The sequence below is a fragment of the Brevundimonas vesicularis genome (assembly GCF_027886425.1).
Taxonomy (GTDB): domain Bacteria; phylum Pseudomonadota; class Alphaproteobacteria; order Caulobacterales; family Caulobacteraceae; genus Brevundimonas; species Brevundimonas vesicularis_C.
On the sequence record NZ_CP115671.1, the window covers coordinates 1,285,300 to 1,395,329 of the forward strand.

Annotated in this window: 118 protein-coding genes, 1 tRNA gene and 1 pseudogene (2 of these 120 only partly in view); 61 read left to right on the forward strand and 59 right to left on the reverse strand. The window is 66.1% G+C overall.

Features of this window, described 5'->3' with window-relative positions:
* Positions 1–1,383, reverse strand: the 5' portion of a protein-coding gene (locus PFY01_RS06415) for a tryptophan 7-halogenase (protein WP_271042849.1). It extends 24 nt beyond the left edge of the window; only the first 1,383 of its 1,407 coding nucleotides appear in the window; its start codon is at positions 1,381–1,383; its stop codon lies off the left edge, out of view.
* Positions 1,380–2,906: a tryptophan halogenase family protein gene (locus PFY01_RS06420; protein ID WP_271042850.1), complete on the reverse strand. Its 1,527-nt coding sequence runs from the start codon at positions 2,904–2,906 to the stop codon at positions 1,380–1,382. Before PFY01_RS06420 ends, PFY01_RS06415 begins: the two co-directional genes overlap by 4 nt.
* A gap of 170 nt (positions 2,907–3,076) precedes the next feature.
* On the opposite strand from PFY01_RS06420, the gene PFY01_RS06425 reads away from it, so the two are divergent.
* The 5 genes from PFY01_RS06425 to PFY01_RS06440 all read left to right on the forward strand — a co-directional run bounded on the left by PFY01_RS06425 (position 3,077) and on the right by PFY01_RS06440 (position 9,578).
* Positions 3,077–4,087, forward strand: a complete 1,011-nt coding sequence (locus PFY01_RS06425) for a LacI family DNA-binding transcriptional regulator (protein WP_420197053.1) — start codon at positions 3,077–3,079, stop codon at positions 4,085–4,087.
* 152 nt (positions 4,088–4,239) lie between these two features.
* On the forward strand, positions 4,240–6,765 hold the full coding sequence (locus PFY01_RS06430; protein WP_420197054.1) for a glycoside hydrolase family 3 protein: 2,526 nt from the start codon (positions 4,240–4,242) through the stop codon (positions 6,763–6,765).
* A 31-nt stretch (positions 6,766–6,796) separates the two neighbouring features.
* Positions 6,797–7,450: a cation:proton antiporter gene (locus PFY01_RS15620; protein WP_420197015.1), complete on the forward strand. Its 654-nt coding sequence runs from the start codon at positions 6,797–6,799 to the stop codon at positions 7,448–7,450.
* On the forward strand, positions 7,444–8,100 hold the full coding sequence (locus tag PFY01_RS15625) for a cation:proton antiporter (RefSeq protein ID WP_420197055.1): 657 nt from the start codon (positions 7,444–7,446) through the stop codon (positions 8,098–8,100). Before PFY01_RS15620 ends, PFY01_RS15625 begins: the two co-directional genes overlap by 7 nt.
* A 47-nt stretch (positions 8,101–8,147) precedes the next feature.
* On the forward strand, positions 8,148–9,578 hold the full coding sequence (locus tag PFY01_RS06440) for a sugar porter family MFS transporter (RefSeq protein WP_271042851.1): 1,431 nt from the start codon (positions 8,148–8,150) through the stop codon (positions 9,576–9,578).
* A 61-nt stretch (positions 9,579–9,639) separates the two neighbouring features.
* Here the strand turns inward: PFY01_RS06440 and PFY01_RS06445 are convergent, their stop codons facing one another.
* Complete coding sequence (locus tag PFY01_RS06445; RefSeq protein WP_271042852.1) at positions 9,640–11,496, reverse strand: glycoside hydrolase family 9 protein; 1,857 nt, start codon at positions 11,494–11,496, stop codon at positions 9,640–9,642.
* A gap of 206 nt (positions 11,497–11,702) precedes the next feature.
* On the opposite strand from PFY01_RS06445, the gene PFY01_RS06450 reads away from it, so the two are divergent.
* Together PFY01_RS06450 and PFY01_RS06455 are read left to right on the forward strand one after the other, a co-directional pair.
* Positions 11,703–12,947 (forward strand): MFS transporter, encoded by a 1,245-nt coding sequence (locus tag PFY01_RS06450; RefSeq protein ID WP_271042853.1) that lies wholly within the window; start codon positions 11,703–11,705, stop codon positions 12,945–12,947.
* Positions 12,948–13,504: 557 nt separating this feature from the next.
* Positions 13,505–13,816 (forward strand): integrase, encoded by a 312-nt coding sequence (locus PFY01_RS06455; protein ID WP_271042854.1) that lies wholly within the window; start codon positions 13,505–13,507, stop codon positions 13,814–13,816.
* Positions 13,817–14,191: 375 nt separating this feature from the next.
* Here PFY01_RS06455 and PFY01_RS06460 read toward each other — a convergent pair whose 3' ends face one another.
* The 7 genes from PFY01_RS06460 to PFY01_RS06490 form a co-directional block, all read right to left on the reverse strand.
* The gene (locus PFY01_RS06460) at positions 14,192–14,533 is read right to left on the reverse strand and encodes a hypothetical protein (RefSeq protein ID WP_271042855.1); all 342 of its coding nucleotides are present in this window, start codon (positions 14,531–14,533) and stop codon (positions 14,192–14,194) included.
* Positions 14,534–14,676: 143 nt separating this feature from the next.
* Entirely contained in the window at positions 14,677–15,024 is a 348-nt protein-coding gene (locus tag PFY01_RS06465; RefSeq protein ID WP_271042856.1) for a barstar family protein, read from the reverse strand.
* 68 nt (positions 15,025–15,092) lie between these two features.
* Positions 15,093–15,287: a hypothetical protein gene (locus tag PFY01_RS06470; protein WP_271042857.1), complete on the reverse strand. Its 195-nt coding sequence runs from the start codon at positions 15,285–15,287 to the stop codon at positions 15,093–15,095.
* 774 nt (positions 15,288–16,061) lie between these two features.
* Entirely contained in the window at positions 16,062–16,262 is a 201-nt protein-coding gene (locus PFY01_RS06475) for a helix-hairpin-helix domain-containing protein (protein ID WP_271042858.1), read from the reverse strand.
* A 145-nt stretch (positions 16,263–16,407) separates the two neighbouring features.
* Positions 16,408–16,569 carry a hypothetical protein gene (locus tag PFY01_RS06480; protein WP_017504993.1) on the reverse strand — a complete coding sequence of 54 codons (162 nt, stop codon included), beginning with the start codon at positions 16,567–16,569 and terminating at the stop codon, positions 16,408–16,410.
* A gap of 88 nt (positions 16,570–16,657) precedes the next feature.
* Complete coding sequence (locus tag PFY01_RS06485) at positions 16,658–17,065, reverse strand: hypothetical protein (RefSeq protein ID WP_420197062.1); 408 nt, start codon at positions 17,063–17,065, stop codon at positions 16,658–16,660.
* A 1,239-nt stretch (positions 17,066–18,304) separates the two neighbouring features.
* The gene (locus PFY01_RS06490) at positions 18,305–18,580 is read right to left on the reverse strand and encodes a hypothetical protein (protein WP_271042859.1); all 276 of its coding nucleotides are present in this window, start codon (positions 18,578–18,580) and stop codon (positions 18,305–18,307) included.
* Between the two features lie 5 nt (positions 18,581–18,585).
* Between PFY01_RS06490 and PFY01_RS06495 the strand changes: the two genes are divergently transcribed.
* Positions 18,586–18,858: an aldehyde dehydrogenase family protein gene (locus PFY01_RS06495; protein WP_271042860.1), complete on the forward strand. Its 273-nt coding sequence runs from the start codon at positions 18,586–18,588 to the stop codon at positions 18,856–18,858.
* An 86-nt stretch (positions 18,859–18,944) separates the two neighbouring features.
* Here the strand turns inward: PFY01_RS06495 and PFY01_RS06500 are convergent, their stop codons facing one another.
* The 3 genes from PFY01_RS06500 to folE form a co-directional block, all read right to left on the reverse strand.
* A complete protein-coding gene (locus PFY01_RS06500) occupies positions 18,945–20,774 on the reverse strand; it encodes a gamma-glutamyltransferase family protein (protein ID WP_271042861.1) in 1,830 nt (609 codons plus the stop codon).
* A 127-nt stretch (positions 20,775–20,901) separates the two neighbouring features.
* Positions 20,902–21,336: a biopolymer transporter ExbD gene (locus tag PFY01_RS06505; RefSeq protein ID WP_017505348.1), complete on the reverse strand. Its 435-nt coding sequence runs from the start codon at positions 21,334–21,336 to the stop codon at positions 20,902–20,904.
* A 169-nt stretch (positions 21,337–21,505) separates the two neighbouring features.
* Positions 21,506–22,120 (reverse strand): GTP cyclohydrolase I FolE, encoded by a 615-nt coding sequence (gene folE, locus PFY01_RS06510; RefSeq protein ID WP_271042862.1) that lies wholly within the window; start codon positions 22,118–22,120, stop codon positions 21,506–21,508.
* Positions 22,121–22,248: 128 nt separating this feature from the next.
* On the opposite strand from folE, the gene cysS reads away from it, so the two are divergent.
* Positions 22,249–23,700, forward strand: a complete 1,452-nt coding sequence (cysS, locus tag PFY01_RS06515; RefSeq protein ID WP_271042863.1) for a cysteine--tRNA ligase — start codon at positions 22,249–22,251, stop codon at positions 23,698–23,700.
* A 776-nt stretch (positions 23,701–24,476) separates the two neighbouring features.
* On the opposite strand, the gene PFY01_RS06520 is transcribed toward cysS, so the two are convergent.
* A complete protein-coding gene (locus PFY01_RS06520; RefSeq protein ID WP_271042864.1) occupies positions 24,477–25,760 on the reverse strand; it encodes a lytic murein transglycosylase in 1,284 nt (427 codons plus the stop codon).
* A gap of 192 nt (positions 25,761–25,952) precedes the next feature.
* Between PFY01_RS06520 and PFY01_RS06525 the strand changes: the two genes are divergently transcribed.
* The 4 genes from PFY01_RS06525 (at position 25,953) to PFY01_RS06540 (ending at position 27,256) form a co-directional block, all read left to right on the forward strand.
* A tRNA-Ala gene (locus PFY01_RS06525) sits at positions 25,953–26,029 on the forward strand.
* A gap of 201 nt (positions 26,030–26,230) precedes the next feature.
* Positions 26,231–26,356: a type B 50S ribosomal protein L36 gene (ykgO, locus tag PFY01_RS06530; RefSeq protein WP_008263184.1), complete on the forward strand. Its 126-nt coding sequence runs from the start codon at positions 26,231–26,233 to the stop codon at positions 26,354–26,356.
* Between the two features lie 195 nt (positions 26,357–26,551).
* The gene (locus PFY01_RS06535) at positions 26,552–26,827 is read left to right on the forward strand and encodes a DUF2312 domain-containing protein (protein WP_017505946.1); all 276 of its coding nucleotides are present in this window, start codon (positions 26,552–26,554) and stop codon (positions 26,825–26,827) included.
* Between the two features lie 87 nt (positions 26,828–26,914).
* Positions 26,915–27,256, forward strand: coding sequence for a hypothetical protein (locus PFY01_RS06540; protein WP_420197063.1), 342 nt, complete (start codon positions 26,915–26,917; stop codon positions 27,254–27,256).
* A gap of 146 nt (positions 27,257–27,402) precedes the next feature.
* Here PFY01_RS06540 and PFY01_RS06545 read toward each other — a convergent pair whose 3' ends face one another.
* Both PFY01_RS06545 and PFY01_RS06550 read right to left on the reverse strand, forming a co-directional pair.
* A complete protein-coding gene (locus PFY01_RS06545) occupies positions 27,403–28,854 on the reverse strand; it encodes a sigma-54-dependent transcriptional regulator (RefSeq protein ID WP_271042865.1) in 1,452 nt (483 codons plus the stop codon).
* 106 nt (positions 28,855–28,960) lie between these two features.
* Positions 28,961–30,730 carry a DUF4153 domain-containing protein gene (locus PFY01_RS06550; RefSeq protein WP_271042866.1) on the reverse strand — a complete coding sequence of 590 codons (1,770 nt, stop codon included), beginning with the start codon at positions 30,728–30,730 and terminating at the stop codon, positions 28,961–28,963.
* A gap of 96 nt (positions 30,731–30,826) precedes the next feature.
* Between PFY01_RS06550 and PFY01_RS06555 the strand changes: the two genes are divergently transcribed.
* From PFY01_RS06555 to PFY01_RS06590, 8 genes are all read left to right on the forward strand, one after another.
* A complete protein-coding gene (locus tag PFY01_RS06555) occupies positions 30,827–32,620 on the forward strand; it encodes a M3 family oligoendopeptidase (RefSeq protein WP_271042867.1) in 1,794 nt (597 codons plus the stop codon).
* Between the two features lie 80 nt (positions 32,621–32,700).
* Positions 32,701–32,973: an aa3-type cytochrome c oxidase subunit IV gene (locus PFY01_RS06560; RefSeq protein ID WP_271042868.1), complete on the forward strand. Its 273-nt coding sequence runs from the start codon at positions 32,701–32,703 to the stop codon at positions 32,971–32,973.
* A gap of 130 nt (positions 32,974–33,103) precedes the next feature.
* Complete coding sequence (locus tag PFY01_RS06565; RefSeq protein WP_271042869.1) at positions 33,104–34,243, forward strand: Re/Si-specific NAD(P)(+) transhydrogenase subunit alpha; 1,140 nt, start codon at positions 33,104–33,106, stop codon at positions 34,241–34,243.
* Entirely contained in the window at positions 34,243–34,590 is a 348-nt protein-coding gene (locus tag PFY01_RS06570) for an NAD(P) transhydrogenase subunit alpha (RefSeq protein WP_271042870.1), read from the forward strand. Before PFY01_RS06565 ends, PFY01_RS06570 begins: the two co-directional genes overlap by 1 nt.
* On the forward strand, positions 34,587–34,853 hold the full coding sequence (locus tag PFY01_RS06575) for a hypothetical protein (protein WP_055755025.1): 267 nt from the start codon (positions 34,587–34,589) through the stop codon (positions 34,851–34,853). The genes PFY01_RS06570 and PFY01_RS06575 overlap by 4 nt, the downstream gene beginning before the upstream one ends.
* Positions 34,854–34,866: 13 nt before the next feature.
* A complete protein-coding gene (locus PFY01_RS06580; protein WP_271042871.1) occupies positions 34,867–36,288 on the forward strand; it encodes an NAD(P)(+) transhydrogenase (Re/Si-specific) subunit beta in 1,422 nt (473 codons plus the stop codon).
* A 3-nt stretch (positions 36,289–36,291) separates the two neighbouring features.
* On the forward strand, positions 36,292–36,696 hold the full coding sequence (locus PFY01_RS06585) for a DUF1801 domain-containing protein (RefSeq protein WP_271042872.1): 405 nt from the start codon (positions 36,292–36,294) through the stop codon (positions 36,694–36,696).
* A 60-nt stretch (positions 36,697–36,756) separates the two neighbouring features.
* A complete protein-coding gene (locus PFY01_RS06590) occupies positions 36,757–37,854 on the forward strand; it encodes an acyltransferase family protein (RefSeq protein WP_271042873.1) in 1,098 nt (365 codons plus the stop codon).
* A gap of 2 nt (positions 37,855–37,856) precedes the next feature.
* On the opposite strand, the gene PFY01_RS06595 is transcribed toward PFY01_RS06590, so the two are convergent.
* Positions 37,857–38,081, reverse strand: a complete 225-nt coding sequence (locus PFY01_RS06595) for a hypothetical protein (protein ID WP_271042874.1) — start codon at positions 38,079–38,081, stop codon at positions 37,857–37,859.
* A gap of 91 nt (positions 38,082–38,172) precedes the next feature.
* Between PFY01_RS06595 and PFY01_RS06600 the strand changes: the two genes are divergently transcribed.
* The 3 genes from PFY01_RS06600 (at position 38,173) to PFY01_RS06610 (ending at position 41,270) form a co-directional block, all read left to right on the forward strand.
* Entirely contained in the window at positions 38,173–39,162 is a 990-nt protein-coding gene (locus tag PFY01_RS06600; protein WP_199061270.1) for a helix-turn-helix transcriptional regulator, read from the forward strand.
* Between the two features lie 72 nt (positions 39,163–39,234).
* On the forward strand, positions 39,235–40,668 hold the full coding sequence (locus tag PFY01_RS06605) for a hypothetical protein (protein ID WP_271042875.1): 1,434 nt from the start codon (positions 39,235–39,237) through the stop codon (positions 40,666–40,668).
* 68 nt (positions 40,669–40,736) lie between these two features.
* Complete coding sequence (locus tag PFY01_RS06610) at positions 40,737–41,270, forward strand: hypothetical protein (protein WP_271042876.1); 534 nt, start codon at positions 40,737–40,739, stop codon at positions 41,268–41,270.
* On the opposite strand, the gene ychF is transcribed toward PFY01_RS06610, so the two are convergent.
* The 8 genes from ychF to PFY01_RS06650 form a co-directional block, all read right to left on the reverse strand.
* Positions 41,263–42,357: a redox-regulated ATPase YchF gene (gene ychF, locus PFY01_RS06615; protein ID WP_066623261.1), complete on the reverse strand. Its 1,095-nt coding sequence runs from the start codon at positions 42,355–42,357 to the stop codon at positions 41,263–41,265. The two genes, PFY01_RS06610 and ychF, sit on opposite strands and share 8 nt — an antisense overlap.
* 70 nt (positions 42,358–42,427) lie before the next feature.
* Complete coding sequence (locus PFY01_RS06620) at positions 42,428–42,919, reverse strand: copper chaperone PCu(A)C (RefSeq protein ID WP_271042877.1); 492 nt, start codon at positions 42,917–42,919, stop codon at positions 42,428–42,430.
* 13 nt (positions 42,920–42,932) lie between these two features.
* A complete protein-coding gene (locus PFY01_RS06625; RefSeq protein WP_271042878.1) occupies positions 42,933–44,288 on the reverse strand; it encodes a PepSY-associated TM helix domain-containing protein in 1,356 nt (451 codons plus the stop codon).
* Entirely contained in the window at positions 44,288–46,369 is a 2,082-nt protein-coding gene (locus PFY01_RS06630) for a TonB-dependent receptor family protein (protein WP_271042879.1), read from the reverse strand. The genes PFY01_RS06625 and PFY01_RS06630 overlap by 1 nt, the downstream gene beginning before the upstream one ends.
* 67 nt (positions 46,370–46,436) lie before the next feature.
* Positions 46,437–46,823: a hypothetical protein gene (locus tag PFY01_RS06635; RefSeq protein WP_271042880.1), complete on the reverse strand. Its 387-nt coding sequence runs from the start codon at positions 46,821–46,823 to the stop codon at positions 46,437–46,439.
* Between the two features lie 49 nt (positions 46,824–46,872).
* Entirely contained in the window at positions 46,873–47,481 is a 609-nt protein-coding gene (gene pth / locus PFY01_RS06640) for an aminoacyl-tRNA hydrolase (protein WP_271042881.1), read from the reverse strand.
* Positions 47,482–47,567: 86 nt separating this feature from the next.
* Positions 47,568–48,200: a 50S ribosomal protein L25/general stress protein Ctc gene (locus tag PFY01_RS06645; RefSeq protein ID WP_055755012.1), complete on the reverse strand. Its 633-nt coding sequence runs from the start codon at positions 48,198–48,200 to the stop codon at positions 47,568–47,570.
* A gap of 134 nt (positions 48,201–48,334) precedes the next feature.
* Complete coding sequence (locus PFY01_RS06650) at positions 48,335–50,623, reverse strand: ATP-binding protein (protein ID WP_271042882.1); 2,289 nt, start codon at positions 50,621–50,623, stop codon at positions 48,335–48,337.
* A gap of 144 nt (positions 50,624–50,767) precedes the next feature.
* On the opposite strand from PFY01_RS06650, the gene PFY01_RS06655 reads away from it, so the two are divergent.
* From PFY01_RS06655 to phoB, 6 genes are all read left to right on the forward strand, one after another.
* On the forward strand, positions 50,768–52,165 hold the full coding sequence (locus tag PFY01_RS06655) for an ATP-binding protein (protein ID WP_271042883.1): 1,398 nt from the start codon (positions 50,768–50,770) through the stop codon (positions 52,163–52,165).
* 140 nt (positions 52,166–52,305) lie between these two features.
* Positions 52,306–53,736: a phosphate ABC transporter permease subunit PstC gene (pstC, locus tag PFY01_RS06660; RefSeq protein ID WP_055755010.1), complete on the forward strand. Its 1,431-nt coding sequence runs from the start codon at positions 52,306–52,308 to the stop codon at positions 53,734–53,736.
* On the forward strand, positions 53,729–55,033 hold the full coding sequence (gene pstA, locus PFY01_RS06665; protein ID WP_271042884.1) for a phosphate ABC transporter permease PstA: 1,305 nt from the start codon (positions 53,729–53,731) through the stop codon (positions 55,031–55,033). Before pstC ends, pstA begins: the two co-directional genes overlap by 8 nt.
* A gap of 4 nt (positions 55,034–55,037) precedes the next feature.
* Complete coding sequence (gene pstB, locus PFY01_RS06670; protein ID WP_137721223.1) at positions 55,038–55,985, forward strand: phosphate ABC transporter ATP-binding protein PstB; 948 nt, start codon at positions 55,038–55,040, stop codon at positions 55,983–55,985.
* Positions 55,986–55,989: 4 nt separating this feature from the next.
* Entirely contained in the window at positions 55,990–56,715 is a 726-nt protein-coding gene (gene phoU / locus PFY01_RS06675) for a phosphate signaling complex protein PhoU (protein WP_017505976.1), read from the forward strand.
* Positions 56,716–56,735: 20 nt separating this feature from the next.
* The gene (gene phoB / locus PFY01_RS06680) at positions 56,736–57,428 is read left to right on the forward strand and encodes a phosphate regulon transcriptional regulator PhoB (RefSeq protein WP_017505977.1); all 693 of its coding nucleotides are present in this window, start codon (positions 56,736–56,738) and stop codon (positions 57,426–57,428) included.
* Positions 57,429–57,466: 38 nt separating this feature from the next.
* On the opposite strand, the gene PFY01_RS06685 is transcribed toward phoB, so the two are convergent.
* Positions 57,467–58,390: an Hsp33 family molecular chaperone gene (locus tag PFY01_RS06685; RefSeq protein WP_205681382.1), complete on the reverse strand. Its 924-nt coding sequence runs from the start codon at positions 58,388–58,390 to the stop codon at positions 57,467–57,469.
* Between the two features lie 189 nt (positions 58,391–58,579).
* Here PFY01_RS06685 and PFY01_RS06690 point away from each other — a divergent pair, with 189 nt between their 5' ends.
* The 4 genes and pseudogenes from PFY01_RS06690 (at position 58,580) to PFY01_RS06700 (ending at position 63,050) form a co-directional block, all read left to right on the forward strand.
* Positions 58,580–59,119 (forward strand): hypothetical protein, encoded by a 540-nt coding sequence (locus PFY01_RS06690; RefSeq protein ID WP_112861608.1) that lies wholly within the window; start codon positions 58,580–58,582, stop codon positions 59,117–59,119.
* A gap of 121 nt (positions 59,120–59,240) precedes the next feature.
* Positions 59,241–59,720: pseudogene (locus PFY01_RS15575) on the forward strand (HAD family hydrolase); the annotation flags it as partial.
* Between the two features lie 216 nt (positions 59,721–59,936).
* Positions 59,937–61,133, forward strand: a complete 1,197-nt coding sequence (serA, locus tag PFY01_RS06695) for a phosphoglycerate dehydrogenase (protein ID WP_420197064.1) — start codon at positions 59,937–59,939, stop codon at positions 61,131–61,133.
* Between the two features lie 114 nt (positions 61,134–61,247).
* Positions 61,248–63,050, forward strand: a complete 1,803-nt coding sequence (locus PFY01_RS06700) for an autotransporter domain-containing protein (protein ID WP_271042886.1) — start codon at positions 61,248–61,250, stop codon at positions 63,048–63,050.
* A gap of 22 nt (positions 63,051–63,072) precedes the next feature.
* On the opposite strand, the gene PFY01_RS06705 is transcribed toward PFY01_RS06700, so the two are convergent.
* Positions 63,073–63,636, reverse strand: coding sequence for a GGDEF domain-containing protein (locus PFY01_RS06705; protein WP_271042887.1), 564 nt, complete (start codon positions 63,634–63,636; stop codon positions 63,073–63,075).
* A 183-nt stretch (positions 63,637–63,819) separates the two neighbouring features.
* Here PFY01_RS06705 and purE point away from each other — a divergent pair, with 183 nt between their 5' ends.
* From purE to PFY01_RS06725, 4 genes are read left to right on the forward strand one after another with little or no spacing between them, the layout of a single operon-like run.
* Positions 63,820–64,311 carry a 5-(carboxyamino)imidazole ribonucleotide mutase gene (gene purE, locus PFY01_RS06710; protein WP_055755002.1) on the forward strand — a complete coding sequence of 164 codons (492 nt, stop codon included), beginning with the start codon at positions 63,820–63,822 and terminating at the stop codon, positions 64,309–64,311.
* Entirely contained in the window at positions 64,312–65,394 is a 1,083-nt protein-coding gene (locus PFY01_RS06715) for a 5-(carboxyamino)imidazole ribonucleotide synthase (RefSeq protein WP_271042888.1), read from the forward strand.
* 42 nt (positions 65,395–65,436) lie between these two features.
* Positions 65,437–65,661 (forward strand): hypothetical protein, encoded by a 225-nt coding sequence (locus PFY01_RS06720; RefSeq protein ID WP_271042889.1) that lies wholly within the window; start codon positions 65,437–65,439, stop codon positions 65,659–65,661.
* Positions 65,662–65,663: 2 nt separating this feature from the next.
* On the forward strand, positions 65,664–65,915 hold the full coding sequence (locus PFY01_RS06725; RefSeq protein ID WP_271042890.1) for a hypothetical protein: 252 nt from the start codon (positions 65,664–65,666) through the stop codon (positions 65,913–65,915).
* Here PFY01_RS06725 and PFY01_RS06730 read toward each other — a convergent pair.
* Positions 65,912–66,559 (reverse strand): COQ9 family protein, encoded by a 648-nt coding sequence (locus tag PFY01_RS06730; protein WP_271042891.1) that lies wholly within the window; start codon positions 66,557–66,559, stop codon positions 65,912–65,914. The genes PFY01_RS06725 and PFY01_RS06730 overlap by 4 nt on opposite strands.
* Before the next feature lie 188 nt (positions 66,560–66,747).
* Between PFY01_RS06730 and rpsU the strand changes: the two genes are divergently transcribed.
* Positions 66,748–66,990: a 30S ribosomal protein S21 gene (gene rpsU, locus PFY01_RS06735; RefSeq protein WP_026108547.1), complete on the forward strand. Its 243-nt coding sequence runs from the start codon at positions 66,748–66,750 to the stop codon at positions 66,988–66,990.
* 166 nt (positions 66,991–67,156) lie between these two features.
* On the opposite strand, the gene PFY01_RS06740 is transcribed toward rpsU, so the two are convergent.
* The 7 genes from PFY01_RS06740 to PFY01_RS06770 form a co-directional block, all read right to left on the reverse strand.
* Complete coding sequence (locus PFY01_RS06740; RefSeq protein WP_271042892.1) at positions 67,157–68,515, reverse strand: ABC transporter permease; 1,359 nt, start codon at positions 68,513–68,515, stop codon at positions 67,157–67,159.
* Entirely contained in the window at positions 68,512–69,459 is a 948-nt protein-coding gene (locus PFY01_RS06745) for an ABC transporter ATP-binding protein (RefSeq protein ID WP_271042893.1), read from the reverse strand. Before PFY01_RS06745 ends, PFY01_RS06740 begins: the two co-directional genes overlap by 4 nt.
* 74 nt (positions 69,460–69,533) lie before the next feature.
* A complete protein-coding gene (locus PFY01_RS06750) occupies positions 69,534–71,420 on the reverse strand; it encodes a CocE/NonD family hydrolase (RefSeq protein ID WP_271042894.1) in 1,887 nt (628 codons plus the stop codon).
* Between the two features lie 67 nt (positions 71,421–71,487).
* The gene (locus tag PFY01_RS06755) at positions 71,488–72,129 is read right to left on the reverse strand and encodes a M23 family metallopeptidase (RefSeq protein ID WP_055804250.1); all 642 of its coding nucleotides are present in this window, start codon (positions 72,127–72,129) and stop codon (positions 71,488–71,490) included.
* Positions 72,130–72,297: 168 nt separating this feature from the next.
* Entirely contained in the window at positions 72,298–72,522 is a 225-nt protein-coding gene (locus PFY01_RS06760) for a YdcH family protein (protein WP_017505991.1), read from the reverse strand.
* Positions 72,523–72,572: 50 nt separating this feature from the next.
* Positions 72,573–73,037 (reverse strand): TIGR02444 family protein, encoded by a 465-nt coding sequence (locus tag PFY01_RS06765; protein WP_174085664.1) that lies wholly within the window; start codon positions 73,035–73,037, stop codon positions 72,573–72,575.
* On the reverse strand, positions 73,034–73,636 hold the full coding sequence (locus tag PFY01_RS06770; protein WP_271042895.1) for a UbiX family flavin prenyltransferase: 603 nt from the start codon (positions 73,634–73,636) through the stop codon (positions 73,034–73,036). Before PFY01_RS06770 ends, PFY01_RS06765 begins: the two co-directional genes overlap by 4 nt.
* Positions 73,637–73,752: 116 nt before the next feature.
* Between PFY01_RS06770 and PFY01_RS06775 the strand changes: the two genes are divergently transcribed.
* Positions 73,753–73,926, forward strand: a complete 174-nt coding sequence (locus PFY01_RS06775; RefSeq protein ID WP_017505994.1) for a YdcH family protein — start codon at positions 73,753–73,755, stop codon at positions 73,924–73,926.
* A gap of 74 nt (positions 73,927–74,000) precedes the next feature.
* Here the strand turns inward: PFY01_RS06775 and PFY01_RS06780 are convergent, their stop codons facing one another.
* A complete protein-coding gene (locus PFY01_RS06780; protein WP_039245300.1) occupies positions 74,001–74,666 on the reverse strand; it encodes a DUF1013 domain-containing protein in 666 nt (221 codons plus the stop codon).
* A gap of 220 nt (positions 74,667–74,886) precedes the next feature.
* On the opposite strand from PFY01_RS06780, the gene PFY01_RS06785 reads away from it, so the two are divergent.
* Positions 74,887–75,492, forward strand: coding sequence for a beta/gamma crystallin-related protein (locus PFY01_RS06785; protein WP_091747930.1), 606 nt, complete (start codon positions 74,887–74,889; stop codon positions 75,490–75,492).
* On the opposite strand, the gene PFY01_RS06790 is transcribed toward PFY01_RS06785, so the two are convergent.
* Positions 75,489–76,460 (reverse strand): NAD(P)H-quinone oxidoreductase, encoded by a 972-nt coding sequence (locus tag PFY01_RS06790; RefSeq protein WP_271042896.1) that lies wholly within the window; start codon positions 76,458–76,460, stop codon positions 75,489–75,491. The genes PFY01_RS06785 and PFY01_RS06790 overlap by 4 nt on opposite strands.
* A gap of 88 nt (positions 76,461–76,548) precedes the next feature.
* Between PFY01_RS06790 and PFY01_RS06795 the strand changes: the two genes are divergently transcribed.
* Together PFY01_RS06795 and PFY01_RS06800 are read left to right on the forward strand one after the other, a co-directional pair.
* Positions 76,549–76,752, forward strand: a complete 204-nt coding sequence (locus PFY01_RS06795) for a DUF1192 domain-containing protein (RefSeq protein ID WP_055754990.1) — start codon at positions 76,549–76,551, stop codon at positions 76,750–76,752.
* Positions 76,753–76,861: 109 nt separating this feature from the next.
* Complete coding sequence (locus PFY01_RS06800; RefSeq protein WP_055754989.1) at positions 76,862–77,362, forward strand: DUF1465 family protein; 501 nt, start codon at positions 76,862–76,864, stop codon at positions 77,360–77,362.
* Between the two features lie 9 nt (positions 77,363–77,371).
* Here PFY01_RS06800 and PFY01_RS06805 read toward each other — a convergent pair whose 3' ends face one another.
* Together PFY01_RS06805 and rpmE are read right to left on the reverse strand one after the other, a co-directional pair.
* On the reverse strand, positions 77,372–78,934 hold the full coding sequence (locus PFY01_RS06805; protein WP_271042897.1) for a L,D-transpeptidase family protein: 1,563 nt from the start codon (positions 78,932–78,934) through the stop codon (positions 77,372–77,374).
* A 159-nt stretch (positions 78,935–79,093) separates the two neighbouring features.
* Positions 79,094–79,318 (reverse strand): 50S ribosomal protein L31, encoded by a 225-nt coding sequence (gene rpmE / locus PFY01_RS06810; protein WP_017506001.1) that lies wholly within the window; start codon positions 79,316–79,318, stop codon positions 79,094–79,096.
* Between the two features lie 153 nt (positions 79,319–79,471).
* Here rpmE and PFY01_RS06815 point away from each other — a divergent pair, with 153 nt between their 5' ends.
* On the forward strand, positions 79,472–81,340 hold the full coding sequence (locus PFY01_RS06815) for an ABC transporter transmembrane domain-containing protein (RefSeq protein WP_271042898.1): 1,869 nt from the start codon (positions 79,472–79,474) through the stop codon (positions 81,338–81,340).
* Here the strand turns inward: PFY01_RS06815 and PFY01_RS06820 are convergent.
* The 6 genes from PFY01_RS06820 to PFY01_RS06845 all read right to left on the reverse strand — a co-directional run bounded on the left by PFY01_RS06820 (position 81,337) and on the right by PFY01_RS06845 (position 85,601).
* Complete coding sequence (locus tag PFY01_RS06820; protein ID WP_271042899.1) at positions 81,337–82,368, reverse strand: glycerophosphodiester phosphodiesterase family protein; 1,032 nt, start codon at positions 82,366–82,368, stop codon at positions 81,337–81,339. The two genes, PFY01_RS06815 and PFY01_RS06820, sit on opposite strands and share 4 nt — an antisense overlap.
* A 194-nt stretch (positions 82,369–82,562) precedes the next feature.
* The gene (locus tag PFY01_RS06825; RefSeq protein ID WP_017504555.1) at positions 82,563–83,369 is read right to left on the reverse strand and encodes an inositol monophosphatase family protein; all 807 of its coding nucleotides are present in this window, start codon (positions 83,367–83,369) and stop codon (positions 82,563–82,565) included.
* A gap of 104 nt (positions 83,370–83,473) precedes the next feature.
* A complete protein-coding gene (gene efp, locus PFY01_RS06830) occupies positions 83,474–84,040 on the reverse strand; it encodes an elongation factor P (protein ID WP_055754985.1) in 567 nt (188 codons plus the stop codon).
* Between the two features lie 103 nt (positions 84,041–84,143).
* Entirely contained in the window at positions 84,144–84,704 is a 561-nt protein-coding gene (locus tag PFY01_RS06835) for a tryptophan-rich sensory protein (RefSeq protein WP_271042900.1), read from the reverse strand.
* Positions 84,705–84,773: 69 nt separating this feature from the next.
* On the reverse strand, positions 84,774–85,274 hold the full coding sequence (bfr, locus tag PFY01_RS06840; protein WP_026108332.1) for a bacterioferritin: 501 nt from the start codon (positions 85,272–85,274) through the stop codon (positions 84,774–84,776).
* A gap of 141 nt (positions 85,275–85,415) precedes the next feature.
* The gene (locus PFY01_RS06845) at positions 85,416–85,601 is read right to left on the reverse strand and encodes a (2Fe-2S)-binding protein (protein WP_017504559.1); all 186 of its coding nucleotides are present in this window, start codon (positions 85,599–85,601) and stop codon (positions 85,416–85,418) included.
* A gap of 131 nt (positions 85,602–85,732) precedes the next feature.
* On the opposite strand from PFY01_RS06845, the gene thiE reads away from it, so the two are divergent.
* The 3 genes from thiE to PFY01_RS06860 all read left to right on the forward strand — a co-directional run bounded on the left by thiE (position 85,733) and on the right by PFY01_RS06860 (position 88,966).
* Positions 85,733–86,386 (forward strand): thiamine phosphate synthase, encoded by a 654-nt coding sequence (gene thiE, locus PFY01_RS06850; protein WP_271042901.1) that lies wholly within the window; start codon positions 85,733–85,735, stop codon positions 86,384–86,386.
* Positions 86,387–86,448: 62 nt separating this feature from the next.
* Complete coding sequence (locus tag PFY01_RS06855; protein ID WP_271042902.1) at positions 86,449–88,140, forward strand: sensor histidine kinase; 1,692 nt, start codon at positions 86,449–86,451, stop codon at positions 88,138–88,140.
* 43 nt (positions 88,141–88,183) lie between these two features.
* On the forward strand, positions 88,184–88,966 hold the full coding sequence (locus tag PFY01_RS06860; RefSeq protein ID WP_271042903.1) for a hypothetical protein: 783 nt from the start codon (positions 88,184–88,186) through the stop codon (positions 88,964–88,966).
* A 3-nt stretch (positions 88,967–88,969) separates the two neighbouring features.
* Here the strand turns inward: PFY01_RS06860 and PFY01_RS06865 are convergent, their stop codons facing one another.
* From PFY01_RS06865 to PFY01_RS06875, 3 genes are all read right to left on the reverse strand, one after another.
* Positions 88,970–89,311, reverse strand: a complete 342-nt coding sequence (locus PFY01_RS06865) for a VOC family protein (protein WP_271042904.1) — start codon at positions 89,309–89,311, stop codon at positions 88,970–88,972.
* Between the two features lie 226 nt (positions 89,312–89,537).
* On the reverse strand, positions 89,538–90,623 hold the full coding sequence (gene aroC / locus PFY01_RS06870) for a chorismate synthase (RefSeq protein WP_271042905.1): 1,086 nt from the start codon (positions 90,621–90,623) through the stop codon (positions 89,538–89,540).
* Positions 90,624–90,632: 9 nt separating this feature from the next.
* On the reverse strand, positions 90,633–91,379 hold the full coding sequence (locus PFY01_RS06875) for a J domain-containing protein (protein WP_271042906.1): 747 nt from the start codon (positions 91,377–91,379) through the stop codon (positions 90,633–90,635).
* Between the two features lie 110 nt (positions 91,380–91,489).
* Here PFY01_RS06875 and pdxH point away from each other — a divergent pair, with 110 nt between their 5' ends.
* Positions 91,490–92,164 (forward strand): pyridoxamine 5'-phosphate oxidase, encoded by a 675-nt coding sequence (gene pdxH, locus PFY01_RS06880; protein WP_271043037.1) that lies wholly within the window; start codon positions 91,490–91,492, stop codon positions 92,162–92,164.
* Positions 92,165–92,171: 7 nt separating this feature from the next.
* Here pdxH and queA read toward each other — a convergent pair whose 3' ends face one another.
* Together queA and PFY01_RS06890 are read right to left on the reverse strand one after the other, a co-directional pair.
* Positions 92,172–93,257 carry a tRNA preQ1(34) S-adenosylmethionine ribosyltransferase-isomerase QueA gene (gene queA, locus PFY01_RS06885; protein ID WP_271042907.1) on the reverse strand — a complete coding sequence of 362 codons (1,086 nt, stop codon included), beginning with the start codon at positions 93,255–93,257 and terminating at the stop codon, positions 92,172–92,174.
* A 345-nt stretch (positions 93,258–93,602) separates the two neighbouring features.
* Entirely contained in the window at positions 93,603–94,889 is a 1,287-nt protein-coding gene (locus PFY01_RS06890; RefSeq protein WP_271042908.1) for a D-amino acid dehydrogenase, read from the reverse strand.
* Positions 94,890–95,024: 135 nt separating this feature from the next.
* On the opposite strand from PFY01_RS06890, the gene PFY01_RS06895 reads away from it, so the two are divergent.
* From PFY01_RS06895 to PFY01_RS06920, 6 genes are all read left to right on the forward strand, one after another.
* Positions 95,025–95,474, forward strand: coding sequence for an Lrp/AsnC family transcriptional regulator (locus PFY01_RS06895; protein ID WP_271042909.1), 450 nt, complete (start codon positions 95,025–95,027; stop codon positions 95,472–95,474).
* Between the two features lie 51 nt (positions 95,475–95,525).
* Positions 95,526–96,002, forward strand: a complete 477-nt coding sequence (locus tag PFY01_RS06900) for a hypothetical protein (RefSeq protein WP_091747886.1) — start codon at positions 95,526–95,528, stop codon at positions 96,000–96,002.
* A 61-nt stretch (positions 96,003–96,063) separates the two neighbouring features.
* Positions 96,064–96,408: a RidA family protein gene (locus PFY01_RS06905; RefSeq protein ID WP_271042910.1), complete on the forward strand. Its 345-nt coding sequence runs from the start codon at positions 96,064–96,066 to the stop codon at positions 96,406–96,408.
* A 41-nt stretch (positions 96,409–96,449) separates the two neighbouring features.
* The gene (locus PFY01_RS06910; RefSeq protein ID WP_271042911.1) at positions 96,450–98,132 is read left to right on the forward strand and encodes a lysine--tRNA ligase; all 1,683 of its coding nucleotides are present in this window, start codon (positions 96,450–96,452) and stop codon (positions 98,130–98,132) included.
* Positions 98,133–98,192: 60 nt separating this feature from the next.
* Positions 98,193–98,582: a hypothetical protein gene (locus PFY01_RS06915; protein ID WP_271042912.1), complete on the forward strand. Its 390-nt coding sequence runs from the start codon at positions 98,193–98,195 to the stop codon at positions 98,580–98,582.
* Between the two features lie 77 nt (positions 98,583–98,659).
* Positions 98,660–99,133 carry an SH3 domain-containing protein gene (locus PFY01_RS06920; protein WP_039246408.1) on the forward strand — a complete coding sequence of 158 codons (474 nt, stop codon included), beginning with the start codon at positions 98,660–98,662 and terminating at the stop codon, positions 99,131–99,133.
* Between the two features lie 63 nt (positions 99,134–99,196).
* On the opposite strand, the gene PFY01_RS06925 is transcribed toward PFY01_RS06920, so the two are convergent.
* The 5 genes from PFY01_RS06925 to PFY01_RS06945 form a co-directional block, all read right to left on the reverse strand.
* A complete protein-coding gene (locus PFY01_RS06925; RefSeq protein WP_091747875.1) occupies positions 99,197–99,832 on the reverse strand; it encodes a S24 family peptidase in 636 nt (211 codons plus the stop codon).
* Between the two features lie 42 nt (positions 99,833–99,874).
* Positions 99,875–100,315, reverse strand: a complete 441-nt coding sequence (locus tag PFY01_RS06930; RefSeq protein WP_039246410.1) for a hypothetical protein — start codon at positions 100,313–100,315, stop codon at positions 99,875–99,877.
* Positions 100,316–100,406: 91 nt separating this feature from the next.
* Positions 100,407–100,757: a hypothetical protein gene (locus PFY01_RS06935; RefSeq protein WP_039246411.1), complete on the reverse strand. Its 351-nt coding sequence runs from the start codon at positions 100,755–100,757 to the stop codon at positions 100,407–100,409.
* A gap of 176 nt (positions 100,758–100,933) precedes the next feature.
* On the reverse strand, positions 100,934–101,329 hold the full coding sequence (locus PFY01_RS06940) for a PaaI family thioesterase (protein ID WP_091747870.1): 396 nt from the start codon (positions 101,327–101,329) through the stop codon (positions 100,934–100,936).
* Complete coding sequence (locus PFY01_RS06945) at positions 101,326–101,787, reverse strand: PaaI family thioesterase (protein ID WP_271042913.1); 462 nt, start codon at positions 101,785–101,787, stop codon at positions 101,326–101,328. The genes PFY01_RS06940 and PFY01_RS06945 overlap by 4 nt, the downstream gene beginning before the upstream one ends.
* A gap of 85 nt (positions 101,788–101,872) precedes the next feature.
* Between PFY01_RS06945 and PFY01_RS06950 the strand changes: the two genes are divergently transcribed.
* Positions 101,873–102,904 (forward strand): ligase-associated DNA damage response exonuclease, encoded by a 1,032-nt coding sequence (locus PFY01_RS06950; protein WP_271042914.1) that lies wholly within the window; start codon positions 101,873–101,875, stop codon positions 102,902–102,904.
* A gap of 3 nt (positions 102,905–102,907) precedes the next feature.
* Here PFY01_RS06950 and PFY01_RS06955 read toward each other — a convergent pair whose 3' ends face one another.
* Positions 102,908–104,530, reverse strand: a complete 1,623-nt coding sequence (locus PFY01_RS06955; RefSeq protein ID WP_271042915.1) for a response regulator — start codon at positions 104,528–104,530, stop codon at positions 102,908–102,910.
* 192 nt (positions 104,531–104,722) lie between these two features.
* Between PFY01_RS06955 and queC the strand changes: the two genes are divergently transcribed.
* The 3 genes from queC to PFY01_RS06970 are packed head-to-tail and all read left to right on the forward strand — an operon-like array spanning position 104,723 to position 106,442.
* Positions 104,723–105,442 (forward strand): 7-cyano-7-deazaguanine synthase QueC, encoded by a 720-nt coding sequence (queC, locus tag PFY01_RS06960; protein WP_271042916.1) that lies wholly within the window; start codon positions 104,723–104,725, stop codon positions 105,440–105,442.
* Positions 105,439–106,074, forward strand: a complete 636-nt coding sequence (gene queE, locus PFY01_RS06965) for a 7-carboxy-7-deazaguanine synthase (protein ID WP_271042917.1) — start codon at positions 105,439–105,441, stop codon at positions 106,072–106,074. Before queC ends, queE begins: the two co-directional genes overlap by 4 nt.
* A complete protein-coding gene (locus tag PFY01_RS06970; protein ID WP_112861642.1) occupies positions 106,074–106,442 on the forward strand; it encodes a 6-pyruvoyl trahydropterin synthase family protein in 369 nt (122 codons plus the stop codon). The genes queE and PFY01_RS06970 overlap by 1 nt, the downstream gene beginning before the upstream one ends.
* A gap of 1 nt (position 106,443) precedes the next feature.
* Here the strand turns inward: PFY01_RS06970 and PFY01_RS06975 are convergent, their stop codons facing one another.
* Positions 106,444–106,722 (reverse strand): hypothetical protein, encoded by a 279-nt coding sequence (locus PFY01_RS06975; protein ID WP_017504585.1) that lies wholly within the window; start codon positions 106,720–106,722, stop codon positions 106,444–106,446.
* A gap of 55 nt (positions 106,723–106,777) precedes the next feature.
* A complete protein-coding gene (locus PFY01_RS06980; protein ID WP_271042918.1) occupies positions 106,778–107,626 on the reverse strand; it encodes a thioesterase family protein in 849 nt (282 codons plus the stop codon).
* A gap of 180 nt (positions 107,627–107,806) precedes the next feature.
* Between PFY01_RS06980 and PFY01_RS06985 the strand changes: the two genes are divergently transcribed.
* From PFY01_RS06985 to PFY01_RS06995, 3 genes are all read left to right on the forward strand, one after another.
* Entirely contained in the window at positions 107,807–108,295 is a 489-nt protein-coding gene (locus PFY01_RS06985) for a winged helix-turn-helix transcriptional regulator (protein ID WP_271042919.1), read from the forward strand.
* A gap of 108 nt (positions 108,296–108,403) precedes the next feature.
* Positions 108,404–109,045 (forward strand): helix-turn-helix transcriptional regulator, encoded by a 642-nt coding sequence (locus PFY01_RS06990; RefSeq protein ID WP_271042920.1) that lies wholly within the window; start codon positions 108,404–108,406, stop codon positions 109,043–109,045.
* A 61-nt stretch (positions 109,046–109,106) separates the two neighbouring features.
* Positions 109,107–109,457, forward strand: a complete 351-nt coding sequence (locus tag PFY01_RS06995; RefSeq protein WP_271042921.1) for a VOC family protein — start codon at positions 109,107–109,109, stop codon at positions 109,455–109,457.
* A gap of 6 nt (positions 109,458–109,463) precedes the next feature.
* On the opposite strand, the gene PFY01_RS07000 is transcribed toward PFY01_RS06995, so the two are convergent.
* On the reverse strand, positions 109,464–110,030 hold the 3' portion of the coding sequence (locus tag PFY01_RS07000) for a response regulator (RefSeq protein ID WP_271042922.1). The gene runs 126 nt beyond the window's last position; only the last 567 of its 693 coding nucleotides appear in the window; its start codon lies beyond the right edge, outside the window — the gene reads right to left on this strand; it ends in the stop codon at positions 109,464–109,466.

Below are 110,030 nucleotides of genomic sequence, written 5' to 3' on the forward strand. Positions count from 1 at the left end.
GATGAACTGAGCATGGGCGGGCAGGGCGGCCAAGGTCTGGTCGAAAGCCATGACCATTCGCCCCAACGAAGCCGTTGCGCTCTTGATGTCCAGACGGTCGGCCTGGATGTCGTAACGGCGCGGCGTCAGGCCAAGGCCGGCCATCAGCATGGTCCAGTGCTGTGCGTCGTAGGGATCGCCATCCAGGCCGACACCGGCGTTGCGAGACGTGAACTGAGCGATGCGACGCGCCAGGTCGTCGCCAGCCGGGGTCAGTCGCTGGCCTTGCGATCCGCACAGAAGGATCAAATGGAGTCTATCCGCGCGGTGCGCGATGTCGCGAACCACCGCCTCATTATAGGCTTCGGCGCAGGCTGGAATCTGCTCGGACGCGCCTGGCAGCGATAAGACCAGGTGTGTCAGCTGTCGCTCCAGCGCGGCGCTATCCAAGCCCAAGGCGTCGCCAAAGCGCGCCGCCGCCGGACCAAGAGCAAGACGACGGCCGCTCCAGGGATGCGTATCCAGGCCGGGGGCGAGGGCGACGTCCGACTGGGCGGCGACATCAACGCCGCCCAACCAAGCCGCCAGCGCCGCCTTCGCAACGTCAGCGGTGGTGCGATCTGCGGCGTAGGCCAGGCTGGCGAAGCCGCCGCCGGGCAGGGGGTTGCGACTGGCCAGCCCTTCGACCAGGTTGGTCATATCCAGACGCGGCGCGTGGTCGCCGCCCGCGTAGCGCACCGTCAGACAGCGGTCGTAGCCCAGGCGCGCGGTCCAGTCGCCGTTCCCGTCAAAGGCGCCTTTCGCGCGCGTGTCCAAGGTCATGAAGGGCGCGATCTCGCGGGCGTCGTTCACACCTTCTCGCACGCCGGCGCGCCTGGCGATGTCCCGCAGTCGCGCCGTCAGAACGCGCGCGTCCAGCATCAGTCTGGGACGAAGAAGGGAGCGCGGCGACTGCCGATCCGGGCTGGGATGAGCGTAACGACCGGCCGCCATCACGCGCGCCTGAAACTGCAGCGGCGCCAGAAGCGCGGCGTAGTCGGGGGCGGCGGGCGACTGACGGGCGGCGCGCAGCACGATGTCCGCCAGCGCGACCCCATCGATCCCAGGCAGCGGCTCCTGCTCGACAACGGCGATGTCTCGCCCGTCGCGCCATTTTCGCAGCAGCGAGCCGAGGAAGAAGCCGCCGTGGCCCAGAGCCAACAGGTCGGCGCCGTCAGACAACTGGACGAGCACGCCGTCTGGATCAGCGATCACGACCTCGGGCTCTTCACCAAGCGCGGGAGGAGCGGCGGCTTCGATCAGGACCGAATTACCAGACGGCAGGTGGCGGGCCAGCAGCGCGGCCGCCGCCCAAGCCGCTAAGCCGGCGCCCTGAATGACCCAAATCTTTTCGGTTCCGCTCATCGGAGGCTACCTGCGCGCGCAGCCGCATCGCGGATGAAGGTCATGTGATCGGGCGTTCGATCGACGGTCGATCGGACGTCGTCGCACAGGGCTGCCAGCTTGTCGGACAAGACGTGTGGTTCCAGCCGATCGACGCGCGGATCCCAGCCGTTCGGAACGATGTTCTGCCCCACCAGTACGGCGAGCCAGCTGGGCGGCAGGAAGACGCCGATGTCGTAGTCGGGAAGCAGGCCGCGCGACTTAAAGGCCTCGACCTTGGCCGACAGACTGTCTGGCCAGGGCATGGTTCGCATCTCGCGCCAGAACGGCTCGTCACGCTGGTTGGCGACATAGTGCAGGACGAGGAAGTCACGAATCCGGTCGAACTCCAGCGCCATGATCCGATTGTATTCTTGGGCGTCCGCTGCCATCCCGACCCGGTCGGGAAACAGATCCAGCAAGGTCGTGATCCCCAACTGGATCAGATAGATGCTGGTGGACTCCAGCGGCTCAAGGAAGCCGCCGGACAGGCCGATGGCGACGACGTTTCGGCTCCATAGCCTTTGGCGTCGTCCGGTCTTGAAGCTCAGCCGACGCGGCTCGGCTAGCGCCGGACCTTCCAAATTGGACATCAGGGTCGCCACGGCGTCCTCGTCCGAGATATGGGCCGATGAGAAGACGTGGCCGTTTCCGGTGCGATGTTGCAGCGGAATGCGCCATTGCCACCCCGCCGCACGGGCCGTCGCGCGGGTATAGGGGCCGACCGGCGCCGTCGTCTGGCACGGCACGGCGAAGGCGCTGTCGCAGGGCAACCAATGGCTCCAGTCCTCGAACGTCGTCTCCAGCGCCTGATTGATCAGCCTTCCGCGAAAGCCAGAGCAGTCGACGAACAGATCGCCCGAGATGCGGCGCCCGTCCGACAGGACGACGGCGTCGACATCGCCCGTCGCGCCATCCAGGACATGATCGACAACCTTCCCTTCGGTGCGGACCACGCCGCGCCCGCACGACACCTGGCGCAGGAAGGCGGCGTAGAGACTCGCGTCGAACTGAAAGGCGTAACTGAAGGTGGACAGGATGGAGCCGGGGTCGGAAACCGGCCGCTGGAAGCGGTTCGCCTCGGCCGCCCTGACCGGATAGCTGTAGTCGCTGATGTCGGCCGCGTCGCCCATGGCGCGGCGCGCAGCCCAGACATGGTGGAAATCGATCCCCTCGATCGGCTCGCCATAGGCGCCGAACGGATGGATATAGCTGTCGCCGGGCCGTCCCCAGTCCACGAACTGGATGCCCAGTTTGAAGGTCGCCTGCGTCTGGTCGATCAACGTCTGTTCGTCGATGCCCATGGCCGTGTTGAAGGCGCGGATGTGGGGCAGGGTGGCCTCGCCCACGCCGACGATGCCGATCTCGTCGGACTCGACCAGTTCGATTGAGACGGCGCTGCCCGCCAGACGATGAGACAGGGCGGCGGCCGTCATCCAGCCAGCGGTTCCTCCGCCCAGGATGACGATTTTTCGGATCGAACCGGCATCGTTTTGGATCATCATGCCGACTGTCTAGCAGACCATTTTTCGGCATGACAGCGATGGACAAGCCTGACCATAAGCTGTGTCGGCATCGCCTTTTCGACCGGGGATGTTAGAAGCGATCTGAGCGACGTTCAGGGGGACGGGTTTTGGCGACGGTGACGATCTATGACGTGGCCGCGAAGGCGGGCGTGTCCATCAAGTCCGTGTCGCGCGTGCTCAACAACGAGCCGAACGTCAGCCCCACGCTGCGAACCAAGGTGGAGGAGGCGGCTGCGTCTCTGGGTTATCGGCGCAGTCTGTCGGCACGTAGTCTGGCGGGGGCGTCGTCGTCGTTGATCGCTGTCCTGGTGGACGCGGATCTGACCATCGAACACTGGAAGAGCGGGCGCGGCAGCGACTATCTGGGGCGTCTGGAGTTCGGCGCCCTGATGGAGGCGCGCCAGGTCGATTACCATCTGATGATCGAGTTGGTGGATCACAACTCGGCCGATCTTGAACGCGATCTCATGGCGTTGTTGAACTCCATCCGGCCCGAGGGCGTCATTCTGACCCCGCCGAACTCGGACAATACGGCGGTGATGGACGCCCTCGACGCGGCGGGCACGCCCTATGCCCGCATCGGGCCGGAAGCGGCGTTCGATCGGGGCTTCTGCATCGAGATGGACGAACGGCGCGCCGCGTTGGAGATGACCCGTCATCTCATCCACCTCGGGCACACGCGGATCGCCTTCGTCACCGGGCCTGTCGCCTATGGCGCCAGCCGGCGTCGTCTGGCCGGTTACAGGGACGCCATGGCCGAGGCTGGCTTGGATGTGGCGCCAGCTTGGGTGGTGGAGGGCGACTTCACCTTCAACTCCGGGGCGCTGGCGATGGAGAAACTGCACGAGACCTCGCCCGACATCACGGCGATCTTCGCCAGTAACGACGATACGGCCCTTGGCGTCCTGCAATGTGCCGCGAGACTGGGGCTGTCGGTGCCCGGCGACCTGTCGGTGGCCGGTTTCGACGATTCGCCCGGCGCGGGTTTCAGCACTCCGGATTTAAGCACCATCCGTCAGCCGGTAGCGGAGATGGCTGCCGCCGCCGCGCAACGCCTTATTCCGCCTCTTCGTCGTCTCTTGGACGGCGACGCCGCCGCGCGTGTCATCGTTCCGCATGATCTGATCGCGCGCCAGTCCACGGCTCGCATCAAGCATTGAGAGGCAAGCTCAGGCAGCTGTTGACAGCGCTGTCAGACGTTTGGCACAGTGGGTTTCGTCCGGGGCTGTTTCGGACATCCATATCGGCCTGAAGGCGCGTCTCCGGGGTTGGCTTGGGCGGCGTGGCGGCCGCAACGATCAGGTCTCCCTCCATGCGCATGGCCGCCACCGCCCTGGTGATCACCCTCATGTCGAGCGCCTGCGCCATCGACCCCGGCATGGCTCGGGCCGTTCCAGTTCAGGCCGTCACGCCCCAGGCCTCCATCGTGACCGACGCGACGCGCGCCCATCCGGCGCTTTGGCCCCGCGCAGCCTCGCCGGCGGCGATGACGGATCGGGCGACGGAAGCCTTCGTCACCGAACTGATGAGCAGGATGACGCTGGAGGAGAAGGTCGGCCAGACGATCCAGGCGGACATCGGCTCGATCAAGCCTGAAAACCTGCTGACCTATCCGCTCGGCTCGATCCTGGCGGGCGGCAACTCCTCGCCGGGCGGCGACGAGCGCGCCTCGGCCCAGAAGTGGGTCGAACTGGCTCAGGCCTTCCGCGCGGCGGCCGCCCAGCGGCCGGGCGCCAGGATCCCGCTGATCTACGGCATCGACGCCGTTCATGGTCACAACAACATCGTCGGCGCCACCATCTTTCCGCACAACATCGGCCTGGGCGCCGCGCGTGATCCCGACCTGATCCGCCGCATCGGCGAGGCGACGGCGCTGGAGGTGGCGGTGACGGGCGCCGACTGGACCTTCGGCCCGACCCTGGCCGTGCCCCAGGACGACCGCTGGGGCCGCGCCTATGAAGGCTATGCCGAGAACCCGGAAGTGGCGCAAAGCTACGCCGGCCCGATGACCCTGGGCCTTCAGGGCGCGCTGTCGGCCGATCATCCGCTGACGCCCGGCCATATCGCGGGATCGGCCAAACACTTCCTGGCCGACGGCGGCACCACGGGCGGCAAGGACCAGGGCGACTTCGCCGGGTCCGAACAGGAGATGATCCGCACCCATCTGTCCGGCTATCCCCAGGCCATCGACGCCGGCGTGCTGTCGATCATGGCCAGCTTCTCCAGCTGGAACGGCGTCAAACATTCGGGCAACGAGACCATTCTGACCGACGTGCTGCGCGGCCCGCTGGGCTTCGATGGCTTCGTGGTGTCGGACTGGAACGCCCATGGCCAGCTGCCGGGCTGTTCGAACGAAAGCTGCGCCCTGGCCTTCAACGCCGGCATCGACATGTTCATGGCCCCCGACAGCTGGAAGCCCCTTTACGAAAACACCCTGGCCCAGGCCAAGTCGGGCGAAATCCCGATGGCGCGCCTGGACGAGGCGGTGCGCCGCATCCTGCGCGTCAAGGTCAAGACCGGCCTGTTCAACGACAGCCGCCCGGTCGAGGGGCATCTGAACGAGCTGGGTTCGCCCGCCCACCGCGCCCTAGCGCGCGAGGCGGTGCGCAAGTCGCTGGTGCTGCTGAAGAACGAGGGCTCGGTCCTGCCGATCCGCTCGGGCGCGCGGGTGCTGGTCGCCGGTCACGCCGACGATATCGGCCAGGCCTCGGGCGGCTGGACCCTGACGTGGCAGGGCACGGGCAACTCGAACGCCGACTTCCCCAACGGCCAGTCGATTTGGAGCGGCATCCGCGAGGCGGTCGCCGCCGGCGGCGGCCAGGCGACGCTCAGCGCCGACGGATACTTTACCCAGAAGCCCGACGTGGCCATCGTCGTCTTCGGCGAAACCCCGTACGCCGAGTTCCAGGGCGATGTGGACACGCTGGACTTTTTGCCGACCGAACCGCTGGAGACGTTGAAGCGCCTGAAGGCGGCGGGCATTCCGACCGTGTCGGTCTTCCTGTCGGGCCGCCCGATGTGGACCAACCCTGAGATCAACGCCTCCGACGCCTTCGTCGCCGCCTGGCTGCCGGGTACGGAAGGCGGCGGGATCGCCGATGTGCTGATCGGCGATGCGGCGGGCAAGCCGCGCAACGACTTCACAGGAACCCTGTCCTTCAGCTGGCCCAAGACCGCCAAGGGCGAGCCGCTGAACGTGGGTCAGCCGGGTTACGACGCGCAGTTCGCCTATGGCTACGGCCTGACCTACGCCCGTCCGGCGCGGGTCGGCGCCCTGTCCGAAGACAGCGGCGTCGTCGGGTCCGGCAGCAATCTGGATCGCTATTTCGTCGATGGCCGCTTCGTCGCGCCCTGGTCGCTGATGCTGCGCGACGCGGGCGGCGAGTTCCGTCTGGGTTCTGAAAAGAGCGGCGCTAGCCCGCGCGGCGGCGTGTCGGCGCGCGCCACCGACGGCGCAGGCCAGGAGTCGGCCCGCGCCCTGATCTTCTCGCAGGGCGGCGGCCAGGCGATGATCGTGGCGCAGCCGGTCGATCTGACGCGCCAGTCGAACGGCGAGATGGCCATCGCCTTCCGCTACCGCGTGGACGCCCGCGCCAAGGGGCCCGTCTTCCTGACCCTGGGCGCCGGTTCGGTCGACATCTCCGGCCTGATCGGCGCAGCCCCCGTCGGCGAATGGCGCACGTTGAAGGTGCGCCTATCGTGCCTGCGTGACCGTGGCGCCGACATCGCCGCCGTCGACCAACCCTGGGGCCTGCGCACCAACGCCGACTTCGCGGTCACGGTCGAGGATATCCGCCTGGCGTCGAACGAGGGCGACGCCGTCTGTCCGACGCAGTAGGCTGGCGCTCGCCAAGGGGGGAACCGGCCGCATGACCAATGCTGAACTGAGCGTGGCCTTCTTCCTGCAGATGGCGATCATCATCGCCGCCTGCCGCATCGTGGGCTGGCTGGCCAAGCGCTACTTCGGCCAACCGCAGGTGGTGGGCGAAATGATCGCCGGGGTGATCCTGGGCCCGTCGTTGTTCGGCCTGTTGGCACCGGACTTTCAGGCAGCCCTGTTCCCTAGGGAGTCGCGGTCGATTCTGTTCGTCGGCGCCCAGTTGGGCGTCGGCCTCTACATGTTCCTGATCGGGCTGGGCTTCCGTCGCGATCACTTCAGGGCCAATGCGAAAAGCGCGGCCGCCGTGTCGCTAGCGGGCATGGCGGCGCCCTTCCTGGTCGCCGTAGCCATTGCGCCCTGGCTGGTCGCTGAGGGTCTGTTCGGGCAGGGCGTCCAGACCTGGCAGGCCATGCTGTTCATGGGCGCGGCCATCTCGATCACCGCTTTCCCCATGCTGGCGCGCATCATCCATGAGCGGGGCCTCAGCGGCACGCGGCTAGGGTCGTTGTCTCTGGCGGCCGGCGCCATCGACGACGCCGGCGCCTGGTGCGTCTTGGCCATCGTTTTGGCCAGCTTCGGCGCCGGGCCGATGCTGGCCGTGACGGCCATCGCGGGGGCGGCGCCTTCGCCCTGTTCATGCTGACGCTGGGACCGAAGCTGCTGGCGCCGCTGGGCCGGATCGTCGAGCGGGAAGGGCGGCTCAGCCCGACCGTGCTTGGGATCGTGCTGATCCTGTTCATGCTCAGCGCCTGGGCTATGGACGCAGTCGGCATCCATGCCGTCTTCGGCGGCTTCATCCTGGGCGTCGCCATGCCGCGCGGTCTCTTGAGTGACGAAGTCAAGCGTCAGCTGGAGCCGTTCGCCGTGCTGGTGCTGCTGCCGATGTTCTTCACCTTCTCGGGGCTGAACACCCAGCTGACCATGGTCAATAGCCTGGGGCTGCTAGCCGTGACCGTCGTTATCCTGCTGGGCTCCATCCTCGCCAAGGGCGGCGCCTGCTGGGCCGCCGCGCGCCTGACGGGTCAGGACAACGCCACGGCCATGGGCATCGGCGCCCTGATGAACGCGCGCGGCCTGATGGAGCTGATCATCATCAACATTGGCCTGCAAAAGGGCGTCATCGGCCCGGCCCTGTTCTCCATCCTGGTGCTGATGGCCATCATCACCACCCTGATGGCCTCCCCCCTGTTCGAATGGGTTTACGGCCGGAAAGCGAGGGCGCGGGGCGAGCTGGGCGGGTTGAACGAGTTTGATCCCGAATTGCCGGGTATCACGGAACGCCAGCAGGCTTAGGAATAAACGCCCGAACCATTTTGCGGGCTTTTGGAGGGAATATCGAGATGGCAGGACCGACGGGTGGCTCCGGCCCCGACATCGCGGGCGACGACCGCGTCAACATGGCCTTCATCGCCCTGATCGTGGCGGTCGCCACCATCGGCGGCTTCATGTTCGGCTACGATTCCGGTGTCATCAACGGCACCCAGGACGGGCTGGAGGCGGCCTTCAACCTGTCGGCCCTGGGAACCGGTTTCAACGTCGGCGCAATCCTCTTGGGCTGCGCCGTCGGCGCCTTTATCGCGGGACGTTTGGCCGACGCCATCGGCCGTCGCACGGTCATGCAGATCGCCGCCGCCCTGTTCATCGTCTCGGCCTTCTGGGCGGGCGCGGCAGACACTTCGGCCCACTTCATCATCGCCCGCTTCATCGGCGGCCTGGGCGTGGGCGCGGCCTCGGTCCTGTCGCCGGCCTATATCTCCGAAGTGACCCCGGCCTCGATCCGCGGCCGACTGTCGTCGGTGCAGCAGATCATGATCATCACCGGCCTGACCGGCGCCTTCGTGGCCAATTACGCCCTGGCCAAGACCGCCGGCGGATCGACGGCAGAGTTCTGGCTGGGCTTCCCCGCCTGGCGCTGGATGTTCTGGCTGCAGGTCATCCCCGCCGCCGTCTATCTGATCGCCCTCCTGGTCATCCCAGAAAGCCCGCGCTTTCTGGTCGTCAAGAAGAAGGACGCCCAGGCCGAGGCCGTGCTGTCCAAACTGTTCGGTGCGGGCGCCGGTGCGCGTAAGGTTCAGGAAATCCGCGCCTCGCTGGCGGCCGACCACAAGCCCAAGTTCGCCGATCTGCTGGACCCCGCGACCAAGAAGGTGCGCCCGATCGTCTGGGCCGGCTTGATCCTTGCCGTGTTCCAGCAACTCGTCGGTATCAACATCGTCTTCTACTACGGCGCGGTGCTGTGGCAGTCGGTCGGCTTCTCCGAGAACGACGCGCTGCAGATCAACATCCTGTCCGGCGTCCTGTCGATCGCCGCCTGCCTGGCCGCCATCGCCGTCATCGACAAGATCGGCAGAAAGCCTCTGCTGCTGATCGGTTCGGCCGGCATGTTTGTGACCCTGGCTGTCGTCGCCTGGTGCTTCTCCAAGGCCGCTCTGATCGACGGATCGCTGCACCTGGACGACCAGACCGGCCTGATCGCCCTGATTGCGGCCAATGCCTATGTGGTTTTCTTCAACTTCAGCTGGGGCCCGGTCATGTGGGTCATGCTGGGCGAGATGTTCCCCAACCAGATGCGCGGTTCGGCCCTGGCCGTCGCCGGCTTCGCCCAGTGGATCGCCAACTTCGCCATCTCGGTCAGCTTCCCGTGGATGGCCGCCACCCTCGGGCTGGTCTTCACCTATGGCTTCTACGCGGTCAGCGCCCTGATCTCCTTCTTCCTGGTCCAGGCCTGGGTGAAGGAAACGCGGGGTCGCGAACTGGAAGAGATGGCCTAGGCGTTTCACACGCTAGCTTCCGCCGTCCGAAGAACGGCGGAAGTCTTGGACTTGCGACGTCTCAATGGTCGTCGATGAAGGCGGCGACCCAGACCAGGGGCGCGTTCCAGTTGATGGCCACTTCGTTCAGGGAATAGGCGCTGATGTCGTCGGCCCAGCAGGTCTGGGCCGCGCATTTGCCGACAAGCGTCTTGGCCACATCATCAATCATGGCCTGATTGTTCGGCCCGCCCGACAGGGCGCCCGCCGGGGGTAGGGGATAGGCCGGGTCGGCCTGATGCGCCCAAAAGCGATGGTGCGGGTTCTGGACCGGACGATCGCCGTAGCCGGTCACATAGGACCGATCCATCGGATTGCGGCCCAGAACATAGTCCAGTGACCAGATCACCGCGTTGCGGAAATTCCAGTCGCCGGTGTAGTCGAAGGCGGAACCCAGGATCACCGCCCGGCTCATCAAGGCGCCGTTCGAGCCCCATTCGTATTTCTCGCCCGCGACCGGCAGGCCGTAGCCCTGACCATAGCCGGCATCGACGTATGCGCGGGCGGCCGCCACGATGTTGGCGCGCACGGTGACCAGATCCTCCGGCGGCAGAACGTCCGGCACAGTCGCCAGCGTCAGCGATCCTAGCGACGCCGTCCAGGAAAAGCCCGGATCGCCAGTCGCGCTTTTGCCCGACAGCGGTCCGCCCAGATAATAGGGCGAAGTCTTCAGCGCGGTCAGATAGGCCGGATTGCGCGTCGTGGCCAAAAGCTCGGCCGTGGCCCAATAGAATTCGTCCGAGAAGTCGTTGTCGCCATAGGCGCCGCCGCCGGCGAAGTTCTCTCCGGCCCGAACGTCGCGATTGCGCAGCGCCGCGCGGAAGGCCCGTTGCGACGCCGTCAGACATTGGCGCGCGAACGCCGGGTCGATGTCACGCCAGATCCGCGCGCATTGGGCGCCGACCGCGGCGAGATTGAGCGTCGCGGCTGTGCTGGGCGGATAGAGAAGGCGCGGCTGGGGATCGTCCGCCGGGGCCATCGGCAGGCCCGTCCACTGCGCATCATGCACCTTGTGATGGACCATGCCGCCGGCGTCGATCTCGGTCAGGGTTAGCGGCTGACCCGGCACCTGGGCGCCGACCGGGACCTTCAGCTTCACGCCGTCGGCAATCTGCATCTTCAGCAGGAACTCGATCTCGTAACGCGCCTCGTCCAGCAGATCGTTGACGCCGTTTCCGGCCTCGGGAATGTCGACCTTGCCGTCCGCAAAGGCGCTTGCGCCGGGGCCGCTCTTGGTCATGGCGCGTTCATAGGCGTTCAACAACATCCAGACCGAGATGCCGCCGTTGACGACGTATTTTCCGTGGTCGCCGGCGTCATACCAGCCGCCGGTGACGTCCAACGTATAGTCGCATCCGGGCCAGACCACGCCGGCCGTGTCCGCGCCCGAGAAGCAGGCCGCGACCTCGTGCGGGTGCCCGGCCGCACGCGCCAGATCCGGCCGCGCGACATGATCCGCCAGGATCGGCACACCCGCTCGATTCTGATAAAAATAGGCCAGGGCGTCGTACTTCAGTCGCGCGTGCGGATGCTGCTGAATCGAAAAGGGGCGGCTCTCGTGCGATCCCACGATCAGCCGATAGCCTTCGCCAACGGTCTGCAGAGATTGGAAGTCAACCGTATGCACGGCTTGGCCCGAGGCGGCGTCTTGGCCGAAGACCTTGGACGTGCCTTGGGCCACGTTAGCGCCCGCCGGGTCCACCACGCGCCAAGGCAGGGGGCGGGTGGCCCGATCCTCGACCGTTGCCGTCTTCGGCCCTTGGGTTTCGAACCCGATCTGGCTCATCCGGACGGCGCTGGTCTCCGTCTCCGCCTGTGCCGCACCGAAGGCGGCCGCTAGGGCCACGGCCGCGACGCTCGCGCTCGATCTCTTTCTCACCCCAACCTCCCTCAAGGCCTGTGTACTTTCATGAGCGACGCCCATACGCCGACGTGCCGCACGATCCTCGCAAAAACCCTAGCATCTGACAGCGTTGTCACAAGTGATTTGCTGATCGCATTTTGTTGCAGCTACTCACACCGGATGACGCGATGATCGCGCTAGCAAGCGCGTCGGGCCACGTGCCATAGAGGCGGCGCCGCTCGATGGAGGAGGGTGAAGTTTCCAACCGTTCTCAAACCCGTCGCACGTCTCTGGTGTTGGCGGCGTATTTGGTGCTGTTCCTTGCCGCCTTCATCGGTCTAGCGCCCCTGTTCCAAATCGTCGCTCCGCTCCACGCCGCCGCTCTTGACGCCCGAGGTAAAACGGAAATCCTTAGCCGGGCCATGGTCTGGGGCGCGATCACGGCCGCCGTGGCGAATATCGCCATGGGCGCGATCAGCGACCGGACGCGTTCGCGGTTCGGGCGTCGCCGACCTTGGATTGCGCTCGGAGCGGTGCTGACGGTTTTAAGCTACGTTGGCATATGGCGGTCGTCGACGCCGGACGAATTCGTATGGGCCTTGGTCGGATTTCAACTTGCGTTCAACGTGCTCATGGCTCCGCTCTCAGCTGTGTTTGCGGATCGCGTACCGATTTTGCTGAGAAGTACAGTCTCGGCGATGCTGGGACTGTCGTATCCGCTTGCTGTCGCTCTGGGCTCCAGTCTGATGGCGCTCGGTCCGCAGTACGAACCCGGCAGATTAGCGCTTCTGGCGAGCATTCTTCTTAGTGCAGCCGCTTTCTTCCTCATCGTTTTCGATGAGCCTTCTTCGGAACGACAACCTATAGCGCCGTCGTCTCAGACTGGCGGGAGCGGATCGCTGCTTGCGCCGTTTCGATCACGCAACTTCGCTACAGTCTGGACAGGTCGCCTTCTCATTGCGACGGGCTACGCTCTTGTCAGCATTTATCTGCTTTATTTCGTTTCCGACGCAGTCGGATGGCCTGGTCGTACTCCGGAACGTTCCCATGCCGTGCTAACGACCGTCGCCTTCGTGAGTGTCGTAATCATCGCTAGTTTACTGGCGATGTTTGGGACGCGTATTTCGCGGCGGCAACCCATTGCTCTGGCGGGAGCGGTGGCCCTTTGTGTGGCGACCGTTGCCTTGGCGATCGCGCCGTCATGGACAGTCGTGGTTTTCGCCTTCGCGATCTACGGTTTGGGGCAAGGGGCCTATGGATCCGTGGAAATGGGTTTGATGGCGGATGCCCTTCCCACACAAGACAATCGTGGTCGGGATATGGGCCTCAACAATCTGGCGGTCGCCTTACCTCAGGCGATGGCCCCAATCGCCGCCCTCATTTTGGAACAGGTGGGCTTCGATATTCGAGGCCTCTACGTCGCTGCGGCAGCGTGTTTCGCTGCTGCTGCGGTCGTCATGAGTCTATTTCGGTCAGCCCGGACATGAGCGTTGTCGGATTAACCTGCACGGGCTGAAGCGTGCTGTCAGGCTGACCAAGGCAGGACACACTTTGCCCCTACACATAAAATCTCAGGTGGTGGCCGCCACCGATGCTGCCTGAGCTTCGGCGCGGCAGCTACGAAGGGTGGGGCAGGTCATCAGATGTCTCAAGGATCGCAGACGGATAGAGATCCGGTCGATCATCGACATCCACGTCTGATCGCCGCAGCCGTGTTTGACACTCAGGGGGAGATTGAATCCAGAAGGATCTGACTATCCTCAAGAGGGACTCGTCCTGAAGAAGTATGGAGAGATCACGGATCAGGACATCGAAGCTTAGCGTTCCGCCTGATCGTGAGAACCGCTCCTTCAGAAGCTTGATCACAGAGTGGGTGGAACCCATTTGGACAGCTCGCCGATACCACTAGGGCACGGGAAACAACATCGGCCCCCAAACGGATAGGATGTCCGCTTTGCGCGTGGGTGCCAACGTCCGCTCATGGCGCATCAGCGCTGTCTGAAGCGTATGGTGAGGAGGGGGGCGTTGATCGTGGGAGGTGGCCATGAGCCAGCCCGATCTTTTTTGTCTACCTCGTAAGCCCTGGAATGCTGGTCGGATGACTGGAGCCAAGGCTCCACTCAAGCCTAAGCACATCTGGGCAATCCGACAGCATCTCAAATCGGTTGGATCAATCCGGGATCTGGCGATGTTCAACATCGCGCTGGACGCGAAGCTCCGAGGCAGTGATCTGGTGAAGCTTCGGCTAGCGGATATCGCTCAAGGCGGAGCCATTCGCCAGCGCTCGACCATCATTCAGCAAAAGACAGGTCGCCCGGTCCCGTTCGAGATAACTGAGGCCGCAGGGAGGCGCTAGCGCATTGGCTGGAGCGCCGGGGGCGCCGACGCGACGACCAGCAGTAGCAAAGAGGGCGCGCACATAGGCACGCGCCAGTATGCTCGGCTGGTCGATACTTGGGTAAGAATGATCGACCTAAACCCAAGTGCGTATGGGACCCACAGCCTGCGACGGACAAAGGTAGCGTTGATTTACAAAAAGATCGGAAATCTGCGCGCGTGTCAGCTTCTGCTCGGTCACGGAAAGCTGGAAAGCACCGTTAGATACCTCGGCATCGAAGTCGATGACGCTTTGGAGATATCGGAACAGATCGACCTCTAAGCCGGCTTTCGGGCAGTTCTTTGGAGAGCGGAATGCCCAAAAGTCCGCTTAGGGTGGGAAGCGAGCTCCCCCTCAGCTGCCGTAACCCCCAGCGCGTCGCTCAATGCGCAAAGCTGCATCTTCGGCGTCCTGGGCGTCATTGAAAAAGGTAAAGCCACCTCGGGGGCGATTGAACCAGGCGGTCTTAAGCTGCTTACTCTCGATGGGCCGGACGGTCCGCATTGTGGTCATCGAACCGCAAACTTCGTCGCGCCAATCGACGAGAAACGCAGCAACGACGTCAGCTTCCGCTGCTTCTTTCGATACGGCCTTTGCCTGCCGTGTGGTGAAGAGACCGACCCACTCGCCGTCGTTGTTTATGCCCTCTCCACGCAAGAGGACGCGATAGATTGGAAGATTCTTGGTTCCTGGCATGGCGTGAGCCTAAGTCTCATCGCAGAGGTCCGCTATTGGTCGATTTCGGTCCAACGCTTCCCCGCCTGAAACGGACGTTGGCTCCTAGGCCGGAAAGCGGCCGCTGTTGATTCAGTTAGGGGTGGGAAGCGGTCTTCGCGGGCCTAAGAGAAGTGGCGAGACATGAGCAGGGAGAGCACGGGCCTACCTCCAATCTCGACACGTCGGTAATTCACGAACGCGGCGCATTCTACCAACGCCTTGAACTGCTCGGGACAACGAACCGCGAAGTTCGAGGTATCGTCGATCTGGAGGGTCAATAGCTCGCCGGGGCGTACCTGGCTGGCCAGCATCTGCGCTTCGGGCTCGTCCGCACATGTCATGCAATCGATCCACGCATCCATGGTCGCGCCATAGAAAGTGGGAAAGCCAAGAGCTTCCGAGAAAACCTTATGGAAGGAAGGCCAATCTGAAATCAGGTTGGTTGGAATCGGGACAATAGTAGTGTTCATGAGCGCACCATCCGCGTAAGGCCGACAAGCTCCGCAAAGGGTCAAGATCAAAATATGAGCAAGGAACCTCAGCTTATCTGATTGAGTGCAGTCCTGATCCGGCTCAAGGTCTGCTTCGCGATTGCCCTGTCGATGCCCATGCGAGCCTGGAACTCCCATTCAGGGATTGCATCAGGCCCGTGACAAACCTCATTGAGGGCATTGTTGATCGCTACGAGATCATTGGCGGTTAGCTGGACATTGAGCGTATTGTCGGAATTCATATCGCTACCCTCTCGGGGCACCACACCGTGCCTCCCAGTTCAGATGTCTGCAACGGGTCGAAGGCCTCCATGCTAGGATGCGTCATTTCCCTGCCGGAACTAATTCGATTTAGAAAAAAAAATGTACAGGTTTGCAATCTAGACGGGTAACGTGAAGCTGAGGTTACTTTTCAGCATTATATACGTTTTTTACATAGCATCTGTACTGTTCCAGTATGGACTACCGCGTCAATTGTCTGAGTTCACCGCAATGTTTATTGTTCCGGCAATATCAGTTTCCTTCCTTTATCTATTTTATGGAAGCGTCAACAATGCCCGGAAACGAAAATAAGGCACGCAGTTTTCACGTGCCAAATGGGTATTGAGTCTTCTGCCTCGGAGTCCGCAATGGGTCGGGAACAGTCATGGGCTGTCAGCTGGAATTACGACTTTCGATCACACTGAATGTCGTGTTTGCGGCAGCCGGCGAATGAACGCTTCTGGCGCATTTGTGACTGTCGAAATGACGGCGCGTGGCGACTTCCCGTCAAGCCGGAATATCGATCACGCCGAATATACTATTGTGGCCAATGCGTGCTCCCGCACCCAAAACACCAGAAAGCCCCACCGCTAAAAGCCGTTGGATTTCTGCTGTTTGATGACCAGATGCCGAGTTGCGGTCAAACTGCCGTGTACCTGAAGACCGAACCTGCCCAAGCATTCCAACAGATAGAAATCCATGCGGCAGCGTTACGTCACCGAGGTTATGGACACCCGTTTGATGGAAGACATCGCCTAGGTGGCGTCGGCAGGTTCGACGTAAGGGTGCGCTTCGACGCCATCCGTTTTTTGGGCCAGGCCCGGCACTTCGTCGAGCTGACGAAGGCTGGTGAACAGACCGCGTTCCTCACTATAGCAGACAATCTCAAACCCGTGGCCACGCAAAAGTTCAACGCCATCAAGTTCGGCCGAAGTGGCGGTGTTCAAGTCAATCATCTGTCGCGGTCCGTAATAGCGCCTCGCGGCGGGTGGCAGCGGGTTTGCGCGGGCTGGCGACTTCGCCGGCTGTTGAAAAGTTCAAGCGCTTGGAAAGGACGTGCAGCAAGCCACGCCCCGATACAGGTCGGAAGGCCCTGAGCCCCTAGATCCCGCCGCTTCGCACGACGATGACCGCGATCAGCGTCAGGAAGACGACGGCTGCGGCAGCTATGGCGAGAGCCGTGATGCGAAAGGCGCCGCGGGTCGGCTTGTCGGGCCGGTCTTCGTAGCCAATCGGGACTTTGCGGGGTTCTTTGTCGGTCATGGGCGATCAACGCACGGAGGCGGTTCGCGTCGCCGACTCTGTGAGCCTTCGGCGCAACCAAGGCTGCGCCGAAGGCTCTCGATGTTCGTCAGAAGCGGTAGGCGACGCCGACCCGAAGGTTGCGCCCCGGCAGAGGGGCGATGTCCTTGAGGAAGGACACGTGTTCGCGGGCTTCCTCGTCCGTCAGGTTCCGCGCCTCGGCGAACAGGGTGACGTTCTGCTGGGCGAAGGGGCGGACCGCGACCGAGGCGTTGACCAGGGTGTAGTCGTCGGTCGGCAGTTCGAACGCGTTGGCGACCCGGTCCTGTTCTCCGCCGTGGCGAACCTCGGCGCTGGCGTCGAACCTGGTCGATGTCCAACCCAGACGTCCGGTCACGGAGTAGGGCGGGATCCGCGCGGCAGGACCGAAGTCCGTCTGGGCGTGGACATAGTCGGCCGCGCCTTCCAGCGACAGTTTGCGATCGCCGTCCTGCCAAAGCGCATAGGCGCCTTCCAGCTCGAAGCCATAGAACTTCGCGTCGGTTAGAGGCGCTTAGTTCGGAGTAAGAATGGCTCACAGCATGCTTAGCCTTGTCGTGGCGGTTGCGAGGATTTTTGGAAGCAACCATAAGTCGCGCCTATAAAGGCGAGATGTCAGCCTCGCTTCGGGGGGGGAAACGATAGGCGACACCTTAGATATGACCCGCGAGGTTCCAGCGCAGATCGTGATCGTCCTTAGCATATGGGGCTTCGTTTGCTTGGTCTCCTTGAACCTTAGCGCCACGAATGACGCACAGTCTTGCGGCACCATCACCTTCTTAACCGAGGGCTGTAAGCGATGCTCTCACTCTCAGCCATCGGAAGCTCCAGCGGGGCGGCCAGCTACTACGGCAAGGACGATTACTACGTCACCAGCGAGGCTGACACGCTAGGCCTAGATCGGGAGGGAAGGGGGGCGAAAAAGGTTGGCCTGACCGGAAAGGCCCGCACGCAGGAATTTAGGCCCTCTTGGAAGGCGAGCACTAGGCATTGAAAGTTCCGGATCGTCCAAATGCTCAGGCCCACGGCAAGCACAGAGCTGGGTAGGATCGGACTTTCTCAGCGCCACAATCAGTCAGCCTACCATTCTTATCGGCAAGGATGATCGCCTCGACAAACCGAGAGGTAGAAGTTGTATGATTTGGTCTATTCGGGGATGGCCTTTGTGATGGTCAGGTTTAGCTTTGCGAGTGGTGCCAAGAGGGAGCAGGGGGCACACCCTGTATTAACCTCGGCCGGGATAACGCCGAGTTGGCGTATTATCACATCCGGGACTCTATCGCAGCGCACCAGATACTGATGAACCACCCAATCAACCTCCGTCCGTTGGGCGCAAACGTTGTCAAACATCCGAGACGGATCTAAACCTACTGCCTACAGAAAGTGGAAGCCTTTCACCGAAGAAAACGGCACCAGTCGCCGTCAAAGACGTCGCGTAATTGGATGCAGTTCTGCTTCTGACTCATACCTGATGTCTGAACCGTCCGTTTTTTGGCTGGCGCCCCGAGGTCCGCAGATGGGCTTGAACTAGCCGCCTTGCCGCAGGATGGCGTCCAAAGTGATAAAGAACTCGAACTTCATGCCGCGCTCCCAGCAATCTACCGCGATGTCCGCAGTAATCATTCGCCGCATCTATCGGCACCCGTTTCATGGATGAGGTCATCATCAATGTATCGATGAAACATCACTATTTCTCTCGCTGGATGGTCGTTACCAATTAGATGTCGTTGGCCGCATCTCCGAGCTCGCGGCAAATGACCGACAGGTCCATAAAGACGTCTGCGGTTAGGAAAGCGAGGAACATTGCCCAAGGGACGAGTGTCCAGAATTTTGTGGCCTGCGCATGGATTGAGAGCAACGCCGCCGCGGTCGATGTGACGGATAATTTCACCAGCGAGGTGATCGCCTCGGTGCGCTGCGCCTCAACGGCGCAGGTCGACGCAGCGGTTGCCGGCGCCAAGGCCAGCTTCGCGGCCGTCAAGCTGGAACCCATGAGCGTTGCTGAGCCGGGTCGCCGATCTGATCCTGGAAAACCGCCAGGCCTTGGCCGAGACCCTCGTTGCTGAGTCTGGCGTGCCGTGGAAGGACTCCGACAACGAGGTCGCGCGTGCGGCGAAATCCTTCCGGCTTTCGGCGGAAGAAGCGAGGCGGCTGGTCGGCGAGGTGGTGCCGATCCAAGGCGCGGCTGGCCAATCGCACCGAATGGCCTTCACAATCCGCACGCCAAGCGAGGTTGTCGGAGGCGTCCGCACCTTCATTGCGCGAACCTGACAGGGTATGCCGGAAGGGGCGCAACGGGGCAGAAGGGCGCGGACCTCGTCGTGGGTCATCGGTCGCTCAACCTCAGTAGGCCAACTTCAATAAGCCAGCGCGATCCCGTCCTTGCGCATCTCGGTCGCCGCGCCGTAGGTCCAGCGCCCGCCGGGGTTCATCTGTTTCAAGACGTTCTGATAGCCGCCGAAGCCGCCGTCGGGTTCGCCCAGGGTCCAGCCCATCGCGCGCAGCTGGGTCTTGGTCGCCTCGGGTACGCCGCTTTCCAGATGCAGCACGCCGGTCCCTTCCTGGGGCTGGCCGGTCGGTTCGGACGAGCCATAGTGTTGCCAGCGCGGCGCGTCGCCCGCCGCCTGAGGCTCCAGCCCGTAGTCGACCATGTTGATGATGATCTGGGCCTGGCCCTGCGGCTGCATGGCGCCGCCCATGACGCCGAACGCCATCCACGGCTCGCCGTCCTTGACCGCAAAGCCAGGGATGATCGTCTGGAACGGGCGCTTGCCGGGCGCATAGATGTTGGGGTGGCCGTCGGTCAGGGCGAACAACTCGCCACGGTCTTGGAACATGAAGCCCAGCGGTTCGGAGCCGTTGTCGGGCGCCAGGCCCGAACCCATGCCGCGATAGTTGGATTGGATCCAACTGACCATCATCCCGTCAGCGTCGGCGACGCTGAAATAGGTGGTGTCGCCGTGGTGCGGCGCGTCGCCCGGCATGACGCGGTCCATGACCCGATCCGGCCGGATCAGCTTGGCCCGCTCGGCCGCATAGGCCTTTGAGTTCAGCCATTCGACCGGCGTCTTGGAGAATCGGTCGTCGGCGAACCAGCGCGCCCGGTCCTCGAAGGCCAGCCGCTTCGCCTCGGCCTGGACGTGCAGCGAGGCGGCGGACTGGAAGCCCATCGCTTTCAGGTCAAACTGTTCGCAGATGTTCAGGATCTGGTTGGTGCTCAGCCCTTGCGTGTTAGGACCCAGGCCGAAAACATCGACCCCACGATAGTTGGTCCGGATCGGCTCGACCCATTCGGTGTGATGGGCGGCCAGGTCGGCGCGGGTCATCCAGCCGCCGATCCGCTTGAAATAGGCCTCGATCTGATCGGCGATGGCACCGTTGTAAAAGGCGTCGCGTCCACCCTCTGCGATCACCCGCAGGGTCTTGCCCAGATAGGGGTTGGCGAAGATCTCGCCTACCTTCGGCGTCACGCCGCTGGCGGCCCAGATGCGCTTTCGGTTCTCGTTTTCCTCGATCGGGATCTGGCCCCGATCAAACGCAGCCATGTTGCGTTCCAGATAGTAGGCGATGACTTGGGGCACGGGCACGCCCTGTTCGCACAGTTCGGCGACGGGCAGCAGCACCTCTTTCCACGGCAGTTTCCCATACCGCTGGTGCGCGCTCCACCAGGCGTCCACCGTGCCCGGCACGTTCACCGTTACCGCGCCATAGCGGGGCAGATAGCCGTCGATGGCCTTGGATCGCGCGATCTCCAGGCTGAGGCCCCGGGGACTGGCGCCCGATCCGTTCAGCCCGACGACCTTCTTCTGTTTGGGGTCCCACAGCATGCAATAGGCGTCGCCGCCGATGCCGTTGGCGACCGGCTCCAGAAAGCCCAGGGCCGCATTGATGGCGATGGCCGCATCGATGGCCGATCCGCCGCGTCTTAGGGTGTCGATGCCGATCAGACTGGCCGCCGGATGCGCCGTCGCCGCCGCCCCGTTCGCGCCCCAGACGGTCGAGCGCCCCATGAACTTCGGTCCCGAAATCCGGTCGCCGATGCCGACGCCGGCATAGGGGTCGGCCGGGCGAGCCGGCGCAGGGGCCGCCTCGGTCGGCCTGGCGGCGGGAGAGGCCTGCCGGGCCTGGGCTGCGGTCGCCGCCAGCGCACCGGCGGGCAGGGCGGACAGGAAGGTGCGACGACGCATGGACGGACTCCTCGAACAATCGATGCGGCATCAAGGGTGCAGTCGATCGATCCGGCAAGTCTTTCGGCAAAGAAAAAGGCCGCGTCCCTTTCGGAACGCGGCCCCAATCCTGGAAAGGACGAAGGTCCTATTCGATGTCTTCGTTCAGCAGGCCGACCTTGAAGAAGCCGTTCTCCTGCATCTTGTTCATGACTTCCATGAACTGCGAGTACTTCACTTCCGGCTGGGCGCGGACGAAGACGCGCTCTTCCTGGCAGGCGCCGCCGCCTAGGGCGGTGCAGACGTCAGTGGCCAGGTTGTCGATCGAGGTTTGCTTGTCCGACAGGAAGAGCTGACCGTTTTCCTGGATGGTGATGTACACCGGTTCCTTTTCTTCGGTCGGATTGGTGGGCGGCTGTGCGGGCGGCAGGTCCAGACGGATCGACACGGTCGCCATAGGCGCGGCGACCATGAAGATGATCATGAGCACCAGCAGAATGTCGATGAACGGCGTGATGTTGATATCCGCCGTCTGTTCGATCGTGTGCTTGTCCCCGCCGGAACCACCGAGCTTGGCAGCCATGCATCGTCTCCGTTACTCGCCGGCTGCGTTCCGCGCCGACATTTCCCTATGGATCGCCCGAAGGCTTGATCGGTTCTTGGCGTCCCGATGCGGGCTTGTAAAGCGGTTCTAAACGATCTGCCGTTCCCAAACGTCAATTATACACGACAGAGGGACGACGGTTCGGCCTTCAGGCCTTGGCCAGCTTCAAAAAACGGTCCGTCAGGGCAGGATCGTCCTTGAAGGCGCCGGTGAAGCGGGTCGTGATGGTCGAAACGTGCCGATGATGCACGCCGCGCGTGGTCATGCACTGGTGCGCGGCGTCCACCAGCACCGCCACGCCGCGCGGCTGCAGGTGCGATTCGATGGCCTCGATGATGTCGTTGGTCAGGGTTTCCTGGTTCTGCAGGCGCCGCGCATAAATCTCGACAACCCGCGCCAGCTTGGAGATGCCGACCACCTTCTCACCCGGCAGATAGGCGACGTAGGCCTTGCCCAGGAACGGGGCCAGGTGGTGCTCGCAATGGCTCTCGACCTCGATGTCGCGCAGGATGACCATGTCGTCATAGCCGGTCACGTCCTCGAAGGTGCGGCTCAGCTCCTTGCCCGCATCGGCGTCATAGCCGTCGAACCATTCGCCATAGGCGTCGACCACCCGCTTGGGCGTGTCGATCAGGCCGGGACGGTTCGGATTGTCGCCAGCCCAGGCGATCAGGGTGCGCACGGCCTCCAGCGCCTGTTCGCGCGACGGACGTTGCACGGTTTCGTCGCTGACGAGGACGGGCTTGGCGGGGGTGACGCTCATGAACTCGATTTCCGGCCGGGGCGGGCGGGTCGCCCGGTTTACCTTCTACAATCCGTCGGGACTGTATATCAGGCCGCTATATGGGACAGACCGTCCGTCCCGCAAGAAAACCCGCTAAAGACTGATCCATGCCGCTGCACATCCACGACACCCTGCGCCGTGAAAAGCGCCTGTTCGAGCCCCGGAACAAGGATCGTGTGACCCTCTATGTCTGCGGCCCCACGGTCTATGACTACGCCCATATCGGCAATGCGCGCCCGCCGGTGGTGTTCGACGTCCTGGTGCGGCTGCTGCGCCGGACCTATGGCGCGGACCATGTGATCTACGCCCGCAACGTCACCGACGTGGACGACAAGATCAATCAGAAGGCCGCGCGCGAGGGCGTGCCGATCGGAGAAGTCACGGCCCGCTACGAAGCCGCCTATCTGGCCGACATGGGCCTGCTGAACGTCTCGCCGCCCGATATCGCGCCCCACGTCACCGACTACATCCCGGCCATCGTCGATCAGATCCAGGCCATTGTCGACGCGGGCTGCGCCTATGCCGCCGAGGGGCACGTGCTGTTCGACGTCTCGTCCTACAAGGCCTACGGCGCCCTGTCGGGCCGGAACTTGGACGACATGATCGCCGGCGCCCGCGTCGAGGTCGCGCCCTATAAGAAGAACCCGCACGACTTCGTTCTGTGGAAGCCGTCCAAGGCCGACGAGCCGTCCTGGCCGTCGCCGTGGGGCGAGGGGCGTCCCGGCTGGCACATCGAATGCTCGGCCATGATCGAAAAGACCCTGGGCCTGCCCATCGACATTCACGGCGGCGGCATCGACCTGGTCTTCCCCCACCATGAGAACGAGATCGCCCAGGGCGTCTGCGCCCACGGCCATGCCCATGGCGATGAGGCTCATGACGAATACGCCCGCTACTGGATGCACAATGGCTTTCTGACCGTGGACGCCGAGAAGATGTCCAAGTCGATCGGCAACGTCCTGCTGCTGCACGACCTGGTCCAGGCCATGCCGGGCGAGGTCGTCCGCTGGGCCCTGCTCAGCGCCCACTACCGCCAGCCGCTGGACTGGAACCAAGGGCTGCTGGATCAGAGCCGCAAAAACCTGGACCGGCTGTATGGCGTCCTGCGCGACGCCGAGGCGGCCCTGGCCGACTTCGACGAGGCCACGCTGGACGAAGCTGAGATGGAGCTGGCCGAGAACGCCCTGGATCCGGTGCTGGACGCGCTTGAAGACGATCTCAATACGCCGGGCGCGATCGCCCAGCTGTTCGGGCTCGGCAACACCCTGCGCGAACTGCTGAACGACGCCGAGGCCGATATCAACGATGTCGCCATGGCCCGCTGGAGCCTGAAGGAAGCGGCCGGTCTGCTCGGCGTCCTGTCGCTGACGCCGGACGCCTGGTTCGAGGGCGGCGATCCCGCGCTGAAGGCCGAGGTCGAGGCCCTGCTGGACCAACGCGCCAAGGCCCGCGCCGCAAAGGACTGGCCCGAGGCCGACCGCATCCGCGACCGCCTGAACGCCCTGAACGTCGTCGTCATGGACGGCCCCGACGGCGCCACCTGGCGCGTGAAAGGTTAGAGCCTGTCGTCTCCTCCCCGCCTGGCGGGGAGGGGGACCGCGAAGCGGTGGAGGGGTTCTTGAAACTAAGGGCCTCTCATCTTTCGTCATCCTCCGGCAAGCCGCTTGCGGCGCAGATCGGGGGACCCAGCGGCGCCGGAGGCGATGTTTCCGCCGCGCTGGTGTCTATCAGCGTATCCGCAACAGGTTCGCGCTCTCGCGCGCCGCTGGGTCCCCCGGTCACTTCGCGCCGGAGGATGACGAAAGAAAAGATCGCTAGCTTCTTTCAGCCATCGCAATGCCGCTGGTCCATCCGCAGCGATTTCAACCGCTTGCCGATTTATGTGCGCCTTTTCCCATCCACGGGGTCAAACGGCCCCATAATGCCCCCGTCTCGTCGCATGGAGGGCTCGCCTGGCCTGCGACCTTGCGGCGGCGAGAGCGGATGGAACGGGGGCGGTGGTGAAACTCCATCGCGGCGCCGGGGCTGATCGGTCGGGGAATCGCCCCGGCGTCCGCAGCCGCGTCGCAGGGTCGAGGGGGATACTCGGCCGAACCGGGGATCGAGGATCGCTGCTCCGACCCGCCCGTCGCAGGCTTATGGGGTTAGGCGATAAGACCGCCACCGCTCGGCGCCCCGAGCTTGCAGGTCAACCTTCCGCGCGGAGCGTCCATCCTTCGTCGAAACGGTAACACTACAAATCAACTCCGGGCGAAGGCCCGGCGCTCCGCCCAGCCCTCCTCCTCCTCCGCCCCCTCAAAGGCAGGAGCACCGAGCCATGCCCGGATTTACAGCGTCAGCTCGTCCGGCGGATCAGTTCGTCCGCCAGCGCCGGCGTCAGATAGCCATCGGCGATCCTGTTGTTGGCGATCTGCCAGCGACGCAGGGCCGCGCGGGTGTTGGAGCCGATCACTCCATCCACGCCTTGAGTGTCGTAACCGAGCTGCGTCAGGGCGCGCTGCGCCCCGATACGCTGATCGCGCGTCATCGACGGATCGTTGGGCCAGGCCTTGGTCAGCCCCGGCTTGCCCATGATCCCGTCCGCCGTCAGGCCGATGGCTAGGGCGTAGGACACCGAGTTGTTGTAGCGGCGGATCACATAGTGGTTCGGCAGGGCCAGGAAGGCCGGACCGTTCGCGCCCTGCGGCAGCAGGATGGTCGCCTCTTCCAGCGCCTCGGCGCCATTCGGGGTGCCGCCCTGCGCCAGGCGCACGCCCTTGGCCGCCCAATAGGCCCAGTTGTGTTTCGGGCCTTCCGCTTCGGCATAGTCGAAGCCGGAGGGCAGGGTGACTTCATAGCCCCAGCCCTGACCGCGCTTCCACCCGGCCTGGGCCAGCAAATTGGCGGCGGACGCCAGGGCGTCGGCGTCGTCGCGCCAGATATCGACCTTGCCGTCGCCGTCCTGGTCCACGCCCAGGCGCAGATAGTTGTCGGGCATGAACTGGGTCTGGCCCATGGCCCCGGCCCAACTGCCCTTCAGGCCCGAACGCTCGCGCCGGCCGTCCACGACGATGTCCAGCGCGTCCTTCAGCTGCCCCTCGGCCCAATCGCGTCTGCGACCATCATAGGCCAGGGTCGCCAGCGAGCGGATCACGTCATAGTCGCCCTGCACCTGACCGAATGCGCTTTCCTGGGCCCAGACGCCGACCAGGATTTCGCTGGGCACGCCGAAGCGTTGAACCACCGACCACGGCACCCGGTCAATGCGCTGTTTGGCCTGGGCGATTCGCACCGGGGTCACTGCATTCTGAACATAGGCACCGGCGGGTTTGGAGAATTCAGGCTGGTTGCGATCAAGGCGGATCACCGTCGGATCGGGCGTCAGGCCCTCCAGTTCACGGGCGTAGTCCGCGCGGCGGGCGCCGCCCTTGCGCGCCAGAAATCCCTGTTTCCAGCCCTCGAAACCCTGCTGGTCATAGGCGGCCAACGGCGGCGTCTGGGGGGCGGGGGCTGGCGTCGTGACCGGCGCGCCCGCCTGGGGCTGGGGTTGCGGTGTCGGCAGGTTCACCTGCGGCTCGGGCAGCATGGGCGCGCAGGCCGAGACGCAGCCGATCAGGAGAAGGCGGTAGGAAAAGCGCATGAGATTCAAACTAAAGCCCCCGGGGTCAGACACGAAATGACATCCGCGCGAACGGCCATTTCGACGCCCTAAAGCGCGCACCGCGCGAATGCGTTGCCTCGCCGTTCCCCGCTCGGGTGTAAGGCGCGCTGTTAACCACCTTTGTATTGGACGCCTTATACGTGTGTGTCGTAATGACGCACCAGCTCTGACGGCCTGATGGCGGAGCGGCGACGCGGCGGGCGTGCAACCCCGTAAACCCTCCGTTCGACTCGGAGGTCAGGCCTCCATAGTTTTTGTCGTGCTATCGCGCTTCGCGCGACTTGAGCACGTTAGGGGAAACAGCTCGCAGAGCAGACGGAGACTGGGTTTTCTGCGGTTTCGGGCTTTGGCGGCTTGACCTTCCGAACCCCTCTCTCTATACGACCGCCTCCGCCGCGATCCGACCGGGTCAGCGGCTTTCTTATTGGTTTCTTTCAGGACGTCCGACCATGAAGGTCCGTAGCTCGCTCAAGTCGCTGAAGACCCGCCACCGCGACTGCAAGGTCGTGCGTCGCAAGGGCGTCGTCTTCGTCATCAACAAGACCGACCCGCGCTTCAAGGCGAAGCAGGGCTAAGCAGCGTTCGCTGCGCGCCGCTTCGGCGGCGTGCGCATGCTGGTTCGCGCTCAGGCAGCCCGAAGGGCGATAGCGCGCTTGAAAGATGACGATCCACAGGCTGCGGATTTCTGTCCGCGGCCTTTTTCGTGTTCGCGGTTGTCGCGCGCCTGTCTGCATGGTTAGCGTCCGCGCCTGATTTCTGGAGTATTCCCCATGGCTGACGACGCCTCGTTCGACGGTGGTTCCGACGTTCTCACCGCCACGGCGCAGGGCCGCCTTCGCACCATCATCGAGCGCCTTGAGCGTCTCGAAGAGGACAAGCAGGCCGTCATGACCGACATGAAAGAGGTCTTCGCCGAAGCCAAGGGCGAGGGCTACGACGTCAAGATCCTGCGCAAGGTCATCCGCATCAGAAAGCAGGACAAGGCCAAGCGTCAGGAAGAGGACGCCATCCTGGACCTCTATCTGTCGGCGCTCGGCGAGATCTGAGGCTGACCCGGCTTGAAGCGCACCCCCTTCAAGCCAGGAGGCGGGCTGTCGCGATCCGGCGGCTTGAAGGGCGATGGCGCATCCAACCTGCGCTCAAGCAGCCCGAAGGGCGCTACCGCTGCAAAAAAGCCCGCGCCAAGCCCCTTCGAGCAACAGCGCGAGGCCGCCAAACGCGCCGCGCTGAATGCCTTGAAACGCGCTCGCCGCGCGGCGGACAAGGCAGGCGTTTCCCTGTCCGAATGGGAAGGCGAATTCATCGATTCGGTCAGCGAGCGCGTGAAAACCCACGGCCGCGCCTTCGCCGACCCCGAAAAGGGCGCGCCCGGGCAAGCGCTCTCGGCCATGCAGGGCCGCAAGCTGAAAGAGATCACCGCCAAGGCTAATGGCGAAGAGCCGAAACGGCGGTGGGGGCGAAAGAAGCCGGAGTGATCGTCTCCTCCCCACCGGTGGGGAGGGGGACCGCGCAGCGGTGGAGGGGCTTTTGACGTCCCACAGGCGGTGGCGCGGCGGAGAACCCCTCCGTCTCGGCGCTAAGATGCGCCTCGCCACCTCCCTACGATGTGGGGAGGAGACGGTCAGCCCACTTCCTTCAGCTGACCTTCCAGGCCCTGTTCGCGGACCTTGCGATACAGGGTTGAACGGCCGATGCCGAGACGGCGCGCGATCTCGCTCATATGGCCAGCATAGACCTCGATGGCGTGCTGGATCAGGTCGCGTTCGATGTCTTCCAGAGTCCGCAGATGGCCGCGCTCGTCCAGGATGCGGATCGGCTGATCGACCTGCGCGGCGGCGTCGGTCTGAGCGCCGGCGGCTGTGGCGGCCTGTAGGGGCTGGGCGTCGGGCATGGGCGCGGCGACGCCGGAGATGGCCGGGAAATCGTGCGGCTGAAGGAAGGGCGCATCGGCCAGCACGATGGCGCGAAACACCGCATTTTCCAGCTGTCGCACGTTGCCGGGCCAATCAAACCCTTGCAGCAAGGCCAACGTTTCGGGCGCGCATCCGGCGATCCGCTTGCCCTCCTCGGCGTTGAAGCGGGCGATGAAGTGATCGACCAGGGGCGCGATGTCCTCGCGCCGGTCGCGCAGGGACGGGGCTTCGATTGGGAAGACATTCAGGCGATAGAACAGGTCCTCGCGGAAGGCGCCGTCCTTGACCTGCTGGGCGGGGTCGCGATTGGTCGCCGAGACGATGCGCACATCGATCTTGACCGGGCGTTTGCCGCCCACGGGATCGATCTCGCCCTCTTGCAGCGCGCGCAGCAGCTTGACCTGCATGTCCAGCGGCAGTTCGCCGATCTCGTCAAGGAACAGGGTGCCGCCGTCCGCCTCGCGGAACTTGCCCAGCGTCTTGTCGACGGCGCCGGTGAAGGCGCCCTTCTCGTGTCCAAACAGGATGGATTCGATCAGATTGGCGGGCAGGGCGCCGCAGTTGACGGCGACGAAGGGTTTGCCGGCTCGGTCGCTGGCGCCATGCAGGGCGCGGGCGATGACCTCCTTGCCGACGCCGCTTTCGCCGGTGATCAGGACGGGGATCGAGGATTTGGCGGCCCGGGCGCCCAACGCCTTGACCATGCGCATCGGCGGGCTGTCGCCCACGATATCGTCGAAGCTGGTGCGGCCTTGGACGCGCTTGGTCAGGCGCCCGACCTCGGCGGTGAGGCGCTTCATCTGCATGGCGTTGCGCACGCCGACCAGCAGGCGTTCTGGGCCCACCGGTTTGACAAAGAAGTCCTGGGCGCCGGCCTGCATGGCCTTGACCACCATGTCGATGCCGCCGTTGGCCGTCAGGACGATCACTGGCTCGTTGATCCCGGCGCTACGCAGTTCGGCCAGGCATTCCAGCCCCGACATCTCGGGCATGACCATGTCCAGCAGGATCAGGTCAGCCCCGCCGCCGCGCGTCATCCGGTCGATGGCCTCGCCGCCGCTGGCGGCATGGACCACGGCGTTGCCGTCCCGCTCCAGCACGGCCTGGATCAGCCGGCGCTGGGTCGGATCGTCGTCAACGACCAGGATGGTCTTGGCCATGAAAATCCCTTGTCCTGTCGCCCAACCCGTCACGGATGGATCGTTTCGGGACGATTCCTAGGGTGGCGAGGTGAAAATCGGGTGACACGGCGTGGTGAGCGTCCCGTTAACGCGGCTCTGTCGCGTCGCATCGCACCTCGGGGATGGCGCGCAATCTCTGGCCGTCGACAACCAGGTCGGGAAGGGCGGCCGGCGCCGTCGCGACGCCCTTCGACAGGCCCTCGTTCATCCGCTCAGCATTGCGCCCGCAGGTGAAGCCGTATCGACCCGTCACGCGCCACTGGCCCTGGCTATCCTGATCGAAGGCGACGATTTCGCGAGTCGTGGCGACCAGCAGATCGGTTCGTGCGTCGCCATTCAGGTCCGTCGATCGCAAGACGCAGGGCGTTTCCGCATTGCAACTGAACAGCACGTCGACCTGCGCGTCCAACTGATCGATGAAGCTGGCGGGCACGGATTGGCCATCGACGACCTTCAGACGGATGGCGGCCTTGCGCGCTTGCAGTCCTTGCGCAGTATCGCCGGATGGCCACGGGCGGGCCTGGGCGGCGCGGGCGTTTCGCGCGATGCGTGGATCGGTTGAGGCGGCCAGACGTCTCAGCGCCGTCTCGCCGGCCTTGCCGCTCTCAAACCGCAGGAAGTCATAGTCGAACGTGTCAGCGGACACCGCCCCACGCTGCAACCGTGCGACCTGATCCTGAACCGAGAGGCGGGCGGGATCGGCCAACGGGCTAAACAGGGCCAGGATGACCAGAACCGACAGGACCGCCGCAACAACATTGGTCCACTCCAGCGGCTTCATCCAGCCGCCCGGTTTCACGGCCGCCAGCAGATAGCCCGCGCCATAGACCGTGCCGACCATGGTGCAGGCGACGGCGATGATCCGATCGGGCGTCAGGCCGTGCTGGCCGATACGCAAGGCCAGGCCCCAGGCGGCCAGAACGATCAGCGGCGCGATCAGGATGGACGCGGCCCGCGCGCCGTATCGCAGAACGACCGGCGGCAGATTGTCTGCGCGCCCATCCTGATAGCCCGTGTTGATCAGCACGATCAGGGCGGCGGCGGCCGACAACACCAAGGCCGTTGCGCTGCGCGTCTCCCACAGGCCGTCCAATCCGGTGAAGGGCAGGGCGAGAAGGAAGCCGCCGACCAGGACAGTGATCAACAAGAGTAGCCAAGACAGCAGCATCAACGCCACGGTCCGCACGCCCCGGATCAGGCCGTCGCGCACATCAGTCAGCTGAACCGCGGTGGCGAAGACCAGGGCCGTGACCGGAATGGCGAACCACGCCTCGCTGAGCAAGTGCTGCAGAAAGCCGAGGCCGATCATCTTGAACAGGGCCGCGCCCAGATGCAGCAGGATCCAGAAGGCGCCGGTGAAGCCCAGCGACAGAGCCAGTTGTACCCCCGCCTTCCAGGCGATGTCGAAATAGTGGGGGTAGTCGACGATCCAGCGTCGTTCGCGGATCCCGGGCACGATCAGGTGGTGGGCGATGAACAGGGCCGCCGCGCCGAAGGCCAGCACGGGGAAACTCAGGAAAGGCGGCTCCTCATGCGGCTTCAGCACCTGGCGGGCCACGTCGTGCGCGCCCAGCAAAGCCAGCATGCCGGCTGCGCTGGCCGCCCACAGGAGCAGAGCCAGCGGCTTGACCCGGCCCACGCCGGCGAGAACCACCACCGGCACATAGCCGGCCGCCAGGGCCAGGGCGCCGAACACCACCGGCTGGGTTTCGGGCCAGACGCGGCTGTCGGCCGCCAGATACAGTAGATAGAGGGCCAGCCCCTGAACCAGACCCGTCGCCAGGCGAATCGCAAACAGGCCCGAGGCCCCGCCAAGGCCCGTCCGGCCGGTGTCATGCTGCAGGGTTTCGGTCATTCGATGGTCTCCGAAAGGCAGGATTGCACGGGCCGTGACGCCGAGAAAGCGCAAGGGACGGTTGCGGCCGTCGCCGCGCATCCCCAGAACAGGGGCATGAACGCTCCCTTCAAGACGCCCAACACCGAAGCCCCGCTGTGGGACCTGACCGACCTCTATGCGTCGCGCGACGACGCCAAGGTGGCCGCCGACCTGGAAAAGGCGCGCGGTCTGGTCGAGGCGCTGAACGGGCTGAAGGGGCGGCTGGCGGCGGACCAGGACGCGCAGGCGCTGGGCGATGCGCTGGACCGCGCGATCCAGCTTTATGAGCAGGCGTCCGATGTGTTGGGCGCGTTGGGCGCCTACGCCTTTCTATCCGCCTCGACCGCGCGCGACGATGCAACGGCGCAAGGATTCGAAGCCGATGTGCGCGAGAAGATCACCGCCATCGCCACCCCGACTGTCTGGCTGACGCTGGAGATCAACCAGATCGACGATGCGGCGCTCGAAGCGGCGCTGATCGCCCATGCGGGCGCGGCGCGCTGGCGGCCTTGGCTGCGGCGCGTGCGGGCGATGAAGCCGCATGAGCTTTCGGCCGAACTGGAGACCTTCATCGCCGAGCGCGGCCCGATCACGGCCCAATGGCCGCGCCTGTTTGATGAGCAACTGGCTGCCCTGCGTGCCAAGGCGGGCAGCGAGGACCTGACCTTGGCCGAGGCGCTGAACCGCCTGTCGGACGCCAAGTCGGCGCGTCGCAAGGCCGCTGCCGAGGGCCTGTCCGAAGCGCTGGCCGCCCGCGCCCCGACGCTGGCCCTGGTGCTGAACACCGTCGCCGCCGACAAGGCGATGGAGGATCGCTGGCGCGGTTTCAAACGTCCCGCCGATAGCCGTCACCTGGGCAACGAGGTGGATGGCGAGGCCGTGGATGCGATGGCCGAGGCCGTCGCCGCTGCCTATCCGCGCCTGTCGCACCGCTATTATGCGCTCAAGGCCAAGGCGATGGGAAAGGCGCGCCTGGACCACTGGGACCGCAACGCGCCTATCGAAACCACGACGCCGCGCGCCTTCACCTGGACCCAGGGGCGCGAGATCGTGTTGGACAGTTTCTCGGACCTGGGCGGCGATTTCGCCGACCGGGCCGGCGGCTTCTTCGAAAAGCCGTGGATCGACGGCCGGGCGCGGCCGGGCAAGCAGTCCGGCGCCTACGCCCACCCCGTCACCGCCGACCGCCACCCCTATGTCTTCCTGAACTGGATGGGGGAGCGGCGCGACGTCCTGACCTTGGCGCATGAGCTGGGACACGGCGTCCACCAGACCCTGGCGGCCGATCAGGGCACGCTTTTGGCCGATACGCCTCTGACCCTGGCCGAGACGGCGTCGATCTTCGCCGAGGGGCTGACCTTCGACCGCCTCCTGGCCACCGCGCCCAAGTCCGAGCAGCGCGGCCTGCTGGCCGGTCGGATCGAGGATGGTCTGAACACCGTCGTGCGCCAGATCGCCTTCCACCGCTTCGAGACCCGCTTCCACGACGAGCGCCTCCAGGGCGAGGTGTCGCAACAGCGGATCAATCAGCTGTGGCTTGAGGAAATGGGAGCCTCGCTGGGGCCGTCGGTCAAGCTGAACCCGGGCTATGAACATTGGTGGGCCTATGTCAGCCACTTCGTCCATTCGCCCTTCTATGTTTACGCCTACGCTTTCGGCGACCTCCTGGTGGCGGCGTTGATGGAGGCGCGTCGCAACGATCCGGCCGGCTTCACGCCCCTTTATCGCGAGCTTCTGGCCGGCGGGGGATCGCGAACCTACGTCGAGGCGTTGAAGCCGTTCGGTCTGGACCCGCGCGACCCGGCCTTCTGGAGTGTCGGCTGTCAGAGGCTGGAGCGGCTGGTCGATCAGTTCGAGGCGCTGGCCTGACCAAGGCAAGGCATGACTGCGGGCTTGAGCGGGGCGGTCGCCTCGGTGTAAGTCCGCGATAACGACGAGGGGATTCCACAATGGCCGACCTGCACGACACCGCCAACGCACCTGCCGACGCCGATGCGCAAGCCTATCTGCACGGCCATATGGAAGTGCGCGAACAGGTCTCGACCTATCGCCTGTTCCTGAACCTGGCCAAGTGGGGCAGTCTGGCCATCGCCGTGCTGCTGCTGTTCCTGACCCTGTGGTTCCACCCGGGTGGCAGCTTCATGGCCGCCGTGATCGGCGCGGTCGTTCTGGGCGGCTTCGGCTTCGTGGCGCTGAAGTCCAAGCCCGGCGCCGCGCACTGAGCCTTGCATCGGATCGCCTTGCGGCGGTCTGAAATCACGCGCCCTCGCCAAGCTTTGGCATAACCGTGCTTTGACGGCTTGCGCCGGAACGGCCTAACCTTCGTTCAACGAAAAGAACGAGGGGATTCGCTTGGCCGTCGCTATCGCCGTCACGAGAGAACGCCGCGAAGGCGAGACGCGCTGCGCCGTCACGCCTGAGACCGTGAAGAAGCTGATCGCCCTGGGCGCGACCGTCACGGTCGAGGCCGGGACCGGCCTTGGCTCCTCTATTCCTGACGCCGACTACGCCTCCGCCGGCGCGGTGGTGAAGCCGGACACCCGCGCCGTGCTGGACGGCGCCGACATCGTGCTGAAGGTGCGCGGCCCCACGGCCCAGGAAACTAGCGCGCTGAAGCCCGGCGCCATCGTTATCGCCATGCTGGACGCCTATCGTGACAAGGCGACCGTCGACGCCCTGGCCGGGGCCAACGCCACCGCCTTCGCCATGGAGTTCGTGCCCCGCATAACCCGCGCCCAGGTCATGGACGTCTTGTCGTCCCAGGCGAATCTGGCGGGATACCGCGCGGTGATCGAGGCGGCTTACGCCTATGGCAAGGGCTTCCCAATGATGATGACGGCGGCCGGCACGGTCGCCGCCGCAAAGGTCTTCATCATGGGGGTGGGCGTCGCGGGCTTGCAAGCCATCGCCACCGCTCGTCGTCTGGGCGCGGTCGTCACCGCCACCGACGTCCGCCCCGCGACTAAGGAACAGGTCGAAAGCCTGGGCGCCAAATTCCTGGCCGTCGAGGACGAGGAATTCAAGAACGCCCAGACGGCCGGCGGCTACGCCAAACCCATGTCGGCCGAATATCAGGCCAAACAGGCCGAACTGACCGCGACCCATGTGCTCAAGCAGGACATCGTTATCACCACGGCTCTGATCCCCGGCCGCGCCGCGCCTGTGCTGCTGACCGCCGCCCATGTCGCCTCGATGAAGCCCGGCTCGGTCATCATCGATCTGGCGGTCGAGGCAGGCGGCAATGTCGAGGGCTCCAAGCTGAACGAGGTCGTGACCACCGCGAACGGCGTCACCATCGTCGGCTGGTCGAACCTGCCCGGCCGCATCGCCGCAGACGCCAGCGCCCTCTACGCTCGCAACCTCACCGCCTTCGTCGGCCTGTTGATCAAGGACGGCGGTCTGGCGGTCGATCTCAAAGACGAAATCCTGAAGGCGGCGGTAGTCACCAATGCCGGCGCCGTGGTGCATGAAGGTCTGAAGGGAACACACTGATGGAACATGTCGATCCCACCGTCTTCCGCCTGGCCATCTTCGTGCTGGCCATCTTCGTCGGCTATTACGTCGTCTGGAGCGTGACGCCGGCCCTGCATACGCCGCTGATGGCCGTGACCAACGCCATTTCCAGCGTCATCATCGTCGGCGGCCTGATCGCCGCGGCGGCCGTGTCCGGTGACGCGACCGGCCCCAGCGCCTGGATCGCCAAGGGCGCCGGCGTGCTCGCCGTCACCCTGGCCAGCGTCAACATCTTCGGCGGCTTCATGGTCACGCGGCGGATGCTGGCCATGTACAAGAAGAAGGAAAGGCCCGCTGCCAAGGCCGCTTCCGAGGCGTCTTCGTGACGGACGCTGCGCAGATCGCCATCACCGGATCCTGGGTCGCGACCGGCATCGGCTTCGGCCTGTGGCTGTACGGCTGGTTCGGGGCCAAGACTCCAATCAAGCGTCAGCGGCTGCATGACTGCGGCATCGCCCTGGTCTTTTCGGCCATTCTGGTTCGCGTGGTGACGCAGGATCGGCCGTTGGGCGTCTTCGAATGGGCCCTGTTCTTCATCGGCCCGCTGTTCATCGCCGCCGCCCTGTGGCGGCTGGCCCGCACGTCTTGAGGGGAGGGGCGTGATGAACGCATCTTTGGCCGCACTGGCCTATCTGGTTTCAGGCGTCCTGTTCATCCTTTCGCTGCGGGGGCTGTCCAGCCCGGAGACCAGCCGCCAAGGCAACACCTTCGGCATGGTCGGCATGGCGCTGGCCATCGGCGTGACCCTGCTGACCCTGGGCACGACGGGGGCGCTGGATACCGTGACCCTGGCCCTGATCGCGGGCGGCGTCATCGTCGGCGGCGGGGCAGGCGCCCTGATCGCCAAGCGCGTGGCCATGACCGACATGCCGCAGCTGGTCGCGGCCTTCCACAGTCTGGTCGGCATGGCCGCCTGCCTCGTCGCCATCGGCGCGATCTATGCGCCCGAGGCCTTTGGAATCCTGTCCGACGACGGAAACGGCATCAAGACGCTGTCGATCATCGAACTCAGCCTCGGCGTCGCCATAGGGGCCATCACCTTCACCGGCTCAGTCATCGCCTTCGCCAAGCTGAACGGAAACATGAGCGGCGCGCCGATCATCCTGCCGGCGCGGCATCTGATCAATGTCGGCCTGGCGCTGGGTCTGGTCTTCCTGATCGGCATCCTGATCGGCACGAACGGCGCGGCGACCTGGGCCTTCTGGGGCGTCTTCGTGATCGCCCTGATTCTGGGCGCAACCCTGATCATTCCCATCGGCGGCGCCGACATGCCGGTCGTGGTGTCGATGCTGAACTCCTATTCCGGCTGGGCGGCGGCGGCGCTGGGCTTCACGCTGGAGAACATCGCCCTGATCATCACCGGCGCCCTGGTCGGATCGTCGGGCGCGATCCTCAGCTACATCATGTGCAAGGGCATGAACCGCAGCTTCGTCTCGGTGATCCTGGGCGGCTTCGGCGGCGGGGATGCGGCGGCCGGTCCCGCCGGCGCCAAGGAGACGCGGCCGGTCAAACAGGGCTCGGCCGAGGACGCCGCCTTCATCATGAAGAATGCGTCCAAGGTCATCATCGTGCCCGGCTACGGGATGGCGGTGGCCCAGGCCCAGCATGCGCTGCGCGAAATGGCCGACAAGCTAAAGGAGGAGGGGGTCGAGGTGAAATACGCCATCCACCCCGTCGCCGGTCGGATGCCGGGCCATATGAACGTCCTGCTGGCCGAGGCCAACGTTCCCTATGACGAGGTGTTCGAACTGGAGGACATCAACGCCGAGTTCGCCACCGCCGACGTCGCCTTCGTCATCGGCGCCAACGACGTGACCAACCCGGCGGCCAAGACCGACCCGACCAGCGCCATCTACGGCATGCCGATCCTGGACGTGGAAAAGGCCGGCACCGTCCTGTTCATCAAGCGCGGCATGGGCTCGGGCTATGCCGGGGTCGAGAACGAACTCTTCTTCCGCGACAACACCATGATGCTGTTCGCCGACGCCAAGAAGATGGTCGAAGGGATCGTGAAGGGGCTTTGAGCCATGGCCAGCACGCCCAAGACCGGCCCCACAGACGCCTCTGTCGATGACTTCTTGTCTGCGATCGACGATCCACGCCGACGGTCTGACGCTCATGCCGTCGCCGCGCTTATGTCGGAGATTACCGGTGAACCGGCCGTGCTCTGGGGATCGTCCATCATCGGGTTCGGCAACGACGGCGGCCCCAAGGGCGGCTGGCCGCTGATCAGCTTCTCGCCGCGAAAAGCCAATCTGGTGCTTTATGTCGCTGGGGATTTCCCTGAACGTGCCGAGCTTATCGCCCGCCTAGGCAAGGTGAAGACCGGCGTGGGCTGCCTCTATGTTTCGCGTCTGGAAGATGTCGATCAGGCGGTTCTGCGGGACCTTTGCGGTCGCGCTGTTCGCGCGGTCAAAACCAGCTCGGACTGAAGTCTCTTCAGACCCCTATCGCGCAACCTTGACCGGCGCTATCACGCGTCCGTGAACACAGTGTCCGGACCCCTTCCTGCCGCCCATCGCCGTTTCGAGGCCTTGGATTCCCTGCGCGGTGTGTGCGCCATCCTTGTCGTGATGTTCCACATGCCGGTCGCAAGTCACTGGCGCGACTGGGATTTCATTCAGCATTCCTATCTGTTCGTCGACTATTTCTTCGTTCTGTCGGGCTTCGTCATCGCTCATGCCTATGCGAAACGACTGAAGTCGGGACGCGACGCCGGGCGATTCATGGTGCGGCGCTTCGGGCGGATTTGGCCGCTGCATCTGCTGATGCTGGCGGCCTTCATCGGGCTGGAGATGGCGCGGCTGGTCTTTCATTTCGATAGCGCGCCGCCGTTCACGCGGGATCGGTCGATCGAGGCGATCTTCACTAATCTGGCGCTGATCCAGGCCTGGCATGTGCATCCCTATCTGACCTGGAACGGGCCGTCGTGGACGCTCAGCGCCGAATGGGCCTGCTATCTGATCTTCGCAGGGCTGGTGCTGATTGCGCCCAAGCGGTTCCGCTGGATCGGCCTGGTGCTGGCGATCATCGGCGGCGTGCTGGTGCTCAGCTACGCCCGGCGCTGGATGAACACGACCTATGACTTCGCCGTGCCGCGCGCGGTCTATGGCTTCTTCCTGGGCTGCCTGATGCAGGGGCTGTGGACGCACATTCCGCGGCTCAAGGGCGGCGCCGCGACGCTGTTGGAGGTCGCGGCCATCGTCTCGGCCTGCGTCTTCATCGGCTATGCGCAGGGCCCGATCACCGTCGCGGTCACCTTGATCTTCGTGGCGCTGATCTGGGTCTTCGCCGGCGAGGAGGGGGCGCTGTCACGCGTGCTGGACCACCCGGCTCTGGTCACCCTGGGGCGCTGGTCGTTCGCCATCTACATGGTCCATATGTTCATCCTGACCGTGATGATGATCGTGGCCAGGAAGCTGGACCGGGTCCCCGTTCGTCGCATCGACTTCGGCTCTGTCTGGCTGAACGACCTGTTCGCCGTCGCCATGTTCGGCTTCATTGTCGCGGTCGCCGTGGCGGCTCACCGACTGGTCGAGCAACCGGCCCAGCGCATGATCGACCGCTGGACCAAGCCCAAGGCGGCCTGAGGTCAGGCGGCCATCCGCCATTCGGGGGCCATGTCGCCGGCGCGGCCTTCGTCCCACAGCATGTCCTCGTCCGAATAGCGGCTGCTGGCGGCCGCCGAGATGACGTCGACCACCTGTTCCTCCAGACGGTCCCAGATCACGGCGAGGTCGGACGACCCGTCGGCCGCGCATGGGACGATGATGTAGCGGCTGGCGTTGACGGTCTGGGTGGGTTCGAAACGCGCCATCTGATAATCTCCTGAAGCGGGGGCCTCTTGTCGATGATGTCGTTATGAAGCAGTGTTGCGTCAGAAACGGACGTAGGGATCGGCGAAAGCATTGAGACACGACAAGGCGGCGATGGTGATCGATCTGGCGCGCCGCATGGCCGCCAGCGCCGAAGGGCTGAGCCTGGACGAGATCGCGCGCGACATGCGCGTCGGCCGCCGCACCGCCGAACGGATGCGCGACGCGGTTCTGATGCTGTTTCCCCAGGTGGACGAGGTCTCGGACCCGCCGTCCAAACGCTGGCGCATCCGGGGCGGTCTGTCGGCCTTCGAACAGGCCCCGACGGCGACCGAAATGCTGGAATTGTCCAAGGCCGCGACCGCTCTGCGCGCCGCCGGCGAACCGGCGCGCGCCACGGCGCTGGAGGGGCTGGAGCGCAAGCTGAAGGCGGCGATGCGTTCGACCACGCTGAATCGGATGGCGCCGGATCTGGAGGCCCTGGTCCGGGCCGAGACCATTGCGGTCCAGGCCGGGCCGCGCCCCTCCGCCGACGAGGCCATGCTGACCGCTATCCGCGCGGCGGTGCTGGCGCAGCAGCCCTTGGGCTTCACCTATTCCCGTCCGGGCGCCGAGCCGCGTCGGCGCAGCGTGGCGCCCTGCGGCGTCATGTTCGGCCGGGCCAACTATCTGGTCGCCGCCGACCGCGAGACGGGCCGCATCCAGACCTTCCGTCTGGACCGGATGAGCCACGTCGCCCCGCAGGAGGGGATGGCCGTCCCGCCCGCCGATTTCGACCTCGGCGTCTTCGCCAGCCAGTCCTTCGGCATCTATCAGGACGAGATAGAGGACGTCGTGCTGCGCATCGCGCCCGACGGCGCGGCCGAGGCCAGGGGCTGGCGCTGGCACCCGACCCAGTCGTTTGAGGACCAGTCGGACGGCGGCGTGATCGTGCGGTTCCGCGCCTCGGGCATGCGCGAGCTGGCCTGGCATCTGTTCACCTGGGGCGAGCAGGTGCAGATCCTGGCGCCGGAGCGGCTAAAGGCCGTGATGGCCGGCGAACTGGCGGCGGCGGGGCGCGCCTTGGAACGGGCCTCAGCCTGACGAAACCGTAAGCTGACGCGGCGCGTTGACGACCGCTAGGCTTCGCGCCGAGCGCCCTTCAGGAGATCGCCCTTGCGCGTCCACGCCTTCGCCTCGTCCGCCGTTTTGGCCCTCGCCCTTATGAGCGGCGCCTGCGCCGCAGGGCCCATGTCGGCGCCGGCGACCCTTCAGGAGGAAGGCGGACCCCAGGTGACGGTGACCCGCGACGGCGATCACCTCAACATCGACTATCGCTTCGGGCGCGACGTGCCGGTCTGGGCCTTCCAGGATTCGGCGCTGGAACAGGATTCGCGCCAGCCCTGGCGGCCGCGCCAATGGACGGTCGAGACGGCCGGCGTCGTCATGGATCGACGCGGCCATTACGACATCATCCGCAGCACCGACGGCGGTCCCGTGCCGCGCGAAGTCCGCTTCCGCGTTCGACCGCAGGCGGTGGATATTGAGGCCGAGTATCCGACCCTGCTGTTCTCCAATGGCGCGGTGGCGCTGCCGACCCGGCAACTGGACGTCTTCGCCCTGCCGTCGGCACAGGCGGCCGAACAGGTGCCGGACGACCTGAACCGGATCCGGCTGGATGGCGGTCCCTCGCGCGTGACGTGGCGCGATGAGAACGGACCCGTCCTGTTCAACGGGCGCCGCCGCGACGAACTGACCACGACGGACGAGCGCAGCTATGTCCTGCTGGGCGAGGCGACGGTCACCCCGGGGGATGGCCTGTCGACCGTCATGGACCCCAATCTGCCGCCTTGGATCGGCGAGGAGGTCCGCGGCTTTGCGCCGCGTGTCGGTCACTACTACCGCGATCGCCTGGGTGCGCCGGGCTCCGGCGGCGATACGCCCATCGTCATGGTGGCCTGGAACGGGCCGACCGAAAGCATGACGAGCATGGGGGGCAGCGTCCTTCCGGGCCTAATCGTCATGTCGTTCGAGGGGCGGGGCGTGACATCGCCCCAGCCGGAAATCGTGGAGCGTTCGCGCTGGTTCATCGGCCATGAGGGGGCGCATTTCTGGCTGGGGCAGACGGTGCGCTACGCCTTCGCCGACGAGGCCTGGATCACCGAGGGCGGGGCCGACCTGATGGCCGTCCGCGCGCTGAAGGCCTTGGACGCAAACTATGACGACCGGGCCGAACTTCAGTCCGAGTTGGACGACTGCGTCAACCTGGCCCGCCAGCCGGTCGCCCAGGCCGGCGCCCGGGGCGAACACCGCGCCTACTACGCCTGCGGGGCCGTCTTCGCCCTGGCGGCGGAGGGCGCGCAACGCCAGCGGACCGGCGGCGACTGGTTCGACTTCCTCAGACCTCTGCTGCACCAGCCGGACAGCGTACTCAGCCGCGAGGAATGGCTGACGGCCCTCACCCGGACATCGCGCGACCCGTCGCTGCGCGGCGATGTCGAGCGGCTGCTGGACCAGGGCGCGCCCGATCCGTCCGCCGTCATCGCGCGCCTGTTCCAGCGCACCGGCGTGGCCTTCCGGATGATCGACGGCCGCGTGGTCCTGAGCTGAATCCGATCGCAGGCGCTGGCGCTGGTCATCGGATTGAACCCGAACCTTGGCCGTGGCGTTGTGGCGGGATGAAAACAGCCTTGATCCCGATGGCGGGCGCGATCGCCCTTCTGGCCGCCTGCGACGATCACGAGGTCAATCCGCCAAACGAACCGGCGGTGCCCCTGCGCACGCCCGAAGCCATGCAGCCGGTCGAACCGCCTGGACCGTCGTCTCTGGCCGGGCGGGGGCCGCGCAGCTTCGTGGGCGTTTGGGCGGCGAACCCGCAATGGTGCGCCCGGCCTCAGGGCGAACGCAGCCCGATCACCCTGACGCCCCTGCGCTTCGACGCCTACGGCCGCAACTGCGACATCGCCAGCATTGACGAGACGGGTTCCGGCTATGTCGCGGTTCTGCGATGCGCGGGGCGGGCTCGGACCGAGCGGGTGCATATGAGCACGAGCGGCGACGTGATGAACCTGACCTATGTCGATCAGGACATGAAGACGGTGAAACTGGCGCGCTGCCCCGGTTCGCCGCGCGCGCCCGATCCCGCCAATCCGCTGGAAAAGATGATGAAGAAGGACGGGGCCGAAACCCCGCCTGCCGCGCCGCCTAGTTGAACAGGAAGTTCATCACGTCGCCGTCCTTGACGACATAAGACTTGCCTTCAGCGCGCAGCTTGCCGGCCTCGCGCGCCTTGGCTTCCCCACGCAGAGCGACAAAGTCGTCGAAAGCGATGGTCTCGGCGCGAATGAAGCCCTTTTCGAAGTCGGTGTGGATCACGCCGGCCGCCTGGGGCGCGGTGTCGCCGACATTGATGGTCCAGGCGCGGGCTTCCTTGGGCCCGACCGTGAAATAGGTCTGCAGGCCCAGCAGCTTGTAGGCCTCGCGGATCAGACGGTTCAGGCCGGGTTCTTCCAGACCCAGGGTCTCCAGGAACTCCTTCTGCTCCTCGTCGTCCAGCACGGCGATCTCGGACTCGATCTGGGCCGAGATGACGACCGAGTTGGCGTTGTCCTGGGCGGCGCGGGCCGCGACCTTGTCGGACAGGTCGTTGCCCTTGTCGGCCGAGCCTTCCTCGACGTTCGAGACATAGAGGGCGGGAAGCGCCGTCAGCAGTTGCAGCATGTGCCAGGCCTTGATGTCCTCCTTGGACACCTCGGCGGTGCGAGCGGGCTTGCCGGCGTTCAGCTGGGCCAGGGCCAGATCGACCAGCTTCAGCGTCAGGACGGATTCCTTGTCGCCGCCCTTGGCGCGCTTCTCCAGCTGCGGGCGGCGGCGCTCCAGGCTTTCCATGTCGGCCAGCATCAGTTCGGTCTCGATGATCTCCAGGTCGGCGATCGGATCGATGCGGTCCTCGACGTGGGTGATGTCGTCATCCACGAAGCAGCGGGCGACGAAGGCCACGGCGTCGCAGTCGCGGATGTTGGCCAGGAACTGGTTGCCCAGGCCTTCGCCCTTGGACGCGCCACGCACCAGACCGGCGACGTCGACGAAGGTGATGCGGGCCGGGATGATCTCTTTCGATCCAGCGATCTCGGCCAGGGCGTTCAGACGCGCCTCGGGCACGGCCACATCGCCGGTGTTCGGCTCGATGGTGCAGAACGGATAGTTGGCCGCCTGGGCCGCCGCCGTCTTGGTCAGGGCGTTGAACAGGGTGGACTTGCCGACGTTGGGCAGGCCGACGATCGCGACTTTAAGAGCCATGGTATTCCTCGTGAGGCGCGAGCCTTTAGCGGGTTCAGAGCCGTTTGTCAGGCTCGCGCTTCAACTGAGGTCAGTGGGCGCCGTGATCCATGCCGTCCATGGCCGGTTGGCGAACCTGCGCCTGAACCGTGATCGGCGGCGCCGAGGCGAACTGGAAGGTCAGCGGCACGGTCTCGCCGGCGATCAGAGGCGCGGTCAGGCCGATGAGCATCAGGTGGTTGCCGCCCGGCGCCAGGGCCACGGCCTGACCGGCGGGCAGGGGCAGGCCCGCCGTCAACTCGGCCATCTTCATCATGCCGTTCTCGGTCTTCATCTCGTGGACCTGAAGCGATGCGGCGCGTGGCGTCGATCCGCCCGTCAGTCGGTCGTCGGTCGCAGCGGTCAGTGTGACATAGCAGCCGCCGGCCTTGGCCCCGTTCGGCGACGGGCGGCACCAGGCGTCGATCGCGGTCACGGCGGCGGTCGCGGTCGGCGTCTCAGCGGCGGGCGCCTTGGCCGGCTCGGACGGATTGCAGGCCGCCAGCGACAGGGCGGCGGCGGCAAGGGCGAGTTTGATCTTCATGGAGTCAGGTCTTTCACGAGGCGGCGGAACGACGCCGGATCATCGGACGCAGAGCTCGGTCGAGCAATACGGCCGCGATCAGGCTCAGTCCCGTCAGGGGATAGAGGATGGCGAGGGGCAGGACGATGCCGAGGACAGCGGCGCGCGCACGCGGTCCCGGCGGGGCGGGCGGCGCGCCCAGGCGTCGGCGCGACAGATTGGGCGGGCGGCGCGTCCACCACATGACCAGGCCGCTGATCGCCAGTAGCCACACGCCGATGCAGCCCATCAGCATGACGATGCGGTTCACCTGTCCGAACTGCGTGCCCTGGTGCGTATAGATGCCGAACTCGATGGCCTTGGCGCCGGCGCCGAACTGGTCATAGCCGATGTCGCCCAGCAGCCGCCCGGAGGCCGCATCGACATAGAGCGATCGGCTGTCCTGAACCCGTGTCGCCTGGGTCGTCAGCGTATAGGCGGTGTCGTCAGCCTTGGGGATGTTCACCGCATAGGGCAGCGCCAGGCTGACCTGATCCGCGACCCGCAGAACCTGCGCCAGGCCGCCATGGCCGGCGTGGTCGTGGGTCATCACCATGCCCTCCATGGTCCAGCCGGCCCCGACCGGCGCATCGTGGTGCTGCGCCCTTTGCCAGGCGCCGGCGACGGGGGCGGGCGGCCGCCCCAGCCCCGTCTCCTTGACCACCCCCATGACCTTGTCGCCCCAGACCGCCGACCACGGCATGCCGGTCACGGCCAGAAACAGCACCACCCCGCCGACATAGAAACCCGTCAGCGCATGCAGGTCGCGCCAGAACGGACGGCGGCGACTGTCGGTCGTCTGCGGCGCGAAGGTCGCCACGCCCCGCCCGCGCGGCCACCACAGATAAAGCCCCGTGGCGAACAGGATGATCGTCCAGCCGGCGACGATCTCGACCAGGATGTTGAACGGCCGCCCCAGCAGGGTCAGGCTGTGCGTCTTCTTGACCAGCTCCATGAACCCGCCGGCCGGAATGACGCCGGTGGCCCTTCCGGTGTGCGGATCGACGAAGACCGTCTTCTGCACTCCATCGGGCAGATCGACCCGCAGCCGGATCGCCTGATCGTCGCGTCCAGGCATGACCAGATTGGCGACCCGCCCGCCGCCTGCGGCCTGGGCGGCCGAAGCCACCCACGCATCCCGCGCCGCCCGAGTTTGAACGGCCGGCACGCGGATCATGTCGCGGTACAGAAAACCGTCGATCTCGTCCTTGAACAGATAGAGACCCCCCGTGAGGGCCAGCAGCATCAGCACCGGCATGACGAAGACGCCGGAATAGAAGTGCCAGCGCCAGACCGCCCGATAGGCGCCGGACAGGTCGTCCGGCGTCGTCTTGTCGAGATTGCTCGCCATCAGTAGCTCATCCTGACGCCGACATAGGCCGAACGGCCGTCGCCGGGGAAGAACACGGCCTTGGACACGGTGGCCACGCGGGCGTCCGTGACCGCGCCGAAGTTCGACACATAGGCTTCGTCGAACAGGTTGCGGACATCGGCAAACACGGTCAGTCGGCGATTGACGGTCCAGCCCATGTTCAGGTTCGCGACGGTGTAAGAGGGCGACTTCAGGGTGTTGGCGTAATCGACCCAGGCATCCTTGATCGACCATTCCACGCTGGGCGCGATGAACCAGCCGGCCGGATCGTCGTAGCGAAGCTCCGCGCGGTACAGGTGCGGCGGCACGACCGGCAGATGGCCGTCTCCATAGACCTTGTCTCCGTCGAAATAGAAGTCGGAGAAGGCGTAGGTCTGGCGTAGCCGCCATTCCGGCGCGATCCGCCAATCCAGCCCTGCCTCGATCCCTTGGTGGATGGTCGGTCCCGCGTTGAAGGTCGCGGCCGGTATGCCCAAGGCGGCGTTTACAGCGAAGTTCAGCAGTTCGTGCTTCAGATCGGCGCGATAGGCGGTCACGTCCCAGGTCAGCGGTCCCCGCCGACCCCGCGTGCCGACTTCCCAGGTCACGGCCTCTTGCGGCACGAGGGGCTGATAGCCGCCGGCGGTCGGCGACAGGGCCGAGAAGTTGGGCGGCTCGATCGAGCGGGTGACGTTGGCGAAGACCTGTGCGCCGTCCTCGCTCTCCCACAAAAGGCCGGCGCGAGGCGCGAACCAGTCGAAGGTCTTGTCGGTGGTCAGGTCGATCGTGCCGACGACGCCGGGAACGACATAGCTCTGATACTCGCGCTCGGCGCGCCCCCAGGTTCCACCGGCCACCAGCGCCAGGCGATCGGTCACGAACAGCCGCCCCTCGCCGAAGACATCCAGCCCCTTGCCGTTCTGGAAGTTGCGGGCGCGTAAACCGTTCTGCTGTCCGCCGACATTGACCCACTGTTTGGCGTCCAGATCACCCTGTCGATACCAGGCGCCATAGAAGGCGTCGGCGCGCAGCCCGCCGATCCGGCCCTGCCAATCGAACCGGCCGAAGGCGCCGTAGTTGCGGCTCTGTTGGTCGATGACCTGGAAGATAGGATGGTCCAGGTCTTTCCAAGTCCCATAGAGGGCGCCCTCGAACACCGTCGCGTCGTCCAGTCTCCAGCGGGTCTGCAAAGTGGTGCGAAGCGAGCGCATATTGCGCTGATAGTTGAGGGCGATATTGGCGAGATTGGCCGCCTCGGGATTTGTCAGGGCGTCGGACAGACTGACGCTGCCCGGAATCTCCTGATGGATGTCGCCCCACGAGGCCAACAGGCGAACGTCGCGATCCTGCCCAAAGCTGCGCCCGATGTTGCCCGACAGGTTCAGCGCCTTGCCCTCGCTCTGTTGGCGCCAACCATCGACGCTCTGGCCCGTTACGGCGGCGAAACCGTCCCAGTCGCCACGAACGCCCGCGACCTCGGCATGGGCGCGCACGGTTCCGTAAGAGCCGCCGTCCAGGCGCAGGTTCAGGTTGGACGAGGCCGTGCGCCCCGTCGGCGTAACCAGATTGACCGCCCCGCCTAGCAGGGATCCGCCGAACCGCAGCGCATTCCCGCCCTTGTAGACTTCGGTGTAGCGGGCGATCAGCGGGTCGATCAGCTGGAAGTCACCGAACCCGTCGGCCTCGTTGAACGGCACGCCGTCCTGAGCCAGCAGAACGCCGCGATTGTGAACCGCATTGCCTATGCCCGATCCGCGAATCGACAGGCGAATGTCGCCGCCCCACTTCTTCTGGGCATAGACGCCGGGCACATCGCGCAGCACGTCGGCGAGGTTGGTTGCATACCGGTCGGCATAGGATTCGGCTGAAATGACAGCAACGGCGCCCGGCGTGCTTGACAGCCGCTGTCGCGCGTCTGCGACGATGGGCGGATCCTCGGCGTTGCGGCGGCCGGTGACGATGACGCTGTCCAGCAAAGCCGGTTCGGGCGTCTGCTGGGCCAGGACGGGGCTCGTCCAACCGGCGTTGGAGAGGGCGGCGAGCAGCAGCGCGCAGGGCGCTGCGGTAGTCTTGAAGGACATGGAATGAACCTGAAATCAGAACGAGACGGCGCGCAGGCGTTGAGGACGGCGCGGGCTTGGGTCTGGTTCAGGCTTGGGGTGGGGCGGTGGACGGCGGACGCGGCAGCGCGCGCGCGGGCGGCGGCGGGCTGACGCTTGCAGAGACATAGACGACGCGCTCGACGGTGCGGACCACCGGCGCCGGCTCGGGCGCAGGCGGGCAGGGCAGGGCGGCGGCCAACGGCATGACGCAGGCGGCGCATTTGGCCCCGACGTGCTTGTTGACCGGGCCGTCCATGCCGCCGGACTGGATCGTCTGGGGGCCTTCCGCCGAACAGATGACCAGCGGATGACCCGGCTGGACCGCCGCGAGAGCCGCGAACGGCAACAGGGTTCCGAGCACGAGCGCAAACACCGCCGCCAGGAAGGCCAGCGATTGCGAGATCGACCAATTGTCGGCCTGGGCGCGGGTCACGTCTGGCCTCTACGGCGTTTTGTAACGGCGTGAAAGGCGGCGGTTTGTCCTAAAGCTCGCCACGCGCCGCCTGGCGGGGGCTGAACTTGGGCGCGGGGGCCAGGCGCATGACCTCGCCCTGATAGCGTTCGTCGTCGCCGGCGATCGCGAAGGGCAGGGCGTCGGCGCAGGCTTGAAGCATGGCGTCCAGCCAGGGCTGTTCGGCCTTGTGGAAGTCGCCCAGAACATGCGGCATGACCAATTCCTTTTCGCCCGGATGGCCGATGCCCATGCGCGCGCGTCGGAAATCGGCGCCCAGATGACTGATAAGCGACCGGATGCCGTTCTGTCCGGCCGCGCCGCCGCCGGTCTTCATACGAAACCGCCCGGGGGCCAGGTCGATCTCGTCGTGGAAGACGATGATTTCGCTCAGCTTGATCTTATAGAACCGCGCCGCCTCGCCGACCGCCCGACCGCTTTCGTTCATATAGGTCTGGGGCTTCATCAGCAGGACCTTGGTCCCGTCGACCAGACCCTCGCTGACGATCGACTGGAACTTGGCGCGTTCAGGACCGAAGCGCCAGCGGCGCGCAATCTCGTCGGCGGCCATGAAGCCGATGTTGTGCCGGTTCTTTTCGTATTTCCCGCCCGGATTGCCGAGCCCCGCGATGATGATCATGGCGTCCTCTTGCCGTTTACGTCAGGCAAAGAAAAGCCCCGCACGGCGAACCGTGCGGGGCCTGATCTTGTCGAAGCGACGAAGGGTCAGTCTTCGGTCTTCTCGGCCGGAGCGGCCTCGGCTTCGGCGGCTTCGTCAGCGGCTTCCGACAGGGCGGCCGACGAAATCTTGACCGTGGCGATCACGAAGTCGCGGTCGGTGATGGTGGCTTCCGCGCCCTTGGGCAGCTTGATGTCCGAGATGCGGATGGTGTCGCCGATTTCGGCCTTGGCCAGGTCGACAACCAGCTCTTCCGGGATCTGGTCGGCGCGGACCAGGATCTCGACGGCGTGACGGACGATCTCCAGCGAGCCGCCCTGACGCGAGTAGGGCGCTTCATCGGCGTTCAGGAAGTGCACCGGCACTTCGATCTTGACCGGAGCCTTCTCGTCGACGCGCATCAGGTCGAAGTGCAGGGGGCGGTCCGAAACGGGGTCGAACTGCACGTCCTTGGCGATGACCGGCTGGGTCTCGTCGCCGTACTTCAGGGTCACCAGGTGGCCCAGCAGCTTGCCGGTGTAGAGCGACTTGCGGAAGTCCTTCTCGTTCACCGAAATGGCGACGGGGGCTTGCTCGCCGCCGTAAAGGACGCCCGGCACGAAACCGGCGCGACGCGCAGCGCGAGCGCCGCCGGTGCCGACGCCATCGCGGACGTCCACGTTCAGAATGATCTCGGCCATGTGGCTCGCCTCAACAACAACGGAAACGCCGCGCCAACCCGGGGCTCTCGCGGCGGGGGTGATGAACCCTCGAATTCAAGAGCGCGGGCTATTACACGCATCAGGTCCAAGGCGCAACCGTCAAAGGTTCCGCTTCACGCCGCCCGCGCGCGATCCTTCAGCAGCGAGGTCGGCGCTGCGACGATGCCCAGCAGTTCTGCGGCGTTGAAAGGCTTGGCCAGGTGATGGTCGGCCCCAGCCGCGCGTCCGGCTGCTATGTGTTCGGGCATGGCGTTGGCGGTCAGCATGACGATCGGCGTGCGATCCAGACCCATCGTCGCCTCGTGCAGGCGAATCTCCTGCGTCGCGGTCAGCCCGTCCATGATGGGCATCTGCATGTCCATCAACACCAAGTCGAAGGTGTCGGCCCGGAAGCTTTCCACCGCCTGGGCGCCGTTCTCGGCGATCACGATCTGCGTCGGCGTCTGCGCCAGAATCAGTTCGATGACGCGGCGGTTGGTCGGATGGTCGTCGGCGACCAGCACGCGGATCGTCCTCGCCTGCTCCACGACGGCGGGTTGGGCCGGCGCCGGTTCTTTGCGCGACGGGGCCTGGGTCTGTCTCAGCGGCAACGTCAGGATAAAGGCCGCGCCGCCACCGGGTTCGCTCTCACAGCCCAGGTCGCCGCCCATCATCTCGGCCAGCTGACGACAGATGGACAGGCCCAGGCCCGAACCGCCGAACTTGCGTGTGATGCCGCCGTCGGCCTGTTCGAAGCGACTGAACAGGCGCGCCCGCGTCGCGGCGTCGAAGCCGATGCCGCTGTCCTCGACGGTGAAGCGCAGCACGGGCGAGCCCTCGCGGTCCGCGCCACGCTGCACGATCAGGCCGACAAAGCCCTTGCTGGTGAACTTGACGGCGTTCGAGATCAGATTGGTCAGCACCTGCTTCAGGCGCACCGCATCGCCCAGGATCCAGACGTCGTCCTCAAGATCGATATCCACATGGAAGTCGAGATGCTTCTCACGCGCGTTCTCGGCATAGAGCTGAGCCGCCTCGCGCACGACCGTCGCCAGTTCGAAGGCGTCTTCGGTCAGCTCCAGCTTGCCCGATTCGACGCGCGCCAGATCCAGGATGTCGCTCAGCAGGCTTTGCAGCGTCTTTCCAGACGCCTGCATCAGATCCAGCATCTCACGCTGTTCAGATGTCAGATCGGTCTTCGCCAGGGCCTGGGACAGGCCGATCACGCCGTTCAACGGCGTGCGAATCTCATGGCTCATGTTCGCCAGAAACTGGCTCTTGGCGACATTGGCGGCCTCCGCCGCGTCACGCGCTTCGGACAGGGCCTCGGCGTCGCGCTTTAGATCGGTGATGTCGTTGCAGACCGTGACCGTCCCGCCCTCGGACGTACGGCGATCCTGGATACGCAGCCAACGCCCGCCGGCGACCTGCTGCTCGCTGTTCGATGACAGCTGACGACGCGCCTGCATGCGCTCGTTCAGCCATTCTTCTTCGCGGCCCGCCGCCTCCTGATAACGGCCCTCGTCGATGCCGATGCGAAGAGCTTCGCGGAAGGTCAGGCCGACGACCAGATGCGGCTCAAGCTCGGGGTTCACCTCGGCATAGCGCGCATTCCAAAGCACCAGCCGGTCCTTGGAATCATAGAAGCCCAGACCATCGGGCATGGCGTCCACCGCCTCGCGGATACGGCGCAACGCGGTGGCGCGCGAAATATAGGCCATCATGCCCAGGACGGCGGCGGCCGTGCAGATCATCAGCAGAATGGCGGCCAGCAGCAGTCGCATCGCCTCGCTGGACAGCCCTTGGTCGGCGGCGACGGTCGTGTCCGGCGTCACCGTGATGGCGGACATGCCGATGAAGTGAAGAACGATAACGGTCGCGGACAGTCCCGTCGTGGTCGCCAGCAGGCGCAGCAGGCCGCCCCGACGATAGAAGAAGGCCGTCGCGCCGCCGATCGCCAGGGCCGCGATGATGGACAGGGCGACTAGGCCGGGATCCCAGCTGATGTGCGCCGGCGCTCTTATGGCGGCCATACCCAGATAATGCATGGCGCCGACGCCGGCGACCGCGATCACTGCGGCAAGCACGCGCCACATCCGGCCCTTGCCCATCAACGTCGAGCCGATCGTCAGGCCGATCATGGCCAGCGCGATCCCAAGAGAGGCGACCGTCAGGAACGGATTGTAACGCACCGGCACACCGGCCACGAACCCTTGCATGGCCACGAAATGGGTCGCCCAGATGGACAGGGCCCCAATCATGACGGCCAGCAGGACCGCACGGCGTCGTCGATCGGGGTCGCGCCGGCCCATCTTCTGCATGACATGGGTCGACACGCCCAGACCGGCCATGCAGATCAGCGCAGCGAACAGCGTGATCCGCCAGTCGTGATCGTGCGCAATGCAATGGATTATGCGGTCCACGAGGCCTCCCCTTGAGCGTACGATAGACGACAATTCTAAAGAAACCGTGCGGCGAAGCTTATGGGCGCCGCAGGCTGTCGGCACGCCGTCACAGAATCCGTGCAAGGATCGGAATCGTTCTTCAGTTCGAGGTCGCCCGGACCCATGCCTTACGAAGTCTCGCCATCGCCCGTCGCGCCGGTCTCCACCTCGCGGCTCTGGACGGTCGGCGCCAGCATCGGCATCGCCATCGTGACCCTGCTGGTGCTGGCGATCCTGCATCCCGAACTGGCCAACTGGCTGGTCGGCGGGGCGGTGATCGTGGCGGCCTCGGCCTGGCTTTTGAACATGAGCGAGGCGAGCAGGGCTGAGCCGGCGACCAGCCAAGGCACCGCGACCGAGCCCGCTATCGACATGGTCACGGGCGATCTTCTCGACCGCGTGTTCGAGGCGCTGGACGATCCGGTGCTGGTGGTCAGCGGCGGCGAGCCGGACGACATCGCCGGGCGACGCATTGTCATGGCGAATGCGGCGGCGCGCGAGCTTCTGCGTATCCAGCGCCAAGGCGCCTTGCTGGTCCAGGTGATCCGCGAACCGGGCGTGCTGGAGGCGGTGGACGAGGCCCTGTTCGGCGGGACGGCGCGCACCACGGATTATGCGACGGGCGGTCAGCGCGACCGACGCTGGCGCGCCTGGACCCGGCCGCTCTCACTCGAAGATTCAGGCAAGGCAGGGTCGGAGTTGGCCCTGCTGATCCTGCGCGACGAAACGGACTCGCGCCGTATCGAGATGATGCGCGTGGACTTCCTGGCCAACGCCAGCCACGAACTGCGTACGCCCCTGGCCTCGCTCAGCGGCTTTATCGAGACCCTGAAGGGCCATGCCCGTGAGGACGTGGTTGCGCGCGACCGGTTCCTGGACATCATGTCGGCCCAGGCGGACCGTATGGGGCGGCTGGTCGCGGATCTGCTGTCACTCAGCCGGATCGAGCTGAACGAACATATTCCGCCCTCTGGCCGCGTCGATCTGGACCGCGCCGCCTCTGACGTGGTCGACGCCATCAGCGTTCTGACGCGCGAAAAGGAGATCGCCATCGCCCTGGATCAGGGCGAGGCGAGGGCGTCGATCAGCGGCGATCGGGACGAGATATTGCAGGTGGTGCAGAACCTGCTCGACAACGCCGTCAAATATTCGTCACGTAACGGCACGGTCGAAATCTCGGTCCGTTCGGATCTGTCGTTCGACGAGGCCTGGGCCTCGCGCATGCCTGGCGCGACACGACTGCCGCTGGTCACGCCGGACCGCACGGCCGGCGTCTCCTATGCCGCCGTCACGGTGCGCGATCATGGGCCCGGCATGGCGCGCGAACACCTGCCCCGCCTGACCGAGCGCTTCTACCGGGTCGAGGGTCAAAAGAGCGGCGAGCGGCAGGGGACGGGGCTGGGCCTGGCCATCGTCAAACACATCATCAACCGTCACCAGGGCGGCCTGGTGGTCGAAAGCGCGCCCGGCATGGGCGCCGCCTTCACCGCTTGGTTTCCCCAGCCGGTAGAGCGACGCTGAGGCCGCGACGGACGGTCGCTGTCACCCAACTGTCATCGACCCGTCGTAATCCGCTGACCATTCGCGGGCAGTAGTCGCGCCGCGTTGGTCCCGATGTTCAGGACCGTCGTCGATTCGCGCACGGCGCTTCGGACTTCTGAATGATCTGGATTTATTTGCTGATCCTCGTCGCCTTGAGTGCGGCCGCCTTCTTGGGCGGACGTACGTTGGCGCGTCGTCGTGCGATCGGCGCAAAGCCCCATTCCCGCCCCGGCCAGCACGGCGCCTATGCCCTGATCTGGGTCGCCGCGCCGGCTCTGCTGGTCTTGATCCTGGCCTCGGTCTTCGCCGCCCCGCTTCAGCGTCAGTTGACCGCGGTCGGTACGCCTGATGCGGTCGCGGCGCTGGAGCCGTTCCGCCGCGACGCCTTCTTCGCCGACGCCCACCGCGTGGGTCGCGGAGAGGCCGCGCTGCAGATCTGGGAACGCCCGCTGGCCGAACAGCTGCCGGTCGAGGCGCGCCGCATGGTTCGCATCGAACGCACCCTGTCGTGGGGCGGCGGTGTCGCCGCCATCCTGGCCGCCATCCTGGGCGGCCTGTTCGCCCTGACGCAGATCAAGCCTCAGACGCGCGCCCGCAACCGGGTCGAGGGCTGGATCTACGGCGCCCTGTTCGTCTGCTCGGCCATTGCCGTCCTGACGACCCTGGGCATCATCGCCTCCCTGGCCTTCGACAGCTTCCGATTCTTCCAGAAGGTGCCGGTTCTCGACTTCCTGTTTGGCACCCAATGGAGCCCGCAGATCGCCATCCGCGCCGATCAGGTCGGGTCCTCGGGCGCCTTCGGGGCTGTGCCGCTGTTCGCCGGCACCCTGCTGATCATGGTCATCGCCATGTGCGTCGCTGCGCCGATCGGCCTGCTGTCGGCCATCTATCTGTCGGAATACGCCGGCCGCACGACCCGCGCGGTGATTAAGCCGCTGCTGGAGATCCTCGCCGGCGTGCCGACCGTCGTTTACGGCTTCTTCGCCGCCCTGACGGTTGGGCCGTTGCTGCGGGTCTTCTTCAACGAGATCGGCCTCTTCCTGATCGGCGGACCGCTGGACGGGCTGGGTCAATACCTGGCTCTGGTTCAGAACCAGATGGCCCTGACGGCCGGCGCGGTGATGGGCATCATGCTGATCCCGTTCGTGTCGTCCCTGTCCGACGATATTCTGAACGCCGTGCCTCAGTCGCTGCGTGACGGCTCGTTCGCCATGGGCGCGACTAAGTCCGAGACGGTGAAGCGGGTTCTTCTGCCCGCCGCGCTGCCGGGCATCGCCGGCGCCCTGCTGCTGGCCGTGTCGCGCGCCATCGGCGAGACCATGATCGTGACCATGGCTGCGGGCCTGGCCGCCAACCTGACCTTCAATCCGCTGGACACCGTCACCACCGTCACCGTGCAGATCGTGACCCTGCTGACCGGCGACCAGGAGTTCAACAGCGCCAAGACCCTGTCCGCCTTCGGCCTGGGCCTGACCCTGTTCCTGGTCACCCTGATGCTGAACATCATCGCCCACCGGATCGTGCAGACCTATCGGGAACAATATGACTGACGCGACCCCCGATCAGATCGACGGCGCGGCCGCCAAGGGACGTCTCGACCGCTTGCGGGCCGGTCTGAAGCGTCGCCACGCCAAGGAAACGCGTTTCAAATGGTATGGCCGCCTGGCCATCGCCGCCGCCATGCTGTTCCTGGCCGTGCTGCTGGTCCGCATCGTCGAGCAGGGCCACACCGCCTTCTACACCCACACCGTTACCGTGCCGGTCTTCATGGACCCGGCGCGCGTGGACCGCGCCTATCCGCAGGGCTCAAACTTTGAGCAACTGGCCGCCGAGCAGCAGCTGGCCCGCATGGGCATTCAGGACGACGCGGCGGGGACCAAAGCCGCGCAGATGAAGCGGTTGTTCTCGTCGGAGCTGAAGTTCGTCGCCGCCGACTTGGTCGCCAAGCGCAGCGAAGTCATCGGCGAGACCGTGCCCATGGCCGTGCCGCTGTCCGATGACGCCGATCTGTATCTGAAGGGCGAAATCTCCAGGGAGACGCCCGAGGATCAGCGCCGCCTGACCGACCAGCAGATCGCCTGGCTGGACCGGATGCAGACCGAAGGCGTGATCGGCTCGCACTTCAACACCGCCCTGTTCACCAACGGCGATTCGACGCAGCCGGAACTGGCGGGCGTCCTGGGCGCCGTGGTCGGTTCGGCCCTGATGCTGATGGTCACGGCCCTGATCGCCATTCCGCTGGGCGTCGGCGCGGCCATCTGGCTGGAAGAGTTCGCGCCCAAGAACAAGCTGACCGACATCATCGAGGTCAACATCAACAACCTCGCGGCCGTGCCGTCGATCGTCTACGGCCTGCTGGGTCTGGCCCTGTTCATCAACTGGATGCATCTGCCGCGGGCCAGTCCGATCGTCGGCGGCCTGGTCCTGGCGCTGATGGCCCTGCCGACCCTGGTCATCGCCACCCGTTCGGCGCTGAAAGCCGTGCCCCCGTCGATCCGCGAGGCCGCCCTGGCCATGGGCGCATCCAAGACCCAGACGGTGTTCAGCCACGTCCTGCCGCTGGCCATGCCCGGCGTCATGACCGGCGCCATCATCTCGATGGCCCACGCCCTGGGCGAGACCGCGCCGCTGCTGCTGATCGGCATGGTCAGCTTCGTGCCGGGCGTGCCGCACGCCATCGACCAGCCTGTCGGCGCGCTGCCCTCGCTGATCTACATCTGGGAGAACGCCTCGGAGCGGGCCTTCCACGAACGCACCGCTGCGGCGATCATCGTCCTGCTGGTCTTCATGATCATCATGAACGCGGCGGCCATAATCCTGAGGCGGCGCTTCGAGCGTCGGTGGTAAGAGAATGAAATTCCGTATTTTCCGCTCCGCCGAGGACCAGACCGGCGCCGGCTCGGTCGATCCGACCGAAGCGCCGCGCATGGGCGGTCAGGTCCTGCCCGAAATCGCTCCGTCCAAGGGCGCAGCCGCCGAACCGCGCATCGAGGACGCCACGCCCCGGTCGGGCCCCGCCGTGGTCGACAGCCCGCCCGTCGGTCCGATCAAGATCGCGGCGCGCGACGTCTCAGTCTTCTATGAGGGCAAACAGGCGCTCTACGACGTCTCGCTGGATATTCCGGACAAGACCGTCACGGCCCTGATCGGCCCGTCGGGCTGCGGCAAGTCCACCTTCCTGCGGACCATGAACCGCATGAACGACACCATCGCCGGAGCCAAGGTCACGGGCCGCATCGCCATGGACGGCGAGGACATCAACGACCGCTCCATCGACCCGGTGCTGCTGCGCGCCCGCGTCGGCATGGTGTTCCAGCGTCCGAACCCCTTCCCGAAATCGATCTACGAAAACGTCGCCTATGGGCCCAAGATCCACGGCCTGGTGTCGTCCAAGGCCGAGATGGACGAGGTCGTCGAAAAGGCGCTGAAGCGCGCCGGCCTGTGGGACGAGGTCGCCGACCGCCTGCAATCGTCGGCCATGGGCCTGTCAGGCGGCCAGCAGCAGCGTCTGGTCATCGCCCGCGCCATCGCCGTGAACCCCGAGGTCATCCTGATGGACGAGCCCTGTTCGGCGCTGGACCCCATCGCCACGGCGCGGATCGAGGAGCTGATCGACGAACTGCGCGAGCGGTTCTGCATCGTCATCGTCACCCACTCGATGGCCCAGGCCGCGCGCGTGTCGCAACGCACCGCCTTCTTCCACATGGGCCGTCTGGTGGAGACCGGGGATACGGAAGACATCTTCCAGAATCCGCGTGAACGGCGCACGCTCGACTACATCACGGGACGCTTCGGCTAATCCGATGAACCAGCACACCGTCAAAGCCTATGGCGACGAACTGAACCAGATCACGGCCGAGATCGCCCGCATGGGCGGTCTGGCCGAGGCCCAGGTCGCGGACGCCATCGACTCCGTCGCCCGGCGCGACATCGCCCTGGCCCGCGCCGTGGTCGAGCGCGATTTGAAGCTGGACGCCCTGCACCGCGATATCGAGAAGAAGGCGATCCGCCTGATCGCCCTGCGCCAGCCGGTCGCCAGCGACCTGCGCCGCACCCTGGGCGCCATGAAGATCGCAACCGATCTGGAGCGCACCGGCGATCTGGCCAAGAACATCGCCAAACGCGCGCTGATCCTGGCCGAAGCCCAGCCGATGCAGCCCCTGACCCGTTCGATCGAGCGGATGGGAAGGCTGGTCTCGACCCGCCTGCGCGATGTGCTGGACGCCTATACGGCCTCGGAACTCGATCGGGCCGTCGCCGTCTGGCAGACCGACGACGAGGTCGACGAGCACTACAACGCCCTGTTCCGCGAACTGCTGACCTATATGATGGGCGATCCGCGCACGATCGGCGCCTGCACCCATCTGCTCTTCATGGCCAAGAACCTGGAGCGGATCGGCGACCACGCGACCAACATCGCCGAAACCGTCCACTACGAAATCACGGGCGAGGACATCGTGGGCGAACGCCCGCGCGCCCAGCCCACGGCTGAGGATTCCGATCCGACGCCGAACCTTTCGACGCACTGACCCGAGACCGGAGACCCGACGTGCAGCCCTATATCCTTGTGATGGAAGACGAGGACGCGCTGGCGACCCTTCTTCAGTACAATCTCGAAAAGGAAGGCTACGACGTCGCCGTCGCCGCCGATGGCGAGGAGGGTATGCTCCAGATCGACGAGCGTCTGCCCGATCTGGTGCTGCTGGACTGGATGCTGCCCAAGCTGTCGGGCATCGAGGTCTGCCGTCGCATTCGCGGCAAGGCCGAGACCCGCAACCTGCCGATCATCATGCTGACGGCGCGCGGCGAGGAGAGCGACCGGGTTCGCGGCCTGGACACCGGTGCCGACGACTATCTGACCAAGCCCTTTTCGATGGTCGAGCTGATCGCGCGCATCCGCGCCGTTCTGCGCCGCATCCGCCCGGGTCTGGCCGACGACCGATTGAACCATGGCGACATCGTCGTGGATCGCGTCTCGCACCGGGTGAAGCGCAACGGCAAGGAGGTCCATCTGGGCCCGACCGAGTTCCGCTTGCTGGACCACTTCATGCAGCACCCCGGGCGGGTGTTCAGCCGCGAGCAGCTGCTGGACGCCGTCTGGGGCTCGGACGTCTATGTCGAGGCCCGCACCGTCGACGTCCACGTCGGTCGCCTGCGCAAGGCCCTGGCCATCGCCGACGAAAGCGCCAATCCCATCCGCACGGTCCGCTCGGCGGGCTATTCGCTGGATTTGGAAGGCTGAGATAGGAAAGGGCGGCTTTTGGAGCCGCCCTTTGCAATTCAAATCTGCTCTGCGACCACTTCGTCGGGGTCCAGCGCATAGACCGTGGCGCAGTATTCGCAGGTGACGCGGATCTTGCCGTCGTCTTCCAGCATTTCGGCGCGCTCGGCCGGATCGAAAGAGGCCAGGACCGAGGTAATCCGTTCGCGCGAGCAACGGCACACGGCCGTCAGTTCTCGCGCGCCCTCCAGCCGCACGCCGTCCTCGTGGAACAGGCGGAACAGCAGCGTCTCGGGCGAGATCGTCGGATCGACCAGCTCGTCATCGCCCAGCGTGCCGAACAGGGCCCGCGTGCGGTCCCAGACTTCTTCGGTCGAGCCGCGGGCCTCGTCGCCGGCGATGATTTGGATCATCGCGCCGCCGGCGCGCCATTGCGATCCGGCCTCGGTCTGAACCTGGCCGACGGCCAGACGCACCTTGGTCGGCACCTGTTCCGACTGCTGGAAATAATGTTCGGCGGCCAGCGACAGGCTCTCGCCTTCGATCGGCGTGATCCCTTGGGTGCGCTCAAAGTCCGGGCCCCGATCCAGCGTCATAATAAAGACGCCTTGGCCCAGCAGCGAGCGGGCGCCGGGACGGGCGAAGCCCTGAGACGCCTCGGCCACCTCGGCCTCGTCGTAGCGGCAATAGCCGCGCAGCGATCCGTCGGTGCCATAGTCGGCGACGACATAGCGCACGGGGCCGTCGCCCTGGGCCTGGACCAGCAGGCGGCCCTCAAACTTCAGGCTGGAGCCGATCAGGGCCGCCAGAGCGCAGGCCTCGCCAAGCAGGGCGGCGACCGGCTCGGGATAGGCGTGGGCGGCCAGGATCTTGTCGATGGTCGCGCCCAGGCGAACTAGGCGACCGCGCACGGGCCAGCCTTCGATCTGGAAAGCGGCGGCCAGATCGTCGGAAACGGGAGTGTTGGGCGCGTGATCGGTCACGGCGAGGTCCTTTGGGGCGTCATTTGGGGATCGCGGCTATGTAGGCGCCCGCAGGCGGCTTGATAAGGGGGCTAATCCGCCGGGTCTTGGGGGAGGGCGACGGAACCGATTTCGGCGCGGATCGCTCTTTTGGCTCAAGCGGAGCCGTCGCTCCGTTCATGACGCCAATAACTGGAAGAGGTTCCGCCGATGATCCGCGACATCGATCCGATCGAAGAGATTCGCAAACACCCCGGCATCACCGCCGGCAGCCTCCTCGCGGTCGCGCTCGGCGCTGTCGCCGTCGTCTATCTGACGCAACGCAGCGGCCCTACCCGTTACCAGCGCATCAAGTCGCGTATCGACCCGCGCGGCTGGGTCGATACGTCCGAACTGCGCGACCGTTTCCACGACGCCGTCGACGCCTTCCGCCACCGCGCCGAGGATGTCGGTGAACGCGCCGGCGCCCTTTCGCGCGACGCCCGCCACCGCGCCGCAGACAGCGCCTACGATTTCCGCGACCGCGCCGACGACTGGTTCCGTTCGGCCCGTAAAGACGGCAAGAAGGCGCTGAAGAAGCATGGCAAGACGGCGCGCCGCTATGCTGACGACGCCGGTCAATATGCGCGTGACCACGCCCGCGAAGGCGGCGCGCTGCTGGCGGTGGCGACCATCGCCGCAGCCGTCGGCGCAGCCGTGCTCGAAAGCCGTCGTCCCGACAGCCACGTGCGTCGCATCGCGCGCTTCTGACATTTTCGTGCCGCCCGCCCGGTGAAACTCGCGGCGGGCGGCAAACTTTTAGCGCATCTGCCCACAGTGAGCAGCACCGCTCGGCTTTGCCGCAGGCGCGAAGGCCGCTAAGACGCCGCCCATGAGCGCGCGCCCCACACTTATCTTCGACTTCGATTCGACCCTGGTCGATTTCGAGACCCTGGAAGCCCTGGCCGACATCGCCCTGGCGGATGCGCCGGGAGCAGTCGAAACTCGCGCCCAGATCGCCGCCCTGACGGATCAGGCCATGGCCGGAGAGATCGAGTTCGGCGAGGCTTTGCGCCGCCGGCTGGCTCTGCTGCCGGTGACCCGCGCCCATGTCGCCGCCCTGGCCCAGAGCGCGTCGGACCACCTGACGGCGTCTGTGCGGCGCAACCTGAACTTCTTCCAGCAGAACAAGGGCAAGGTCGTCATCCTCTCCGGCGGCTTCCGCGAGGTGATTGCGCCAGTCGCCGAAGAGCTGGGCGTCTCTCCCGATCGCGTGCTGTGCAACGATCTGATCTATGACGCCGACGACCGCGTGGTCGGCGTGGACGACGCCAACCCGCTGTCGCACGCCAACGGCAAGCCGACCGCCATTCACGGCCTGAACCTGTCGGGCCGCGTCGTCATGGTCGGCGATGGATGGAACGACGCTGAGGTCAAGATCGCAGGGGCCGCCGACGCCTTCTACGCCTTCACCGAGGTCGTGCGCCGCGCGCCGGTGGTCCAGGTCGCCGACGCCGAGGCCGCGTCGCTCGACGAGGTGCTGCATGCCGAAGGCCTTGTCGGCCGTTGGTCCTTCCCGCGCAGCCGCATGAAGATGCTGCTCCTGGAAAACATCCACCCCGCCGCCGTCGAGCGGCTTGAGGAGGCGGGCTATTCGGTTGAAACCCAGAAGGGCGCGCTGGACGAGGACGATCTGATCGCCGCCATCAAGGGTGTCCATGTCCTGGGCATCCGTTCCAAGACCTCGGTCAGCCGCCGCGTGCTGGAACAGGCCGATCGACTGATGGCCGTCGCCGCCTTCTGCATCGGCACCAACCAGATCGACCTGGATGCGGCTTCGGATCACGGCGTGGCGGTGTTCAACGCCCCCTATTCGAACACCCGTTCGGTGGTCGAACTGGCCATCGGCCTGATGATCGTCCTGATGCGCGACGTGGCGGACAAGTCCGCCGCAATGCACGTCGGCAAGTGGAACAAGTCCGCCACCGGCTCAAAGGAGCTGCGTGGCAAGACCCTGGGTATCGTCGGCTACGGCGCGATCGGCAGCCAGTTGTCGGTGTTGGCCGAAAACCTGGGCATGCGGGTGCTGTTCTATGACCTGTCCGAGCGCCTGGCCCTTGGCAATGCGCGCCGCATGCGCTCGCTGGACGCGCTGCTGGCCGAAAGCGACGTGGTCACCCTGCATGTCGATGGCCGCAAGGAGAACGCTGACATCTTCGGTGCGGCCCAGTTCGGCCGAATGAAGGAAGGCGCGTTGTTCCTGAATCTGGCGCGCGGCCATGTGGTCGATGTCGGCGCCCTGTCCCAGGCGATCGGCTCGGGCCGGGTCGCCGGCGCCGCCGTCGATGTCTTCCCCGAAGAACCGCGCACCAACGCCGACCCCTTCGAGAGCCCGCTTCAGGGTCTGCCCAACATGATCCTGACGCCGCACATCGGCGGCTCGACCGAAGAGGCGCAGGAGGCCATCGCCGAGTTCGCGGCCGAACGTCTGCTGGGCTATCTGAACCGGGGCGACACGACCTTCAGCGTCAACCTGCCCAACGTCCAGCTCTCAGAGGTTTCGGGCGCCCACCGAATCCTGCACATCCACCGGAACCAGCCGGGCGTGCTGGCCGAACTGAACCGCGCCCTGGCGTCGGCGGGCCTGAACATCCTCGGCCAGCACCTGAAAACGGACGAGCGCACGGGCTATGTCATCACCGACGTGGACCGCGACTACGACCCGGAGGCGCTGCGCGAACTCAAGACGGTGCCAGGCACGCTGAAGTTCCGCACGTTGCAGTGATACGTCGCTTGCAAATATCTTCTCAAAGCTGACCTCGCGGCATCTTGCGCTCTGCGCGAACTGGCGCATCCTCACGTCGAACGGCCGCGCAACGACGGCTGCGGGAGGAATTTCATGTCACGCTTCATCACCGGCGGCGCCGTCGCCGCTCTGGCGCTCGCCGCCTGCGCCTTTGCCGGCTCGGCCTCGGCCCAGACCTACAACCGTCTCGTCGTCTTCGGCGACAGCCTCAGCGACAACGGCAACCTGTTTCTGATCTCGGGCGGGACCCAGCCGCCGTCGCCGCCCTATGCGCGCCGCTTCTCGAACGGTCCGACCTTCGTCGAACTGCTGGGCTTCAACGCCGCCAACTTCAACGGCTCGGTCACGGGCAGCATCAACTACGCCTTCGGCGGCTCGCGCACCGACGCCTCGGCCGGCGTGCCGTTCGGCATGCTGAACCAGCTGTCGCGCTACACCGCCGCGGGCGGCCGATTCAGCTCGACGGATCTGGTCAGCGTCCTGGGCGGCGCCAACGACATCTTCCAGGGTCTGCCCGCAGCCGGCGCTTCCGCCAGCCCGGTCGCCGCCATCACTCCGGTCGCAACCACGGCCGCCGCCAACATCAACAGCCTGGTCAACACCGTGGCGGGCGCGGGGGCCGGGACCATCCTGGTCACCAACCTGCCCAAGCTCAGCCTGACGCCTCAGTTCCGCGGCACGACCGCCGCGCCCCTGGCCGACTTCGCCGTCACCACCTTCAACACGGCGCTTCAGACCAATCTGACCGCCACGGCCGCCGCCCGCCCAGGCAGCAACATCATCATGATGGACCTGTTCAAGATCGGTGACACCCTGGCCGGCAATCCGGGCCTGTTCGGCATCACCAACATCACCCAGCCCTGCTTCAACGGCGTGACGGTCTGCACGAACCCGGACAGCTACTTCTACTTTGACGGCGTCCACCCGACCGCGGCGGGCCACCGGATCATCGCCCAGTTGGCGACCGACTACCTCTACTATGGCGACATCGGCGCTCAATCGACCTTGCAGGGCGAGACGGCCTATCGTCACCGCGAGGACGCCCTGGACGCCGCCGGCGAGGCCCTGTCGGGCCGTCAAGCGTGGGAGGCCGGCGTGTCCGTCACCACCTCTGCCCTGATCGACAGCGTCGACACCGACGCGCGCGGCTCGGTCACCAGCTCGTCGAGCGACGGCTGGGGCGCCCGTATCGCGCTTGAGGCCGGCCCCTCGGCCAACTGGCGCTTTGGTCTGGCCGGCACGGCGCGCAACACCGACGTCGAAAGCCACGCGCTGCAGTTCAACGTCGAAAGCTTCGGCCTGGACGTCTATGGCGGCTGGCGCTCGGGCGATGTCTTCGTCAACGCCGCCGTCGGCGTGGCGCGCGACAACATCGACGACATCGAACGCACCACCAGCCTGGCGCCGATCGTCCACACCGCCGAAACCCGGGCGCTCAGCAGCGGCGCGCGTCTGCAAGGCGGCATGTGGTTCGACATGGGCGGCGTCGCCCTGTCGCCCCGCGCGGCCCTCGCCTACGTGTCCAGCGACGTGGACGGCTATTACGAACAGGGCGTCGGCGCCCAGTATCAGTACGGCGATCGCACTGTGAAGGCTCTGACCGGCGAGGTCGCCCTGCGCGCCGAGGCGGAAATGGGCGGCTTCGGCCTGTTCGCCGAAGGCGGCTACCGCGACGCCCTGGACGACAGCTCCGATCCGGTGCGCGTCGGTCTCTACAACAACTCGGCCCAAGTACTGTCGCGCGAGATCGACGATCCGTTCGGCGGTCAGTTCCTGGCCTCGGCCGGCGTCGAGGGGGCGGTCGGCCCGGTCAAGGTGACGGTCGGCTATCGCGGCCGCTTCGGCGACCACGCCGACAGCCACATGGGCGGCATTCAGCTGAAACTGCCGCTTTAAGCGGCAGGGGCGGGAAGGGGCCTCAGCGCCCCTTCTTCCTCACCCACATGGCGGCGTCGGCCTCGGTCAACCAGACCTCGGCGTCGGTATGGCCGTCCCAGGCGCGAACGCCGAACGAGCCGCCCAGTTCGGTTTTCTGGCCGTCCCAGACGAAGCCTTCGGTCTTCAGCGCCTCGGCCAGCTGACGCGCCTTGGCCCGGCCCTCTTCATAGCCTGCGTGCAACATCAGCAAGGCGAACTCGTCGCCGCCCAGCCGGCCCACCGCGTCCGACTCGCGCAGATTGGCCAGGAACAGCTCCGCCACCGCGACCAGGGCCGCATCGCCGGCGGCGTGGCCCAGCCGGTCGTTGACGCTCTTGAACCCATCCATGTCCAGATACAGCAGCACCGCCGGCACCCCGTGCCGCTGACAATAGGCCATGGTCCGCTGCATGGCCGTGATGAAGCCGCGCCGGTTCAGGGCGGGCGTCAGCACGTCATGGTCTGCGGCGGCCTCGGCGGCGGCGGCGCGCGTTTTCCACGCTTCCAGCTCGACGCGCAGGCGCGCGATCTCGGCGGTCAGGTCGTGTTCGGCCACGTCGGTCACGGCGCAGGGATGGCTCCGAAGGCGCGACTCAGTCTGCGTCGCGCGGTCGAACGATGGTAGAGCGTGATCCGCCGACATTGAAGGCCGACATTACGGGCCGACGCGGCTGAAATCACGGTGTTGCGGTTGCGGGCGTCACCCGCGTGCTGTAACCGGCGCCTTTCCGCGAGGGGCCTTGCAGACATGGCGACTTCCGAAACCCCGGTGGCGATCATAATGGGCAGCCGGTCCGACTGGCCGACCATGAAGCTGGCCGCCGATCGCCTGGATCAACTGGGCGTCGCCTGGGACGCCAAGGTCGTCAGCGCCCACCGCACGCCCCAACGCCTGGTCGATTTCGCCACGGGCGCTAAGGCCGCCGGATACAAGGTCATCATCGCTGGGGCAGGGGGCGCCGCCCACCTGCCGGGCATGGCCGCCTCCATGACCGAACTGCCGGTGCTGGGCGTGCCGGTCCAATCCAAGGCGCTGAAGGGCATGGATAGCCTGCTGTCGATCGTGCAGATGCCAGCGGGCGTTCCGGTCGCCACCCTGGCCATCGGCGAGGCGGGCGCCGCCAACGCCGGCATCCTGGCCGCCCAGATACTGGCCCTGTCCGACGAGGGGCTGGCTGGACGGCTGGCCGCCTTCCGCGCCGCCCAGACCGAATCCGTCGCAGAAACCGTCGAGGACTGAGTGCCTGATCTTCCGCTTCCCCCCGGTTCGACCCTCGGCATCATCGGCGGAGGCCAGCTGGGCCGGATGCTGAGCCAGGCCGCCTCGCGCCTGGGCTTCGACGTCGTGATCTTGGACCCCGAGGCCGACAGCCCGGCCGGCCGGGTCTCGGCGCGCCAGATCGTCGCCGCCTATGACGACCCCAAGGCCCTGTCGGCGCTGGGTCGCGCCGCCGATGTCGTCACCTTCGAGTTCGAGAACGTGCCGGCCGAATCCATCGAGCGTCTGGCCGAGGCCGGCCCTCTAGTCGCGCCGGGACCGACGGCGTTACGCGTGTCGCAGGACCGGGTGGACGAAAAGACCTTCCTGAACGCCGTCGGCGCCCCGACGGTCGCCTTCGCCGTCGTCGACACGCTGGACGACCTGGTCGTCGGCCTGACCGAACTGGGCCTGCCCGCCCTGCTGAAGACCCGTCGCGAAGGCTATGACGGCAAGGGCCAGGTCTGGATCCACGCCATCGAGGACGCGCCCGCCGCCCTGGAAAGCCTGGGCGGTCGTCCGGCCATCCTGGAGGCCAAGGCGACCTTCGTGCGCGAACTGTCGGTCATCGCCGCCCGCGACTGGGACGGCCATATGGCGGTCTATCCGCTAGGCGAGAACCGGCACGAGGGCGGCGTCCTGCGCACCACCCTGGCCCCCGCCGTCGTGGACGAGAAGACGCAAGTCCGCGCCCGCGCCATCGCCGAGGCGATCCTGGACGGGCTGGATTTCGTCGGCGTTCTGGGCGTCGAACTGTTCGACCTCGGAGATGACGTGCTTCTGGTCAACGAGATCGCTCCGCGCGTTCACAACACCGGCCATTGGACCCAAGACGGCTGCGTCTGCGACCAGTTTGAACAGCATATCCGCGCCGTTGCCGGCTGGCCGCTCGGCCCCACGACGGCCCACGCCCGCATCGAAATGACAAACCTGCTGGGCAACGAAGTCGAGGACTGGCGCAAGCTGTCGGCCAAGTCCGACGAACGCCTGCACCTCTACGGCAAGGCCGAGGCCCGCCCCGGCCGCAAGATGGCGCATGTGAACCGGGTGCTGGGTGCCAGCTGATATTTGAGTTGCGCTGAACGCAACTTAGGTCATGGTCGATGCATGTCGCTGTCGCTCATCTTGTCACTCGCGCTTCTGCTGGTCACCTCCACTGCTGGAGTGATCAGCGCACTGAATGGCCGCCGATCATCGCGTGTCGGCGCGCTCGGCGTGTCTTTAGCCGCGGCCGCTTTGGCCTTGATTGTCGCCGGCGTGGACCTCGGTGGGCGCCTGGGAAAAGACGCCGCTGAGCGTGACAATCGATCTGCAATTACCAAGAGCGTCTGAATATGAACACCCCGATGGTTCTGTTCTTAATGGCGATGGCAATGGCCCTGATCGGTTCATCGGTCTCTGCCGATGGCCCGCGAGCAGACCAAAGAACTTCAGACGGAGCTGGCCGCTCACGCGTGCTGGCAGGCGCCATACTTGGTGTTGCAGTTCTGATCCTAGGCGTCGGGGTCTACCAACTTGGACACCAATCTGGTCGCGATCAGGCGCTGCGCGACAATCGCGCCGAGCTTCGCTCCGCCGAGGTCTAGGCTTTCGCCCCATACCGCATGCGGCTCAGCGCATCGCTGACCTTTCGGAACGGCGCGTCGAAGTCCTTGCCCGCCTTCCACTTCTCGAAGGCCATGACGTTTTCGATCCGGCGGGCGACGAAGGCCTCCGCCGCTTCGCGTCCGTCGAACCAGCGCATGGTCAGGGCGGGGATCAGGATGCCCGACAGGATCGTCCGCTTCGAATAGTGATTCCAGTCGGTCGCCTCGTCCCCGGCCCAGCGCCACAGATGATCCGCGCTCTCCCAGGCCAGTTTCAGCCCCAGGTCGGCGTTGACGGGCAGGGCCAGGAAGGCGGCGCAGCGACGCGTGGCCTCCAGGTCGGCGGCGCCCGCCTCCATCCGCTCGGACACGGCGCGAGCGATTCGCTCGCGAATCTTCAGCGAGTTGGCGTCGATCTCACCCAGAGCCGCCAGCGCTCGCGCATCGTGGCGGCGCGACAGCAGGGCCGCCAGATCGCGCGCGCCGTTGGGCAGCAGCAGTTCCTCGTCGCCCTGCGACAGGCCGCACGCCTCGCAGGCTTCGCGCACCAGACGCGCGTTCCAACCCAGCGCGGGCGCGCGGGCGATGGCGGCGTCCAGCACGGTCTGTTCGGTCCGGTCGGCCCAGTCTGTCGTCTCGGTCATAAGGGCGATCATACGCCGGTCGTCATGGCGTTTCGAGCCTTGAAGAATGGTCGCGACGATCTGGACAGAAGGGGGCGGCTCGTGTATCAGCGCGCCTTCATCCGAAAGCCCGGCTGTCGGAAGACGATTTTATTTTGTTCGCCCGTCTCCCTCACAGGACGCGGCGGGCGGCCAAAGGAGAGTTTAACCTGGTTCAGATTTTCGTTCGCGACAACAACGTCGACCAAGCGCTCAAAGCCCTGAAGAAGAAGATGCAGCGCGAGGGCAGCTTCCGTGAAATGAAGCGCCACGTGCACTTCGAGAAGCCCTCGGAAAAGCGCGCCCGTCAAAAGGCCGAAGCCATCCGTCGCGCCCGCAAGCTGGCGCGCAAGCGCATGCAGCGCGAGGGCCTGCTGCCCGCGCCGAAGCCGCGCGTTCCCGGCGGTCGTTAAGACCCCGGCGAAGGCCGAAAGATTTAAGGCCGCTTCCTTCGGGAAGCGGCCTTTTTCTTTGCGTTTCGTTTCTGCGGAGCGTGGTGGAGGACTCATGAAGTCCCACAGAAGAAGCGCCGCGCCACCTCCCCATCGCGACGCGACAGGGAGGAGACAATCGTGCCGCCTACGCCCGCCCGGTGATCGCCCGGCCGAAGCTCTTCCAGCTCAGCTTTACGTCTGACAGCGCGCCGGCGCGGAAGGCCCGCCCGGCGATCCACACCATGAAGGCGGCGGTCGCGAACATGCCGATCAGCGTCAGAATCACCTCCACCAGCGGTGGATCGCTGGGCGCGCGGGCGCTCATCAGGAAGGGGGTGAAGAAGGGGATCCAGGACAGAACCTTGACCACCGGCGCATCCGGGCTGGTCAGGGCCATCTGCATCACCAGGATCGGCACGACCAGGATCATCATGATCGGCCCCATCAGGGTCTGGGCGTCGCGCGGCGTCTCGCAGAAGGCGCCGATGGCCGCGAACAGCACCGCATACATCAGGTAGCCGCCGACCATATAGGCGATGAAATAGAAGATCAGGCCGTCGTGCAGCAGCACCTGTCCGACCGTCGCCGCCGTCTCGGGCGAGGCCGAAATCAGGGTGAAGGCCCCGATCCCGCCCCAGACCCCCATGACCGTCAGGGTCAGCAGCGCCACGCCCAGCACCTTGCCCGTCAGGATTTCGGTCGCCGAGGCCGAGGACAGCAGCACCTCCAGGATCTTGTTCGACTTCTCCTCCATCACGCTGTTCAGCAGGATGGAGGCCCCTGTGATGACCAGCGACCACAGGAGGAATCCGACGCCCAGGCCGATGAAGGACGGGATTCGGTCACGCATCGACACCTCGCCCCCGCTGGCGGCGCTGGGCGAGAAGGACTTCACCTCCGGTCGGAAGGTCTGAACCTCCTGCGCCACGGCCGGGGCGACCCCGGCGGCGGTCAGAAGTTCGGTGCGTCGGGCATCACGCAGGGCATTTCGGATGAAGCCGGAGACGTCGTTGTCAGTGGCGCGCGCGGTCCAGACCTGGGCGGCGGGCTTGCCATCCGTGCGGCTCAGGAAGACCACGGCGTCGAGGCGCCTGGCGTTCGAGGTCTGCTTGTCCAGCGCCTGGCGGATCGCCTCGTCACGGGCCGGGCCGACGGCGTCGGCGATGGCAGGCGACGTGTCAACCAGACGGATCTTGGGGCCGGTGATGGAGGCGACGGCGCGCCCGGCGCCCGCCTGTCCCTTTTCGGCGGCTTCGCGCAGGCGCTGGTTCTGACGATCCACATCCGCTTGCAGAGAGGCGCGAACGGCGGCGGCTAGACCCGTCGCATTGGGGCCTTCCTCGATCACCGCCACCGATTTGATCGGCTCGGAGGCCTTGATCAGCGCCGGAATGCCGCCGCCCAGCACGGCGAACAGCGGGAAGGCCAGAAGCGACAGCCAGAAGCCGACGGTCTTGGCGTAGGCGACATATTCGCGTCGCGCGATCAGCAGGGTGCGGTTCATCGGACAGCCTCCACGGATGCGACGGGTTGGTCGGGATGGTCGCCGGTCAGGCCGATGAAGGCGTCGTGCAGCGTCGGCTCCTTCAGTGCGAAGCCGCGCACGTCCAGGCCGTCTAGGAAAGCCGTCTTCAACGTGTCCTGACCCCCGGCGCCGGGCGCCAGGGCGATCTTCAGACGACGCACACCATCGACGTCGGACAGGGTCTCGACGCCCGCCACGCCGGGCAGGGCGGCGGCGGCGTCCGCGCTGATCGCGCCGTCCAGATTTAGGAAGCGCGGCGAGGTGGCCTTGGCCTGGTCCACCGTCCCCTCGAACGCCTTCTTGCCACGCGCCAGCAGCACGACCTTGTCGCACAGCCGCTCGGCATGCTGCATCACGTGGGTGGAGAACAGCACCGTGGCCCCGTTCGCGGCCAGCCCGCGAATCATCGCTTCCAGGCCCTGCTGGTTCATCGGGTCCAGACCGGAGAAGGGCTCGTCCAGGATGACGAACTCGGGATGGTGCACGACCGAGGCGATCAGCTGCACCTTCTGCGCCATCCCCTTGGACAGCTCCTTCATCTTCTTTTTCTGCGCCTCGCCGAGCCCCTGCTGCTCCAGCAGGGTCTTGGCGCGCTTGCGGCCTTCGGCGACCGGCAGGCCTTTCAGCGCGCCGAAGAAGGCGATGGCCTCGACCGGCGTCATCTTTTTATAGAGGCCGCGTTCCTCGGGCAGGAAACCGATCCGGTCGCGCACCTTACGCCCGTCGTCGGCGCCCAGGATTTCGATCCGTCCCGACGTCGCTGGCTGCAACCCCAGGATCATTCGCAGGGTCGAGGTTTTGCCCGCCCCGTTCGGTCCCAGAAAGCCGCAGATCGACCCCTTCTCGACCTGAAAACTCAGATCGCGCACGGCGTGGAAATCGCCGTACCGCTTGTTCACCCCATCCAGCGTCAACGCCGCCATGTCGCCTCCCAAATCCCTGTCGTCAGCCTAGAATCCGACGACAGGGGACGCCAGCGACTTCGGCGCAGGGGCGCCTATTTCACCACAGGCAGATCGATGTAGGACGCGTCGTCGCCCGCGTGATGGACGGCGTTGTCGGCGACCACACCCTGGCTCTCGGTCTCGTTCAGTCCGCCCGTGTTCAGGTTGCGCACGAACTTGGGGAAGTTGGAGCTGGTGACTTCGACCCGGATGCGGTGACCGGGCTGGAAGGTGTTGCTGATGGTCAACGGCGTGGGCTGCACGGTCGCCACCTGGCCCGGCGTCAGGGGCGCTGGATGGTCATAGCCGTTGCGATAGCGCGCCCGCATGATGGTGTCGCCCAGGATATAGGCCGTGCCGTCCGGCGCCACGTCCACCAGCTTGACCGCGAAATCGGTGTCGGGCGCAGAGGACGATACCTTCAGCACCGCATCGATGAAGCCGGTGACCTGCATCGGCTCGGTCAGCGCCTCCGACGTATAGACCAGCACGTCGTTGCGCGCCTCGATCGGTCGCTGATCGAAGGCCCCGGCCGTGACCAGGCCGCCGTTGCAGCAATCGCCGCCGCCGATGGTCTGGACCGGGTTCATGGGATCATAGCGATAGCGGTCGGCCGGCTCGCCGGCGGGCGGCGCCTGAAGGCTCAGCAGGCCGTCGCCATTCAAGCTGTTGGCCCCGCCGCCCGAGCGCAGATACATCCGCACCGTCTTGACCCCGGCCGGCGGCCACTGCGCGGCCGTGCGCCAGGCGTTTTCGCCCATGTTGAAATACTGCACGTGCGGCGTGCTCTCGGGGAAGGCGCGCCGTTCGCCTTTCAGCCAGCGATCGAACCAGGCGTGCACCAGGGCGTCGCTGTCGAAGGTGGCGTCGCCCAGCGGGCGGTCGCCCGACTTGTAGTTCGGCCCCAAGCCGCCAAAAGCGCAGTGATTGTTGGGGCCGACCACGACGTACTGGTTCTCGGCCGCCTCGCGATCCTGGGTCGTGGACCGGGCGTGGTTGAACAGCTCCATGTTCGGCCCGATGGAGACGTCATACCAGCTGTTGAACCACAGGGACGGCACACCCCAGCCCATGTCGTCGTGATACAGGCCGCCCTGACGCCAGGCCGGATCGGATGGGGTGCGCGCGATCAGTTCCTCGAACGTGCCGGCCGGCTCGCCCAGGTCCTTCAGCATCTCGTTGACCGGCAGATGCCGGATCTGGCTGGGCCAGTTCACATCCGGCTTCTTGGCGTCCAGGTCGTTGTAGCGGACGATCCGGGCGCGGGTTTCCTGATCGAGATCCATCGGGATCTGGGCGCGCTGTGGATTGTCCACGCCGTACAGCCAAACGAAGAACAGGTTGCGCGGCACGCCCCCTGTGTACCAGTTGCCCTGTTCCTGGAACCGGCCGACCTTGCCGATGCCGGCGCCCGAGGCCTGGGGCACCATGGCGGCGTGGGCCGGGTGGTTCTGGGCCGCCAGGGCCAACTGCCATTCTGCGGAGGACGAACAGCCCAGGGTGCCGACCTTGCCGTTCGACCAGGGCTGGGCCGCGATCCACGTCAGGGCGTCATAGCCGTCGGTCTGGGGATAGCCCAGGATCTGATAGTCCCCGCCCGAGAAATACCGTCCCCGTTCGTTCTGGATGACGAAGGCATAGCCCTTGCTGACCCAGCTCAGGGCCGAGCGCGTGGTGCGGGCGTTGTAGGCCAGCTCGTTATAGGGCGTGCGGACGAAAACGGTCGGCAACGGGCCGGACGCGTTCTTGGGGCGATAGACATTGGTGGCCAGCCCCACGCCGTCGCGCATCGGCACCATGACCGCCATCTGCACATCCGCCAGGCGCGACAGCTCGGTCTGTGCGGCGGCGTCGCTGTAGCGCCCATAGTCCTGCGCTGAGGCGGCGATGGGCGTGGCGGCCAAAAGGCCCGCGACGACGGCGGCGACGATCTTGTTCATGTTCATCCCTCCCAGAACGAGAGGGGACACTAGGACGTTTGCGACGCCCGTCGCAACGCAATGCGCGTCAGGCCTTGGCCTTCACCGTCACTTCGAAATGGCGATCGACCACCTTGGTCGGATTGACCTGGGCGCCGCCGCGACGGACCTCGAAATGAAGGTGCGGGCCGGTAGAATAGCCGGTGGAGCCGACCAGACCGATGCGCTGACCGGGCGCGATCGCATCGCCGTTGGCCACATCGATCCGGCTGAGGTGGCCGTACAGGGTGCTCATGCCGTTGGGGTGGCGCACCTCGATGAAGTTGCCATAGCCCTCGGGGTCGTACCCCGTGCGGATGACCTCGCCCTCGGCGGCGGTGAAGACGGTCGTGCCTTTGGGCGCGGCGATGTCGACGCCCTTGTGCGCGCGCGCCTTGGCTTCGATGGCCAGTTTGCGCAGGCCGAACGGCGAGTTGATCGCATAGCCGCGCACCGGGGCGGTGAAGGCGATCTGGCGCGTGATCGGACCCGCCTTCTCAACCTCGGCCTTCAGGGGCGGCGACACCGGCGCGGCGATCTGGGTCGGCGGCGGCAAGGCGGCCTCGCGCGCAGCATTTGGCGCGGCGGCGGCGGCGAAAACGGCCACGGCGGCGAAGGCGGCCGTCTGGCCGGAGTGGATCAACAGGGTCTTGCACCGCGCCATCGGCGCGTTGGATAGCAGGCGTCGCATTCGGCGGCCTCTCCAGCGTCTCTACGCTCTGGAATGAAGGAAGCGGCGCCCCGACAGCGCACGGCGTTCCGTGGGAGGGCGGCTTATGCCTGCTGGCTTTGGCGACTTTGGGGCTAGGGCAGGGCGGCGGATGGTCGCAGGGCGGAACCTGCCACCCGGCCGGCCAGATCAGGCGATGATATCGGGCAGGATGCGGTCTTCCAGCTTCACGATCTCGTCCTTCAGCGCCAGCTTCTTGCGCTTCAGCCGGGCGATCATCAGCTGATCGGGAATGGCGGCCTGACCCAGGGCCTCGATCGAGGCGTCAAGGTCGGCGTGTTCCTGGCGCAGATGGTTCACCCGCGCCTGAAGTTCGGCCATTTCCTCGGTGATCGCAGGCGTGTCGTCGTTCATCGTGTCATCTCCACGCCGCTCGTCTCAGGCCGCTTATAGCCACGCTGATCTCAGGCCGGAAGGGCGTCTGCGAGCCGGATCAGGGCCGGGCGCGGTGTCACATCCGCCCACATCCGGGCGGTGGCTGCCAGGCCGTCGATGATCGGGCGGGCCGGCCCGCTGGGTTCGGGCGCCAACGCCTCCAGCGCGTCCAGCAAGTGCCGCTCCGCCTCCAGCTCCAGCGCCTTTATGCGGTTGCGCATGCTCTCACGCGGGCCATCGTCGATATCGGGCACCGGCGCCTTCAGGATCCGCCGCACCGAACGTAGCGGGGCGACCACGACGCTCTCCCAGGCCCGGGCGGTGTCGCAGGCCGCCTCGATTGTCTCTTCGTCGGGCTTTCGTCCCGTCGCCGCGACCCAGGCGGACCACAGCAGCACAGGCACGTTCTGGTCGTGGCTGTCCTGCAGCGCCAGACACGCCTCGCCGACCCCCGGCGCGCCATAGGCGGCGACCGCCCAGTCCCACAGCCTCATGACTTCAGGCCTTCCCAGCGCCGCACCGCGCCCCAATCCAGGCCGAACAGATCCAGCGTCCGACCCACCGACTGATCGACCATCTCCATGATCGAGCTCGGCCGGGCGTAAAGCGCGGGCAGGGGCGGGGCGATGATCGCGCCCATTTCGGCTAAGGCCGTCATGGTGCGCAGATGGCCCAGGTGGAACGGCGTTTCGCGCACCATCAGCACCAGCGGTCGCCGCTCCTTCAGCGTCACGTCCGCCGCACGCGTCAGCAGGGTCGAGGTCACGCCGGTCGCGATCTCGCTCATCGTCTTGATCGAGCAGGGCGCCACGATCATGCCCAGGGTGCGGAACGAGCCAGAGGCGATCGTCGCCCCCACGTCGCCCAGCTTGTGGACCACCGACGCCTTGGCCGTCAGTTCGTCGGGCGACAGATCGGTCTCCTGCGACAATGTGAGCAGGGCGGCCTTGGTCACGACCAGATGGCTTTCGACGCCCACATCGTTCAGCGCGTCCAGCACCCGGGCGCCATAGACGGCGCCGGAAGCCCCTGAAATTCCGACCACCAGTCTGGCGGGCGGGTTCCGTATGGCTCCGTTCACATCATCGTCCATTTTGGGGGTCAGCCTCCTTCGGGTCCGGGGCGACGGGCTGTCACTGGAAAGTGATTACACAGCGCGCCAAACCGGGCGCTCACTCTACTGGTCCCTAACCAAAGGAGGCGCAAGCCATGACCATCGAGGCTCGTATTCGCGAACTGGGTAATCGTCATCGCACCCTGGATGAGACCATCCAGAAGGAGCTTACCCGCCCGTCCACGGATCCGTTGCAGGTCAGGGCGCTGAAGCAGAAGAAGCTTCGGCTGAAGGAAGAAATCACCAGTCTGGAGGCGCGCGCGACCTAGCGTCCGCCTCCCTGAAAAACGACGACGGCCCCGGAGATCGCTCTCCGGGGCCGTTTTCGTTGCGCGAAGGTGGATCAGTCCTTGGTGCCGAACACCGATTCCGCCGTCGGCTCGGCGCCGGGACGTTGGCGGGCTTCCGGCACGAACTCGGGCTCGGCCTCGACCTGTTCGACGGGCTGGATCGTGCCGCCGCCGTTCTTCAGGTCGTCCTTGGCCTTCTTGTCGGCGGCCTTCTTGACGATTTCGTCCAACGCCAGCTGGCCGACCAGGCCCAGCGTCACCGGGTCGACCGGCTTGATATTGGCGCTGTTCCAGTGCGTGCGGTTGCGCACACTCTCGATGGTGGACTTGGTCGTGCCAAGCATCTTGGCGATCTGGGCGTCCGTCACCTCGGGGTGGTTGCGCACGAACCAGGCGATGGCGTCGGGGCGGTCCTGGCGACGCGACACCGGCGTGTATTTCGGCGCTGGCTTTGCCGACTTCAGCAGTTCGGCGTGGCGGCTGACGATCGCCTTCATGCGATAGTTTTCGTCGCCCTGTGCCTTGTCCAGTTCTTCGCGCGTCAGCTGGCCGCCGGTGACGGGATCGACGCCACGGATGTCGCGCGCCACGTCGCCGTCGGCGATGCCGCGAACTTCCAGCGGGTGCAGGCCGCAGAAGTCGGCGATCTGCTCGAAGCTGAGAGAGGTGTTGTCGACCAGCCAGACCGCAGTGGCCTTGGGCATCAAAATGTCGCTCATGGGGCGTTCGTCCCGGTGTTGTTGAGCCGCCGAATGAGGCTTCGGCTGGCGTTGGATACGACGGCGCCCGGCCTTTCGACCGGGCGCGTATGATGCCGATATAGGCCTATTCGACACAAAAGAAAACGCTGACCGACAATCCCATACAGCAACGGTTCATCCGCCCTGACGCAACCTTCGCGGTAATGAAGCTTTTCAGCTTCGGGAGAGGAGAACCACCATGTCCATTCTGCTTGGCGCGGCTCTGGCCGCAGCGATGGCCTCGGGCCAGGACTATGCACAGCAACGCGTCGCCCCGCGCGGCGGCTATACCCAGTCGTGCTCGGAAGCCTATGTGAATCGCGGTCGTCTCTATGCCGATTGCCGCGACATGCGTGGCCGGATGCGCGGCACGTCGATCGAGCTGAACCGCTGCGGCGGCGAGGAGATCAACAACGACAACGGCCTGCTGGTCTGCGGGCGTTTCCGTGGCGACTATGAAGACAGCCAGCCCGGTCGCCCCGGCGGCGGCTGGGGACCCGGCAACGGCGGCCCGGGCTGGGGCGGCGGCAATGGCGGTGGCTGGGGTCGGTCCTCGATCACCGTCTATGAGAACGCCAACTTCCGCGGCGCTTCGCGTGAGTTCACCAGCGAAGACCGCAACCTGGGCCGCACCCCATTCAACGACCGCATCAGTTCGATGCGCGTCGAAGGCCGCTGGGAAGTCTGCACCGACGCCGAGTTCCGGGGCCGCTGCCGCATCGTCGAAGGCGATGTCCGCTTCCTGAACGGCGGCTTCAACGACAACATCTCGTCGCTGCGCCCCGTGCGCGGCGGGCGCTACTAGACGCTCAGCACGATCTTGCCGATGTGCCCGCCGGCTTCCAGTTCGGCGTGCGCATCGGCCGCCTGCTCCAACGCGAACACCGCCTGAACTGGCGGCTTCACCTTGCCGGATGCGACCCACGGCCAGGCGGTCGCCTCGACAGCCGCGGTTAGACGCGCCTTTTCGTCCGCCGGGCGGCTGCGCAGCGTCGATCCGGTCAGGGTCAATCGCTTCAGCATGATCCGCTGCAGATCCATCTCGACCTTGGGGCCGGTCAGGGAGGCGATGACCACCCAGCGCCCGCCCGCATTCAGACTGTTCAGGTTCAGGGCGGCGTAATCGCGCCCCACCATGTCCAGAACCACATCCGCGCCGCCCGCCTCGCGGATCTGCGCCTCCAGATCATCGCTCTTGGCGTCCAGGCTGATGTCCGCGCCCAGCGCCTTGGCGGCTGCGGCCTTGTCCGCCCCGCGCGAGGTGGCGATCACTCGGGCGCCGGCGGCCTTGGCCATCTGGATGGCCGTGACGCCGATGCCGCTGGTCGCCCCGTGGATCAGCAAAGTCTCGCCGGCCTTCAACGCGCCGCCTTCGAACACATTGGCGAAGACGGTAAAGACGGTTTCCGGCAGCACGGCCGCCTGCACGTAATCCAGATCCTCGGGGATCGGCAGGACATGACGCGCATCGACCACGGCCAACTCCGCATAGCCGCCGCCGCCCAGCAGGGCGCAGACCCGGTCGCCGACCGTCCAGCGCGTGACGCCCTCTCCAACGGCCTCGATCTCGCCGGCGATTTCAAGCCCCAGAACGTCCGACGCACCGGGGGGAGGGGGGTAGGCGCCGGTGCGTTGCAGCAGGTCCGGCCTGTTCACACCCGCCGCCCGCACCCGGATCAGCACCTGACCCGGCCCCGCCACGGGATCGGGCCGTTCGGCGATCTTCAGGGCCTCGGCCGGTCCGGAGCCGCCTTCGATTTCGATCACGCGCATCGCACTCGCCTTGCATTCGTTCGTATCCGGGCGTTCAGATAGGGACCGTGGACCGCCTTGGCCATGACAGCGCGAAAGGAAGGCGACGATGTTCGAAGATCTTGAACCCCGCCCGCAACGCGGTGAACCGCTGCGGGCCCTGTCACGCGAAGATCTGGATGTTTACGCCGTCGAGGATTTGCAGGAGCGGATCGCCGCACTTGAGGCCGAGATCGCGCGCTCGCGCGCCGCGATCGAGACGAAACGCTCCAAGAAAAACGCCGCTGACGCCCTGTTCAACTTCGGTTCGTGATCGCGAATGATCCGCTGGCATGGCATGAGCGTTGCATCTTTCGTGCGAACGGCGCCGCCAGGGGCCGATTGCAGGACGGACCCGACCTTCTCTGATGATCAATGCTCAAATGACCTCCGCTCCGTCCCCCGCTGACCGCAGCCGCACCGTTCGCGATTTCGCCCGGTCGGAGCTGTTCGATCGCACCTTCCGCGAAGGCATGGAACTGGTCGAGGAGACCGCCGCCTATCTGGACGGCGAGGGCCGTCGCGATTCCAAGATGCTGTCGCGCGCCGCCGCCCTGGCCTACGCGGCCGAGAGCATGAAGCTGACCACCCGCCTGATGCAGATCGCCTCCTGGCTTCTGGTCCAGCGCGCCGTGCGCGAAGACGACATGTCGCCGGAAACCGCCTGCGAGCCGCGCTATCGCCTGAACGAGCGCCGCATCGACGCCGAGCCCAGCCACGCCGAGTTGCCGATCGCCCTGATCGAATACCTCGTGCGGTCGGAAAAGCTGTTCGACCGCACCCTGTATCTGGATCGCCGCATGTATGCCGACGATCAGGATCAGGCCCCGGAGAACCCGGTGCTCAGCCAGATGGGCATGCTTGAGGCGGCCTTCAGGGGCTGATCGCCCCCTTTACGGCCCGACGTCGTTGGCGTCCGCCCGGCCATCGTCGATGGGCTTGGGCAGATTCACGCCGATGCCCAGCGCCTGCGCCAGCTTGTCGTCGCGGCCATAAACGTCCTCGCGGAACGCCACGCGACCCTGACCGTCCACGAAGGCCGTCCAATACAGCAGACGCACCGAGATTTCGCGTCCGGTGGTCACGCGCGTCGTCTCACGTGTATCCTGGGCCGTGTCGAACTGGGCCAGCTTCGTCGGATCGGGCGACAGCAGCAGGCGGGCGAACTCCACCGCATTCTGCACCCGCACGCAGCCGTGGCTGCGCTGACGTGTGGACAGGTTGAAGGCAGCCTTGGACGGCGTGTCGTGCAGGAAGATGGCGTAGCTGTCGCGCAGCTCGAACTTCACATACCCCAGGGCCGAGCGCGGACCGGCGCGCTGGATGACCGTGCCATCCTTCACATACATGTCGTTGGCGGCCAGATACCCCGGCCCCTTGGGCAGGATTTCGCGGCGCGCGATGCCAGCCGGCACATACCAGGGCGGATTGGCCACGACCGAGGCGAACGGCTTCTCCAGACTGGGCGTCTGGTTCTCGGCCGAGCCGACCACGACGCGGTTGGAGTGAACCGGCTTGCCGTCCTTCCAATAGACCATAATGGCGGCGGCGGTGTTGACCTCGATCCGCTCGGGCGCGACCTCGCGCTTCAGCCAGCGACGGCGCTCCAGGTTCAGCGCGATCTGACGCGCACGGTCCTCGGCCGAGGCGCCCAGCGAGCGCTGGGTGCCCGCGCCGATCCGCCCGTCGGCGCCCAGTCCATGGCGGTTCTGGAAGCTCTGCACCGCACGTTGCAGTTCGGCGTTGTAAACCAGGCCCTGCGACTTCAGCCGCGCGCCGTCGGCGGCCGACAGGTCGCCCTCGGCCGTCAGGCGGTCGATCAGGGCGGGGATGCGACGATCGCTGTTGCCGGGCTCTATGGTCGCGCCCTGGATGAAGCGGGGCCAGCCGCCCTGCGCCGCCAGACGGCGATAGCGGACATAGCCGGCCGACAGATTCTGATAGCCGATGTCGGTGGGCGCCAGGCCGTCATACCACTGGCCCAGCACATTGCGGGTCAGGGCGTCGCTGAGACCGCGCGGCAGGTCCACGCGGTTCTTCTGCATCTCCCACAAATCTTCGACCGTCTCGGGCCGCACCTTGCCCTCGGCCAGGACGCGCGCATAGGCCAACGCCGCCGCCGTGGTCCGCAGGTCCGCACTCGCCGGATCGGCCGCCAGTCCCACAAAGTCGAAATAGTCAGAGCCCGCCAGACCATGGCGATTGGCGCCGGCCGCGACGGTGTTCAGGGCGCGCACACGGTCGGCGTTCCACACCGGCCGCCAGCCGTTCATTTCGTAGAAGGCGCGCACATCCGCCTGCTGCGTCTCGGGCAGACGCGAAATCTGATCGTTGAAGCTGTTGTAGAAGGCGGTCGCCTCCGGTCCGCGTTGCACGAAGACCTGCTGCGCGCGCGCCGCCGAGCCAAGGGTCACGGCCGCCGTCGCGACGCCCAGACCCAGTTGCCGTCTATTCATAGTCTTCCGCTTCTTCGATCGCTTCGGCCAGCGTGGCCGACGCCCCTGGTACCCGAACGCCCCCACATTATCGGTGTTCCGACCAAACAAAAAGCGCCGGCCTTGCGACCGACGCTCTTGGTGTTCCGATTGCTGCGAGATGTCGCAGCCAGGACGCGCTTACTTCTTGATGAAGCCGGCGAACTTGTTGTTGAAGCGCGAGACGCGACCGCCGCGGTCCATCAGCTGGGCGTTGCCGCCCGTCCAGGCCGGGTGCGTCGACGGATCGATGTCGAGGGCCAGCTTGTCGCCTTCCTTCCCGTAGGTCGAACGGGTCTGGTAGGTGCTGCCGTCGGTCATCACCACGGTGATGAAGTGGTAGTCGGGATGGGTATCCGCCTTCATGGTCGTCGTCCGGTCTCTGCGCGGTGACGATGCCGACCGTCCGTGCGCGTGAAATGAGAAACCCGCCACCAAATCCTTTTTAAGGGAAAGGCCCGGCGGGAATGAGGGGCGGCGTTTACACCGGGGGGCGTTCCGGGGCAAGAGGCGGGCGAAATGACCGATCAAGCCGCCGCCTCCGCCCCTTCCGCCAACCGCGCCTCGGGCATGGCGTCGCTGGAGGGCCGGCCAAGCGCCGGCGCCCTTCTGGCCGACCAGATGTCCGAAGCGGGCGCCAAGCGCGCCAAGCGCCGCGACATCCGCCCGCTCGCGCGACTGATTCCCTTCGCCATGCGCCACAAGGGTCATGCCCTGATGGCGGTGTTCTGGCTGCTGCTGTCCACCGCCGCCTCGCTGGGCCTGACCGCCCTGGCGCGCGGGGCCATCGACCATGGGTTCGAGGCCGGCGGCGCCAATCTGAACATCTGGTTCCTGCTGCTGGGCGCCAACGCCCTGTTCCTGGGGCTGGCGACCGCCGCCCGCTACTATTTCGTCACCCGCACGGGCGAGCGCGTCATCGCCGATGTGCGAAAGGGCCTGTTCGGCCGCATTCTAACGCTGGACCCCTCCTTCTACGCCCATATGCGCACCGGCGAGGTGCTGTCGCGCCTGACCACGGACATCGCCCTGGTCGAGACGTTGATGACGACGTCGATTTCTTATGCGCTGCGCAACTTCCTGACCCTGATCGGCGGCGTGGCCTTGTTGTTCTTCGTCAGCCCCAAGCTGACCGGCTTCGTCCTGCTGATCGTGCCCTTCCTTTTGGGGCCGATCTTCATCTTCGGCCGCAAGGTGCGCAAACTGACCGTGGCGTCCCAGGACCGCTTCGCCAACGCCGTCGGCTTCGCAGGCGAAAGCGTGGACGCCATCGAGACGGTCCAGGCCTTCGGCCGCGAACAGAGCGCCATCACCCGTTTCGGCGCGGCGGTCGAGGACGCCTTCAACGCCTCGCTGACCCGGATGCAGGCCCGCGCCTGGATGACCGCCCTAATCATCGTCGTCATGTTCGGCGGCGTGACACTTGTGCTGTGGCTGGGCGCCCAGGACGTGGTTAGGGGCGCCATGACGCCCGGCGCCCTACTTCAGTTCGTCCTTCTATCAGTCTTCGCCGCGGGCGCCGTGGGCGCGCTCGGCGAAAGCTGGGGCGACGTGCAAAAGGCCGCCGGCGCCATGGAGCGGATCGAGGAGCTGATGCGCGCCGTCGCCGGCATCGCCCCGCCGCCTCAGGCCACGGCCCTGCCGACGCCCCCGCGCGGCGAGGTGTCGATGTCGGCCGTCGGCTTCGCCTATCCGGGCCGTCCCGACCTTCCGGCCTTGAAGGGCTTCAGCCTGACCGTACGCCCCGGCGAGACGGTCGCCCTGGTCGGCCCGTCCGGCGCCGGCAAGTCCACGGTCTTCCGCCTGCTGCTGCGCTTCTATGATCCGCAGACCGGCATGGTCTCGGTCGACGGCGTCGATGTGCGCCAGGCCGATCCCGTCGCCGTGCGCGACCGCTTCGCCTGGGTGTCGCAGGAAACGCCGCTGTTCTCGGGCTCGGCCTTGGAGAACATTCGCTTCGGCCGCGAGAACACCACCCTGGAAGAGGCCCGCGCCGTCGCTGAAAAGGCCCAGGCGCTCGGCTTCATCGACGCCCTGCCGGAAGGGTTCGACACCCCGCTCGGCGAGCGCGGCAAGAGCCTGTCGGGCGGCCAGCGCCAGCGCCTGGCCATCGCCCGCGCCTTGGTCCGCGACGCCCCCATCCTGCTGCTGGACGAGGCCACCAGCGCGCTGGACGCCGAAAGCGAACGCCTGGTCCAGGTCGCCCTCGATCAGGCGATGGAGGAGCGCACCACCCTGGTCATCGCCCACCGCCTCGCCACCGTCCTGCGCGCCGACCGCATCGTCGTCATGGACGACGGCCGCGTCGTCGAAGAGGGCACCCACGAGCAACTCGTCGCCCAGGGCGGCCTCTACGCCCGCCTCGCCGAACTTCAGTTCCGCAACTAGGGCGCCGTGGTCCGCGCCAGGGCCGGGAAGTCGCTGAACAGCGCATCGACCCCAGCTGCGGCGAAGGCTGCGGCATAGCCGGCCATGTCGCCGTGCCCGGCCGGGTCGTCGCCTCTGCGTCGCTCGACCGGCAGGAAGGCGTTCTCGGCCCGCAGGGTCCAGACCACGACCTTCAGGCCCGCCGCATGAGCGTCTGCGACCAGGGTGCTCGGCGCGGTCGTGCGGCCTTCGACGTCGCGCGGCAGGACCAGGGTCATCTCCGGCGCGACCCAGTCGGCGTAGGCGGAGATGGCCTTTTGCCCCTCGGGCGTGATCATCTGGGCATAGGTTACGTCCGCCCGGTCCGCCGGTCCGCCCTTGGCGGCCACGAGTTGAGCCAGCGGCGCATCGATGCGCGTCGCCAACCGCTCCAGCGGCCCGACGTCGAAACACTGGATGATGATCGGGGCCTCGGCGCCCGTCAGACCCAGCCGCTCCATTTCGGTGACGAAACCGTCCTCCATCGGCAGGCCAATCGCGGCGAAATAGGTCGGGTGTTTCAGCTCCGGCGCCACGGCGATCGTCCGTCCGGTCCGCGCCGAGGCCTCGCGCGCGATGGCGACGACCTCATCGAAGGTCAGGATCGGCTCCTGTCCGTCATGGGCGGCGCTGCCTGGTCGAATGGCGGGCAACCGCTCCCTCGCCCTCAGCGTCTTCAATTCGGCCAGGGTGAAGTCTTCGGTGAACCAGCCGGTGGTCTCGACCCCGTCGATGGTCTTGGTCGTACGACGGCCCGCGAACTCGGGCCGGTCGCCCACGTCGGTCGTGCCGCCAATCTCGTTCTCATGCCGATCGACGAAGACGCCATCCCTGGTCAGCACCAGATCCGGCTCGATCACGTCCGCGCCCTGTTCGATCGCCAACTCATAGGCCGCGCGCGTGTGCTCGGGCCGTTCGCCGGAGGCGCCGCGATGGGCGATGATCAGGGGCTGACCCAAGGCTGGCGTTCCGGTCAGAAGGACGAGGCCGCACAGGATGAAACGGATCATCCGCCTTGGATAGGGCAGGGGCGCGACAGGCCGATGACCGTCTCGTCCCCACATGTGCGGAGGGGGACCGCGAAGCGGTGGAGGGGTTCTTGACGCCCCACCGGCCGCTGGCGATCAGGCAAGATCCCCTTCGTCACGGCGCTGACGAAGCGCCGCGCCACTTCCCCCAAGCGGGGAAGAGACAGAAGCGAGCTTCAGGAGCCCTGAAGCACCTTGCGCAGGTGCGGATGCAGTTCGGTGTTCGACGCCAGGATCGACTTGCCCGTCTTGGGATCGCCGTCGTTCTCGATGGTCGTGACCCGGCCGCCGGCCTCGGTGACGAACAGGATGCCCGCCGCCACGTCCCAGGGCTTCAGATTGCGCTCATAATAGGCGTCGTAGCGACCGGCCGCTACCCAGGCGAAGTCCAGGGCGGCCGAGCCCAGACGGCGGATGCCGGCGACGCGCTGGCCGACGGCGTGCAGATCCTTGATCGACTGGGCGTGACCCGACTTGCCGATGAAGGGCAGTCCGGTGGCGATCAGGCTTTCGGACAGATCGCGACGGCCGGCGACGCGGATGCGCTGGTCGTTCAGATAGCAGCCCTTGCCCTTTTCGGCCCAAAACAGCTCGTTCATGACGGGGTTGTAGGTCACGCCGGCGACGATCTCGCTCGACCCGTCGGGCGCGCGGCGCTCCAGCCCCACCGTGATGGCGAAGTGGGGCATGGCGTGCATGAAGTTGGTGGTGCCGTCGATCGGATCGACGATCCAAGTGTGGGACTTGTCCGTCCCCTCGATCATGCCGCGTTCCTCGCCCAGGAAGCCGTAGCCGGGGCGAGCCTTCATCAGCAGTTCGTAGAGCGTGTCTTCGGCCTTCAGGTCGGCGGCCGTGACGAAATCGCCGGGGCCCTTCCTCGACACCTGAAGCTGGGAGACTTCGCCGAAGTCACGCAGCATCGGGCGGGCGGTCTTGCGCACCGCATCGGTCATGACTTGGAGCAGGGCGGAGGCGAGGGCCATCGAGGAATCTCCTGGTCCGAAAGTCCTTCAAAGCCGCAGCCGGACAGTCGGAGAAGTTCAGAAAGGAACGGCCCCGCGAGGGGCCGCTTTAGCGTGGTGGTCTGTTAGTCCGCGCGGCGGACGTATTCGCCGCTGGTCGTGTCGACGACGATACGCTCGCCGGCCGACATATAGGGCGGGATCATGATGCGCACGCCGTTGGACGCCAGCGCGGGCTTGTAGGACGACGAGGCGGTCTGGCCCTTCACGGTCGGCTCGGTCTCGGCGACTTCCAGCACGACCTGATCGGGCAGTTCCAAGCCGATCGGACGCTCTTCATGCATCTCGATGACGACCTTCATGCCTTCTTGCAGATAGGGGATGCGCTCTTCGCCGACCCAGTCCTTTTGCAGTTCGATCTGCTCGTAGGTGGTGTCGTCCATGAAGACCAGGCTGTCGCCGTTGTCGAACAGATAGGAGAAGTCCTTCTGTTCCAGCGTCACGCGCTCGACCTTGTCTTCCGAACGGAAGCGTTCGTTCAGCTTGTTGCCGGTCTCCAGGTTCTTGGCCTCGACGTTGGCGAAGGCGCCGCCCTTGCCGGGCTTGACGTGGCTGGCCTTGGTGACGACCCACAGGCCGCCATTGTGCTGCAGGACCATGCCGGGCTTGATGGTGTTGCCGTTGATCTTCATGGGGTCACATCGGAAATGGAGTTGCGCCCTCGCACCGTTCGGGGCGAGGCGAATAGGGCGCGATCCCTAGAGGAAGCCCCGATAAAGGGCAAGGCGACGCAACCTAATGCAGGGTGCGTCCGCCCGAGGCGTCGTCGGCCTTGCGGTGCAGGAAGTTTCCGAACCGCACGCCTGATCCTAGCGGCGCCGCCATCTTGCCGGCCCCTTCGTCCAGCTTGCGCGCCTCGTGGGCGAAGGCGGCGGCCAGACCGGCCGACGACATGGCGGCGACCACCTGACGCGCCATTGAGGACGGACGCAGGCCAAGCCAGACGGCGTTCACCGTCTGGGCCGCGAGCCATAGGCCCATGGCGCGGGTCCGTTCCTTTTGCGGAGGCGCGTTCCAGACGCGTACGGCCGACAGGGTCGTCGCCGAAAACACCGCCGGCAGGATCAGGCTGAAGGCCCCCTTGGGCTTTTCGGTGATCGGCAGCTCCTTGTCGCGCACCTGTTTCAGGTTGCGACGGGGCTTCAACGCGCCCGAGGCGATGGTGTGGGCCAACAGGGCGAAGCCGACGGTCAGGGCGATCCCGGCGACCACATGGCCGGCGCTGCGGCCCTCGCTGTTCAGCAAGTCCATGGCGGCGTCGCGCACGTCGTCGATGGCGTCGTCGATATCGGTCATGGTCCGCTCCAGCTTGGCCCTGACAGGCTAATGGCCGGAGCGGATTGGAGTTCCGTCAGAAGGCAGAGCTTAGTTGCCGGTCGCCGCGCCGTCGGTGACGATCTCTTTCATCGCCGATTGCAGATAGTTTTGCGCGCCCATCAGCTCGATCAGCTTGTGCTGGTTTTCCAGGAAGTCGATGTGCTCTTCGGTGTCGGCCAGGATCTTCATCAGCAGGTCACGGCTGACGTAGTCGCGGGTTTCCTCGCACTGGGTCACGGCGGCGGCGGTCGTCGCGCGGCTGTCCAGTTCCAGTTGCAGATCGGCGCCCAGGCATTCGATCGGATCCTCGCCGACCTTCAGCTTGTGCAGGTCTTGCAGATTGGGCAGCCCATCCAAGAAGAGGATGCGTTTGATCAGCATGTCGGCGTGCTTCATCTCGCCGATCGATTCTTCGTAGATGACGTTGCCCAGGTGCGCGAGGCCCCAGCTTTCGAACATGCGGGCATGCAGGAAATACTGATTCACGGCCGTCAGCTCGTTGGTCAGCACTGCGTTCAGCGTGCGCAGGATTGCGGGGTCGCCCTTCATGGCCATGGTCCTTGGTCTCGCCACGGCGCTATCGCCGTCTGTCGAGCGCAGCCATAACACAGTAAAACGGGCTTTGTTTATTTGCGAGTTTTTATCACTGCATTGAGAGTGCGAGTGACTGTCGGCCGCAGGCGAAGCAAACTATTCGGCTGCGAGTGCGAACGCTTCGCGGCTTTCCTGAATCATCTGACGCATCTCGCAGACGCATTTGGCGCACTGGGCCTGGCACTGGTTGCGCGCGAAGATGTCACGCGGACGGCAGGCGCCGGCCTCGATGGCCTGGGCGACATCACGCTGGCGAAGACCGTTACAGTTGCAGACGTACACGAGGCGCTACACGTTTCACTGACTGAGAATGGTTCGCTATAGCAGTCCATAAGGCGATTGCAAGTCGTTCGCACGGCTTCGTCCGGCCTTGGGCCGTTGACGGATCGTCGCGGGGGCAGGCAATGACGGACATGGCCCGAACACCCACCGTCCCCGAGCGTCCGCCCTGCCGGCTGTATCTGATCACGCCGCCCGCGATCGCCGACCTGAACGCCTTTGCGCAAACCCTCGATCAGGCCTTGGCCGCCGGCGACGTCGCGGCCTTGCAGATCCGGCTGAAGCCCGCCGACGAGGCCGCTATCCGCACGGCGGTCGAGGTGTTGGCTCCCATTGCGCGGCGTCATGATGTCGCGGTCCTGCTGAACGACCGGCCCGATCTGGCGCGGGCCACCGGCTGCGATGGCGTTCACATCGGTCAGGAAGACGGCTCGCTGGCCGAGGCGCGGCGTATCATGGGGCCAGACGCCATGATCGGCGTCACCTGCCACGACGACCGCGACCTGGCCTGGGACGCCGCAGAGGGCGGCGCCGACTACGTCGCCTTCGGCGCCTTCTATCCCACCGACACAAAGGAAACGGTCCATCGTCCGCCGCTGGACATCCTGACGGTGTGGCAAGAGACGGTCGAGACGCCCTGCGTCGCCATCGGCGGGATCACGGTCGATAACGCCGCAGAGCTTGCCCAGGCTGGCGCTGACTTCGTGGCGGTCAGCGGCGGGGTCTGGAACCATCCCGACGGCGCCGCCGAGGCCGTCAGGCGTTTCAATGAAAAATTGCAGGCCTGACTTCAGGGGATATTAGGAACCGTGTCGTCCTATTCCGACCTCTGATTGGTCGGAACCTGTCCATGATCCTGAGCCGCGCGCTCAACATCGATGCCCCCCACAGCGCCCCCGGCAAGGGCGTGATGGCGGCTGGCCATCGGCCCGGCCCCGTCGGCACCGACGGCTCGGACGGCCCCAATCCCCTGATTCCAGTGCTGACGGGCGTCGTCGTCGCCATCCTGGTCGCCCTGGCGATCGCCTATGCCCGTTCGGCCGGACTGGTGGCGGGCCTGTGGGGCGCCAGCGGGGTCGCCGTCGCCGTCTGGCTGCGCACCAGCCGTGGCCGCACCAGCGACCTCACCTTCGCCGGCGTCCTGACCGTCAGCATCCTGATTGGCGAGATCATCGCCGGCAATAAGCCGCCGCTGGCGCTGGCCTTCACGATCGCCAACATGATCGAGATCGTCGGGGCTGTGCTGCTGGCCCGCCGGTTCTCGCCCACGCTCAACCTTTCCAGCCTGAACGGCGCGGTCAGCTTCCTGTTCTTCGCGGCTGTCCTGGCGCCGATCCCCGCCGCCCTGTGCAGCACCCTGATCTTGTCGCTGATGGGCCAGGGCGACATCGTTTGGCAGGGGTTCCAGACCTGGTGGCTGGGTCACGCCTTGGGCATCGCTGTATTGGGTTCGCTAGGAATGTCGCTGACGCCTGCGATGTTCGCGCGTCTGCTGAAACCCAGGAAGCTGATCGAGGCCGTCGTTCTGATCGGCCTTGTTCCCGTCTTTTACTTTGTCGCCTTCACGGGCGACGTGCCGATGGGCTTCGTCCTGCTGCCGCTCCTGCTGGCCATCGCGGTACGGCTCGGCGTCGCGGGCGCCGCCTTCACCCTGGTCGTCATGAGCGTGCTGCTGGTCGGCAGCGCCATGATCGGAAACGGCCCCTATGCTCAGGGCGACCTGACCCACCAGGTTCTGATGGCCCAGATGCTGGTGCTGATCGGCTATATGCCCGTCCTGCTGGTGGCCTCGTTGCTGGAAGAGCGCGATCTTCTGGCGGAGCGCGCGCGCGTCGGTCGCGAACGCGCCGAAAAGGCCTCGGAGGCCAAGTCCCGCCTGCTCGCCAACGTCGCCCACGAGATCAAGAGCCCGGTCGCCGGCATCATCGGCATTGGCGACCTGTGGCGGCAGGGCCACCTGGGGCCGGTCTCGGCTCAGCAGGCCGAAATGTCCGACATGCTGGTCAAGACCGCGCGTCAGGTCGAAACCCTGGCCCACGATCTGCTGGATGTGGCCCGCGCCGAATCCGGGGCCGTCCGGGTCGATCTGCGGCCGACCGACATTCCAGGGCTGCTGGAAGACGTGCGCCGCACGTGCCTGCTGTGGCCCGACGCCGACCGGGTCGCCGTCGAGGTGGTGTGCGAGGGCGATGGCTTGATCGCGGTCGCGGACTCTCAGCGTCTGGCCCAGATCATCACCAACCTGACCAGCAATGCGCTGAAATACGGCGGGTCCGGCGGTCGTGTCGTCCTGCGTGCGCTTCGTCAGGACGACTGCGTCCGCATCGAGGTCAGCGATTTCGGCCCCGGCCTGTCGCTTCAGAAGCAGGCGCAGTTGTTCGAGCCCTTCAACCGCCTGGGGCTTGAGCGTTCGGCGGTCGAGGGGCACGGCGTCGGCCTGGCCCTGGCCAAGCGGTTGGTCGAGTTGCAGGGCGGCTCGATCGGCGTGATCTCGGCGCCGGGCGAGGGCGCCACCTTCTGGGTCGCGCTGCCCAAGGCGTGAGGTCGCGCTTGCGGTCGCGCTCCGGCCGCGCGATGGTCCGGCCATGCCCATGATCGCCCTTGCCGCCGCCCTCATGATTTCCGGACAGGCGACGACGCCTCCGCCGCAGCGCGCCGGTTCCAACCTGACGCGGGACTTGAACAGCGCCCCGCCTTCCGCGACCCCGCCCGCCGCCTCCACGGCAGCTCCGACCCAGGCCCCGGCCCGGGCGACGAGCCAAGCCTTGCCTCCAATCGGCCAAACCCCCGCGGCATCGCCGCGTCCGGCGCCCGCCGCGTCATCCGCACCGCGCACGACCCAGGCCCAGCCGCCGATCGGCCAAAGCCCGGCGGCCACGACGCGCCCGGCGACCGCGCCACGTCCGCAAACGCCAGGTCCGACCACAACGGCGCCTCAGGCGACCACGCCTCAACCGACAACGACCGCGCCTGCCGCAACCCCGCCGGCCGCCGCACCCGCCCCGGCGGCCTTGAACGCCGCCGCCATCGCCGCTCTGCCGTTCAGCATCCAGCTGCCCGCCGGCCTGACCATCAGCCCGGCGCGCGCGGGCGCGACCGCCAGCATCTATCGCGTCCAGCGCGGCGACCAGACCCTGCTGATGATCTACGCCGGTCCGTCGTCGCAGTTTCCGATCTATGACGGCGAGACGGTCCGCGCCGGCGGCCGCGACTCGATCGTCGTGACCGAAGGCAGCCGTCGTCTGGCGATGGAGCACCTGTTCCAGCGCGCCACGGACCCCAAGGAGATCCACGTCTGGATCGCCAGCGTCGAGGGCGCGGACCGGGACCTGGCCGAACGCATCGGCCAGTCGATCGACGTCAAATAGGGCTCAGCCCTCGGACCAGACGGCCATTTCGGTGCCGGCCGGATCTGCGAAGTGGAAGCGGCGACCGCCGGGGAAACTGTAGATCGGTTTCACGATCCGCCCGCCGGCCGCCTCGACCTTGGCCAGCATGGCTTCCAGGTCATGGGCGTACAGGATGGGCAGGGGGGTATTGGTCTGATCGGTCTGATCGGCGTCGAACCCGCCGTCCAGACCCTGATCGAAGGCGGCATAGGTCGGGCCGTAATCCACGAAGGTCCAGCCGAACGCCTGGCTGTAGAATTGCTTGGTCGCGGGCAGGTTGGCGGCGGGCAGTTCGAGATAGTCCAGCTTTCCATCTTCACGCACGGTTGATCTCCTGAGTTGGGCGCCACCGGTCCCTTGTCTTGCACGCGCCCTCGACATGCGCAAACCTGCAAACGATTCGCAATTGCAGGAATCGAGCGATGATCGTGATGACGACAGGCCTGTCGGCCCTGATGGCCCTGATGCGGTGCGAGGCGCGTCAGACCGAGCCGCCGCCGAGCGCGAGACCGATCGCGCGGACCCGCGCCCGGCCCGACCAAGACCCTGATCAGCCGACCTGGGCGCGGTGCCTCAGATAGGCGTCGGCCAGCACGCAGGCGGCCGTGGCCTCGACCACCGGCACGGCGCGCAGGGCGACGCACGGGTCGTGACGGCCCTTGGTGCGCAGGTCCGTCTCTTCGCCGTCGCGGGTGATCGTCTGGCGCAGGGTCAGGATGGAGGAGGTCGGCTTGAACGCAACCCGCGCCGTCACCGGCTGGCCCGTCGAAATCCCACCCAGCACCCCGCCGGCCTTGTTCGACAGGAAGACCGGCTGCTTGTTCAGGTCCAGCCGCATCTCGTCGGCGTTCTGTTCGCCGGTCAGTTCGGCGGCCTCGAAGCCCGCCCCGATCTCGACCCCCTTGGCCGCATTGATCGACATCAGGGCCGCAGCCAGTTCTGAATCCAGCTTGCCGTACAGGGGCGCGCCCCAGCCCGCCGGAACGCCCGTGACCTCCAGTGCGACGACCGCGCCAACCGACGATCCCGCCTTGCGGATGCCGTCCAGATAAGCCTCCCAGTCGCCCACGACCTCGGCCGAGGCGGCGAACAGCGGATTGGTGTGGACGGCGTCGAAATCGATCTTGTCCGGCGCAATCCGGTGGGGGCCGATCTGCACCACGCCGGCGCGGATCCTGATCCCGTCGCCCAGCACCTTGCGCGCCACGGCCCCGGCGGCCACGCGGCTGGCCGTCTCGCGCGCCGAGGATCGACCGCCGCCCCGGTGGTCGCGCACCCCGTATTTGGCCTGATAGGCATAGTCGGCGTGCCCCGGCCGATAGGCGCGGGCGATCTCGCCATAGTCCTTTGACCGCTGGTCTTCGTTCTCGATCAGGATCGAGATTGGCGTGCCCGTCGTCACCGGCCCGTCGCCGTCGTCGAACACGCCCGACAGGATGCGCGCCGTGTCGCTTTCCTTGCGCTGGGTCACGAAACGGCTGCCGCCCGGCTTTCTCTGGTCCAGCCAAGGCTGAAGGTCCGCCTCGGTCAGCGGGATCATCGGCGGGCATCCGTCAACGACGCAGCCGATCGCCGGCCCGTGGCTCTCGCCCCAGGTGGTCACGCGAAACAGATGGCCGAAGGTATTGTGCGACATGGCCCCGACTTAGGCCGCCAGACGCTCCTGCGTCCAGACCCGCGTGAACCGCACCAGCAGGTCCTCTGCCGCCGAGGGAACATCGGACGACGGCTCCAGCGTGACGAACAGATGCCCCGCCGGCCGCGATCCACGCGCGGGCAGGCCCAGGTCCTTCAACCGCACCCGCACCGGCGCGGCCATGTCGGCTGTGATCCAGGCCGAGCGCGTGCCGACAGGGGTCTCGATCTCCACCCGCCCGCCGTCGGCCATCAGGCGACGCTCGACGGCCCAGGTCATGAACAGGTCGTCGCCGACGACCGACAGCCCGTCCTCGGGTCGGATCAACACCGACAGATAGAGATCGCTCCCGTCCGCCGCCCCGCGTCTCAGCCGCAGATGATCGCCGCTGCGCAGGCCCTTGGGCGTCGTGACCCGCACCGTGCGCGCGCCCAGCCGGACCTCGACCTGCCCCCCAGCCAGGGCCTGCATCGGCGACAGCACCAGAACCGGCGCCGGCGCGGGCCGCGCGGTGGGCGCGGACAGGGCGGGGCGAGGGGGCTGATGCGCCTGGATCAGCCGATAGGCCGCAATCACGCGCCGGAACCGCTCGGCGTCTCCGCCGGCCTGATCCGGCCGCGCCGCCTTCACCGCCGTGCGGAAGGCGGCCTTCAGCGTCGACGCATCGACATCGCCGCGCACATCCGTTTCCAGGCCCAGGATCGACAGGGCCTCGCGGACGCCGGACACATCTGAAATCGAAACAGGCGCGCTCATGCCGTCACCGTTCGCCCATCAGGGTCAATGGGCGGTTAACCCTGACGACGAGACGCCCGTTTTTGACCGCGATCATTTCCAGCCGCGCCCGCACGGACTACATCACCCTCATGACCGCATCCGTGATCCCGCCCAGCCCGTCGCGTGAGGAATACGCCCGCGACTATGCCGCCGCCCTGGCCGCCAATGGCGACGAGACCATCTTCGACCGGCCTGAACCTCTCGGCCTGTTCGTCGAATGGCTGGCCGACGCGAGGGCGCACGAGCCGAACGATCCGAACGCCATGACCCTGTCGACCGTCGACGCCGAAGGCCTGCCCGATGCGCGGATTGTCCTGCTGAAGGACGTCGATGCGCGAGGCTTCACCTTCTATTCGAACAGCGAGAGCGCCAAGGGCGTCGAACTGGCCGGTTGCGCGGCCGCCGCCCTGACCTTCCACTGGAAATCCCTGCGCCGCCAGGTGCGGGTGCGCGGCGCGGTCGAGCCGGTCACGCCGGCCGAGGCCGACGCCTATTTCGCCAGCCGCGCGCGCGAAAGCCGCATCGGCGCCTGGGCTTCGGACCAGTCCCGCCCCCTGTCGGACCGCACGGTGCTGGAAGAGGCCGTGGGCCGCGAAACCTCGCGCTTCGATGGTCAGGAGGTGCCGCGCCCGTCCCACTGGACCGGATGGCGCGTCGTGCCGCGCTCGGTCGAGTTCTGGCGCGATCGCCCGTTCCGCCTGCATGACCGACTGCGGTTCGACCGCGACGGCGAGGCCTGGCGCTCGGGCCGCCTCTGGCCCTGACAAGCGATCAGTCGCGGAACAGCAGCGATCCGTCGCCGTAGGAATAGAAGCGATAGCCGTCGGCGACCGCATGGGCATAGGCCGCCTTCATCGTCGCCGTGCCCGCAAAGGCGCTGACCAGCATGAACAGCGTCGATTTCGGCAGGTGGAAGTTGGTCATCAGCACATCGACCGCCCGGAACCGATAGCCCGGCGTGATGAAAATGGCCGTGTCGCCGTGGAAGGGTTTGATCTCGCCGTCCTCGGCCGTCGCGCTTTCCAGCAGCCGCAGGGAGGTGGTGCCGACGCAGACGACGCGCCCGCCCTTTGCATGGACGGCGTTCAGGGCGGCGGCGGTTTCAGGCGACACCTCGCCCCATTCGCTGTGCATCTTGTGGTCGGCAAGATCGTCGGCCTTGACCGGCAGGAAGGTGCCGGCCCCGACATGCAACGTCACCGCATGGGTCGAGACACCCTTGGCGCGGATGGCGTCCAGCAGGGCCGGGGTGAAATGCAGCCCCGCCGTCGGCGCCGCAACCGACCCGTCATGCTCGGCGAACACGGTCTGATAGTCTGACCGGTCACGGTCGTCCTCGGGCCGTTTGGCGGCGATATAGGGCGGCAGGGGCATGACGCCGACATCGCGGATCGCATCGTCCAGCGCCGGTCCCGCCAGGTCGAAGGTCAGGGTGATCAGGCCGTCTTCACCCTTTGCCGTCACCGTCGCGTCCAGTCGCCCCAGGTCGCAGGCGGCGTCGCTTGCGTTTCCGAACCGGATCCGATCCCCCGACTTGATCCGCTTGCCGGGCTTCATGAAGGCGGACCAGACGTCGGGCGCGTCGCGGTGATGCAGCGTCGCCTCCACCTCGACCGTCAGGGTTTCGCCCTCGGCCCCGATCCGCTGACGCACGCCCGACAGACGGGCGGGAATGACCCGCGTATCGTTGAACACCAGGGCGTCGCCCGGCTGCAGGAAGTCCGGCAGATCGCGAATGACCCGGTCTTCCAGCGCGCCGCCTTTCACCACCAGCAGCCGTGCGGAATCGCGCGGATCGGCCGGGCGCAACGCAATACGGTCTTCGGGCAGGTCGAAATCGAAATCGGCGGTCTTCATCGCGCGCTCTATAGGGCGCTCCGACGCGCCGCGCCACGCCGCGACGCTCTGCCATCGCATCGTCGGCGCGCCGCTGTTTGATTTCCAACGGGTTTTCGCGCCCGAGCGGCGTCTAACCGACCACGCTCCGGCCGTGTGTTAGACTGGCCGGCGATCTTTGACAGCGTAAGTTCAGGCGGAAGGGACGACCAAATCCCGCCCGCGCCTCACCCGGATGATGGCGCCGGATTAGACGAATTAGACACTTTAGACGGTGAATTCCCGTCCGCGGCCAAAGGCTCCTCCGTCGCGAGATTAGACGAATTAGACTCTTTAGACGGTAAAATTCCCCGCCGCCGTCTGATCTCAGCTGAAGCCCGGCGCAAACGCCCCGGCCCAGGCGCCATAGCGGTTCAGCGACAGGTCGCGGGTCTCGATCTCGGGCGCCTTGCCGTCGACCATGTCGGCCAGAACCCGCGCCGAGCCGCACGCCATGGTCCAACCCAGGGTGCCGTGGCCGGTGTTCAGATAGAGCCCCGGAACCTTGGTCGCGCCGATCACCGGCGTGCCGTCCGGCGTCATCGGACGCAGGCCCGACCAATAGCTGGCGCCCGCCAGGTCGCCGCCGCCGGGGAACAGGCTGCCGACCGAATGGGCCAGGGTTTCGCGACGGACGGCGGGCAGGGTGTTGTTGTATCCCGACAGCTCGGCCATGCCGCCCACGCGGATACGGTCGCCCAGGCGCGTGATCGCCACCTTGTAGCTCTCGTCCATGACGGTGGAGACGGGCGCCCGGTCTTCGTTCACGATCTTGGCCGTGATCGAATAGCCCTTTACCGGATAGACCGGCAGATCCAGCCCAAGCGGCTTGGCCATCATCGGCGAATAGGAACCGAGCGCCAGGATCACCAGATCGGCCGTCATGGCGCCCTTGCTGGTCAGGGCGCCGGTCGCACGACCGTCCGTCATCGTGATCGACTGGATCTCGGTCCCGGTATGAAAGACCACGCCGCGCTCCGCCGCCAGCTTGGCCAGGGCGTTGGTGAACAGGAAGCAGTCGCCCGTCTCGTCGTGCGGCAGACGCAGACCCCCGACGAAATCGACGTCGGAGGCGGCCAGGCCCGGCTCGGCCGCGATACAGCCCGCGCGGTCCAGAACTTCGCACGGCACGCCGGCGGCCTTCAGCACATCGACGTCCTTGTGCACGTCGGCCAGCTGCTTTTCCGTGCGGAACAGCTGCAGCGTGCCCTGCTGGCGACCGTCATAGGCGATGCCGGTCTCGCGGCGCAGCAGGTCGATCTGGTCGCGGCTGTATTCGGCCAGACGCACCATCCGGCTCTTGTTCAGCGCATAGCGGTCGTGGGTGCAGTTGCGCAGCATGGCGATGGTCCAGCGCACCATGGCCATGTCCAGACGCGGCCGCACGATCAGCGGCGCGTGGCGCATCAGCAGCCACTTCATCGCCTTGACCGGGATCGACGGCGCAGCCCAGGGCGCGGAATAGCCCGGCGAAATCTGCGCGGCGTTGGCGAAGCTGGTCTCCAGCGCCGGACCGGCCTGCCGATCGACGACCGTGACCTCATGCCCGGCCTGGCTGAGAAACCAGGCGGTGGTGACGCCGATGACGCCCGACCCAAGCACCAGAACCCGCATGTGACGTTCCCAAGCCCAATGTTGTTATTCGTCGCAAGCTAGCGCCGCATGGATCGACGATCCTGCCTGTTTGCGCAAGGATCGGTCACTGATAGAAGCTTGACGCAATAATCTGCGGCTGAACGGCGGAAACTTGTGTCCTTGCTTGATCCCCTCGACCAACGCCTCCTTCAACGGCTCCGCGCCGATGGGCGCATCAGCAATGCGGACCTGGCCTCCGCCGTCGGTCTGTCGCCCTCCGCCTGCCTGCGGCGCGTGCGGCGGCTGGAAGAGCGCGGGGTGATCCGAGGCTATGCCGCCGTCTTGGCCAACGACAGCCACGACGGCGTCGTCGCCTATGTCGAGATCACGCTGGAGAAGCAGACCGACGACCACATGCGCCGGTTCGAGGCGGCCGTCCGCAACCACCCGGAAATCCGCGACTGCTATCTGATGGCGGGCGAGGCCGACTACATCGTCCGCGCCGTCGCGCCCGACATCGCCGCCTATGAGGTGATCCACAAGGACGTGCTGTCGCGCCTGCCGGGCGTGTCGCGCATCCACTCCAGCCTGGCGATCCGCAACGTCCTGGCGGCCCGCGCCTGAAACGGGCTGAAACGGGCTGAAACTTCCGGCCCGGTCGGGTGTTGTGGCGGCATGAAAGCCCTCGACCTCCTCCCGTCCGCCCTCATCGGCGCCGTCGCCAGCGCCCGTTCCATGACCCCGATGGCGGCCCTCGCCACCGCCGAACTGGCGCACAAGCCCTTGCCCGGCCGCGTCTTCCTGCTGAACCGGCCGCTGTTCAAGTTCGGCGCCCTGGCCATGGGTGTCGGCGAACTGCTGGGCGACAAGATGAAGACCGCGCCCGACCGCACCGTCTTCCTCGGCCTATTGGCGCGGGTCATGAGCGCGGGCATCGCCGGCGCTGCTCTCGCCCCGCGCGGCAAGGAGAAGCTGGGCGCAGGCCTGGCGGTCGGCACGGCCGTGCCGCTGGCCTATCTGACCCTCTCGGGCCGCAAGAAGGCCATGGCTCGCATCGGCCAGACCAAGAGCGGCCTGATCGAGGACGCCTTGATCGTCGGCGCCGGCGCCCTGGTCGTCGGTCTGACCGTCTCGCGGTTCAACCGCCGCTAGCCGCTCGACAGCCGGGTTCCTGCGGCGATAGGTGAGGGGCGTTTTCAAAGGACCCCCGCCCATGATCACCCGCATCCAGCCCGGCGCCCGCATGAGCGAGGCCGTCGTCCACAGCGACACCATCTATCTGTCGGGCCAGGTCGGCGAACCCGGCGACGACGTGGCGACGCAGACCCGAACGGCGCTGGCGGAGATCGAAGCCCTGCTGGCCGAGGCCGGCAGCGACAAGTCCCGGATCCTGATGGCCCAGATATGGCTGGCGGACATCGCCGACTTTGAGGCGATGAACGGCGTCTGGGACGCCTGGGTCGACATCGCCAACCCGCCGGCCCGCGCCACGGGCGAAAGTCGGCTCGCGTCGCCCCACTATAAGGTCGAGATCATCGTAATCGCCGCCAAAGCCTGATCGCGGTTGACCGGGCGGGATGCAGACTGCAAACCGCCGCCATGCTTCAGAACCTCGAAACCCTCGCCCGCGAGGCCAAGTCCTGGCCCTTCGAACAAGCCCGCAACCTGCTGGCCCACGTTCTGAAGAAACGGCTGGGCGAGACCGAACGAGCCGAAGCGCGCGCCCTGATCGACGCCGGCAAGGCGGATGAAGCCCTGGCGGCCTTTCCCGCCTTGCAGCGCCCGGTGATCCTGGAGACCGGCTATGGCCCATCGGGCCTGCCGCACATGGGCACCTTCGGCGAGGTCGCCCGCACCACCATGGTGCGCAACGCCTTCCGCGCCCTGACCGGCGACCACTGGCCCACGCGCCTGATCGCCTTCTCCGACGACATGGACGGCCTGCGCAAGGTGCCGGAAGGCGTGCCCAAGCCGGAGATGCTGCGCGAGGACCTGCATCTGTCCCTGACCAGAGTGCGCGATCCCTTCGGCACCCACGACAGCTTCGGCGCGCACAACAACGCCCGCCTGCGCGCCTTCCTCGACAGCTTCGGCTTCGACTATGAGTTCATGTCCTCGACCGAGACCTACAGGTCGGGCCGGTTCGACGCGACGCTGCTGACCCTGCTGGAGCGGTTCGACGCGGTCCAGGCCATCATGCTGCCGACCCTGGGCGAAGAGCGCCGCGCCACCTATTCGCCCTTCCTGCCCATCAGCCCGATCACCGGCCATGTGCTCCAGGTCCCGACCCTGGCGCGCAACGTCGAAAAGGGCACGATCACCTTCGAAGACCCCGCCGGCGAGCCGGGCAACCGCACCGAGGTGCCGGTCACGGGCGGCCATGTGAAGCTGCAATGGAAGCCCGACTGGGCCATGCGCTGGGTCGCGCTGGACATCGACTACGAGATGTCGGGCAAGGACCTGATCGAGAGCGTGCGCGAAAGCTCCAAGGTCTGCCGCGCCCTGGGCGGCGCCCCGCCCGAAGGCTTCAACTACGAGCTCTTCCTCGACATCGAGGGCAAGAAGATCTCCAAGTCCAAGGGTAACGGCCTGACGATGGACGAGTGGTTGCGCTACGGCACGCCCGAGAGCCTGTCATGGTATATGTTCCAGTCGCCGAAGTCGGCCAAGAGCCTGCACTTCAACGTCATTCCGCGCGCCATCGACGACTATCTGGCCTTCATCGAAAGCTACAAGACCCAGGAGCCGGCCAAGCGGATCGACAACGCCGTCTGGTCGATCCATGCGGGCGATCCGCCAACCCACACGTCGCCGGTGTCCTTCGCCCTGCTGCTGAACCTGGTCGGCGTGGCCAACGCCTCGACCAAGGACCAACTGTGGGCCTACTTCGCCAAATACCTGCCTGACGCCACGCCGCAGAACGAGCCCCTGCTGGACCGGCTGATGGACCACGCGCTGAACTACTACGAGGACTTCGTGAAGCCCTCGAAGTCCTATCGCCTGCCGGACGACAAGGAGAAGGCGGCGCTACTGGACCTGGCCGAACGACTGAAGGCGCTGCCGGTCGACACCACCGATGGCGAACTGATCCAGAACGAGGTCTATGCCGTCGGCAAGGCGCATGCGTTCGAGCCGCTGCGAGCCTGGTTCGGCGCGCTCTACGAGGTGCTGCTGGGCGCCAGCCAAGGGCCGCGCTTTGGTTCGTTCGCCGCTATCTACGGCCTGCCGCAGACGATCGCCCTGATCGAGGCGGGCGCGAACGGAGAACTGGCGCAACCTTGACCTTGCGTCATGGTTGTTGCGTGATGCCCTCCTAAAGGGACGTAGCCTGGGGAGGCGAGGTTGCGTTACGAGATCGACGAGGCGAACAGGGTCCTGATGCTCGACCTGGTCTCGGCCGGGTCAGCCGACCGCGTGCTGAAAGCGACGGTCGATCTGATCAAGCAAAGGCCTGAGCTCTGCAGCTGGGACTGGATCGTCGAATGCGAACCCATGACCGACGACGCCACGGTCCAGCATCTGGCGAAGCTGGCTGAGGCCTGGGGGCCGCCGCCGTCCGTCGAGGCGGTGACGGTTTTCGTGACAAACGACCGCATGCTCCATCTGTGGGCCCGCGTGCTGGATTTCCAGTTCGTGCGCCGCAGACACTTCATCGAACGCGACATCGATATCGCCAGACGATTTGTCGCCCGCCGCCAGTCCGCGCGCATAGCCAAGATGAACGGAAAATAACGGCGAAGCTCCGGGAGCCTTCAGGTTCGTCCGTGCATTCTCCCCTCATCGGCAAACGCGCTGACAGGAGAAGAGTTATGTCGAACAAGATTTTCAAGACCGGTCTGGCCACCGCTGCCGCCTTGGCCGCCATGGTGACCGCCGCCCCGATGTCCGCCCAGGCCCAGGCCAACGGCGTGACCAACTGTGACGCCCCTGGCGGTCGCCAACGTGCAGGCGCTCTGATCGGCGCCGTGGTCGGCGGTGTGGTGGGCTCGAACCTCGCTCGCAATGAGCGTACGGCCGGCACCATCGTCGGTGCGGGCGCTGGCGCCGCCGCCGGTTCCTATATCGGCTGCAACCAGCAGCGCGCCCGTGCTGCTTCGGCCTCCAGCGGCGCCCAATACCGTGCTTCGTCGAACCTGCGCATCCGCAGCGGCCCCGGCACCAACTATCGACAAGCCGGCACGCTGTCGGCCGGTCAGCCCTTCACGGCCATCGGTTCGCAAGGCGAGTGGGTGCAGATCGCGGGCGGCGGTTGGGTGAACGCCCACTACGTCACGGCCAACTGAATTCAGTTCGCTAAGCATCCAAAGCCCCGTCCGGTTCGCCGGGCGGGGTTTTTGCTGTGCGCTTTACTGGCTGACCCAGAGGATGCGGGCCATCCATTCGATCTCGCGCCGGGGCACGACCCTTGGCGGATAGTCGGGATTGATCGAGGCCAGGGTGACGGCGCGGCTGGTCAGGCTGGTGACCTCCTTGGCCACGGTTTCTCCGCTGGTCAGGCGGGCGACGACGCGGTCGCCCCGCCGCACCTGCGTCGCTTCCTGATCGACGATGACGCGGTCGCCTTCGCGATAGAGGGGCGACATCGAATCGCCGGTGATCTGAAGGCTGAACAAGGTGTCTTTGGCGCGCGGCAGGTCGGTCTGATCCCAGCCTTCGCCGACCGGCAGGCCAGCGTCGTCGAAGAACCCATCCTGACCCGCCTTGGCCAGACCCAGCAAAGGCACGCTGGCCGGCGCCTCCGGGGCGTCCTCTGCCAGCACCGCAAACTCCGACAGCGACAGGCCCGTCGCCTGAAGCACCAGCGTCATGCTCTCGGTCGATGGCCAGCGCGGACGCGGCGGATCGCCTGGCCCGAAGCGCTTTGACGGATTGAAACTGGTTGCGTCCAGACCGGCGCGGCGCGCCAAGCCGGACGGCGTTAGCCCTTCACGTCGCGCCAGGGCGTCGACGGCCTTCCAAAGCTTGGCGTGGGATAGCGGCATGGACTTCCAGCGACCGATTCGCCGCCAGCATACGATCGGATATTAGGAATTTCTACCTATCAACGCTGCCGCGCGGCGCTCTTGCCAAGCATAGAATGTGCCGATGATGATGCAGCCTATGATCAGATAACCGATCATGTTCACGACTGTATAAAGCGATCCGACCATCACGCGCTGTCCGGTCAGGCTCATGACATGGGACATCACTGCGATCAGTTGCAGGCCGCTGGCCCACACGGGCCACGACTGTCGATAACGCCAGCTGATGCCTACGAAGACGATCAAAAGGACGAGATCGATCAGGAACATGCCCAGAGGCACGCCGCGAAATCCGCTGTTCTCCTGCATCACAATAGTTGCAAACCATGCGAACAGATAGGCGCCCGCGCCGATCCGCTCGGCCGAGTTGCCCTTCAAAAAGGCGAACAACGCCATGCCGACCATGAATACGGCGCCGACGATGGCATAAGCGATGTTGAGCATGACAAATCGCCCCCGCGCAGAAATGCACGGGGGCGATAATGACCGAAGTCAGTTCAAACTGAAATCTCGGTAAGCCAAGCTTACCAAGAATTCACGCGACGCGATGCAGGTGCGTCGGCGTCAGGGCCGATTTCGGGTCCAGCCAATCGTCGGGCTTGGCGACCGGGCCGGCGGCGTAGGTGCCGAAGCCAAGGCGGCGGTGATCTTTTTGCAGTTCGGCGTGGCAAGCGACGATGGATTCACGCGCGGCCGAGAGGGCGGCGATCGTTTCCATGGCCTTAGCTTGCGACATCGTGCCGGAAACCGGCGACAGCGACAGAGCGGCGCGAGCGCCGATGAAGGATTGAACCAGCGTGGTCGCCTGGGTGATCGCGGCGTCGATCGCGAGTTCGGTAGCATGCAGATCGCCAGCAACGCTGGTGACGACTTCAGTGCGGTCCATGAAAGCCCCTCAAAGACAGGTTTACAAGAACCGTATGGTTATCACGTCTTAACCCTGTTTGGTAGAGCAATCTTTACCATATCAACAATCGCGCGTTGAAGCGCCGCCGTAAGCTCGGCGTTAAAACCCAATGAGAGCAAGAAGTCGGCGCGAATCAGCGCGCTAGGGCGCGGTGATCAGTCCTGGTTGTCCAGCAGGAAGTGGGCGGTAAGGGACGCAATAGGCTGTTGACGTTCTTCCTGCCAGGCCTCCGCGTGCACATGGGCGACGCGACGACCCGCCCGGCTAATGCGAGCACGCGCGAAGACGTTGATCGGTCTGCCGGTGCGCAGATAGGCGACCGTGACATTGATCGGGCGGGGCAGTCGCGGACCCGGAAAGCTTAGCGCAACCTGAGCCATCGCCGTCATTTCCAGAAGGGCGGCCGTCGATCCGCCGTGCAGGGCGGGCAGCATCGGATTGCCGATCAGCTTGTCGTCGAAGGGCATGATGACGGTAACTTCGTCGCCGCTGACCAAGGTCTGAAGGCCAAGAAAGCGAGCGTAGGGCATGCGGTTCAGGATGTCGGTCATGCCGCCGCTCCTTTTGCATGGGGCGCCCGCTCGCGGGTCTGGTTGAGGATATAAGCGGCTTGCGCCGCGGCGACCGGATCGGCGGGATCGTCCTCGAAAGCCCAGGCGCGCACGAAGGCGATGCTGGGCGTCAGACGGTAGCACAGGCCCTGGGCCAGCAGGTCCTGACGCGGCCTTGCGGCGCGCATGTAGTCGACGCGCAAATCCAGTGTGGCGATGGGCTGGAAGGCGTCCATCGCAGTCCACACAGCCAGGCCGCCAATATGATCCAGCAAGGTCGTCACCAGCCCGCCCGCGAAGACGCCGCTGTCGGGATCGCCGACCAGATCCTCACGCCACGGCACGCGAATACGGGGCTGGCCATCGTGCAGGCCGTCGAAGGTGAAGCCCAAGGCGCCGGTGTGGGCGGCGCCGGCGGCCAGTTGCGGCAGGATGGTGGTCAGAAAACTCTCGTGCATCGTGCGGACTGAACCTGTTGCGCCGATTTTCAGGGGCATCCTCTATGGGGCGGCGACCCGACGGCGTCGAGAGCGTTACCGCAAGATGATCCGCCCCGAAGACCTGCTGCATCCCACGCCCGCCGGCCTCTACTGTCCGCCGGGAGATTTCTACATCGACCCGGTTCGGCCAGTGGATCGCGCCGTCATCACGCACGGCCATGCCGACCACGCGCGCGCTGGTCACGGGGCGGTGCTCGCGACGCGCCAAACCCTGGCGATCATGGCTGAGCGTTATGGCGCGGATTTCACGCTGCAACCCCAATCGGTGGAATACGGCGAGGCGACCGCGATCAATGGGGTCGATCTCAGATTGGCGCCCGCCGGCCATGTGCTGGGTTCTGCCCAGGTCGAGGTGCGCTGGAAGGGGCTGATCATGGTCGTGTCCGGCGACTATAAGCGCCGCCGCGATCCGACCTGTGCGCCGTTCGAGCCTGTGCCCTGCCACGTCTTCATCTCGGAGGCGACGTTCGGCCTGCCGGTCTTCAGCCATCCGCCGGCGGAGGAGGAAGTCGGGCGGCTGGTGCGGTCGCTGGGGCAGTTTCCCGAGCGGGCGCATTTGGTTGGCGCCTATGCGCTGGGCAAGGCGCAGCGGATCATCCGTCTGCTGCGCGAGGCTGGATGGGACCGCACCATCTATGTCCACGGGGCGCTGGAGCGGCTGAACGCCTTGTACGAGAGGGAAGGGGTCGATCTGGGCCCGCTGGCCCCGACCCGTGATCTGCCGAAGAATGCGCTGGGCGGCGAGGTCGCTATCGCACCGCCATCCGCCATCCAGGATCGATGGGCGCGTCGGTTCGCCGATCCGGTCACGGCCTTCGCTTCAGGGTGGATGGGGGTGAAGGCGCGGGCGCGCCAGCGCGGCGTCGAACTGCCTTTGGTCGTGTCGGATCATGCTGACTGGAACGAACTGACCGCGACCTTCACCGAGATCCGGCCAGAGGAAATCTGGATCACCCACGGCCGCGAGGAGGGTTTGCTGCGCTGGGCCGAGATCAACGGGCAAAAGGCGAGGGCGCTGCGACTGGTCGGCTATGACGAAGAGGACGAAGAGGCGCTGGACGTTCGTCCGGACTGAGGATCAGGCGACGGCGCGACCGGATTGATCCTGCTCTTGTGCGCTTTCGTGAGCGGCGGAGATGGCGGCGTTCATCGCCATACGCAGGCGTTCGGGCTTGATGGGCTTTTCGACGACGGCGGCCATGCCGATCGAGAGATAGTGTTTGGCGTCTTCGGGGTCCGCATTCGCGGTCAGGGCCACGATCGGCACGCGGCCGACGGCGCCGGGCAGGGCGCGAATGGCCTGCGTCGCCTGAACGCCGTCCATCCGGGGCATCTTGATGTCCATCAGGACCAGGTCGTAGCGGCTTTCCTGAACGGCCTGAAGCGCCTCCAGGCCGTCCTCGGCCAGTTCGGAGCTGCAGCCGAACATCTCGCACAGCGCCTGGGCGACGACGCGGTTGGTGGCGTTGTCGTCGACGATCAGGATGTGCGGCGCGGATTTCAGGTCGAGGCCCGACAGGTCCGACACGTTCGATTGCGCTTCCGCCTCGACCACGGCCCGGGGCGCCGTCAGATCGAAGGCGAAGGTCGCGCCGCGTCCCTTGTTGTTTTCGGCCCAAATCCGGCCGCCCATCCGGTCGATGACCTGACGACAGATCGACAGGCCCAGGCCGGCGCCGTCGGGGCCGGAACCGTGGACGAAGGGTTCGAAGATGGAATCGACGCGTTCCGGCTCGACGCCCGGGCCGTCGTCGCGAATGCGGGCTTCCATACGAATGCGGTCGCCCTCGACCCAAGCCTTGAGGCCCGCCTCGACCACGCCGTTGCGTGCGAACTTCAGCGCATTGCCGATCAGGTTGTTGAACACCTGCTTCAGGCGCATGCCGTCGATGACGGCCGCCAGTTCGGTGTCGCCTTCATAGCCGACGAGCAGGGTCACGCCGTCCTGCGAGGCGCGCGGCTCCCACATCGACTGGATGTCGTCCATAACGGCGCGCAGAGCGGTCGGCTCGGTCTTCAGCTCCAGTTCGCCGGCCTCGGCCTTGGACAGGTCGACGGCGTCCTGGAGGATGCGCAGCAGGGTCTCGGACGAGTCCACGATGGTCTGGACGTGCGCCTGAGCCGCCGTATTCAACGGCTGGCGACGAAGCAGTTCGGCGACGGCCAGCACGCCGTTCATCGGCGTGCGCAGTTCGTGGCTCATAATGGCAAGGAACTGGCTCTTGGCGCGGGCCGCGGCGATGGCCTGGGCGCGGGTGTCGCTGAGGATCGCGGCCTGTTCGGCCAGTTCGGCGTTCTGCTCGCGCTGACGCGTGTTGACGGCCTGCAACAGCGTGGCGGCGGTGCCCACACCCCAATAGGCGCCGTTCTTCGTGACGATGAATCCGCGCAGCAGGGCGGCCGGACCGCCCTTCAGCATGATGTCGCAAAATGCGTCGATGCGGACGCCGGCCTCGACCACGGCCGGCTCGGGGTCCATGGCGAAGGTGATGGGGCGCAGATCGTAAAGGGCGTGGCCGAAGCGGGCGGCGATTTTCTGAAGGAAGGCGGTGCGTTCGACTAGGCCGACGGGGCGATCGCCATCGACCACGGGAATGACCAGCGTATCTGGTTCGCATTCAAAACGCGCCAGAACCTCGCAGCCGAGAGTCGTCGGCGCAACCGGCTTTGGACGCTCGGAAAGGGTCTCGATGGTCGGCATACTGCCTGGAACTCCTACTCATTTTGAGTAAAAGCCCAAATCGCTTGCGGATTAGTTAAGCGGCGTCATCCAAGACGCAAATCCGCCTTCTTTGCTCACGGGCGGGGTCTGGTGTATGAGGCCCGCCCGACCCATCTGGGTCTCCATCTCTTTGTGCATGCGCGCGGCCGACCGGCCGACCGCAGATTCGTCATGAGCGTCATCCTGGAAAAGACCCCTACATCGGCCCTGGTTCTGTTCTCCGGCGGGCAGGACAGCGCGACCTGCCTGGCCTGGGCGCTGGAGCGGTTCGAGCGGGTGGAGACGGTCGGGTTCGACTATGGCCAGCGCCATCTGGTGGAGATGGAGGCGCGTCAGGCGGTGCGCGACGGAATGAAGGCGGCCCTGCCGCAGTGGACCGATCGCCTTGGCGATGACCATGTGGTGGACCTGACCGGATACGGCCGGATCGCCGAGAGCGCCCTGACCGCCGACCGCAAGATTGAAATGGACGCGCGCGGCCTGCCGACCACATTCGTGCCGGGCCGCAATCTGATCTTTCTGGTCGCAGCCGCGGCGCTGGCGGATCGGCGAGGACTGGAAGTTCTGGTCGGCGGCATGTGCGAGACGGATTATTCTGGGTATCCGGATTGCCGCCACGAGACGATGGAGGCGATGGCGCGGGCGCTGTCGCTGGGGCTGGACAAGCCGGTCGTCATCGACACGCCCCTGATGTGTTTGACCAAGGCCCAGACTTGGGAACTTGCGGACAGGATCGGCGGCGACACGCTGATCGAACTGATCATCGAGGATAGCCACACCTGCTATCAGGGCGACCGGACGCATCGACACGCCTGGGGCTATGGCTGCGGGTCTTGCCCGGCCTGCGAACTGCGCGCGGCCGGTTATGACGAATGGGCGTCGGAGCGATGACCTATTCGGCCAAGGAAGTGTTCCTGACGGTTCAGGGCGAGGGCGGACAGGCGGGGCGGCCGGCGGTCTTCCTGCGGTTCGCCGGCTGCAATCTGTGGAGCGGGCGCGAGCAGGATCGGGCCAGCGCCGTCTGTACCTTCTGCGACACCGACTTCGTGGGCGTCGACGGCGACGGGGGCGGCAAGTTCGCCACGCCGGACCTGCTGGCCGATCACGTCGCGGCGATGTGGCGCGGGCGTGAAGGCGATCCGAAACTGGTGGTCTGCACCGGCGGAGAGCCCTTGCTGCAGCTGGATGGCCCGCTGATCGACGCGCTGCATGCGCGCGGGTTCGAGATCGCGATCGAGTCGAACGGTACGATCGCAGCGCCGGACGGCGTCGACTGGATCTGCATCAGTCCAAAGGCTGATGCGGATGTGGTGCAGGCACGCGGGGCCGAGCTGAAACTGGTCTTTCCCCAGCCCAAGGCCATGCCGGATCGGTTCGAGCATCTGGATTTCGAACGGTTCTGGCTTCAGCCGATGGACGGGCCGGATCAGGTCGAGAATACCGCCGCCGCCATCGAATACTGCCTGACCCACCCACAGTGGCGCTTAAGCGTCCAGACCCACAAATACATCGGCGTCCGCTAATGCCTGTCTTCGAGATCACCAAACAGGCGACCTTCGACGCCGCTCACCACTTCCCGAACGAGCCCGAGGGCAGCATCTATCGCCGCGTTCACGGCCATTCCTTCACGGTCGAAGCGACGGTGCGGTCCGAGGTCCTGGACGTCGAACACGGCTGGGTCGCGGACCTGGGCGCGCTGGACCGCGCGCTGAAGGCGGCGGCCGAGACGCTGGATCACGGCATGCTGAACGAGCACGAGGGACTGGAGCTGCCCAGTCTGGAAAACCTGTGCCTGTGGTTCGCCAAGACGCTGAAACCCGAATGGCCGGGCCTTTGCCGAATTCAGGTGGCGCGGCCGACGATCAACGAGCGGTGCGTTCTAAGTCTGTGATCTAGCAGCGTTTGCCCTGACGCTGGCGCTGTTCGCAGCGGCGTTGTTCGCGTTCATAGTCGCGCTGTTCACGCTCGCGACGCAGTTTGGTTTCCTCGTCCGAGGTGGTGACGGCGTCAAAGCCGGCGCCGACGACCGCGCCGGTGGCTTTCGCCGTGCCGCCGACGACCGCAGCGGTCCCGCCGACGACGGCGCCGACAAGGCAGCCCTGCAGCATCAGACAACCGCCCAGCACGACGACGACTTGGGATACGGAAACGAGGCGATTTCGACGACGCATGGCGACACTCCAGAGATTTGGAATAGTCGTCGATAATGATGAATGAGGGCTGACTTCAGGCGGGACGTTGCGGCAGCAGCTTGCGGCGTTGGCGCGACAGGGCCAGCGGCGGTCCATCAGCGCCCCAGGCGATCGCCTCGTCCACCGTCCAGCCCAGGCCGAGGTCCAGCATCCTGAACTCGAAGAAGGCCCAGCCGTCCGGCGCGCTCTGCGGCGTAGGATCGGTCAGGATGTCGATGCGTAGATCGACGGTGGTCATGGCGGCCGGGGTCTTGGACGCGGTCCAGGCGGGCGGATACAGAGCATCCAGCAGGTAGCACAGGCCCACCTCGTCCAAGGGCCGGGCGTCGGCCATCCGCATCCAGGTGCGCTCGATCACCGGCTTGCCCTCATTGCCGCCCAGGATGTTGGGGCCACCGTCGAAGCGATACTCGACATGCTGGGCGAAGTGCGGCGACATCGGCCCGCGTATGGTGGCCTTCGGGTTCAGCCTGTCCAGCGGCGGCGGCGACGCCTGCAACGGCGTCAGCGGTGCCTGCGCGGCGTCCAGCCCATAGGTGCCGGTGGCGTGGTGGGTCATTCGCCCGTCCTGCTCGGCCTCGACCGCGGCATACAGAACATTGCGGCCGCCCCGCAGCAGGCGAGGGCGAAAGGCGACCTGTTCGCCGAACCTTGCCGCTGACAGATATTGGACCGACAGGGTTCGAAGGGGCGCGGTCAGCGCCAGTCCCTGTCGCATCGATTGGGCGCACAGGGCCGCCAGCAGCCCGCCGAACGGAAAGCCCTTCTCCGGCGCCATGCTCGATGGGCCATTCGAGAAATGACCCGGCACGCGTGCGGACAAACCGCCGTCATCGAGAACCTGGAAGGCAAGGGCGGCGTCGAGGGAAATGGGCGGCGTCATTGCGCAATCCTGCGTCAGGCGAAGAAGCGGCGGAAGACCTGATGAAGATCTCCCGCCAAAGTCCAAGGAACAACGCGGCGAACCGGGAGGCGCGCACGTCCGTTGCTAAACAAGACTGACCTGGAGCGTTCTGATTTGCAACCCTTGCCAAATGCCTGACGCGGCGTCACTTTCGCACCTATGGGACGCACCGCCGACTACAGCCGCCAAAGCTGCTCCATCGCCGCCACTCTTGAGGTAATCGGCGATCCCTGGACCCTGCTGGTCATTCGCGACGCCTTCAACGGGGTCAGCCGGTTCGAACAGTGGCAGGACAATCTGGGCGTGGCGCGCAACGTCCTGGCCGCACGGCTCAAAAGCCTGGTCCAGCACGGCGTGCTGGAGCCGCGCCTGTATTCCGAACGCCCGCCGCGCAACGAATATGTCCTGACCGCCAAGGGCAAGGATCTGTACGGCGTTCTGGTCACCCTGCACGGCTGGGGGAACAAGCACGTCTATGGCGACGCCGACAGCGGCATCGACATGGTCCACAAGACCTGCGGCCATTCTCTGACCCCGCGCATCGCGTGTGGCTGCTGCGGCGAAATCGTCAAACCCAGAGATATCGCCCTGACCCGCGCGGAGAACCGGCCGACAGTCGGCGATTTGATGCCCAAGGAAGCGGCCTAGGCCCATTCCTACTGACGCTTTCTGGCAGCAGGGCTGCTAGGATCGCAATGTGTCACGCTCCGAACGCCTCCTCGATCTGTTGAATGTGCTGCGGCGGCATCGTCGGCCGTGAGCGGGCAGGTGTTGGCCGAGGAGATGGGCGTCAGTCTGCGGACGCTCTACCGCGACGTCGCCAGCCTGCAGGCGCAAGGGGCGACGATCGAAGGGGAGGCGGGGGTCGGCTATGTGTTGAAGCCGGGCTTCATGCTGCCGCCGCTGATGTTTACACCGGAAGAGATCGAGGCCCTGGTGCTGGGGTCGCGTTGGGTGGCGGACCGCCCCGATCCGCGCATGCGCGATGCGGCGCTGGCGGCGCTGGGACGGATTTCCGCGGTGTTGCCGCCCGATCTGCGCGACGAGATGGACACGTCGGCCCTGCTGGTCGTGCCAGGCGAGCCATTCCCGGCGGATCGGGTCGATCCGGCCTTGCTCAGGAAAGCGATCCGCACCGAGCGGCGGCTGAAGCTGTGTTACCGCGACGAGGCGGGGTCGGCGTCGGAGCGTGTCGTCTGGCCGTTCGCTCTGGCTTTCTTCGATCGGGTGCGATTGCTGATCGCCTGGTGCGAACTGCGCGGTGATTTCCGCAGTTTCCGCACCGATCGCATCGTCGAGGCGGAGGTAATGGAGGCGCGTTATCCAACGCGTCGACAGGCGCTGATGAAGACCTGGCGCGAGGCGCATGAAAGATCGCGGTCGGGCGACGGCTGCTGACGGAAACTGGCAGCAGCGAAGGCTAGGGTTCGAAGTGTTGGAAACACAAGGGGCCGGGCTGATGAGCGAGATCGAGGACATTCTTCTGGCCGTTGAGGATCCGGAAGTCAGCGCGCGCTTCTATGCCAGTCTGCTGGGTTGTCGGCCGGTGATGGCGGGACCGGACCGGGCCTTGTTCAAGCTGACGTCGGGCCGGGCGCTAGGGTTGCTGCGGCGTGCCGGCGATCGGCGCGAGGTTTGCGAGGTCGACTTCCCGCTGGAGGGCGCCGAGGCGGTGGATCAGGCGCATATCGACTGGTGGGATCGTGGCGCGCGCATTCTGACGCCGCCGATGGACGCCGCGCCGGTCCGCAGCTTCGTAGCGGGCGATACGGACGGCCATCGGCTGAGGGTCTATGCCCTAGCGGCCTAGGCGCGATCAGACCTCGGCTTCGAGCCGGTATCCGACGCCGCGGACATTGGTCACCAGACCGGCCGCGTCGGCGGCGTCCAGCTTGCGGCGCAGATGGCTGACGTGGCTGTCGATGGTGCGTTCCAGAACCGCCTGATTGGGGAAGCAGGCCTGCATGATCTCGCTGCGGCTGAAGACGCGCAGGGGCGTGCGGGCCATGTGGGCCAAAATGCGGAATTCCGTCAGGGTCAGGTCCAGACGGCGCTTGCCCGACGGCGTCAGGATCGCCGCCAGATAATTTTCCAACTGCACCTCCAGCGGACCGACGCGAAGGGTCTTGGCGGCCCGGCCGCCGCCGCCGCTGCGTCGCAGGATGGTCTGGATCGAGGCCGTGACCTCGGCCGGCTTGAACGGCTTGGCGATATAGTCGTCCGCCCCGATCCGCAGCGCCTGCAGCTTGTCGGCGGCCTCGTCCCGGTCGCCGACCATGATGACCGGCGTCTCACCGCGTCGACGCAGTTCGCCCAGCACGTCCCAGCCGTCGCGCACGGGCAGGCGGACGCTGAGCAGGGCGAGATCGGGTTTCAAAGACGC

Bases quoted from the DNA above. Each gene is read 5' to 3' on its own strand.
- PFY01_RS06765 (WP_174085664.1), bottom strand. From the start codon at position 73,037: ATGAGGCTGTGGGACTGGGCGGTCGCCGCCTATGGCGCGCCGGGGGTC.
- PFY01_RS06900 (WP_091747886.1), top strand. From the start codon at position 95,526: ATGAAAGCCCTCGACCTCCTCCCGTCCGCCCTCATCGGCGCCGTCGCC.
- PFY01_RS06560 (WP_271042868.1), top strand. From the start codon at position 32,701: ATGGCCGACCTGCACGACACCGCCAACGCACCTGCCGACGCCGATGCG.
- bfr (WP_026108332.1), bottom strand. From the start codon at position 85,274: ATGAAGGGCGACCCCGCAATCCTGCGCACGCTGAACGCAGTGCTGACC.
- PFY01_RS06955 (WP_271042915.1), bottom strand. From the start codon at position 104,530: ATGCCGACCATCGAGACCCTTTCCGAGCGTCCAAAGCCGGTTGCGCCG.
- serA (WP_420197064.1), top strand. From the start codon at position 59,937: ATGAAGATGCTGCTCCTGGAAAACATCCACCCCGCCGCCGTCGAGCGG.
- PFY01_RS06745 (WP_271042893.1), bottom strand. From the start codon at position 69,459: ATGGCGGCGTTGACGCTGGATGGGGTGAACAAGCGGTACGGCGATTTC.
- PFY01_RS06500 (WP_271042861.1), bottom strand. From the start codon at position 20,774: ATGCGTCGTCGCACCTTCCTGTCCGCCCTGCCCGCCGGTGCGCTGGCG.
- purE (WP_055755002.1), top strand. From the start codon at position 63,820: ATGGCGACTTCCGAAACCCCGGTGGCGATCATAATGGGCAGCCGGTCC.
- PFY01_RS06465 (WP_271042856.1), bottom strand. From the start codon at position 15,024: ATGAACACTACTATTGTCCCGATTCCAACCAACCTGATTTCAGATTGG.
- PFY01_RS06925 (WP_091747875.1), bottom strand. From the start codon at position 99,832: ATGCCGCTATCCCACGCCAAGCTTTGGAAGGCCGTCGACGCCCTGGCG.
- PFY01_RS06450 (WP_271042853.1), top strand. From the start codon at position 11,703: ATGGAGGAGGGTGAAGTTTCCAACCGTTCTCAAACCCGTCGCACGTCT.
- PFY01_RS06535 (WP_017505946.1), top strand. From the start codon at position 26,552: ATGGCTGACGACGCCTCGTTCGACGGTGGTTCCGACGTTCTCACCGCC.
- PFY01_RS06460 (WP_271042855.1), bottom strand. From the start codon at position 14,533: ATGCCAGGAACCAAGAATCTTCCAATCTATCGCGTCCTCTTGCGTGGA.
- pstC (WP_055755010.1), top strand. From the start codon at position 52,306: ATGATCTGGATTTATTTGCTGATCCTCGTCGCCTTGAGTGCGGCCGCC.
- pth (WP_271042881.1), bottom strand. From the start codon at position 47,481: ATGATCATCATCGCGGGGCTCGGCAATCCGGGCGGGAAATACGAAAAG.
- cysS (WP_271042863.1), top strand. From the start codon at position 22,249: ATGCCGCTGCACATCCACGACACCCTGCGCCGTGAAAAGCGCCTGTTC.
- PFY01_RS06995 (WP_271042921.1), top strand. From the start codon at position 109,107: ATGAGCGAGATCGAGGACATTCTTCTGGCCGTTGAGGATCCGGAAGTC.
- pdxH (WP_271043037.1), top strand. From the start codon at position 91,490: ATGACCGCATCCGTGATCCCGCCCAGCCCGTCGCGTGAGGAATACGCC.
- thiE (WP_271042901.1), top strand. From the start codon at position 85,733: ATGGCCCGAACACCCACCGTCCCCGAGCGTCCGCCCTGCCGGCTGTAT.
- queA (WP_271042907.1), bottom strand. From the start codon at position 93,257: ATGAAGACCGCCGATTTCGATTTCGACCTGCCCGAAGACCGTATTGCG.
- PFY01_RS06585 (WP_271042872.1), top strand. From the start codon at position 36,292: ATGGCCAGCACGCCCAAGACCGGCCCCACAGACGCCTCTGTCGATGAC.
- PFY01_RS06545 (WP_271042865.1), bottom strand. From the start codon at position 28,854: ATGGCCAAGACCATCCTGGTCGTTGACGACGATCCGACCCAGCGCCGG.
- PFY01_RS06655 (WP_271042883.1), top strand. From the start codon at position 50,768: ATGCCTTACGAAGTCTCGCCATCGCCCGTCGCGCCGGTCTCCACCTCG.
- ychF (WP_066623261.1), bottom strand. From the start codon at position 42,357: ATGGCTCTTAAAGTCGCGATCGTCGGCCTGCCCAACGTCGGCAAGTCC.
- folE (WP_271042862.1), bottom strand. From the start codon at position 22,120: ATGAGCGTCACCCCCGCCAAGCCCGTCCTCGTCAGCGACGAAACCGTG.
- PFY01_RS06770 (WP_271042895.1), bottom strand. From the start codon at position 73,636: ATGGACGATGATGTGAACGGAGCCATACGGAACCCGCCCGCCAGACTG.
- PFY01_RS06750 (WP_271042894.1), bottom strand. From the start codon at position 71,420: ATGAACAAGATCGTCGCCGCCGTCGTCGCGGGCCTTTTGGCCGCCACG.
- PFY01_RS06910 (WP_271042911.1), top strand. From the start codon at position 96,450: ATGCTTCAGAACCTCGAAACCCTCGCCCGCGAGGCCAAGTCCTGGCCC.
- PFY01_RS06645 (WP_055755012.1), bottom strand. From the start codon at position 48,200: ATGGCCGAGATCATTCTGAACGTGGACGTCCGCGATGGCGTCGGCACC.
- queE (WP_271042917.1), top strand. From the start codon at position 105,439: ATGACCTATTCGGCCAAGGAAGTGTTCCTGACGGTTCAGGGCGAGGGC.
- PFY01_RS06755 (WP_055804250.1), bottom strand. From the start codon at position 72,129: ATGCGACGCCTGCTATCCAACGCGCCGATGGCGCGGTGCAAGACCCTG.
- PFY01_RS06440 (WP_271042851.1), top strand. From the start codon at position 8,148: ATGGCAGGACCGACGGGTGGCTCCGGCCCCGACATCGCGGGCGACGAC.
- PFY01_RS06815 (WP_271042898.1), top strand. From the start codon at position 79,472: ATGACCGATCAAGCCGCCGCCTCCGCCCCTTCCGCCAACCGCGCCTCG.
- PFY01_RS06930 (WP_039246410.1), bottom strand. From the start codon at position 100,315: ATGCTCAACATCGCTTATGCCATCGTCGGCGCCGTATTCATGGTCGGC.
- PFY01_RS06490 (WP_271042859.1), bottom strand. From the start codon at position 18,580: ATGGGTTCCAGCTTGACGGCCGCGAAGCTGGCCTTGGCGCCGGCAACC.
- PFY01_RS06785 (WP_091747930.1), top strand. From the start codon at position 74,887: ATGTCCATTCTGCTTGGCGCGGCTCTGGCCGCAGCGATGGCCTCGGGC.
- rpmE (WP_017506001.1), bottom strand. From the start codon at position 79,318: ATGAAGGCGGATACCCATCCCGACTACCACTTCATCACCGTGGTGATG.
- PFY01_RS06920 (WP_039246408.1), top strand. From the start codon at position 98,660: ATGTCGAACAAGATTTTCAAGACCGGTCTGGCCACCGCTGCCGCCTTG.
- PFY01_RS06805 (WP_271042897.1), bottom strand. From the start codon at position 78,934: ATGAATAGACGGCAACTGGGTCTGGGCGTCGCGACGGCGGCCGTGACC.
- PFY01_RS06570 (WP_271042870.1), top strand. From the start codon at position 34,243: ATGGAACATGTCGATCCCACCGTCTTCCGCCTGGCCATCTTCGTGCTG.
- PFY01_RS06940 (WP_091747870.1), bottom strand. From the start codon at position 101,329: ATGACCGACATCCTGAACCGCATGCCCTACGCTCGCTTTCTTGGCCTT.
- PFY01_RS06855 (WP_271042902.1), top strand. From the start codon at position 86,449: ATGATCCTGAGCCGCGCGCTCAACATCGATGCCCCCCACAGCGCCCCC.
- PFY01_RS06875 (WP_271042906.1), bottom strand. From the start codon at position 91,379: ATGAGCGCGCCTGTTTCGATTTCAGATGTGTCCGGCGTCCGCGAGGCC.
- PFY01_RS06690 (WP_112861608.1), top strand. From the start codon at position 58,580: ATGATCCGCGACATCGATCCGATCGAAGAGATTCGCAAACACCCCGGC.
- PFY01_RS06700 (WP_271042886.1), top strand. From the start codon at position 61,248: ATGTCACGCTTCATCACCGGCGGCGCCGTCGCCGCTCTGGCGCTCGCC.
- PFY01_RS06800 (WP_055754989.1), top strand. From the start codon at position 76,862: ATGACCTCCGCTCCGTCCCCCGCTGACCGCAGCCGCACCGTTCGCGAT.
- PFY01_RS06740 (WP_271042892.1), bottom strand. From the start codon at position 68,515: ATGAACCGCACCCTGCTGATCGCGCGACGCGAATATGTCGCCTACGCC.
- PFY01_RS06420 (WP_271042850.1), bottom strand. From the start codon at position 2,906: ATGATGATCCAAAACGATGCCGGTTCGATCCGAAAAATCGTCATCCTG.
- pstA (WP_271042884.1), top strand. From the start codon at position 53,729: ATGACTGACGCGACCCCCGATCAGATCGACGGCGCGGCCGCCAAGGGA.
- PFY01_RS06475 (WP_271042858.1), bottom strand. From the start codon at position 16,262: ATGATTGACTTGAACACCGCCACTTCGGCCGAACTTGATGGCGTTGAA.
- PFY01_RS15620 (WP_420197015.1), top strand. From the start codon at position 6,797: ATGACCAATGCTGAACTGAGCGTGGCCTTCTTCCTGCAGATGGCGATC.
- PFY01_RS06470 (WP_271042857.1), bottom strand. From the start codon at position 15,287: ATGAATTCCGACAATACGCTCAATGTCCAGCTAACCGCCAATGATCTC.
- PFY01_RS06835 (WP_271042900.1), bottom strand. From the start codon at position 84,704: ATGACCGATATCGACGACGCCATCGACGACGTGCGCGACGCCGCCATG.
- PFY01_RS06480 (WP_017504993.1), bottom strand. From the start codon at position 16,569: ATGACCGACAAAGAACCCCGCAAAGTCCCGATTGGCTACGAAGACCGG.
- PFY01_RS06550 (WP_271042866.1), bottom strand. From the start codon at position 30,730: ATGACCGAAACCCTGCAGCATGACACCGGCCGGACGGGCCTTGGCGGG.
- PFY01_RS06760 (WP_017505991.1), bottom strand. From the start codon at position 72,522: ATGAACGACGACACGCCTGCGATCACCGAGGAAATGGCCGAACTTCAG.
- PFY01_RS06795 (WP_055754990.1), top strand. From the start codon at position 76,549: ATGTTCGAAGATCTTGAACCCCGCCCGCAACGCGGTGAACCGCTGCGG.
- PFY01_RS06970 (WP_112861642.1), top strand. From the start codon at position 106,074: ATGCCTGTCTTCGAGATCACCAAACAGGCGACCTTCGACGCCGCTCAC.
- PFY01_RS06580 (WP_271042871.1), top strand. From the start codon at position 34,867: ATGAACGCATCTTTGGCCGCACTGGCCTATCTGGTTTCAGGCGTCCTG.
- PFY01_RS06730 (WP_271042891.1), bottom strand. From the start codon at position 66,559: ATGACCGAGACGACAGACTGGGCCGACCGGACCGAACAGACCGTGCTG.
- efp (WP_055754985.1), bottom strand. From the start codon at position 84,040: ATGAAGATCAACGGCAACACCATCAAGCCCGGCATGGTCCTGCAGCAC.
- PFY01_RS06890 (WP_271042908.1), bottom strand. From the start codon at position 94,889: ATGCGGGTTCTGGTGCTTGGGTCGGGCGTCATCGGCGTCACCACCGCC.
- PFY01_RS06505 (WP_017505348.1), bottom strand. From the start codon at position 21,336: ATGGCTGCCAAGCTCGGTGGTTCCGGCGGGGACAAGCACACGATCGAA.
- PFY01_RS06780 (WP_039245300.1), bottom strand. From the start codon at position 74,666: ATGAGCGACATTTTGATGCCCAAGGCCACTGCGGTCTGGCTGGTCGAC.
- PFY01_RS06945 (WP_271042913.1), bottom strand. From the start codon at position 101,787: ATGCACGAGAGTTTTCTGACCACCATCCTGCCGCAACTGGCCGCCGGC.
- PFY01_RS06820 (WP_271042899.1), bottom strand. From the start codon at position 82,368: ATGATCCGTTTCATCCTGTGCGGCCTCGTCCTTCTGACCGGAACGCCA.
- PFY01_RS06985 (WP_271042919.1), top strand. From the start codon at position 107,807: ATGGGACGCACCGCCGACTACAGCCGCCAAAGCTGCTCCATCGCCGCC.
- queC (WP_271042916.1), top strand. From the start codon at position 104,723: ATGAGCGTCATCCTGGAAAAGACCCCTACATCGGCCCTGGTTCTGTTC.
- PFY01_RS06860 (WP_271042903.1), top strand. From the start codon at position 88,184: ATGCCCATGATCGCCCTTGCCGCCGCCCTCATGATTTCCGGACAGGCG.
- PFY01_RS15625 (WP_420197055.1), top strand. From the start codon at position 7,444: ATGCTGACGCTGGGACCGAAGCTGCTGGCGCCGCTGGGCCGGATCGTC.
- PFY01_RS06610 (WP_271042876.1), top strand. From the start codon at position 40,737: ATGAAAACAGCCTTGATCCCGATGGCGGGCGCGATCGCCCTTCTGGCC.
- aroC (WP_271042905.1), bottom strand. From the start codon at position 90,623: ATGTCGCACAATACCTTCGGCCATCTGTTTCGCGTGACCACCTGGGGC.
- PFY01_RS06430 (WP_420197054.1), top strand. From the start codon at position 4,240: ATGCGCATGGCCGCCACCGCCCTGGTGATCACCCTCATGTCGAGCGCC.
- PFY01_RS06455 (WP_271042854.1), top strand. From the start codon at position 13,505: ATGAGCCAGCCCGATCTTTTTTGTCTACCTCGTAAGCCCTGGAATGCT.
- ykgO (WP_008263184.1), top strand. From the start codon at position 26,231: ATGAAGGTCCGTAGCTCGCTCAAGTCGCTGAAGACCCGCCACCGCGAC.
- PFY01_RS06725 (WP_271042890.1), top strand. From the start codon at position 65,664: ATGAACACCCCGATGGTTCTGTTCTTAATGGCGATGGCAATGGCCCTG.
- PFY01_RS06980 (WP_271042918.1), bottom strand. From the start codon at position 107,626: ATGACGCCGCCCATTTCCCTCGACGCCGCCCTTGCCTTCCAGGTTCTC.
- PFY01_RS06720 (WP_271042889.1), top strand. From the start codon at position 65,437: ATGTCGCTGTCGCTCATCTTGTCACTCGCGCTTCTGCTGGTCACCTCC.
- PFY01_RS06520 (WP_271042864.1), bottom strand. From the start codon at position 25,760: ATGCGCTTTTCCTACCGCCTTCTCCTGATCGGCTGCGTCTCGGCCTGC.
- PFY01_RS06595 (WP_271042874.1), bottom strand. From the start codon at position 38,081: ATGGCGCGTTTCGAACCCACCCAGACCGTCAACGCCAGCCGCTACATC.
- PFY01_RS06620 (WP_271042877.1), bottom strand. From the start codon at position 42,919: ATGAAGATCAAACTCGCCCTTGCCGCCGCCGCCCTGTCGCTGGCGGCC.
- PFY01_RS06625 (WP_271042878.1), bottom strand. From the start codon at position 44,288: ATGGCGAGCAATCTCGACAAGACGACGCCGGACGACCTGTCCGGCGCC.
- PFY01_RS06935 (WP_039246411.1), bottom strand. From the start codon at position 100,757: ATGGACCGCACTGAAGTCGTCACCAGCGTTGCTGGCGATCTGCATGCT.
- pstB (WP_137721223.1), top strand. From the start codon at position 55,038: ATGAAATTCCGTATTTTCCGCTCCGCCGAGGACCAGACCGGCGCCGGC.
- PFY01_RS06790 (WP_271042896.1), bottom strand. From the start codon at position 76,460: ATGCGCGTGATCGAAATCGAAGGCGGCTCCGGACCGGCCGAGGCCCTG.
- PFY01_RS06630 (WP_271042879.1), bottom strand. From the start codon at position 46,369: ATGTCCTTCAAGACTACCGCAGCGCCCTGCGCGCTGCTGCTCGCCGCC.
- PFY01_RS06825 (WP_017504555.1), bottom strand. From the start codon at position 83,369: ATGGCCCTCGCCTCCGCCCTGCTCCAAGTCATGACCGATGCGGTGCGC.
- PFY01_RS06555 (WP_271042867.1), top strand. From the start codon at position 30,827: ATGAACGCTCCCTTCAAGACGCCCAACACCGAAGCCCCGCTGTGGGAC.
- phoU (WP_017505976.1), top strand. From the start codon at position 55,990: ATGAACCAGCACACCGTCAAAGCCTATGGCGACGAACTGAACCAGATC.
- PFY01_RS06975 (WP_017504585.1), bottom strand. From the start codon at position 106,722: ATGCGTCGTCGAAATCGCCTCGTTTCCGTATCCCAAGTCGTCGTCGTG.
- PFY01_RS06950 (WP_271042914.1), top strand. From the start codon at position 101,873: ATGATCCGCCCCGAAGACCTGCTGCATCCCACGCCCGCCGGCCTCTAC.
- PFY01_RS06905 (WP_271042910.1), top strand. From the start codon at position 96,064: ATGATCACCCGCATCCAGCCCGGCGCCCGCATGAGCGAGGCCGTCGTC.
- PFY01_RS06775 (WP_017505994.1), top strand. From the start codon at position 73,753: ATGACCATCGAGGCTCGTATTCGCGAACTGGGTAATCGTCATCGCACC.